The organism is Streptomyces sp. NPDC000134 (assembly GCF_042899225.1).
Classification (GTDB): domain Bacteria; phylum Actinomycetota; class Actinomycetes; order Streptomycetales; family Streptomycetaceae; genus Streptomyces.
The window spans coordinates 226206-339335 of sequence record NZ_JBIAZN010000006.1 but is presented as its reverse complement, the minus strand read 5'-3'; the positions used below and the strand labels follow the sequence as shown (position 1 = coordinate 339335).

Annotated in this window: 103 protein-coding genes, 1 tRNA gene and 1 pseudogene (2 of these 105 running past the window's edge); 40 read left to right on the top strand and 65 right to left on the bottom strand. The window is 71.7% G+C overall.

The window, feature by feature from the left end; genetic code table 11:
- On the bottom strand, nucleotides 1–232 hold the 5' end (the start) of the coding sequence (locus ACFY32_RS12195; RefSeq protein WP_390674043.1) for a tetratricopeptide repeat protein. 743 nt of this gene lie to the left of the window's left edge; 232 of the gene's 975 nt are visible here — the first part of the coding sequence; the start codon lies at nucleotides 230–232; its stop codon lies off the left edge, out of view.
- A gap of 235 nt (nucleotides 233–467) precedes the next feature.
- On the opposite strand from ACFY32_RS12195, the gene ACFY32_RS12190 reads away from it, so the two are divergent.
- On the top strand, nucleotides 468–1199 hold the full coding sequence (locus ACFY32_RS12190; RefSeq protein WP_390674042.1) for a TetR/AcrR family transcriptional regulator: 732 nt from the start codon (nucleotides 468–470) through the stop codon (nucleotides 1197–1199).
- A gap of 56 nt (nucleotides 1200–1255) precedes the next feature.
- Here the strand turns inward: ACFY32_RS12190 and ACFY32_RS12185 are convergent, their stop codons facing one another.
- The 3 genes from ACFY32_RS12185 to ACFY32_RS12175 all read right to left on the bottom strand — a co-directional run bounded on the left by ACFY32_RS12185 (nucleotide 1256) and on the right by ACFY32_RS12175 (nucleotide 3936).
- Nucleotides 1256–2956, bottom strand: a complete 1701-nt coding sequence (locus tag ACFY32_RS12185; protein ID WP_359196400.1) for a methylmalonyl-CoA mutase family protein — start codon at nucleotides 2954–2956, stop codon at nucleotides 1256–1258.
- A 75-nt stretch (nucleotides 2957–3031) separates the two neighbouring features.
- The gene (locus ACFY32_RS12180) at nucleotides 3032–3370 is read right to left on the bottom strand and encodes a DUF3817 domain-containing protein (RefSeq protein WP_390674041.1); all 339 of its coding nucleotides are present in this window, start codon (nucleotides 3368–3370) and stop codon (nucleotides 3032–3034) included.
- 56 nt (nucleotides 3371–3426) lie between these two features.
- Complete coding sequence (locus ACFY32_RS12175; protein ID WP_390674040.1) at nucleotides 3427–3936, bottom strand: MarR family winged helix-turn-helix transcriptional regulator; 510 nt, start codon at nucleotides 3934–3936, stop codon at nucleotides 3427–3429.
- A 164-nt stretch (nucleotides 3937–4100) separates the two neighbouring features.
- On the opposite strand from ACFY32_RS12175, the gene ACFY32_RS12170 reads away from it, so the two are divergent.
- Nucleotides 4101–5090: a glycoside hydrolase family 6 protein gene (locus tag ACFY32_RS12170; protein ID WP_359196487.1), complete on the top strand. Its 990-nt coding sequence runs from the start codon at nucleotides 4101–4103 to the stop codon at nucleotides 5088–5090.
- A gap of 6 nt (nucleotides 5091–5096) precedes the next feature.
- Here the strand turns inward: ACFY32_RS12170 and ACFY32_RS12165 are convergent, their stop codons facing one another.
- The 4 genes from ACFY32_RS12165 to ACFY32_RS12150 form a co-directional block, all read right to left on the bottom strand.
- Nucleotides 5097–7052, bottom strand: a complete 1956-nt coding sequence (locus ACFY32_RS12165) for a kelch motif-containing protein (protein WP_359196391.1) — start codon at nucleotides 7050–7052, stop codon at nucleotides 5097–5099.
- Nucleotides 7053–7055: 3 nt separating this feature from the next.
- Nucleotides 7056–8855, bottom strand: a complete 1800-nt coding sequence (locus tag ACFY32_RS12160) for a glycosyltransferase family 2 protein (RefSeq protein ID WP_390674039.1) — start codon at nucleotides 8853–8855, stop codon at nucleotides 7056–7058.
- Nucleotides 8856–9023: 168 nt separating this feature from the next.
- Nucleotides 9024–9317 (bottom strand): MTH1187 family thiamine-binding protein, encoded by a 294-nt coding sequence (locus tag ACFY32_RS12155; RefSeq protein ID WP_359196385.1) that lies wholly within the window; start codon nucleotides 9315–9317, stop codon nucleotides 9024–9026.
- Nucleotides 9314–9658: a DUF3817 domain-containing protein gene (locus tag ACFY32_RS12150; protein WP_359196382.1), complete on the bottom strand. Its 345-nt coding sequence runs from the start codon at nucleotides 9656–9658 to the stop codon at nucleotides 9314–9316. Before ACFY32_RS12150 ends, ACFY32_RS12155 begins: the two co-directional genes overlap by 4 nt.
- Before the next feature lie 134 nt (nucleotides 9659–9792).
- Here ACFY32_RS12150 and ACFY32_RS12145 point away from each other — a divergent pair, with 134 nt between their 5' ends.
- The 4 genes from ACFY32_RS12145 to ACFY32_RS12130 all read left to right on the top strand — a co-directional run bounded on the left by ACFY32_RS12145 (nucleotide 9793) and on the right by ACFY32_RS12130 (nucleotide 12417).
- The gene (locus tag ACFY32_RS12145) at nucleotides 9793–10425 is read left to right on the top strand and encodes an AIM24 family protein (RefSeq protein WP_359196484.1); all 633 of its coding nucleotides are present in this window, start codon (nucleotides 9793–9795) and stop codon (nucleotides 10423–10425) included.
- Entirely contained in the window at nucleotides 10425–11075 is a 651-nt protein-coding gene (locus tag ACFY32_RS12140) for an AIM24 family protein (protein WP_359196379.1), read from the top strand. Before ACFY32_RS12145 ends, ACFY32_RS12140 begins: the two co-directional genes overlap by 1 nt.
- Entirely contained in the window at nucleotides 11072–11845 is a 774-nt protein-coding gene (locus tag ACFY32_RS12135) for an AIM24 family protein (protein WP_359196376.1), read from the top strand. Before ACFY32_RS12140 ends, ACFY32_RS12135 begins: the two co-directional genes overlap by 4 nt.
- Before the next feature lie 95 nt (nucleotides 11846–11940).
- The gene (locus ACFY32_RS12130; protein ID WP_390674038.1) at nucleotides 11941–12417 is read left to right on the top strand and encodes a MarR family winged helix-turn-helix transcriptional regulator; all 477 of its coding nucleotides are present in this window, start codon (nucleotides 11941–11943) and stop codon (nucleotides 12415–12417) included.
- Between the two features lie 17 nt (nucleotides 12418–12434).
- On the opposite strand, the gene ACFY32_RS12125 is transcribed toward ACFY32_RS12130, so the two are convergent.
- The gene (locus ACFY32_RS12125) at nucleotides 12435–13826 is read right to left on the bottom strand and encodes an ATP-binding protein (RefSeq protein ID WP_390674037.1); all 1392 of its coding nucleotides are present in this window, start codon (nucleotides 13824–13826) and stop codon (nucleotides 12435–12437) included.
- A complete protein-coding gene (locus ACFY32_RS12120; protein WP_390674036.1) occupies nucleotides 13823–14491 on the bottom strand; it encodes a response regulator transcription factor in 669 nt (222 codons plus the stop codon). Before ACFY32_RS12120 ends, ACFY32_RS12125 begins: the two co-directional genes overlap by 4 nt.
- A gap of 116 nt (nucleotides 14492–14607) precedes the next feature.
- Here ACFY32_RS12120 and ACFY32_RS12115 point away from each other — a divergent pair, with 116 nt between their 5' ends.
- Nucleotides 14608–15177, top strand: coding sequence for a PepSY domain-containing protein (locus tag ACFY32_RS12115; RefSeq protein WP_390674035.1), 570 nt, complete (start codon nucleotides 14608–14610; stop codon nucleotides 15175–15177).
- Nucleotides 15178–15254: 77 nt separating this feature from the next.
- Here the strand turns inward: ACFY32_RS12115 and ACFY32_RS12110 are convergent, their stop codons facing one another.
- From ACFY32_RS12110 to ACFY32_RS12100, 3 genes are all read right to left on the bottom strand, one after another.
- Nucleotides 15255–16535 carry an MFS transporter gene (locus tag ACFY32_RS12110; protein WP_390674034.1) on the bottom strand — a complete coding sequence of 427 codons (1281 nt, stop codon included), beginning with the start codon at nucleotides 16533–16535 and terminating at the stop codon, nucleotides 15255–15257.
- A gap of 235 nt (nucleotides 16536–16770) precedes the next feature.
- On the bottom strand, nucleotides 16771–17727 hold the full coding sequence (gene meaB / locus ACFY32_RS12105) for a methylmalonyl Co-A mutase-associated GTPase MeaB (protein ID WP_390674059.1): 957 nt from the start codon (nucleotides 17725–17727) through the stop codon (nucleotides 16771–16773).
- Between the two features lie 34 nt (nucleotides 17728–17761).
- On the bottom strand, nucleotides 17762–18985 hold the full coding sequence (locus ACFY32_RS12100; protein ID WP_390674033.1) for an acetyl-CoA C-acetyltransferase: 1224 nt from the start codon (nucleotides 18983–18985) through the stop codon (nucleotides 17762–17764).
- Between the two features lie 146 nt (nucleotides 18986–19131).
- Between ACFY32_RS12100 and mce the strand changes: the two genes are divergently transcribed.
- The 7 genes from mce (at nucleotide 19132) to ACFY32_RS12065 (ending at nucleotide 28855) form a co-directional block, all read left to right on the top strand.
- Nucleotides 19132–19572 carry a methylmalonyl-CoA epimerase gene (gene mce, locus ACFY32_RS12095; RefSeq protein WP_359196352.1) on the top strand — a complete coding sequence of 147 codons (441 nt, stop codon included), beginning with the start codon at nucleotides 19132–19134 and terminating at the stop codon, nucleotides 19570–19572.
- Between the two features lie 233 nt (nucleotides 19573–19805).
- Nucleotides 19806–23786, top strand: a complete 3981-nt coding sequence (gene scy, locus ACFY32_RS12090) for a polarized growth protein Scy (RefSeq protein WP_390674032.1) — start codon at nucleotides 19806–19808, stop codon at nucleotides 23784–23786.
- A 183-nt stretch (nucleotides 23787–23969) separates the two neighbouring features.
- Nucleotides 23970–24905 carry a cellulose-binding protein gene (locus ACFY32_RS12085; RefSeq protein WP_359196346.1) on the top strand — a complete coding sequence of 312 codons (936 nt, stop codon included), beginning with the start codon at nucleotides 23970–23972 and terminating at the stop codon, nucleotides 24903–24905.
- A gap of 84 nt (nucleotides 24906–24989) precedes the next feature.
- The gene (locus ACFY32_RS12080) at nucleotides 24990–25955 is read left to right on the top strand and encodes an ATP-binding cassette domain-containing protein (RefSeq protein ID WP_359196343.1); all 966 of its coding nucleotides are present in this window, start codon (nucleotides 24990–24992) and stop codon (nucleotides 25953–25955) included.
- Complete coding sequence (locus tag ACFY32_RS12075; protein WP_359196340.1) at nucleotides 25952–26728, top strand: ABC transporter permease; 777 nt, start codon at nucleotides 25952–25954, stop codon at nucleotides 26726–26728. Before ACFY32_RS12080 ends, ACFY32_RS12075 begins: the two co-directional genes overlap by 4 nt.
- A gap of 112 nt (nucleotides 26729–26840) precedes the next feature.
- The gene (locus ACFY32_RS12070; RefSeq protein WP_359196337.1) at nucleotides 26841–28007 is read left to right on the top strand and encodes an ABC transporter ATP-binding protein; all 1167 of its coding nucleotides are present in this window, start codon (nucleotides 26841–26843) and stop codon (nucleotides 28005–28007) included.
- The gene (locus ACFY32_RS12065; protein ID WP_390674031.1) at nucleotides 28004–28855 is read left to right on the top strand and encodes an ABC transporter permease; all 852 of its coding nucleotides are present in this window, start codon (nucleotides 28004–28006) and stop codon (nucleotides 28853–28855) included. The genes ACFY32_RS12070 and ACFY32_RS12065 overlap by 4 nt, the downstream gene beginning before the upstream one ends.
- Before the next feature lie 7 nt (nucleotides 28856–28862).
- On the opposite strand, the gene ACFY32_RS12060 is transcribed toward ACFY32_RS12065, so the two are convergent.
- Nucleotides 28863–29195 (bottom strand): ATP/GTP-binding protein, encoded by a 333-nt coding sequence (locus ACFY32_RS12060; RefSeq protein ID WP_359196331.1) that lies wholly within the window; start codon nucleotides 29193–29195, stop codon nucleotides 28863–28865.
- A gap of 251 nt (nucleotides 29196–29446) precedes the next feature.
- Here ACFY32_RS12060 and ACFY32_RS12055 point away from each other — a divergent pair, with 251 nt between their 5' ends.
- Nucleotides 29447–30475 carry an LLM class flavin-dependent oxidoreductase gene (locus tag ACFY32_RS12055; RefSeq protein ID WP_390674030.1) on the top strand — a complete coding sequence of 343 codons (1029 nt, stop codon included), beginning with the start codon at nucleotides 29447–29449 and terminating at the stop codon, nucleotides 30473–30475.
- 71 nt (nucleotides 30476–30546) lie between these two features.
- Here ACFY32_RS12055 and ACFY32_RS12050 read toward each other — a convergent pair whose 3' ends face one another.
- Nucleotides 30547–30939: an SCO5389 family protein gene (locus ACFY32_RS12050; RefSeq protein ID WP_359196325.1), complete on the bottom strand. Its 393-nt coding sequence runs from the start codon at nucleotides 30937–30939 to the stop codon at nucleotides 30547–30549.
- Between the two features lie 290 nt (nucleotides 30940–31229).
- Here ACFY32_RS12050 and nucS point away from each other — a divergent pair, with 290 nt between their 5' ends.
- Nucleotides 31230–31901, top strand: a complete 672-nt coding sequence (gene nucS / locus ACFY32_RS12045; protein WP_359196322.1) for an endonuclease NucS — start codon at nucleotides 31230–31232, stop codon at nucleotides 31899–31901.
- Nucleotides 31902–31970: 69 nt separating this feature from the next.
- On the opposite strand, the gene ACFY32_RS12040 is transcribed toward nucS, so the two are convergent.
- From ACFY32_RS12040 to ACFY32_RS12030, 3 genes are all read right to left on the bottom strand, one after another.
- Entirely contained in the window at nucleotides 31971–34901 is a 2931-nt protein-coding gene (locus ACFY32_RS12040) for an ATP-binding protein (RefSeq protein ID WP_390674029.1), read from the bottom strand.
- 274 nt (nucleotides 34902–35175) lie between these two features.
- Nucleotides 35176–35499, bottom strand: coding sequence for an STAS domain-containing protein (locus ACFY32_RS12035; protein WP_359196316.1), 324 nt, complete (start codon nucleotides 35497–35499; stop codon nucleotides 35176–35178).
- Between the two features lie 161 nt (nucleotides 35500–35660).
- Complete coding sequence (locus tag ACFY32_RS12030; RefSeq protein ID WP_390674028.1) at nucleotides 35661–36509, bottom strand: 3-hydroxyacyl-CoA dehydrogenase family protein; 849 nt, start codon at nucleotides 36507–36509, stop codon at nucleotides 35661–35663.
- 208 nt (nucleotides 36510–36717) lie between these two features.
- Here ACFY32_RS12030 and ACFY32_RS12025 point away from each other — a divergent pair, with 208 nt between their 5' ends.
- Complete coding sequence (locus ACFY32_RS12025) at nucleotides 36718–37290, top strand: cob(I)yrinic acid a,c-diamide adenosyltransferase (protein ID WP_359196310.1); 573 nt, start codon at nucleotides 36718–36720, stop codon at nucleotides 37288–37290.
- On the opposite strand, the gene ACFY32_RS12020 is transcribed toward ACFY32_RS12025, so the two are convergent.
- Complete coding sequence (locus ACFY32_RS12020; RefSeq protein ID WP_390674027.1) at nucleotides 37194–37889, bottom strand: hypothetical protein; 696 nt, start codon at nucleotides 37887–37889, stop codon at nucleotides 37194–37196. The genes ACFY32_RS12025 and ACFY32_RS12020 overlap by 97 nt on opposite strands.
- Nucleotides 37890–38042: 153 nt before the next feature.
- Between ACFY32_RS12020 and ACFY32_RS12015 the strand changes: the two genes are divergently transcribed.
- The 3 genes from ACFY32_RS12015 (at nucleotide 38043) to ACFY32_RS12005 (ending at nucleotide 41830) form a co-directional block, all read left to right on the top strand.
- Entirely contained in the window at nucleotides 38043–39218 is a 1176-nt protein-coding gene (locus ACFY32_RS12015) for a sensor histidine kinase (protein ID WP_390674026.1), read from the top strand.
- Nucleotides 39215–39856 (top strand): response regulator transcription factor, encoded by a 642-nt coding sequence (locus ACFY32_RS12010; protein ID WP_359196298.1) that lies wholly within the window; start codon nucleotides 39215–39217, stop codon nucleotides 39854–39856. Before ACFY32_RS12015 ends, ACFY32_RS12010 begins: the two co-directional genes overlap by 4 nt.
- A 138-nt stretch (nucleotides 39857–39994) precedes the next feature.
- On the top strand, nucleotides 39995–41830 hold the full coding sequence (locus ACFY32_RS12005; protein ID WP_359196295.1) for a glycoside hydrolase family 18 chitinase: 1836 nt from the start codon (nucleotides 39995–39997) through the stop codon (nucleotides 41828–41830).
- A 70-nt stretch (nucleotides 41831–41900) separates the two neighbouring features.
- On the opposite strand, the gene ACFY32_RS12000 is transcribed toward ACFY32_RS12005, so the two are convergent.
- From ACFY32_RS12000 to ACFY32_RS11880, 25 genes are all read right to left on the bottom strand, one after another.
- A complete protein-coding gene (locus ACFY32_RS12000; protein ID WP_359196292.1) occupies nucleotides 41901–42347 on the bottom strand; it encodes a DUF2550 domain-containing protein in 447 nt (148 codons plus the stop codon).
- Between the two features lie 129 nt (nucleotides 42348–42476).
- A complete protein-coding gene (locus tag ACFY32_RS11995) occupies nucleotides 42477–42851 on the bottom strand; it encodes a F0F1 ATP synthase subunit epsilon (RefSeq protein ID WP_190206755.1) in 375 nt (124 codons plus the stop codon).
- A 112-nt stretch (nucleotides 42852–42963) separates the two neighbouring features.
- Nucleotides 42964–44412 (bottom strand): F0F1 ATP synthase subunit beta, encoded by a 1449-nt coding sequence (gene atpD / locus ACFY32_RS11990; protein WP_359196289.1) that lies wholly within the window; start codon nucleotides 44410–44412, stop codon nucleotides 42964–42966.
- Nucleotides 44412–45329 carry a F0F1 ATP synthase subunit gamma gene (locus ACFY32_RS11985; RefSeq protein WP_359196286.1) on the bottom strand — a complete coding sequence of 306 codons (918 nt, stop codon included), beginning with the start codon at nucleotides 45327–45329 and terminating at the stop codon, nucleotides 44412–44414. The genes atpD and ACFY32_RS11985 overlap by 1 nt, the downstream gene beginning before the upstream one ends.
- 21 nt (nucleotides 45330–45350) lie before the next feature.
- The gene (gene atpA, locus ACFY32_RS11980) at nucleotides 45351–46940 is read right to left on the bottom strand and encodes a F0F1 ATP synthase subunit alpha (RefSeq protein WP_359196283.1); all 1590 of its coding nucleotides are present in this window, start codon (nucleotides 46938–46940) and stop codon (nucleotides 45351–45353) included.
- Between the two features lie 142 nt (nucleotides 46941–47082).
- Nucleotides 47083–47898, bottom strand: a complete 816-nt coding sequence (locus tag ACFY32_RS11975) for a F0F1 ATP synthase subunit delta (RefSeq protein ID WP_359196280.1) — start codon at nucleotides 47896–47898, stop codon at nucleotides 47083–47085.
- Nucleotides 47895–48446: a F0F1 ATP synthase subunit B gene (locus ACFY32_RS11970; RefSeq protein ID WP_359196277.1), complete on the bottom strand. Its 552-nt coding sequence runs from the start codon at nucleotides 48444–48446 to the stop codon at nucleotides 47895–47897. The genes ACFY32_RS11975 and ACFY32_RS11970 overlap by 4 nt, the downstream gene beginning before the upstream one ends.
- Nucleotides 48447–48486: 40 nt before the next feature.
- Nucleotides 48487–48711 (bottom strand): ATP synthase F0 subunit C, encoded by a 225-nt coding sequence (gene atpE, locus ACFY32_RS11965; protein WP_190206749.1) that lies wholly within the window; start codon nucleotides 48709–48711, stop codon nucleotides 48487–48489.
- 73 nt (nucleotides 48712–48784) lie between these two features.
- Nucleotides 48785–49624 (bottom strand): F0F1 ATP synthase subunit A, encoded by an 840-nt coding sequence (gene atpB, locus ACFY32_RS11960; protein ID WP_359196274.1) that lies wholly within the window; start codon nucleotides 49622–49624, stop codon nucleotides 48785–48787.
- A 210-nt stretch (nucleotides 49625–49834) separates the two neighbouring features.
- On the bottom strand, nucleotides 49835–50269 hold the full coding sequence (locus ACFY32_RS11955) for a hypothetical protein (protein ID WP_359196271.1): 435 nt from the start codon (nucleotides 50267–50269) through the stop codon (nucleotides 49835–49837).
- A gap of 286 nt (nucleotides 50270–50555) precedes the next feature.
- A complete protein-coding gene (locus ACFY32_RS11950) occupies nucleotides 50556–51875 on the bottom strand; it encodes an MraY family glycosyltransferase (protein ID WP_359196268.1) in 1320 nt (439 codons plus the stop codon).
- Between the two features lie 129 nt (nucleotides 51876–52004).
- Complete coding sequence (gene glyA / locus ACFY32_RS11945; protein WP_359196265.1) at nucleotides 52005–53258, bottom strand: serine hydroxymethyltransferase; 1254 nt, start codon at nucleotides 53256–53258, stop codon at nucleotides 52005–52007.
- Between the two features lie 93 nt (nucleotides 53259–53351).
- On the bottom strand, nucleotides 53352–54023 hold the full coding sequence (locus ACFY32_RS11940) for a protein-tyrosine-phosphatase (RefSeq protein ID WP_359196262.1): 672 nt from the start codon (nucleotides 54021–54023) through the stop codon (nucleotides 53352–53354).
- Nucleotides 54020–54667, bottom strand: a complete 648-nt coding sequence (locus ACFY32_RS11935; RefSeq protein ID WP_359196260.1) for an L-threonylcarbamoyladenylate synthase — start codon at nucleotides 54665–54667, stop codon at nucleotides 54020–54022. Before ACFY32_RS11935 ends, ACFY32_RS11940 begins: the two co-directional genes overlap by 4 nt.
- Before the next feature lie 52 nt (nucleotides 54668–54719).
- Nucleotides 54720–55565, bottom strand: a complete 846-nt coding sequence (gene prmC, locus ACFY32_RS11930) for a peptide chain release factor N(5)-glutamine methyltransferase (protein WP_359196257.1) — start codon at nucleotides 55563–55565, stop codon at nucleotides 54720–54722.
- Nucleotides 55566–55590: 25 nt separating this feature from the next.
- Nucleotides 55591–56658, bottom strand: coding sequence for a peptide chain release factor 1 (prfA, locus tag ACFY32_RS11925; protein WP_359196254.1), 1068 nt, complete (start codon nucleotides 56656–56658; stop codon nucleotides 55591–55593).
- A gap of 109 nt (nucleotides 56659–56767) precedes the next feature.
- Nucleotides 56768–56992 carry a 50S ribosomal protein L31 gene (gene rpmE / locus ACFY32_RS11920; protein WP_190206740.1) on the bottom strand — a complete coding sequence of 75 codons (225 nt, stop codon included), beginning with the start codon at nucleotides 56990–56992 and terminating at the stop codon, nucleotides 56768–56770.
- Between the two features lie 137 nt (nucleotides 56993–57129).
- Nucleotides 57130–58266, bottom strand: coding sequence for an LCP family protein (locus tag ACFY32_RS11915; protein WP_359196249.1), 1137 nt, complete (start codon nucleotides 58264–58266; stop codon nucleotides 57130–57132).
- A gap of 351 nt (nucleotides 58267–58617) precedes the next feature.
- Nucleotides 58618–60678 (bottom strand): transcription termination factor Rho, encoded by a 2061-nt coding sequence (rho, locus tag ACFY32_RS11910; RefSeq protein ID WP_359196245.1) that lies wholly within the window; start codon nucleotides 60676–60678, stop codon nucleotides 58618–58620.
- A 411-nt stretch (nucleotides 60679–61089) separates the two neighbouring features.
- Nucleotides 61090–62019 (bottom strand): homoserine kinase, encoded by a 930-nt coding sequence (gene thrB, locus ACFY32_RS11905; protein ID WP_359196242.1) that lies wholly within the window; start codon nucleotides 62017–62019, stop codon nucleotides 61090–61092.
- A gap of 319 nt (nucleotides 62020–62338) precedes the next feature.
- The gene (gene thrC / locus ACFY32_RS11900) at nucleotides 62339–63397 is read right to left on the bottom strand and encodes a threonine synthase (RefSeq protein WP_390674025.1); all 1059 of its coding nucleotides are present in this window, start codon (nucleotides 63395–63397) and stop codon (nucleotides 62339–62341) included.
- A gap of 6 nt (nucleotides 63398–63403) precedes the next feature.
- Nucleotides 63404–64696, bottom strand: coding sequence for a homoserine dehydrogenase (locus tag ACFY32_RS11895; RefSeq protein WP_359196236.1), 1293 nt, complete (start codon nucleotides 64694–64696; stop codon nucleotides 63404–63406).
- 144 nt (nucleotides 64697–64840) lie between these two features.
- Nucleotides 64841–66232, bottom strand: a complete 1392-nt coding sequence (gene lysA / locus ACFY32_RS11890) for a diaminopimelate decarboxylase (protein WP_359196233.1) — start codon at nucleotides 66230–66232, stop codon at nucleotides 64841–64843.
- A 17-nt stretch (nucleotides 66233–66249) separates the two neighbouring features.
- Nucleotides 66250–67269, bottom strand: coding sequence for an ArgS-related anticodon-binding protein NrtL (gene nrtL, locus ACFY32_RS11885; protein ID WP_390674024.1), 1020 nt, complete (start codon nucleotides 67267–67269; stop codon nucleotides 66250–66252).
- A gap of 106 nt (nucleotides 67270–67375) precedes the next feature.
- Nucleotides 67376–67879, bottom strand: coding sequence for a response regulator (locus ACFY32_RS11880; protein ID WP_359196227.1), 504 nt, complete (start codon nucleotides 67877–67879; stop codon nucleotides 67376–67378).
- Between the two features lie 97 nt (nucleotides 67880–67976).
- Here ACFY32_RS11880 and ACFY32_RS11875 point away from each other — a divergent pair.
- Nucleotides 67977–68048, top strand: a tRNA-Arg gene (locus tag ACFY32_RS11875).
- A 175-nt stretch (nucleotides 68049–68223) separates the two neighbouring features.
- Here the strand turns inward: ACFY32_RS11875 and ACFY32_RS11870 are convergent.
- Together ACFY32_RS11870 and ACFY32_RS11865 are read right to left on the bottom strand one after the other, a co-directional pair.
- Nucleotides 68224–68607 (bottom strand): DUF6083 domain-containing protein, encoded by a 384-nt coding sequence (locus ACFY32_RS11870; protein ID WP_359196224.1) that lies wholly within the window; start codon nucleotides 68605–68607, stop codon nucleotides 68224–68226.
- Nucleotides 68608–68799: 192 nt separating this feature from the next.
- Nucleotides 68800–68982 (bottom strand): annotated as a pseudogene (locus ACFY32_RS11865) (site-specific integrase); the annotation flags it as partial.
- 523 nt (nucleotides 68983–69505) lie between these two features.
- Here ACFY32_RS11865 and ACFY32_RS11860 point away from each other — a divergent pair.
- Complete coding sequence (locus ACFY32_RS11860) at nucleotides 69506–70807, top strand: hypothetical protein (RefSeq protein WP_390674023.1); 1302 nt, start codon at nucleotides 69506–69508, stop codon at nucleotides 70805–70807.
- Nucleotides 70808–70861: 54 nt separating this feature from the next.
- On the opposite strand, the gene ACFY32_RS11855 is transcribed toward ACFY32_RS11860, so the two are convergent.
- Both ACFY32_RS11855 and ACFY32_RS11850 read right to left on the bottom strand, forming a co-directional pair.
- Nucleotides 70862–72538: a DNA methyltransferase gene (locus tag ACFY32_RS11855; protein ID WP_390674022.1), complete on the bottom strand. Its 1677-nt coding sequence runs from the start codon at nucleotides 72536–72538 to the stop codon at nucleotides 70862–70864.
- 1250 nt (nucleotides 72539–73788) lie between these two features.
- Nucleotides 73789–74337, bottom strand: coding sequence for a bifunctional DNA primase/polymerase (locus ACFY32_RS11850; protein WP_390674058.1), 549 nt, complete (start codon nucleotides 74335–74337; stop codon nucleotides 73789–73791).
- Nucleotides 74338–74449: 112 nt separating this feature from the next.
- Here ACFY32_RS11850 and ACFY32_RS11845 point away from each other — a divergent pair, with 112 nt between their 5' ends.
- Nucleotides 74450–75991, top strand: a complete 1542-nt coding sequence (locus ACFY32_RS11845) for a hypothetical protein (RefSeq protein WP_390674021.1) — start codon at nucleotides 74450–74452, stop codon at nucleotides 75989–75991.
- Nucleotides 75992–76017: 26 nt separating this feature from the next.
- On the opposite strand, the gene ACFY32_RS11840 is transcribed toward ACFY32_RS11845, so the two are convergent.
- From ACFY32_RS11840 to ACFY32_RS11830, 3 genes are all read right to left on the bottom strand, one after another.
- Nucleotides 76018–76950 (bottom strand): phosphotransferase, encoded by a 933-nt coding sequence (locus ACFY32_RS11840; protein WP_390674020.1) that lies wholly within the window; start codon nucleotides 76948–76950, stop codon nucleotides 76018–76020.
- 522 nt (nucleotides 76951–77472) lie between these two features.
- Nucleotides 77473–78120, bottom strand: coding sequence for a hypothetical protein (locus tag ACFY32_RS11835; RefSeq protein ID WP_390674019.1), 648 nt, complete (start codon nucleotides 78118–78120; stop codon nucleotides 77473–77475).
- A 61-nt stretch (nucleotides 78121–78181) separates the two neighbouring features.
- Complete coding sequence (locus ACFY32_RS11830; RefSeq protein WP_390674018.1) at nucleotides 78182–79474, bottom strand: DNA methylase; 1293 nt, start codon at nucleotides 79472–79474, stop codon at nucleotides 78182–78184.
- A 105-nt stretch (nucleotides 79475–79579) separates the two neighbouring features.
- Here ACFY32_RS11830 and ACFY32_RS11825 point away from each other — a divergent pair, with 105 nt between their 5' ends.
- Nucleotides 79580–81007: a HEAT repeat domain-containing protein gene (locus ACFY32_RS11825; RefSeq protein ID WP_390674017.1), complete on the top strand. Its 1428-nt coding sequence runs from the start codon at nucleotides 79580–79582 to the stop codon at nucleotides 81005–81007.
- Here the strand turns inward: ACFY32_RS11825 and ACFY32_RS11820 are convergent.
- The 6 genes from ACFY32_RS11820 to ACFY32_RS11795 all read right to left on the bottom strand — a co-directional run bounded on the left by ACFY32_RS11820 (nucleotide 80989) and on the right by ACFY32_RS11795 (nucleotide 89448).
- Nucleotides 80989–83088, bottom strand: coding sequence for a heavy metal translocating P-type ATPase (locus ACFY32_RS11820; RefSeq protein WP_390674016.1), 2100 nt, complete (start codon nucleotides 83086–83088; stop codon nucleotides 80989–80991). The two genes, ACFY32_RS11825 and ACFY32_RS11820, sit on opposite strands and share 19 nt — an antisense overlap.
- Before the next feature lie 83 nt (nucleotides 83089–83171).
- Nucleotides 83172–83930, bottom strand: a complete 759-nt coding sequence (locus ACFY32_RS11815) for a class I SAM-dependent methyltransferase (RefSeq protein ID WP_390674015.1) — start codon at nucleotides 83928–83930, stop codon at nucleotides 83172–83174.
- Between the two features lie 120 nt (nucleotides 83931–84050).
- Nucleotides 84051–85250: an aminotransferase class V-fold PLP-dependent enzyme gene (locus ACFY32_RS11810; RefSeq protein WP_359196194.1), complete on the bottom strand. Its 1200-nt coding sequence runs from the start codon at nucleotides 85248–85250 to the stop codon at nucleotides 84051–84053.
- Nucleotides 85247–86578 carry a pyridoxal-phosphate dependent enzyme gene (locus tag ACFY32_RS11805; RefSeq protein ID WP_390674014.1) on the bottom strand — a complete coding sequence of 444 codons (1332 nt, stop codon included), beginning with the start codon at nucleotides 86576–86578 and terminating at the stop codon, nucleotides 85247–85249. The genes ACFY32_RS11810 and ACFY32_RS11805 overlap by 4 nt, the downstream gene beginning before the upstream one ends.
- Nucleotides 86575–88062, bottom strand: a complete 1488-nt coding sequence (locus ACFY32_RS11800) for a Y4yA family PLP-dependent enzyme (RefSeq protein WP_390674013.1) — start codon at nucleotides 88060–88062, stop codon at nucleotides 86575–86577. Before ACFY32_RS11800 ends, ACFY32_RS11805 begins: the two co-directional genes overlap by 4 nt.
- Nucleotides 88063–88365: 303 nt before the next feature.
- A complete protein-coding gene (locus tag ACFY32_RS11795) occupies nucleotides 88366–89448 on the bottom strand; it encodes a Ku protein (RefSeq protein WP_359196186.1) in 1083 nt (360 codons plus the stop codon).
- A 67-nt stretch (nucleotides 89449–89515) separates the two neighbouring features.
- Between ACFY32_RS11795 and ligD the strand changes: the two genes are divergently transcribed.
- Entirely contained in the window at nucleotides 89516–90397 is an 882-nt protein-coding gene (gene ligD, locus ACFY32_RS11790) for a non-homologous end-joining DNA ligase (protein WP_390674012.1), read from the top strand.
- A gap of 2 nt (nucleotides 90398–90399) precedes the next feature.
- Here ligD and ACFY32_RS11785 read toward each other — a convergent pair whose 3' ends face one another.
- Nucleotides 90400–91203, bottom strand: a complete 804-nt coding sequence (locus ACFY32_RS11785) for a nuclease-related domain-containing protein (RefSeq protein WP_390674011.1) — start codon at nucleotides 91201–91203, stop codon at nucleotides 90400–90402.
- Nucleotides 91204–91381: 178 nt separating this feature from the next.
- Between ACFY32_RS11785 and ACFY32_RS11780 the strand changes: the two genes are divergently transcribed.
- The 11 genes from ACFY32_RS11780 (at nucleotide 91382) to ACFY32_RS11730 (ending at nucleotide 101273) form a co-directional block, all read left to right on the top strand.
- Nucleotides 91382–91888 (top strand): protein phosphatase, encoded by a 507-nt coding sequence (locus ACFY32_RS11780; protein WP_359196177.1) that lies wholly within the window; start codon nucleotides 91382–91384, stop codon nucleotides 91886–91888.
- 113 nt (nucleotides 91889–92001) lie between these two features.
- The gene (locus ACFY32_RS11775) at nucleotides 92002–92724 is read left to right on the top strand and encodes a hypothetical protein (RefSeq protein WP_359196479.1); all 723 of its coding nucleotides are present in this window, start codon (nucleotides 92002–92004) and stop codon (nucleotides 92722–92724) included.
- Between the two features lie 2 nt (nucleotides 92725–92726).
- Nucleotides 92727–93959 carry an ATP-binding protein gene (locus ACFY32_RS11770; protein ID WP_390674057.1) on the top strand — a complete coding sequence of 411 codons (1233 nt, stop codon included), beginning with the start codon at nucleotides 92727–92729 and terminating at the stop codon, nucleotides 93957–93959.
- Nucleotides 93960–94112: 153 nt separating this feature from the next.
- Entirely contained in the window at nucleotides 94113–94508 is a 396-nt protein-coding gene (locus ACFY32_RS11765; RefSeq protein WP_359196174.1) for an SH3 domain-containing protein, read from the top strand.
- A 43-nt stretch (nucleotides 94509–94551) separates the two neighbouring features.
- Complete coding sequence (locus ACFY32_RS11760; RefSeq protein WP_359196171.1) at nucleotides 94552–95910, top strand: FtsW/RodA/SpoVE family cell cycle protein; 1359 nt, start codon at nucleotides 94552–94554, stop codon at nucleotides 95908–95910.
- Nucleotides 95907–97364: a penicillin-binding transpeptidase domain-containing protein gene (locus ACFY32_RS11755; protein WP_390674010.1), complete on the top strand. Its 1458-nt coding sequence runs from the start codon at nucleotides 95907–95909 to the stop codon at nucleotides 97362–97364. The genes ACFY32_RS11760 and ACFY32_RS11755 overlap by 4 nt, the downstream gene beginning before the upstream one ends.
- A 45-nt stretch (nucleotides 97365–97409) precedes the next feature.
- Nucleotides 97410–97916 carry a DUF3291 domain-containing protein gene (locus ACFY32_RS11750; protein WP_359196165.1) on the top strand — a complete coding sequence of 169 codons (507 nt, stop codon included), beginning with the start codon at nucleotides 97410–97412 and terminating at the stop codon, nucleotides 97914–97916.
- A gap of 131 nt (nucleotides 97917–98047) precedes the next feature.
- On the top strand, nucleotides 98048–98986 hold the full coding sequence (locus ACFY32_RS11745) for a diiron oxygenase (protein ID WP_359196162.1): 939 nt from the start codon (nucleotides 98048–98050) through the stop codon (nucleotides 98984–98986).
- Nucleotides 98987–99027: 41 nt separating this feature from the next.
- Nucleotides 99028–99681 (top strand): TetR/AcrR family transcriptional regulator, encoded by a 654-nt coding sequence (locus tag ACFY32_RS11740; protein WP_359196159.1) that lies wholly within the window; start codon nucleotides 99028–99030, stop codon nucleotides 99679–99681.
- A 10-nt stretch (nucleotides 99682–99691) separates the two neighbouring features.
- Entirely contained in the window at nucleotides 99692–100003 is a 312-nt protein-coding gene (locus ACFY32_RS11735) for a hypothetical protein (protein ID WP_359196156.1), read from the top strand.
- Between the two features lie 103 nt (nucleotides 100004–100106).
- A complete protein-coding gene (locus tag ACFY32_RS11730) occupies nucleotides 100107–101273 on the top strand; it encodes a C40 family peptidase (protein WP_390674009.1) in 1167 nt (388 codons plus the stop codon).
- Here ACFY32_RS11730 and ACFY32_RS11725 read toward each other — a convergent pair.
- Genes ACFY32_RS11725 through ACFY32_RS11705 form a run of 5 tightly spaced genes read right to left on the bottom strand, consistent with a single transcriptional unit; the run spans nucleotide 101237 to nucleotide 106841 of the window.
- Nucleotides 101237–102499: a styrene monooxygenase/indole monooxygenase family protein gene (locus tag ACFY32_RS11725; protein ID WP_390674008.1), complete on the bottom strand. Its 1263-nt coding sequence runs from the start codon at nucleotides 102497–102499 to the stop codon at nucleotides 101237–101239. The two genes, ACFY32_RS11730 and ACFY32_RS11725, sit on opposite strands and share 37 nt — an antisense overlap.
- Nucleotides 102500–102516: 17 nt before the next feature.
- Nucleotides 102517–103155 (bottom strand): ATP/GTP-binding protein, encoded by a 639-nt coding sequence (locus tag ACFY32_RS11720; RefSeq protein WP_359196147.1) that lies wholly within the window; start codon nucleotides 103153–103155, stop codon nucleotides 102517–102519.
- Complete coding sequence (locus tag ACFY32_RS11715) at nucleotides 103136–103570, bottom strand: DUF742 domain-containing protein (protein ID WP_390674007.1); 435 nt, start codon at nucleotides 103568–103570, stop codon at nucleotides 103136–103138. The genes ACFY32_RS11720 and ACFY32_RS11715 overlap by 20 nt, the downstream gene beginning before the upstream one ends.
- Nucleotides 103567–104073: a roadblock/LC7 domain-containing protein gene (locus ACFY32_RS11710; protein WP_359196141.1), complete on the bottom strand. Its 507-nt coding sequence runs from the start codon at nucleotides 104071–104073 to the stop codon at nucleotides 103567–103569. The genes ACFY32_RS11715 and ACFY32_RS11710 overlap by 4 nt, the downstream gene beginning before the upstream one ends.
- Nucleotides 104070–106841, bottom strand: coding sequence for a nitrate- and nitrite sensing domain-containing protein (locus ACFY32_RS11705; protein WP_390674006.1), 2772 nt, complete (start codon nucleotides 106839–106841; stop codon nucleotides 104070–104072). Before ACFY32_RS11705 ends, ACFY32_RS11710 begins: the two co-directional genes overlap by 4 nt.
- Nucleotides 106842–107246: 405 nt before the next feature.
- Between ACFY32_RS11705 and ACFY32_RS11700 the strand changes: the two genes are divergently transcribed.
- Nucleotides 107247–108032: a protein phosphatase 2C domain-containing protein gene (locus ACFY32_RS11700; protein ID WP_359196135.1), complete on the top strand. Its 786-nt coding sequence runs from the start codon at nucleotides 107247–107249 to the stop codon at nucleotides 108030–108032.
- A gap of 10 nt (nucleotides 108033–108042) precedes the next feature.
- On the opposite strand, the gene ACFY32_RS11695 is transcribed toward ACFY32_RS11700, so the two are convergent.
- Nucleotides 108043–108543, bottom strand: a complete 501-nt coding sequence (locus ACFY32_RS11695) for a MarR family winged helix-turn-helix transcriptional regulator (RefSeq protein ID WP_390674005.1) — start codon at nucleotides 108541–108543, stop codon at nucleotides 108043–108045.
- Between the two features lie 237 nt (nucleotides 108544–108780).
- On the opposite strand from ACFY32_RS11695, the gene ACFY32_RS11690 reads away from it, so the two are divergent.
- On the top strand, nucleotides 108781–109599 hold the full coding sequence (locus ACFY32_RS11690; protein ID WP_359196129.1) for a lysozyme: 819 nt from the start codon (nucleotides 108781–108783) through the stop codon (nucleotides 109597–109599).
- Nucleotides 109600–109672: 73 nt separating this feature from the next.
- On the opposite strand, the gene lon is transcribed toward ACFY32_RS11690, so the two are convergent.
- A complete protein-coding gene (gene lon / locus ACFY32_RS11685; protein WP_359196126.1) occupies nucleotides 109673–112099 on the bottom strand; it encodes an endopeptidase La in 2427 nt (808 codons plus the stop codon).
- A gap of 183 nt (nucleotides 112100–112282) precedes the next feature.
- On the opposite strand from lon, the gene ACFY32_RS11680 reads away from it, so the two are divergent.
- The gene (locus ACFY32_RS11680; RefSeq protein WP_359196123.1) at nucleotides 112283–112969 is read left to right on the top strand and encodes a spermidine synthase; all 687 of its coding nucleotides are present in this window, start codon (nucleotides 112283–112285) and stop codon (nucleotides 112967–112969) included.
- Nucleotides 112970–113082: 113 nt separating this feature from the next.
- On the top strand, nucleotides 113083–113130 hold the 5' end (the start) of the coding sequence (locus ACFY32_RS11675) for a response regulator transcription factor (protein ID WP_190206698.1). The gene runs 693 nt beyond the window's last position; only the first 48 of its 741 coding nucleotides appear in the window; its start codon is at nucleotides 113083–113085; the stop codon falls past the right edge of the window.

Below are 113130 nucleotides of genomic sequence, written 5' to 3'. Positions count from 1 at the left end.
ACTCGGCCCAGAAGTCGATGACGACCGGGACCTCGGTGGACCGCTGCAGGACATCGCGCTCGAAGCCCGCCTCGTCGACGTCGATGACGAGATCGGCCGGGGAGACGGCGCCCCCGCCGCCCTGCCGCGCGGCCTGGGCGCGCGCCTGCTCCGCCTTCGCCTTGGCCTCCTGGGCCGCCTTCACCGCGGCGAGGTCGACGACTCCGCTCATGGACATGTTCCGTGGCTGCATACGCCTATCCTCCCCCGTACCGCGTGCGTCTGTGAAAAGCGGTCCGAAACCCGCCCTGATGTGTGCTGTCCGGCGCCGGGTCCCCACCCGCGCCCTTGGTGGTCGTCGCTCGGCGCGGCGGTGTTCCCGCGCTTTCGCTACGACCCGTAGCGTAATGCCCTGCGCATGCGCCGGGACCCCCCTCGCCGGTGATCTCCCTCACGGCCCCGCGGGTACGGCCGGATAGGCTCGGGGGATGCAGAGCCGCACCCCCGCCGGCCGTGCCGGGCGTCCGCGCAGCGCCGCGGCCGACGCCGCGATCCTGGCCGCGACCCGGGCGGCCCTGGTCGAACTGGGCTGGTCCGGACTGACCCTGTCCGACGTGGCCCTGCGGGCGGGGGTCGCCAAGACCACCCTCTACCGCCGCTGGGCCGGCAAGAACGAGCTGGTCGTCGACGCGGTCGCCGAACTCTTCGACGAGCTGGAACTCCCCGACCGCGGCAGTCTCGCCGCGGACGTCGAGGGCGTGGTGGCGCAGTTCGCCGCGATCCTGGCGCGTCCGGAGGCGCGCAGCGGGCTGATGGCGGTGGTGGCGGAGTCCACGCGGGACGACGCCCTGCGCGAGCGCATCCGCGGCTCGATCGTGGCCCGCCAGAAGCGTCTGGTGCTGGCGGGGCGCGCCCGTGCCCGAGCCCGCGGCGAACTGCCCCCGGAGGCGGACGCCGGGGCGGACGCCCGCACGGTCGACCTCATCTTCGACGTCGTCGCCGGGGCGGTGGTCCACCGCACCCTGGTCAGCGCGGAACCGGCGGACCTCCCCTGGGTCCGCTCCCTCACCCACCTCCTCCTCCACGGCCTGACCGGCCCACCCGAGCCGACCCCTGCCGCCCGGCCGCCCGAGCCGGAGCCGACCCCCGCCCCCCGACCGCCCGAGCCGGAGGCGACCCCCGCCCCCCGGCCGACCGAGTCGGGTGGTGGGTGGGCATAGGCCGGGGGTCCAGGGGACGGAGCCCCCTGGGGGGGCCGCCGACAGGGAACCGGCGCCTAGAAGCCGGCCGGCTCCGTGTACACCCCCCACTCCTCCCGCAGCACCCCGCAGATCTCCCCCAGCGTCGCCTCCGCCCGCACCGCCCGAAGCATCGGCTCGATCATGTTCCCGCCGTCCCGCGCGGCCCCCAGCATCGCGTCCAGCGCCGCCCGCACGGCCGCGTCGTCACGCGAGGCCCTGCGCGAGGCGAGCGCCCGCACCTGCTCCCGCTCCACCTCGTGGCTGACCCGCAGGATCTCCAGGTCCCCCGTCACCGACCCGGTGTGGGCGTTGACGCCCACCACCTTCTTCTCGCCCTTCTCCAGCGCCTGCTGGTACCGGAACGCCGACTCCGCGATCTCCCCGGTGAACCAGCCGTCCTCGATCCCGCGCAGAATCCCGGACGTCACCGGCCCGATCGGATGCCGCCCGTCGGGGTGCGCCCGCAGCCCCCGCTCCTTGATCCGCTCGAAGATCTCTTCCGCGTCCGCCTCGATCCGGTCCGTGAGCTGCTCCACGTACCAGGAGCCGCCCAGCGGATCGGCGACGTTGCCGACCCCGGTCTCCTCCATGAGCACCTGCTGGGTGCGCAGCGCGATCTCCGCCGCCTGCTCGCTGGGCAGCGCGAGGGTCTCGTCCAGCGCGTTGGTGTGCAGCGAGTTCGTCCCGCCGAGCACCGCCGCCAGCGCCTCCACCGCCGTACGCACCACGTTGTTGTACGGCTGCTGCGCGGTCAGCGAGACCCCGGCGGTCTGGGTGTGGAAGCGCAGCCACTGGGCCTTCTCGCTGCGGGCCCCGTACACGTCCCGCATCCAGCGCGCCCAGATCCGCCGGGCGGCCCGGAACTTCGCGATCTCCTCGAAGAAGTCGACGTGCGCGTCGAAGAAGAAGGACAGCCCCGGCGCGAACACATCGACGTCGAGGCCGCGGGACAGCCCCAGCTCCACGTACCCGAAGCCGTCCGCGAGGGTGTACGCCAGCTCCTGCGCCGCCGTCGCCCCGGCCTCGCGGATGTGGTAGCCGGAGACGGAGAGCGGCTTGTAGTCGGGGATGCCGGCCGCGCAGTACTCCATGAGGTCGCCGATCAGGCGCAGGTGCGGCTCGGGCTGGAAGAGCCACTCCTTCTGGGCGATGTACTCCTTGAAGATGTCGGTCTGGAGCGTGCCGTTGAGCACGGACGCGTCGACGCCCTGCCGCTCGGCGGCGACCAGGTACATGCAGAAGACGGGCACGGCGGGGCCGCTGATCGTCATCGACGTGGTGACGTCGCCCAGCGGGATGTCCCGGAACAGCACCTCCATGTCGGCGGCCGAGTCGATGGCGACCCCGCAGTGGCCGACCTCGCCGAGCGAGCGGGGGTCGTCGGAGTCGCGGCCCATCAGCGTCGGCATGTCGAAGGCGACCGAGAGCCCGCCCCCGCCGTTGCGCAGGATCATCTTGTAGCGCTCGTTGGTCTGCTCGGCGTTGCCGAACCCGGCGAACTGCCGGATGGTCCACGTCCGCCCCCGGTAGCCGGTCGGATACAGCCCCCGGGTGAAGGGATACTCCCCGGGCCAGCCGATCCGCTCGAACCCCTCGTACCGGTCGCCGGGCCGGGGCCCGTACACCGGCTCCACCGGGTCCCCGGAGAGCGTGGTGAAGTCCGCGTCGCGCTTGCGCGCGGCGTCATACCGGGCCTGCCAGCGGCGGCGGCCCTCCTCTACGGCGTCAGCGTCCATACCCACGAATTTACTAGGACGTCCTAGTATCTGTCGATGCTCGACCGCCGTACGAGTTTCCGTACGGCGGCGGAACTACGCCTTGACGGCCGCCGGCGAGTCCTCGGCGAACCTCGCCTCCAGCTCCGGGGTGATCCTGCGCTCCACGAAGAACGCGGCGGTCGGGATGGTCCCCGCGAGCAGCACCCAGAGCTGCTTCTTCACCGGCCACTTCGCCTTGGCGCCCAGGTCGAAGGCGAACACCAGGTAGATCACGTAGAGCCAGCCGTGCGCGATGCTGACGACACGGGTGAAGTCGTCGGCACCGTCCATCTTCAGCAGGTACTTCGCGATCATGCCGAGGCAGAGCAGGATCAGCAGCACACCGGTGACGTACGCCATGACGCGGTAGCGCGTCAGCACGCTCTTTTTCATGCGTACGAGCGTAACCACCCGTTTCGGGCGATCTTCCGGCGGGCCCGCCCCTGCCCTCAGTCGTCCTCGAAGTCCCCCGCCGCCACCCGCAGCGGCCGGAGCATCGCGAAGATCTCGGCGCACTCCTCGGCGTCGTAGCAGCCCAGACCGAAGTCCATGGCCATGAGGTCGCGGGTGGCGGCCTCGACGACCTCGCGGCCCTCGTCGGTGATGCTGGCCAGGGTGCCGCGTCCGTCGTTGGGGTTGGGGCGCTTGGCCACCAGGCCGGACCTGACCAGCCGGTCGACGGTGTTGGTCACCGAGGTGGGGTGCACCATGAGCCGCTCGCCGATCTTGGACATCGGCAGTTCACCGGATTTCGAGAAGGCGAGCAGCACCAGGGCCTCGTACCGCGCGAAGGTCAGCCCGTAGGGCTTGACCACCGCGTCGACCTCCGCCAGCAGGATCTGCTGGGCGCGCATGATCGAGGTGATGGCCGCCATGGAGGGGACGTTTCCCCAGCGCCGTTTCCAGCTTTCGTCGGCGCGGGCGATGGGGTCGAAGGAAAGACTGAGGGGCTTCGGCACGGCATCAGACCTTACCGGCCGCTCATATGCCGAACAGCCCCGTCTCGCCCATCGGGCGGCCGTCGGCCGCTTCCGCGGCGGGCCGTGCGGCGCGCAGCGCGCCCCTTGTGTCACGATACGTAATGGATCATCACAACATGTCACCTCTGCCCCAGGGAGCAGCAATGTCCCGGCTGATCCAGACCCTCGCACCGCTCGCCGCCCTCGGCCTCGCGGCGGGCTGCTCGTCCGCGCCCGACGTGGACGAGGCGTCCGTCGCCGCTCCCGTCTCGACGCGGCCTGCCGACTCCCCGTTCTGGGTCGACCCGGACAGCCCCGCCGCCCGGCAGAGCCGGCAGTGGCGCAAGCAGGGCCGGGCCGAGGACGCGGGGCTGCTCCAGCGGATCGCCGGGCAGCCCGCCGCGCTCTGGCCGGCCGGTGAGATCGACCCGGCGCCGCTGGTGGGCCGGGCGGCACGGGCGGCGATGGCGGCGGGCCGGACGGCGCTGTTCACCGCGTACAACATCCCGCACCGGGACTGCGGCCAGCACTCGGCCGGCGGAGCCGCCGACGCGGCGGCCTACCGGCAGTGGATCGGCCGGTTCGCCGACGCCCTCGGGGACGCCGAGGCCCTGGTGGTGCTGGAGCCCGACGCGGTCGCGCACATCGTGGACGGCTGCACCCCCGGCGAGCTGCACGCCGAGCGGGAGCAACTGCTCGGCGAGGCGATCGCCCGGCTCAAGCGGCAGCCGAACACCGCGGTGTACCTGGACGCCGGCAACCCGTCCTGGATCACCGATCCGGGCAAGCTGGTCGAGCCGCTGAAGCGGGCCGGGATCGACCGGGCCGACGGCTTCGCCCTCAACGTGTCCAACTTCCAGACCACCGAGGACTCCACCCGGTACGGCAAGCTGCTCTCCGCGGGCCTCGGCGGCAAGCACTTCGTCATCGACACCAGCCGCAACGGCAACGGTCCGCTGCCCGGCGTCTGGTGCAACCCGCCCGGCCGGGCGCTGGGCACCCGCCCCACCACCGGCACCGGCGACCCGGCCGTCGACGCCTATCTGTGGGTCAAGCGGCCGGGCGAGTCGGACGGCACCTGCGCGGGCGGCCCGGACGCGGGCCGGTGGTGGCCGCAGTACGCCCTGGAGCTGGCCCGCAACTCCAGGGCGTAGGGGCGCTCACGGCACCTGGACCCAGCGGGCCCTGGACGGGGTGCCCTCGGCGTCGGTGACGAACAGCATGTACCAGCCGGGCGGCACCAGGGCCCGGTCCCGCGGTACGTCGAAGGTGACCGCGTCCCCCTTCTTGGTGACGCCGAGTTCGATGGAGCGCTGCTCGACGTCGGTGGTGTGGGTGACCGCGCTGGGCCGCATCAGCCGGGCCTCGGCCACCCGTTCGGGGTGGGCGGTGCGGAAGGTGACGCGGTGGTCGGCGCCGAGGCGCCGCGGCCCGTCCTTCAGGACCGGGCGGCCGGCCGCGTTGCGGTGCAGGGCGGGCGGGGTGAAGACCTCCATGCGCTGCTCGAAGTGGCCGAGCTTGGTGTTGCGCTGGTCGTCGAAGAGCGGGTCGGAGCCGAAGGTGGCGATCCGGCCGTCGGGCAGCAGCAGCGCCTCGGAGTGGTAGTTGCGGCCCACCTTCGGCGCGGCGGCCTCCTCGAAGGTGTTGCTCCTGGGGTCGTAGACCTGCGCCTTGAGGATGTTGCTGGCGCTGCGGCCCCGGTAGTCGTTCGAGCCGTTGGAGGTGAACACGGTGTCGTCCGGCATGATCACGCTGTTCAGGTAGCGCGTGCCCTGGGGAAGGGCGGGGCCCTGCTCGAAGACCGGGTTGTCCTTCTTGAGGTCCACGACGGCCGTGCGCGGGGTCGACTTCTTCGACTCGCCGACGCCGCCGCCGCCGAGCACCATCACCTTCTGGTCCTGCGCCGGGGGCAGCAGCAGCGAGGAGGAGGTCTCCAACTGGTCGGGGTCGGTCAGGCCGGGCACCTTGCGGAAGGTGTTGGTCTCCAGGTCCCACAGCCCGGGGTCGCGGCCCTGGTCGGCGGGGCCGTACCCGGCGTTGGAGCCGGAGTAGAACAGCTTGCCGCCCTTGGTGAGGAACAGGGCCGGGTAGGTGGGGAAGTACCGCTTGGGTCCGGGCGACCACTTCTTGGTCCGGGGGTCGTAGATCTCGTTGTCGCCGGGGTCGATCATGCCGACGTCGTCGAGGCCGGAGGCGGCCAGGACCCGGCCGTCGTCGAGGCCGACCAGGGTCGGGTACCAGCGGGCCTTGTCCATCGGGTCGACCGGCACGTACTTCTCGGCGACCGGGTCGAACTCGTAGGCGGCGCGGATGCCCTGGAAGTCCTGCTTCTCCAGGGTGATCTTCTCCGACAGCCCGTAGGTGTTCGCGGCCTCCTCGCCCTTCAGGCCGACGATCTCGTACTGGGCCTGGGTGTCGGTGACCGACAGCGGGCCCTTCTCGGCGGCCTCCACGAAGACCCGGGCCTCGCTGGCGGTGACCTTGGTCTTCCAGGGCTGGACGACTCCGCGGGCGTCCCGGGTGACCTCGAAGGAGCGCTTGGCCTTCGGCAGGGTGACGTCGAACTTCGAGACGTACTCGACGCCGGCCGGGGAGCGGAACCGGGTGCCCTTGGGCAGGCGGACGGTCTTGTCCGGGTTCTCGTTCTTCACCCGCATCCCGCCGCCGGCCCGGTCCACCTCGCCGTCGAGCAGCTCGTAGCGGGCGGTGCCGCCGGCCACCAGCAGCCTGCCGTCGGGGAGCTGGGCGTGTCCGGAGCAGAAGAAGTCCTCCGGGGTGGGGATCTTCTTGAAGGTGTTCTTCTCCGGGTCCCACAGCACGGTGTCGAAGGAGCCCGCGTCGAACTTCTTCTGCTCGTTGCCGGAGCCCGCCACGATCAGCACCTTGCCGGTGTGCAGCAGGGCCGCGTGGATGGCGTTGGTGCGGTACTCCTCGGGGATGCCGACCTGGCTCCAGGAGCCGTACTTCGCCTTGTAGGCGGGCCGGGAGATCTTGTAGGCGTGGTACTTCTCGCCCGCGAAGTCCAGGGCGGCCGGGGCGTTGAGGCCGGCCAGGATCGCGATGCCGCCGATGCCCAGGACGGTCTTCTTGGTTCTCTGCGAGGGGTGGTAGGCCATGGCCTAGTTGCCTCCTGTCATGGTGCCGGAGACGGACGAGGTGGCGCCGGTCGCGGCGAACGCCGGGGCGGGGGACGCGGGGGCGGACGCGGGCTGCGGGGCGTCCGGGGCGGACTGCGGCCGGGGGGCGCGGCGGTCCCGCCGGCGGCCGGCGGCCCAGACGCCGACCGGGGCGAGCGAGATCGCGGTGGCGAGGACGGCCCAGGTCCGCATGGCCGCGTGGGTGTGGTCCAAGGCGGCCGAGGCGGTCAGGGAGGCGACCAGCAGCGCGGCCCAGGACAGGTGGATGCGGAAGGTGAGCAGGCGGTCGGGGCTGGCGTCGCCGCCCTTGGGGGTGACGACGAAGCGGCTGGGGCGGCGCAGCAGCGCCTCGGTGAAGGACTTCAGGTAGATCGGGGCGGACAGCGCCGACATCGCCATGCCGGCCAGGCCGCCGGAGCCCTGGGGCTCGTGCGGGGAGACGTTGTGCCGGCGGTTCCAGAGGTAGAGGCCGATCTGGAGGGCGGCGGCGTCGCTGTAGAGCATCAGCCAGACCGAGGCGGCGACCTCGGTGCCGGAGGCGCCGAACCAGAGGAAGAGGACGCAGCTCAGGATGCCGAGGAACCAGTTGACGGCCGTCATCGGGTAGTAGACGAGCATCAGGGTGTAGGAGAGCAGCCGCCCCGCGGGCATCCGGAAGGGGGCTTTCCAGTACTGCTTGAGGATCGTCTCGTAGGTGCCCCGGGACCAGCGCATCTGCTGGGTGAAGAAGTCGGTCCAGGAGGCCGGGCCCTCGCCGACGGCGAGGACGTCGGGGGTGTAGACGGACTCCCAGTGGCGGCCCGTGGCCGGGTTGCGGTGGCGGTGGATCTCGAAGCCGGTGGCCATGTCCTCGGTGATGGAGTCGTACAGGCCGCCGATCTGTTTGACGGCGGAGATCCGCACGACGTTGTTGGTGCCGACGAACATGGCGGCGCGGTAGCGGTTGCCGGCCCGCTGGATCAGGGCGTGGAAGAGGAACTGCTGGGACTCGGCGGCCTTGGTGACCGGGTTGTGGTAGTTGCCGTACACCTGGGGGCCGACGACGAAGGCGACGTCCGGGTCGCGGAGGTAACCGAGCATCCGCTCCAGGAAGTTGGGCTGCGGCACGTGGTCGGTGTCGACGGAGGCGAAGAAGTCGTAGGCGTCGCCGTGCATGGCGATCCAGGCGTTGTAGTTGCCGTGCTTGGTGCGGGCCTTGTGGACGCCGCTGTCCTGGTTCCACTCGGGCACGCCGTGGCGGGTGAAGTGCTTGACGCCGAGTTCGGCGCAGAGCGCCCTGGCCCGTTCGTCGTCGCCCTCGTCGAGGAGCCAGACGTCGAGGGTGCCGTCGTGGGTGAGGCGGGTGGCGCCCTCCAGGGTGGCGCGGACCATGGCGAGGGGTTCCTTGCCCGGGACGTACGTGGTGAGGAAGGCGACGCGGGTGCCGGGTTCGGGGGCGACGGGGACGGGGTCGCGGGCCACCATCGTGGCGTGCGCCACGGAGGCGACGTTGACGACCATGAACAGCTCGATCAGGCCGATCGACACGAGCATGGCCACGTCGAGGCCGGTCAGCCAGCGGTCGGCGCCCTCGCGGCGCACCCAGTGGCTGGGCCAGACCAGGTAGACGAGCAGGGCGCCGGTGAGCAGCGGCGCGAGGCCCATCAGGAGGACGGCCCTTATTCGCCGGGGCTCACGCGCGAGCAGCGAGGCGTACTGCACCCGGTAGGCGGTGCCGGACACCTGCGTGAGCGGTCCCGCCAGTCGGCTGTGGGTGTCGTAGTCGTAGCCCTCCGGCCGCACAGCGCCCTCCAAGGAATGGGGAGTGATCTACCCATACGAAAGTGGACATTTGCGGGCGTGTCGAACTGGGGGCGTCCAGCCGGGTGGGCGCTCGCCGCCGCCCGGCGCCGGGTACGGCGACGCCCCCGGCCGGCCGGGGCGCGGGGGCGTGCGGAAAGCCGTGGGGGGTCAGCCGGCCAGGTGCCGCTCCACCGTCTCGACCTTGGAGGTCAGCGCGTCGTTCACCCCGGGGCGGATGTCGGCCTTGAGGACGAGGGAGACGCGGGGCGCCCGCGCCTCGACCGCCGCCACCGCGCGCCGGACGACGTCCATGACCTCGTCCCACTCGCCCTCGACGGCGGTGAACATGGCGTCGGTGCGGTTCGGCAGCCCGGACTCGCGCACCACCCGCACGGCGTCGGCGACGTACTCCCCCACGTCCTCGCCGACGCCCAGCGGCGTCACGGAGAAGGCGACGATCACGCGCCCACCACCCCCTCGCGGCGGGCGCGGGAGGCGATCACCGCGTCCTCGGCCTCGCGGCGCAGCCTGCGCTCGGCGAAGAAGCCGCCGGTCGGCAGGACCGACAGCACGAAGTACAGGGCGGCGGTGCCCAGCGGCCACTTGGCGCGGTTCCAGGCGTCCGCCCAGAAGAGCACGTAGAGCACGAACAGCACGCCGTGGACCGCGCCCATCACCGGCACGGCGTTGAAGTCCGTGGTCCGCTTCAGCACCGAGCAGACCAGCAGGAGCAGGAAGGAGATCGCCTCGGGGCCGGAGACCAGGCGGAGGCGGCGGAGGGCTGTGGCGGTCTTGAGGTCCACGGGTGGGTCACCTTCGGTGGGGTAGACGTCGACGATCATTTGTGAACGTACGCACAAGCGTCCCGCCATTGTGGCAAACCGGCGGCGGGCGGGGCCGAGGGGGTGCGGACTCGGCTACCGTCCAGGGCGTGGCGATGTTCCGACTCCAGGGCAGCAGGGTGCTCGCCGTCGACATGACCGGGGACGCCGTCAAGGCGAAGAACGGCTCGATGGTCGCGTACGACGGGCAGATGGCCTTCAAGAAGCTGAGCGGCGGGGGTGAGGGGCTGCGCGGGATGGTGACGCGGCGCCTGACCGGGGAGCAGATGACGGTGATGGAGGTGAAGGGGCACGGGACCTGCTGGTTCGCCGACCGGGCGGCCGAGATCAACCTGGTGGCGCTCCGGGGCGACAAGCTGTACGTCGAGTCGAGCAACTTCCTCGCGGCCGACGCGGGGCTGCGCACGGGGACGGAGTTCACCGGGCTGCGCGGCGCCTCGCAGGGCAACGGGCTGTTCACCACGACCGTCGAGGGGCACGGCCAGGCGGCGATTCTGTCGGACGGGCCGGCGGTGGTGCTGCGGGTCAGCGCCCAGTACCCGCTGACCGTCGACCCGGGGGCGTACGTCGCCCACCAGGGGAACCTGCGGCAGTCCTTCCAGTCGGGTGTGACGTTCCGCACGCTGATGGGCGAGGGCGGCGGGGAGGCGTTCCAGATCCGGTTCGAGGGGGACGGCCTGGTGTACGTGCAGCCGAGCGAGCGGAACACGATCGCGGGGGACGTCTGATGACCTTCCGGGAGATCAACTCCAAGATGGTGGAGGCGACCGTCGGGCCCGGTCAGCGGGTGTTCAGCCAGCGCGGGGCGATGCTCGCCTACCGGGGCGAGGTGTCCTTCACCCCGAATCTCCGCGGCGGTCAGGGCGGTGTCATGTCGATGATCGGGCGCCGGGTGGCCAACGAGGACACCCCGCTGATGACCGTCGAGGGCAGCGGGACGGTCCTGTTCGGGCACGGCGGCCACCACGTCCAGGTGATCCGGCTGGCCGGCGACACGCTGTACGTCGAGGCCGACCGGCTGCTCGCCTTCGAGGGCACCCTGGAGCAGGGCACGGTCTTCCTCGGTGCCCAGGGCGGGGTGATGGGCATGGTGCGCGGGCAGGTCAGCGGCCAGGGGCTGTTCACGACCTCGCTCAAGGGGCACGGGGCGGTCGCCGTCATGGCGCACGGCGGCGTGATCGAGATCCCGATCGGCCCGCAGCGCCCGGTCCACGTCGACCCGCAGGCGTACGTCGCCCATCACGGTGACGTACGCAACCGGGTGTCGACGGCGCTGGGCTGGCGGGACATGGTGGGGCGCGGCTCGGGCGAGGCGTTCCAACTGGAGCTGAGCGGCAGCGGGGCGGTCTACGTCCAGGCCTCGGAGGAGAAGCTGTGAGCACGGTCTGGGACCCGGCGACCCTGCCGGCCGACGACAACGTCGACGCGTACACCTTCTGCGTGGAGCTGACGGGGAGCCAGTGGTTCCTGCAGAAGGGGAAGATGATCGCCTACTACGGGACGGTCGGGTTCAACGGGATCGGGCACGGCGGGCTGGACCGGCTGGTGCGCACGTCGTTCCATTCGCCTCTGCACGCGAGCGACTGGGTGGTGGCCGAGGGGACGGGCAAGATGCTCCTCGCCGACCGGGCCTTCGACGTGAACTCGTACGACCTCGAAGAGGGCAATCTGACCATTCGCTCCGGCAACCTGCTTGCTTTTCAGCCAAGTCTCGCCCTCAAGCAGTCGATCGTGCCGGGTTTCCTGACGCTCATCGGAACCGGAAAGTTCGTGGCCGCCTCCAACGGCCCGGTGGTCTTCATGGAACCCCCGCTGCGGGTGGACCCGCAGGCCCTGGTCGGCTGGGCCGACTGCCCCTCGCCGTGCCACCACTACGACCACGGGTACATGACCGGTCTGCTGGGCGGTCTACGTGCGCTGACGGGCCTCGGCGGGGCCTCCGGGGAGGAGCACCAGTTCGAGTTCGTGGGGGCGGGGACGGTGCTGCTCCAGTCCAGCGAGGCGCTGATGCCGGAGCAGGCGACGGGGGCGGCTCCGCAGCAGCCGGGGGTGCCCGGCGGCGGGGCGCACGGCCCCCAGGGGCCGGGGTCCGGGGCACCGCGCCTTCCCGGACAGCTCGGAGACCTCCAGCGCCGCTTCGGGCTGTGAGCGGTAATCTGCGGAGTGTGACATCGAACGCGTGCGCACCGTCACAGAACACCTCTCACTAGTTCGCTTTTCAACTTCTTAGGTAGACTTCATTCATGGAGACCGAGACGGCCACTCGCTGGCTGACCGATGCGGAGCAGTGTGCTTGGCGCACCCACCTGGAGGTCAACAAGCTGTTGACGTACCAACTGGAGAAGGACCTGCAGCCGTTCGGCCTGACGATGAACGACTACGAGATCCTGGTGAACCTCTCCGAGTCGGAGGACGAGCGGATGCGGATGAGCGACCTCGCCACCGCCACCCTCCAGTCCAAGAGCCGCCTCTCGCACCAGATCACCCGCATGGAGAACGCGAACCTCGTGCGGCGCGAGAACTGCGAGTCCGACCGCAGGGGCCTGTACGCGGTGCTCACCGAGCACGGCAGGGAGACCATGCGGAAGGTCGCGCCGCACCACGTGGCGTCGGTGCGCAGGCACTTCATCGACCTGCTGCCCCAGGAGACCCTGACGGAGCTGGACAAGGCCCTGCGTCCCATCGCCGACCACCTGCGGGGCCAGCGCGGACGCCCCTGACGGGGAACTTTCGATCCCTAGGCGGCCGGCAGGCGGAGTTCGAACAGGGCGCCGCCCGCCGGTGCGTCGCGGACCGTGAGCGTGCCCTCGTGGTGGACGGCGACGTCCCGGGCGATGGCCAGGCCCAGCCCGGCGCCGCCGTCGTCGCGGCTGCGCGCCGCGTCCAGCCGGACGAACCGCTCGAAGATCCGCTCCCGGTCGGCCCCGGGCACCCCGTCCCCGTCGTCGGCGACCCCGACCACGGCGACGCCGCCCTCCCGCCGCACCGACACCTCCACCGCCGACCGGGCGTGCCGCTGGGCGTTGTCCAGCAGGTTGGCCAGCACCCGCACCAGTTGCCCGCGCGAACCCGCGACGGTCACCCCGTCCTCCGCGCGCACCGTCACCCCGGCGCGGCCCGCGGCCTCCTCCCGGGCCAGCGCCGCGAGGTCGACCCGCGCGTCGGCCGGCCGCTCCCCCGCGTCCAGCTTGGCGAGCAGCAGCAGGTCGGCGGCGAGCCGCTGCAGCCGTACGGTGTCCTCCACCGCGCCCTCGACGTCCAGCAGCCCGGGGTGCGCGGCGCCCACTTCGAGCTGGGTGCGCAGGGAGGCGATGGGGCTGCGCAGTTCGTGGGAGGCGTCGGCGACGAACCGCCGCTGGCGTTCCACGGAGGTCTGCAGGGCGGCCAGCGTCTCGTTGGTGGTCAGGGCGAGCCGGGCCACCTCGTCGTGGGTGCCGGGCACCGGGACGCGCCGGGCGAGGTCCTCGGAGCGGGTGATGGCGGCCATCTCCCGCCGGATGCCCTCCACCGGGCGCAGCGCGCGCCGGGTGACCAGCCAGGTCACCGCCCCGACGACCACCAGCAGCACCGGGAAGCCGATCAGCATCACGGTCAGCGCGGTGCGTACGGCGCCGTGCTCGGCGGAGAGCGGGGCGCCCGCGTACACGGTGAGCGTGCCGCGGTCGTCGGTCTCCACGGCCACGGCGGCGAACCGGTAGTCCTCGGTCTCCCCGTCGACCGTCGCCGACCCGTCGCTGAGCGTGGCCCGCGCCCCGATCTCGCCCTCCCCCGCGTCGTCCTCGTCGTCCGCGTCGTCCCGGCCGTCCCCCGGCCGCGGCTCGACCGCGTCGACCCCGGTGCCGCTGATGCGCTCCAGGTCCTCGCCGGCCGCGACCAGCCGCCCGTCCTCGTCGACGACCTGCACCGGCCGGTCGTCCACGTCCAGCGACAGCTCGTCGTACGGCGTGCCGGCGGCCAACTGGGCCGCGACCTCCCGCGCGGACCGCTCGGCCTGCGTCCCGGCCTCGCCGAGCAGATTCGACCGCAGCGACAGCAGTACGGCGGTCCCCGCGGCGACCAGGGCCACGGCGACCACCAGCGTCGCGGCGAGCGTGGCCCGTGCCCGCACCGATCCGAACAGCCGGCTCACGGCCGCGCCTCCAGCCGGTACCCGGCGCCGCGCACGGTCCGGATCAGCTCCGCCCGCAGCTTGCGGCGCAGCGCGCTGACGTACACCTCGACGATGTTGGGGTCGCCGTCGTAGGCGAAGTCCCAGACGTGTTCGAGGATCTCGCTCTTGGACACCACCTCCCCCGCCCGCACCACGAGCTGTTCGAGGACCGCGAACTCCTTGGCGGTGAGCGTCACCTCGTCCTCGCCGAGGAAGACGCGCCGCGCGGCGGTGTCGACCCTCAGGTCCCCGAGCATCCGCACCGGCGAGGCCCCGGCGCCCGTCCCGCGCCGTCGCAGCAGCGCCTTCACCCGGGCCACCAGCACGACGTACGAGAACGGCTTGGTGAGGTAGTCGTCCGCGCCCGTGTCCAGCCCCTCCGCCTCGTCGTACTCGCCGTCCTTCGCGGTGAGCATCAGGATCGGCACGTCGTGGCCGGCGGCGCGCAGGGCGGCGCAGACCCGGTAGCCGTTGAGGCCGGGCAGCATGATGTCGAGGACGACCAGGTCGTACCCGCCCTCCCCGGCCCGGTGCAGGCCCTCCCGGCCGTCGTGGACGACGTCCACGGCGTAGCCCTCGGCGGTCAGGCCCTTGGCGAGCGACAGGGCCAGCCGCTTCTCGTCCTCCACGATCAACAGGCGCATGCCGTCCAGGGTGGCAAACCCGACCTGAAGATCCCTTCAGGCGGCTTCAGCCCGCGTTCAGCGTCGGTCGGCGACGGTGGTGGACGTCGAGCACCGACCGACTCGGGAGGAACCTCATGAAGCGCAACATCGTCGTCGCCGCCGTCACCGCCGCCGCGCTGATCGGCGGCGGCACGGCGACCGCCCTCGCGGTGACGGGGGACGACGACCGGGACGAGCCCCGGATCGCCGCCGCGGACGCGACCGCCTCGGACGCCCTGGCCGCCGCGCTGCGGCACACCCCGGGCACGGCCGTCTCCGCCGGCCTGGAGGACGCGGACGACGACGAGGGCGGCAAGGCCGCCTGGGAGGTCGACGTCCTCGTCGGCGACGGCACCTGGCACAGCGTCCGCGTCGACCCGGCCACCGGCGAGGTCCTCGGCTCCCGCGCCGACACCGAGGACGACGACGACACCGCCGAGGTACGCGCGGCCCTGAAGGGTACGTCCGTGACGGCGGCGGAGGCGGTACGCGCGGCGTCCGCCAAGGGCACGGTGACCTCCGTGGACCTGGACGACGACGGCCGCTCGGCGACCTGGGAGGCCGAGACCCGCTCCGGCGGCGGGGCGGAACGGGACTGGAGGGTCGACCCGGACACGGGCAAGGTCACGGCGGACCGCGCGGACGACGACTCGGACGACGACTGACGGCAGGACCCGCCGGGTGCTCGTGTGCGCCGGGTGCGGGTGGTCCGTGGCTGCCCGCACCCGACGACCGGCGGTCGTCACTCCTCCGACGCCCGCGCCCGGCTGCGCGGCCGGGCGGGGGCGTCGCCGTCCGCCCCGCGGTCCGGCGTGGGGCCCCCGCCCCTGACCCGCCCCGGCACCAGCGCCGCCGCCACCGCGACCGCGCCGGACACCGCGAAGCACACCGTCAGCGGCAGGCGCTCCACCAGCAGCCCCGTCGCCGCGGCACCGGCGGACATCCCGGCGTTCACCGCCGTGTTGACCCAGGCCCCGGCCCGCACCCGGAACCCCGGCTCGGCGGCCTCGTCGGCGATCAGGTACGTCGTCGTCAGCGCCGGCGCCACGAACAGGCCCGCGCACACCAGGGCCGCCACCAGCGTGCCGGGGCCGGGCGCGAACCCGGCGGCGGCCACGGCGAGCCCGAACCCGCCCGCGAGGAACGGCAGCCGGACGCGGGCAGGTGCGCTCCAGGTGACGGCGCCGTTGAGCAGTCCGCCGGCCGCGCTGCCCGCCGACAGCGCCGCGAGCACCCAGGCGACGGCGGAGTCCCCCAGGTGCCGGTGCCCGGCGAAGGCCACGACGAGCAGTTCGACGCCGCTGAGGGTGAGGCCGACGGCCGCCGCGACGAGGACCGGCTGGCGCAGCGCGCGGCCCGTTCCCCGGCGCGGCGACGCGGGGGCGCCCGGCTTCCCGGCCCGCCCCGCCGGGCGCAGCGCGTCCGTCGCCGGCGACAGCACGAAGGCGAGGGTGCCGGCCGCGACCAGCGCGGCGCTCAGCAGGACCCCGGCGGCCGGCGCGGCGACGCCGACGACCACGCCGACCAGGAGGGGGCCGGTGACGAAGAGGAGTTCCTCGGCGACGCCGTCCAGGCTGTAGGCGCGCTGCAGCAGCCCGCGGTCGGGCAGCAGGGCGGCCCACACCGCGCGCATCGTGGGGCCCAGCGGCGGGGTGCAGGCCCCGGCGAGGGCCGCGGTCGCGGCGAGGACGGCGGCGGGGGTGCCGGGGGCGCTGCCGGCCGCGGCCAGGACACAGAGCAGTACGGCGTACAGCAGCGCCATGGGCAGCAGCGCGCGGCGCGGGCCGTGCCGGTCGACCAGGGCGGCGCGGCAGGGCGACAGGAGGACACCGGTCGCGCCGAACAGCGCCATGACCGTGCCGGCCACGGTGTACGACCCGGTGGCCCGGGTCACGGTGAGCATCAGGGCCAGGGCGACCGTCCCGTAGGACAGCCGGGCCGGCAGGGCGGCCAGGAAGGCGCCGCGGGCATGGGGGACGCGCAGTACGGCGGCGTACGAGGGCCGCGCGGAGGGTGCGGACACGCTGGAGGTTCCTCAACTGAAGGCAACGAGGGGACGCCGAGCGCCGCGACGGCCGGTCCACACCGGCGGTCGCGGTCCAGGGCGGGCCCTAGGCCAAGAGGAGGAACACGCGGGCCAAGCTAGCAGCACGAAACCGGGACCCGCACGCGATTTCGAGCGCGCCCGCAGGGGCGCGGGGAACCGCGCGACCAGCACCCGTCCGTCCGCACCCGGCGGCGCAGCGGGGCTCCTCGGGTCATCCTCGGGTCAGTCCCGTCACCAGTTCGTCCGCCGCCCGGTACGGGTCCAGCTCGCCGGCGATGATCCGCTCCGCCAGCGCGCCGAGCCGCTGATCGCCGTGCAGGTCGCCGATGCGCTCCCGCAGCGTGGTGACCGCGATCGTCTCGACCTCGCGGGCGGCGCGGGCGAGTCGGCGTTCGGTCAGGACCCCGTGCTCCTCCATCCACGCCCGGTGCTTCTCCAGCGCCTCGACGACCTCGTCGACGCCCTCGGCGCGGGCGGCGACCGTCTTGACGATGGGGGGCCGCCAGTCGCCGGGGGCGCGGGACTCGCCGAGGCCGAGCATGTGGTTCAGCTCGCGGGCCGTCGCGTCCGCGCCGTCGCGGTCGGCCTTGTTGACGACGTACACATCGCCGATCTCCAGGATTCCGGCCTTCGCGGCCTGGATGCCGTCGCCCATGCCCGGGGCCAGCAGGACGACGGAGGTGTCGGCCTGGGAGGCGATCTCCACCTCCGACTGCCCGACGCCGACCGTCTCGACGAGGATCACGTCGCAGCCCGCCGCGTCCAGGACGCGGATGGCCTGCGGCGCGGCCCAGGCGAGACCGCCGAGGTGGCCGCGGGTCGCCATGGAGCGGATGTAGACGCCGGGGTCGGAGGCGTGCTCCGACATCCGGACCCGGTCGCCGAGCAGCGCGCCGCCGGAGAACGGGGAGGACGGGTCGACGGCGAGGACGCCGACCCGCCGGCCCTGCTTGCGGTACGCCGTCACCAGTGCCGAGGTGGACGTCGACTTGCCGACGCCCGGGGAGCCGGTGAGGCCGACGACGTACGCCCCGCCGGTCAGCGGGGCCAGCGCCGCCATGACCTCGCGAAGCTGCGGGGACGCCCCCTCGACCAGCGAGATCAGCCGGGCCACGGCCCGCGGCCTGCCTTCCCTGGCCTGGGCCACCAGCGAGGAGACGTCCTGCATCACAGCTCCGTTCACTCAGAGGAAGGAAGTCGGGTCAGGCCTTCGGTACCCGCAGGATCAGCGCGTCGCCCTGACCGCCGCCACCGCACAGCGCCGCCGCGCCGACGCCGCCGCCGCGCCGCTTCAGCTCCAGCGCCAGGTGCAGCACCAGGCGGGCACCGGACATGCCGATGGGGTGGCCGAGGGCGATCGCACCTCCGTTCACGTTCACCTTTTCGGAGGAGATCCCGAGGTCCTTCATCGACTGCACGGCGACCGCCGCGAACGCCTCGTTGATCTCGATCAGGTCAAGATCCGAGACCTCCAGGCCCTCCTTCTTCAGCGCGTGCCGGATCGCGTTCGACGGCTGCGACTGCAAAGAGTTGTCCGGCCCGGCCACGTTGCCGTGCGCGCCGATCTCGGCGATCCAGTCCAGGCCCAGTTCCCGCGCCTTGGCCTTGCTCATGACCACGACGGCCGCCGCGCCGTCGGAGATCTGCGAGGACGACCCGGCCGTGATCGTGCCGTCCCTGGAGAAGGCGGGGCGCAGCTTGCCGAGGGACTCGGCGGTGGTGTCCGGGCGGATTCCCTCGTCCTTGCTGAACAGCACCGGGTCGCCCTTGCGCTGCGGGATCTCCACCGGCGTGATCTCCGCCTCGAAGAGGCCGTTCTTCTGCGCGGCGGCGGCCCGCTGGTGGGAGAGCGCGGCCACCGCGTCCTGCTCCTCGCGGCCGAGGCCCAGCTTGGTGTTGTGCTTCTCGGTGGACTCGCCCATGGCGATGCCCTCGAAGGCGTCGGTCAGCCCGTCGTGGGCCATCGCGTCGAGCATCTGGACCGCGCCGTACTTGAAGCCGTCGCGGGACTTCGGCAGCAGGTGCGGGGCGTTGGTCATGGACTCCTGGCCGCCGGCGACGATCACGTCGAACTCGCCGGCCCGGATCAACTGGTCGGCCAGCGCGATCGCGTCCAGCCCGGACAGGCACACCTTGTTGACGGTGAGCGCCGGGACGTTCATCGGGATGCCGGCCTTGACGGCGGCCTGACGTGCCGGGATCTGCCCCGCCCCGGCCTGGAGCACCTGCCCCATGATCACGTACTGCACCTGGTCGCCGCCGATCCCCGCACGGTCGAGGGCGGCCTTGATCGCGAAGCCGCCGAGGTCGGCCCCGGAGAAGGACTTCAGCGAGCCCAGCAGCCGTCCCATCGGGGTGCGCGCACCCGCGACGATGACGGAGGTCGTGCCGTTCGTTCCGGAGGTCCCGGACGTTGCAGAAGACATGAGCTGCGATCCCCTTACCGGCTGCACAGCCGAGGAGTGAACGAGGGTTTACTCGAATGTACTGAGCGGTATCCCGCCCGTCATCGGGCCGTCGGTGTGATCGCGCGCACGTTGCGTAACCACCCCGGGAGCGCTGCACTGAGACCATGCTGACGCGAATCGACCACATCGGAATCGCCTGTCATGATCTCGACGCGACGGTCGAGTTCTACCGGGCCACCTACGGCTTCGAGGTCTTCCACACCGAGGTGAACGAGGAGCAGGGCGTCCGCGAGGCCATGCTCAAGATCAACGATACGTCGGACGGCGGCGCTTCGTACCTCCAGCTCCTCCAGCCGGTCCGGGAGGACTCCACGGTCGCGAAGTGGCTGGCCAAGAACGGCGAGGGCGTGCACCACATCGCCTTCGGCACCGCGGACGTGGACGCGGACGCCGCGGACATCCGCGGCAAGGGCGTCCGCGTGCTCTACGACGAGCCCCGGCGCGGCTCCATGGGCTCGCGCATCACCTTCCTGCACCCCAAGGACTGTCATGGCGTACTGACAGAACTGGTCACTTCGGCGCCCGTTGAGTCACCTGAGCACTGACCCCCGTACATAGGGGCCGGTAGGGTTGGGTGCGGTCGCCGCTCGATCCATGGCGACCGGTTCCGCCGTCGCCGGTGGGGCCGTATGCCGGGGTCCGGGTTTCGGGGGACGAGCGCCGGGGCAGCAGCCCATGCTCCGCCGTTGATCTGACACCATTCCCCGGGGGCCCCGTTCGCGGACGGACGGGGCTCGTTCGGAGAGTGTTGCGACCAGGGGACGGATGGGACCGCGCAGTGCGGGGCTACGAGAGCCAGGAGCGAGAGCCGGCGGCTGACGTCGACCACCTCTCTCGGTTCGAGGCCGAGATGAAGCGGCTGAGGACCGAGCGGGAAAAGGCGATCCAGCACGCCGAGGACCTCGGCTACCAGGTCGAGGTGCTGCGCGCCAAGCTGCACGAGGCGCGGCGCACCATCATGTCCCGGCCCGCCTTCGACGGCGGTGACCTCGGGTACCAGGCCGAGCAGTTGCTGCGCAACGCCCAGATGCAGGCCGAGCAGATCCGCGCCGACGCCGAGCGCGAGCTGAGCCAGGCCCGCGCGCAGACCCAGCGCATCCTCCAGGAGCACGCCGAGCAGGCGGCCCGGCTCCAGGCGGAGCTGCACCAGGAGGCGGTCACCCGGCGCCAGCAGCTCGACCAGGAGCTGGCCGAGCGCCGGCAGACCGTCGAGAGCCACGTCAACGAGAACGTGGCGTGGGCCGAGCAGTTGCGCGCCCGCACCGAGCAGCAGGCCCGCCGGCTGCTGGACGAGTCCCGCGCGGAGGCCGAGCAGTCCCTGGCCGCCGCCCGCGCGGAGGCCGAGCGGCTGACCGCCGAGGCCCGGCAGCGACTGCGGAGCGAGGCCGAGTCGGCGCGCGCCGAGGCCGAGCAACTCCTGCGCCGCGCCCGCGCCGACGCCGAACGGCTGCTCGACGCGGCCGCCACCCAGGCCCAGGAGGCCACCGACCACGCCGAGCGGCTGCGCACCTCCACCGTCACCGAGTCCGAGGAGGCCCGCCGCCGCGCCCAGGAGCTGAGCCGCGCCGCCGAGCAGCGGATGGCCGAGGCCGACGAGGCGCTGCGCAAGGCCCAGTCGGAGGCCGAGAAGCTGGTCGCCGAGGCCCGCGACTCCGCCGCCAAGGCCCTGGCCGGCGCGGAGGCGGCCAACGAGACCCGGACCCGCACGGCCAAGGAGCAGGTCGCCCGGCTGGTCGGCGAGGCCACCAAGGAGGCGGAGGCCACCCGGGCGGAGGCCGAGCAGCTCGTCGCGGACGCCCGCGCCGAGGCCGAGAAGGTCGTCGCCGAGGCCGCCGAGAAGGCCCGGACGATCACCGCCGAGGAGACCGCCACCCAGTTGTCCAAGGCGGCCAGGACCGCCGAGGACGTACTGAACAAGGCGTCCGAGGACGCCAAGCAGACCACCCGCGCCGCCGCCGAGGAGGCCGAGCGTATCCGCCGGGAGGCCGAGTCCGAGGCGGACCGGCTGCGCGCCGAGGCGCACGACATCGCCGAGCAGCTCAAGGGCGCGGCGAAGGACGACACCAAGGAGTACCGGGCCAAGACGGTCGAGCTGCAGGAGGAGGCCCGGAAGCTGCGCGGCGAGGCCGAGCAGTTGCGGGCCGAGGCGGTCGAGGAAGGCGAGAAGATCCGCGCCGAGGCCCGCCGGGAGGCGGTGGCGCAGATCGAGGAGGCGGCCAGGTCCGCCGAGGAACTCCTCGCCAAGGCCAAGGCCGACGCCGACGAACTGCGGGGGACCGCCACCGCCGACAGCGAGAAGGTCCGCACCGAGGCGATCGAGCGGGCCACCGCCCTGCGCCGGCAGGCCGAGGAGACCCTGGAGCGCACCCGCGCGGAGGCCGAGCGGCACCGCGCCGAGGCCGCCGAGCACGCCGAGTCCCTCCAGGCGGACGCCGAGCGCGCCGCCCGGGAGCTGCGCGAGGAGACCGAGCGGGCCGTCGCGGCCCGGCAGGCGGAGGCCGCCGAGGAGCTGACCCGGCTGCGCGCCGACGCCGAGGAGCGCCTCGCCGCCGCCGAGCGGGCGCTGACCGAGGCCCGCGAGGAGGCGGGCCGGCTCCGCCGGGAGGCCGACCAGGAGACCGAGCGGCTGCGCGCCGAGGCCGCCGAGCGCATCCGCACCCTCCAGCAGCAGGCCGAGGCCGAGGCCGAGCGGCTGCGCACCGAGGCCGCCGCCGACGCCTCCGCCTCCCGCGCGGAGGGCGAGAGCGTCGCCGTACGCCTCAGGTCGGAGGCCGCGGCCGAGGCCGAGCGGCTGAAGTCGGAGGCGCAGGACAGCGCGGACCGGATGCGGGCGGAGGCGCAGGCCGCCGCCGAGCGGATCGCCGCCGAGGCGTCCGAGACGCTGGCCGCCGCCCAGGAGGAGGCCGCCCGGCGCCGCCGCGAGGCCGAGGAACTGCTGGGCTCGGCCCGGCAGGAGGCCGGCCAGGAGCGCGAGCGGGCCCGCGCGCAGAGTGAGGAACTGCTCGCCTCCGCGCGCACCCGCGTCGAGGAGGCGCAGGCCGAGGCGGTCCGGCTGGTCGAGGAGGCCGACCGGCGCGCCACCGAGACGGTGGCGGCGGCCGAGCAGCACGCGGCGCAGGTACGGGAGTCCGTCGCCGGGCTGCACGACCAGGCCCAGGAGGAGATCGCCGGGCTGCGCAGCGCCGCCGAGCACGCCGCGGACCGCACCCGGCGCGAGGCCGAGGAGGAGGCGGACCGGGTCCGCGCCGACGCCTACGCCGAGCGGGAGCGGGCCGGCGAGGACGCGTCCCGGCTGCGGCGCGAGGCGCGCGAGGAGACCGAGGCCGCCAAGGCGCTCGCCGAGCGGACGGTGTCCGAGGCGATCACCGAGGCCGACCGGCTCCGCTCGGACGTCGCCGAGCACGCCCAGCGGGTGCGCACCGAGGCGTCCGACACGATCGCCGAGGCCGAGCAGAGCGCGGCGCGCACCCGGGCGGACGCCCGCGAGGACGCCAACCGCATCCGGTCGGACGCGGCGACCCAGGCGGACACCCTGATCAGCGAGGCCCGGTCGGAGGCCGAGAAGCTGACCACCGAGACGGCCGCCGAGACCGACCGCATCCGCACCGAGACGGCCGCGGAGGCCGAGCGGGTGCGCACCGAGGCCGCGGACGAGGCCCGGCGGGTCCGGGCGGAGGCCGCCGAGGCGTCCGAGACGCTGCGCGGCGAGGCGGCGGCCGAGGCGGAGCGGGTCCGGGCGGAGGCGACCGCGCGGGCCGAGGCGCTGCTCTCGGACGCCACCGACGAGGCGGAGCGGCTGCGTGCCGAGGCCGCCGAGACGGTCGGTTCCGCGCAGGCGCACGCCGAGCGGACCCGGACCGAGGCCGAGCGGGTCAAGGCGGAGGCGGCGGCCGAGGCCGAGCGGGTCGCCACGGCCGCCCGTAAGGAGGCCGAGCGCACCCTGGACGAGGCCCGCAAGGACGCCAACAAGCGGCGTTCGGAGGCGGCCGAGCAGGTCGACAAGCTCATCACGGAGACCACCGCCGAGGCCGACAAGCTGCTCACCGAGGCGCAGCAGCAGGCGCTGAAGACCACCGCGGAGGCCGAGTCGCGGGCCGACACCATGGTGGGCGCGGCCCGCGCGGAGGCCGAGCGGATCGTCGCCGAGGCCACCGTCGAGGGCAACTCCCGGGTGGAGAAGGCCCGTACGGACGCCGACGAGCTGCTGGTCGGCGCCCGCCGGGACGCCACCGCGATCCGGGAGCGGGCCGAGGAGCTGCGCGAGCGGCTGACCACCGAGATCGAGGAGCTGCACGAGCGGGCCCGGCGCGAGGCCGCGGAGACGATGAAGTCGGCCGGCGACCGCTGCGACGCGCTGATCAAGGCGGCCGAGGAGCAGCTCGCCAAGGCCGAGGCGAAGGCCAAGGAGATCGTCTCCGAGGCCAACTCCGAGGCGGGCAAGGTGCGTATCGCCGCGGTCAAGAAGGCCGAGGGACTCCTGAAGGAGGCCGAGCAGAAGAAGGCCACCCTGGTGAAGGAGGCCGAGGAGCTGAAGGCCGAGGCGATCCGCGAGGCACGGCGTACGGTGGAGGAGGGCCAGCGCGAGCTGGAGGTCCTCGTCCGGCGGCGTCAGGACATCAACGCCGAGATCTCCCGGGTGCAGGACGTGCTGGAGGCGCTGGAGTCCTTCGAGGCGCCGGCCGCCGGCAAGGACACCGGGATCAAGGCCGGTGCGACGGTGGGTGCTCCCCGATCGGGTGGCAAACCGTCGGACGGGTAGCGTTGGCGGTGAATTCGTAGTCTCCTTGAGACCTTTGACCAACTCTTAGAACAAGGCTTCCGCTGGTTAGCCACTCAAAAGAGGTGTCATTCTCCTGATCAAACACGCATCCGCTCGATGACACACCGCATTGGCCCCTAGGATTCCCCTATCACCTCACCGGTCTCATTCGACAGGAACCCCATGAGCGACACTTCCCCCTACGGCTTCGAGCTTGTGCGGCGTGGGTACGACCGCGCTCAGGTGGACGAACGTATCTCCAAACTCGTCTCCGACCGTGACAGCGCTCTCGCCCGCATCACCGCTCTGGAAAAGCGCATCGAGGAGCTTCACCTCGAAACCCAGAACGCCCAGGCGCAGGTCAGCGACGCGGAGCCGTCGTACGCCGGTCTCGGTGCCCGGGTCGAGAAGATCCTGCGGCTCGCCGAGGAAGAGGCGAAGGAACTGCGCGAGGAGGCCCGTCGCGCCGCCGAGCAGCACCGCGAGCTGGCCGAGTCGGCCGCCCAGCAGGTGCGCAACGACGCGGAGTCGTACGCGTCCGAGCGCAAGGCCAAGGCCGAGGACGAGGGCATCCGGATCGTCGAGAAGGCCAAGAGCGACGCGTCGCAGCTCCGGTCCGAGGCGCAGAAGGACGCGCAGTCCAAGCGCGAGGAGGCCGACGCCCTCTTCGAGGAGACCCGGGCCAAGGCCGCGCAGGCCGCCGCCGACTTCGAGACCAACCTCGCCAAGCGCCGCGAGCAGTCCGAGCGGGACCTGGCCTCCCGTCAGGCCAAGGCCGAGAAGCGGCTCGCCGAGATCGAGCACCGGGCGGAGCAGCTCCGCCTGGAGGCGGAGAAGCTGCGCACCGACGCCGAGCGCCGCGCCCGCCAGACGGTGGAGACCGCGCAGCGCCAGGCCGAGGACATCGTGGCCGACGCCAACGCCAAGGCCGACCGGATTCGTTCGGAGTCCGAGCGCGAGCTGGCCGCCCTCACCAACCGCCGCGACTCCATCAACGCGCAGCTCACCAATGTGCGCGAGATGCTGGCGACCCTCACGGGCGCCGCGGTGGCCGCCGCCGGCACGCCCTCCGAGGACGAGCCGATCTCCCGCGGGGTGCCCGCCCAGCAGTCCCGGTAACGCCCGTCGTACGCCGGTCGAACTTCGGCGGAGCCCTCTGCCACCGGGGTGGCAGAGGGCTCCGTCGCGTTCTAGCGTGGCCGCATGATTGAGCTGGAGGGGCTGACCAAGCGGTACGGGGAGAAAGTGGCGGTCGACCGTCTGACCTTCGCGGTCAGACCGGGCATCGTCACGGGCTTCCTCGGGCCCAACGGCGCCGGCAAGTCGACGACCATGCGGATGATGCTGGGCCTGGACCGGCCCACCGCCGGCGGTGTGCGCATCGACGGCATGCGCTACGACCAGCTCAAGGACCCGCTGACGTACATCGGCGCGCTGCTGGACGCCAAGGCGATGCACGGCGGGCGCAGCGCCTACCACCACCTGCTCTGCCTGGCCCAGTCCAACGGGATCGCCGAGCGCCGGGTGCACGAGGTGCTGGACACGGTCGGCCTCACCTCGGTGGCGAAGAAGAAGGCCAAGGGCTTCTCGCTCGGCATGGGCCAGCGGCTGGGGATCGCGGGCGCGCTGCTCGGCGACCCCCGGATCTTGATGTTCGACGAGCCGGTCAACGGCCTCGACCCCGAGGGCATCCACTGGATCAGGAATCTGATGAAGACCCTGGCGGCCGAGGGCCGGACCGTCTTCGTCTCCTCGCACCTGATGAGCGAGATGGCGCTGACCGCCGACCACCTGGTCGTCATCGGGCAGGGCAGGCTGCTCGCCGACACCTCCATGGCCGACTTCATCGCCCGCAACTCGCGCTCGTACGTCCGTATCCGCACTCCGCAGCGCGAGCAACTCCTCGACGCGCTGCACGAGTCGGGGACCACCGTGGTGGAGGCCGGGGCGGAGGTGCTGGAGGTGGACGGCGACAAGTCGGAGCAGATCGGTGAGCTGGCCGCGCGGCACCGGATCGTGCTGCACGAGCTGAGCCCCCAGCGGGCCTCGCTGGAGGAGGCGTTCATGCGGCTCACCGCGGAGTCGGTGGAGTACCACGCGCACGACGGGCAGCCGCCCGCCCCGGGCGAGCCGCAGCAGCAGTGGGGCAGCGACTGGAGGAGGGCGTGAGCATGGCGGCGACACAGGTCGTACGGTCCGAGTGGACCAAGATCCGGTCGGTGGCGTCCACGGTGTGGACGCTGGGGCTGGCCGTGGTCGTCACCATCGGGCTGGGGATGCTGATCGCGGCCCTGTCGAAGAACGAGTACGACAACATGAGCGAGCGGGACCGGCTCGCCTTCGACCCGACCTTCATCAGCTTCGCCGGGATGAGCCTCGGCCAGTTGGCGATGATCGTGTTCGGGGTGCTGGTGGTGGCCAACGAGTACAGCAGCGGCATGATCCGGACCTCGCTGGCGGCCGTGCCCCGGCGCGGCACCTTCCTGTTCGGCAAGGTCGCCGTGGCCACCCTGCTCGCCCTGGTGGTCTCCATGATCACCAGCTTCGTCACCTTCTTCCTGGGGCAGGCGATGCTCGGCCATCTCAAGGCGTCGATCGGTGACGACGGGGTGCTGCGGGCGGTGATCGGCGGCGGCCTCTACATGACGCTCATCGCCGTGTTCTCCATGGGCGTCGCCGCGATGCTGCGCTCCCCGATGCTGTCGCTGGGCATCCTGATGCCGTTCTTCTTCCTGATCTCCAACATCCTGGGCAGTGTGGAGGCGACCGAGAAGGTCGGGCGGTTCCTGCCGGACCAGGCGGGCAACAAGATCATGCAAGTGGTCCCGCCGCTCGACGACGACACCCCGTACGGCCCCTGGGGCGGTCTTGGCATCATGGCCCTGTGGGTGCTCGCGGCGCTCGTCGGCGGCTACCTGGTGCTGAAGCGGCGGGATGCCTGAGTCCGACCGGATTTTGCCCGCGCTTGAACGGAACCGTCAGTGCGTCGGTAGGCTCCTAACCCTTACGGGGGCGTGCGCCCCGCTGTCCTGAACCATTCGATGGGTGCGGAGCATGATCGAGGCTGTCGGCCTGACCAAGCGATACGGCGACAAGACCGCCGTGCACAACCTGTCCTTCCAGGTGCGGCCCGGCGCCGTCACCGGCTTCCTCGGACCCAACGGCTCGGGCAAGTCGACGACCATGCGGATGATTCTGGGTCTGGACAACCCGACCGCGGGACACGTGACGATCAGCGGCTACCCGTACCGCAGGCTGCCGAACGCTCCCCGGCACGTCGGTGCCCTGCTGGACGCCAAGGCGGTGCACGGCGGCCGGTCCGCCCGCAGCCACCTGCTGAGCCTCGCCCAACTGTCCGGCATCCCGGCCCGCCGGGTCGACGAGGTGCTCGGCGTGGTCGGCCTCCAGGACGTGGCCCGCAGACGGTCCAAGGGGTTCTCGCTCGGCATGGGCCAGCGGCTCGGCATCGCCGCCGCGCTGCTCGGCGACCCCCAGGTGCTGCTGTTCGACGAGCCGGTCAACGGCCTCGACCCCGAGGGCATCCTCTGGGTGCGCAACCTGATGAAGGCGCTCGCGGCCGAGGGCCGTACCGTCTTCGTCTCCTCGCACCTGATGAGCGAGATGGCGCTGACCGCCGACCACCTGATCGTCATCGGGCGCGGCCAGTTGCTCGCCGACATGAGCGTGACGGAGTTCATCTCCGCCAACTCCGCCGACTTCGCCCGCGTCCGCACCCCGGGCACCGAACCGCAGGCCCGCGAGAAGCTCACCTCCGCGCTGACCGAGGCGGGCGGGCACGTCATGCCGGAGCAGGACGGGGCGCTGCGGGTGACCGGGCTGCCGCTCCCCCGGATCAGCGACATCGCCCACGAGGCCGGCGTACGGCTGTGGGAGCTGTCGCCGCACCAGGCGTCGCTGGAGGAGGCGTACATGCGGATGACGCAGGGCGCCGTCGACTACCGGTCCACCGTCGACCAGAAGGCCGGGCTGCACCAGTTGCCGCAGCCCGGCGCGCAGCCCCCGGCGCCGCTGCCGGGGCAGGGCCAGCCCGGCTGGTACGCCCCGCCGCCGCCCCAGCAGGGCGGACCGCTGTTCGCGCCGCCGCCCGGCCCGTACGGGGCGCCGCGGCCCAACCCCTACGCGCAGCCGGTGCCCCAGGGCCAGGTTCCGGGGCAGCCCGCCGCCGACACCGACCGCACCGAGTCCGAGGACGCCCGATGAGCACGCCCCAGCCCTCGCTGCCGCAGGCCGCGCCGCAGCCTCTGTACCCCGGTTACACCTCGCCGATCCCGGTGGTGCGCACCAGTCTGCTGCACGCCGTCGCGTCCGAGTGGACGAAGATGCGGTCGGTGCGCTCCACGATGTGGACGCTCGGGGTGTTCGTGCTGCTGGTCGTCGGCATCGGCGTGCTGGCCGGCGTGGTGGTCAGCTCCACCCCCGCCGACATGTCGGGGTCCAACCCGCTGGAGCTGGGCTTCTTCGGGCTGCTGCTCGGCAGCATGTGCCTGATCACGCTCGGCGTGCTGACCACCGCCTCGGAGTACGGCACCGGCATGGTCCGCACCACGATGACCGCCTGCCCCAGCCGGGGCCGGGTGCTGACGGCCAAGGCGGTGGTGTTCTTCCTGGTCGCCTTCGTGGTGACCCTGGTGTCCACCTCGCTGGTGGCGGTCGTGCAGGTGGCGCTGCTGGAGGGCAGCGGCGCCGACTCGCCCGGCGGCCAGGACTGGCTGAAGGCCACCTTCGGCGTCTCGCTCTACCTGGCGCTGCTGGGCCTGGTCTCGCTCGCCGTCGGCTCGATCATCCGGCACTCGGCGGGCGCCATCACCATCATGATCGGCGTGCTGCTGGCGCCGCTGGTGATCGCCCTGTTCATGTTCACGGACTCCCTCAAGGACGTGCAGCAGGCCCTGTTCGAGTACTCGATCCCCAACCAGCTCAGCATCTTCTACGCCAACTCGCTGAGCGAGAGCGGCCCCTCGGGCTGGGACCCGGTGTGGATGGTGCTGGTGGCGGCCGCCGCCGTGTTCGGCGCCGCCTACGCCCTGCTGGAACGGCGGGACGTCTGAAGCCCGTTCAGAACCGCGGCGCGTTCCGGGACCGCTGCGCCCGTGTGGCGCGGCGGTCCCTGGCGTTCCAGCACGCCTTGTGCCAGTGCCGGCGCTCGTCCACGCCCGAGTGCTCCGGCCAGGCCACCACGTGCGGGACGCCGTCGGGGATCATCTGGTCGCAGCCGGGGCAGCGGTAGGACTTGCCCTGCGCGCTCGCGCCCGCCACGTGCCGCACGTACCACTCCTCGCCCTGCCAGCTCTCCGTGGACTGCCAGCCGCCGTACCGCCCCGGGCGGTCGTCCTCGGCACTCCGGCCGGTCAGACCGGCTCCCTTGGGGCGGTTGCGACGCGGGGACACGGGACACCTCACGGAGCTATACGGGGAGTACGGACTGTGACCAGCCTACGCGGGCGGGCCAGGGGCAGACGGTAGGGCACCCGACGTCGCGGCCGCCGTGCGAAGGGTTCCCGGCACGTCCCCCACCGGGCCGGGGACCCATTCTCCCGACAATCCGCAAATCCCTCCGCCCGGCCGTGTCCTCGGCACGTGTCGCGCGGTTGTGCCCAGTGGGGGAGCTCCGCGTCGGAGCCAAGGAAGCGGGAAATGCGATGCGCGTAGGAACGTTCGTGTTGGCGGCCCAGTTCCCGGGGCAGGGGCAGGGGGAGGCGCTGCACCGCGCGGTCCGCTCGGCCGAGGTCGCCGAGGAGGCGGGGCTGGACTCGGTCTGGCTGGCCGAGCACCACTTCGTGCCGTACGGCACCTGCCCGTCCGCCGTGACGCTGGCCGCCCTGCTGCTGGGCCGCACCTCCCGGCTGCGGATCGGCACCGCCGTCAGCGTGCTGGCCAACACCCATCCCGTCGCCCTCGGCGAGCAGGCCGCGCTGCTGCACGTGACGAGCGGCGGCCGGTTCTCGCTGGGCGTGGGGCGCGGCGGGCCGTGGGTCGACCTGGAGGTGTTCGGCGGGGGCCTGGCGGCCTACGAGCGGCAGTTCCCGGAGTCGCTGGACCTGCTGATGCGCTGGCTGCGGGACCCGGTGGTCGCGGCGTCCGGCGAGCGTTACCGGTTCCGCGAGGTCCCCGTCGTGCCCCGGCCCTCCGACGCCCTGACGGAGGAGGCGGGCCCGGAGGTCGTCGTCGCCTGCACCTCGCCGGCGAGCGTGGAGCTGGCGGCCGAGCGGGGGCTGCCGATGCTGCTCGGGATGCACGTCGGGGACGAGGAGAAGGCCGAGATGGTCGCCCTGTGGCGGCAGCACGCGCGGGCGGCCGGGCGGCCGGGCGAGGAGATCGCAGGCGCGCCGCATGTCTCGGCCGGCGTCTGCCAGATCGCCGACCGGCGCGGCGACGCGGCGGAGACGCTGACCAAGGCGATGCCCCCCTGGCTGCGGCAGGGGCTGGGCGCGCATGTCACGGTGGACGGCCGGCCCCGGACGATGCGCGACCCGCTCGCCTATACGGAGTTGCTCTGCGGGCTGCACCCGGTGGGCACCCCCCGGCTGTGCGCCGACCGGCTGGCGGCGACGAGCGAGCGGACCGGCATCTCCCGGTTCGCCCTGCTGGTGGAGGGCTCCGGCGACCTCGCGGCCACCGAGGAGAACGTCCGGCGGCTCGGCTCCGAGGTCCTGCCCCATCTGCGGTGATCCGCCGGGGGCCTGCCGCTCCGGCACGGACCGCACCTCCCGCGTACGGAGCGGCAAGCGGGGCACCCGCGTCAGCAGTCGCGGAGTTCGGGCGACTGGTTCAGCAACTGGCCGCGCACCGAGGTGAACCGGGCCAGCGTCTCGTCGACGGAGGAGTCGGACGGGAAGACGGCCACCCGGTGGCAGTTCTGGAAGGCCAGCCGGACACCGAAGTGCCGTTGCAGCGCGCCGCGTATCGCGTCACTCGCGAGTGCGCGCAGCAACTGGCCGCGCGCCTGCTCGTCCGGCGGGGGCGTCCGGTTGTCGGCGAACGCGCCGCCGTCGACCTTCAACTGAGCCACCAGGGAGCTGATCATCTCCCATGCGTAAGGCAGGGAGGTCCGGACGCAGTCGACGAATTCAGCGTCGTCGACCTCGCCTCGCTCGGCCTGTTCGAGTAGGGCCGGTGAGACGTCGAGCGACATGGGTTCTCCTCTCGCACCCCCGACCAGCGGGGGTTGCCTGACAGTAAGGGAGTCCGGGACGTCGAACACGCTGCGTACTCGCCCCGCGACCTCCCGTTCCCTACCGTAGGCAGCCGAGGGGGAGGGCACCAGGAAAATGTTCAGATGCGCGACCACGGACCGGCGCACAATCGGCCAGTGGGCAAGCAGGGACCAATGGGAGAAGTGGGACGATCTCCGGGCCCTCGTCCGGGGTGCGGGGCGGGGTGCGAATCGCGCCGGGGCGGGCGGGTCGAGTAGCGTTGCCGACCATGCGTCTCGTCATTGCCCGCTGCTCCGTGGACTACGCCGGGCGGCTCACCGCCCATCTCCCCTCCGCACCCCGCCTGATCCTGGTCAAGGCGGACGGCAGCGTCTCGATCCACGCCGACGACCGGGCCTACAAGCCCCTGAACTGGATGTCGCCGCCCTGCACCCTGAAGGAGGGCACCGGTGAGGACGCCGGTGTGTGGACGGTCGTCAACAAGGCGGGCGAGAAGCTCATCATCACGATGGAGGAGATCCTCCACGACTCCTCGCACGAACTGGGCGTGGACCCGGGCCTGATCAAGGACGGCGTGGAGGCGCACCTCCAGGAGTTGCTCGCCGACCGGATCGAGGTGCTCGGCGAGGGCTACACCCTCGTCCGCCGCGAGTACCCGACGGCGATCGGGCCGGTCGACATCCTGTGCCGGGACGCCGAGGGGCGGACCGTCGCGGTGGAGATCAAGCGGCGCGGTGAGATCGACGGAGTCGAGCAACTCACCCGCTACCTGGAGCTGTTGAACCGCGATCCGCTGCTCGCCCCGGTGCGCGGGGTGTTCGCCGCGCAGGAGATCAAGCCGCAGGCCCGGGTGCTGGCGACCGACCGGGGCATCGGCTGCCAGGTGCTGGACTACGACGCGCTGCGCGGCATCGAGGACGACAAGCTGCGGCTGTTCTGAGCCATCGCGGGCGAGGGCCGGGCTCCCCTGTGGGGCCCGGCCCTCGCCCGTCGCGGTGTCCGGACGGACTCACATGATCTGGCCGGTCGCCGCCGTGCCGGAGGCGGTGGCACCGGCGCTGCCGGGCGCGCTGGAGACGGTCGTCGGGTCACCGGCGGTGGCGGAGGTCACCGGGGACGACGGCGTCTCCGGGTCCTGCGTCGGCGAGGACGGCGTCTCCGGGTCGGTGGACGTGGACGGCGTGTCCGACGGCGTCTGGCTCCCGGTGGGCGGCTTCTGCGTGCCGGACGGGGGCTTGTGCGTGCCGGTGGACGGTTTGCCGGACGTCGGCGGCTTCGTGGTCGCCGACGGGTCGGCGGAGCCGCTCGGGCGGTGGGTGCCGCTCAGGTCGTCCGACGGCGTGGCCGAGCCGGTGGGCCTCGGGTCGTCGGAGGTGCCCGGCGTGCCGTCCGGGCCGGGGTCGGTGGGGGCCACGCCCGCGATCCCGGGGTCGCCGGTGCCGCCGTCGCCGGAGCCGTCGTCGCCCCGGTCGGCGCCGGGGTTGTCGTCGCCGGTGTCCTGGCCGGCGGAGGGGTTGACGCCGACGCGGTCGGCGGGGCCGCCGGTGTCGCCGTCGGAGGTGGCGCCGAGGGTGACCACGGTGCCGAGCACGGCGACCAGCAGGGCGCCGGCGCCCGCCGCGACGAGGTTGCGCTTGGCGAAGCCCTTGATGCCGCCGCGCGCCTTGCGGGACGGGCTGCCGCCCGGACGGCCCGGGGCCCGGTGGGCGACCAGCGTCGGGGCCTGCGGGGCGGGGCGCAGCGGCGGGAAGGGCGCGGGCGCCTGCTCGTACCGGGCGTCGGTCCCGTCCGTACCGGCCGCCGGTCCGGGGCCGTCGGTCGGGGTCGCTCCGTAGCCGCCCGGGGTCGCTCCGGAACCGCCGGCGACCGCTCCGAAGCCGCCCGGGGTCGCTCCGAAACCGCCGGCGACCGCTCCGAAGCCGCCGACCGCGGCACCCGGTCCGCCGGCCGCGGCACCGGGTCCGCCGGCCGCCGCGCCGGGGCCGCCCACCGCTGCGAAACCACCTGACGCCGTACCGGGACCGCCCGCGACCGCTGCGGAACCACCCGCCACGGCACCGGGTCCGCCCGCGGTCGCGCCAGCGTCCCCCGCGACCGCTCCGAAGCCGCCGGCCGCCGCGCCGGGACCGCCCGCCACCGCCCCGAAGCCCTCCGCCGCCGTGCCGGGGTCCGCAGGGGCCGTCGGCGCGCCGAAGGCGGTGCCGGCGCCCATGCCGGGGGTGTCGCCGGACCGGTCGATGACCAGGGCGAGGGCGCGGCGGCCGGCCACGGTGCCGCGCCGGTCGGCGGCGGCGCCGCGCAGCCCGATGGACGCCTCCAGCTCGGCGCGGGCCCGGTCCAGCCGGTCCTCGCACAGCGCGAGGACGCCGAGTTCGTGGTGGAAATAGGCCTGTTCGGCGACGTCGCCGGCGAGCCGGGCGGCCTCGGCGCCGGAGCGCAGCGACCGTTCCCAGGCGCCCCAGTGCAGCCCGGCGGCGAACGCGGGCGCCGCCGTGCGGGCCAGGGCCACGGCCGGGCTCTCCTCGTCCTCGGCGGGCGGCTCGGTGCCCGGCGCCAGCACCGCGAGGGCGGCCAGCAGGGCGTCGGCCTCGGCGCGGACGCGTTCGGGGGTGACCGAGGGGTGCCCGGCCCACCAGGCGTAGTGCCGGGCGGCGTCCAAGGCGCGGCCGGGGACGTCGTCGGCGTACCCGGCGCTTTCGAGCTGGGTGAGGACACCGGCGGCGAGCCGGTAGCGGGAGCCGACCGGCGAGATCAGACCGCAGGCGGCCAGCTCGCCGAGGGCGGCGTCGGCGTGGGTGTCGCCGATCAGCGCGGGCAGGTGCGCCGGGTGGGGCACCTCGCCGCCGAGGGCGACGGCGAACTCCAGGGCGGCTCGCGCGCAGGCGCTCAGCCGGGAGGCGAGCAGCGGCGCGGGCGCGGCGGCCTCCCCGAGGGACGGCAGCGGTACGTCGTCACCGGCGCCGGTGTCGTACGGGATCGCGTCCTCGGGGGCGCTGTCGGCGAAGACGCCGAACTCGTCGACGGCGTCGGCGCCGGCCCGCAGCCGGTCGCGGTGGCGCAGCAGGGCGCCGGCCTGGACGAACCGCAGCGGCAGGCCCTCGGACTCGAACCAGAGGTCACCGGCCCAGTTGGCCTCCTCCTCGGTGAGCGGGCGGCCGGCGGCGCGCTCCAGCAGGGCCACGCCGTCGGCGCGGTCCAGGCCGGGGAGGAAGACCTCCTCGACGCCCAGGTCGGGGGACGGGGCGGGCACGTCGGGGGTGGCGGCGACGAGGAAGGCGCACTCGGGGGTGGCCTCCAGCAGTTCGTCCAGGGCGGTGCCGCCGAACTCGGCGTCGTCCAGCAGGACGACGGCGCCGATCTCCCGGACGCGGTCGAGGAGTTCCTCGCGGGCCGGGCGGTGCAGGGGCGCGCGGTGGACGGCGTGGAAGAGGTCGTGGAGCAGGTCGTCGGCGGTGCGGTGGAAGCCGCTGAGGCGGACCACGCCGTCGGGGGCGAGGTCGGCGCAGTCCTCGGCGACGACGTCGAGGAGGCTGGTGCGGCCGGAGCCGGCGGGGCCGGTGAGGCGTACCGAACGGCCGCGGGCGAGCAGCCGGACCAGCCGGTCGCGCTCGTCGTCGCGGGCGAGCAGCGGCAGCGCGGGCCGGGCGGGGCCGGGCGGTACGGGGGGCCGGGCGGCACGCTCGGTCTCGGCGCGTTCGGCCGGGGTGCGCTTCTCGGGGCGGGCGGGCCGCTCGGTGGGCGGGCAGACCTCTATCTCGCTGCCGTCCACGGGGTTGACGGTGAGCAGGAAGTCGCCGGTGACCAGCCGCGCCATGCGGGCCGGCGCCGGCGCGTGCTGGCCGAAGTCGGGCGTGAGGGGGTCCCTGGGCGGGCGCGGGCGCGGCGGCCGGCCGTCGCCGTCGTGGCCGTACTCCTCAGGTCCCCGGTCGTTCGGGTCCATAGGTTCAAGCCCCCCAAAAGCGTCGTGTGCTTCGGTCACCGGTCGGGACCGCCCTCCCGGCCTTGCCGCACACCGCGCTGTCGCTTCTGGTCCGGTCCCGCCTGTGGGTCCCGAAGGCGGCGGGCAGCCGAACCCTAAACCTTCGCCCAGTATCTCCGACAGCCCGGGGTACCGCTCCGCCCGAGACGTCACAGTCTCGTGAGGATTGCGTGGTGCGCTTCACCGAGAGGGGTCCGGGTCTCCCCCGGACGTGCGTTCACACCCGTCCGGGGGGTCACACCCGGGGCAGGCTCTCCACTCCGATGCCGCCCTCGATGGCGAGGATGCGGTGCAGCCGGGTGGCCACCAGCAGGCGCTGCATCTGCGGCGGCACGCCGCGCAGCACCAGGCGCCGGCCGCAGCGGCCGGCCCGCCGGTGGGCCCCCATGATCACGCCGAGTCCGGTGGCGTCCCAGGAGTCCAGCTCGGACAGGTCGAGCACCAGGTCGCCGGCTCCGTCGTCGACGGCCGAGTGCAGGACCGTACGGGCGTCCGCCGCGCTGCGGACGTCGAGGCGGCCCCCGACGACCAGCTCGACGTGGTCGCCCCTGATGTGCATATGCGCTCCCGTGAGTGCGTCTCGTGCTCCGCGGTGTGGTGTCGGACCGGTGCCCGGTGTGCCGTGCGGGTGATGCAACCTCTGACCGTGTGCAACGGATAGGGGTTGCGAGCCGTGAGCGAACCGATACCGAATTCACTCCGGCGTGTGATGTCCGCGGCTCAGTACTTGTAGAAGCCCTGCCCGCTCTTGCGGCCGATGTCACCGGCGTCCACCATCCGGCGCATCGACTCCGGCGGGGCGAACTTCTCGTCCTGGGACTCGGTGTAGATGTTGCCCGTGGCGTGCAGCAGGATGTCCACGCCGGTCAGGTCGGCGGTGGCCAGGGGTCCCATGGCGTGGCCGAAGCCCAGCTTGCAGGCGAGGTCGATGTCCTCGGCGGTCGCGACGCCCGACTCGTGCAGCTTGGCGGCCTCGACGACGAGGGCGGAGATGAGCCGGGTGGTGACGAAGCCCGCGACATCGCGGTTGACGACGATGCAGGTCTTGCCGGTGGACTCGGCGAACTCCCGGGCCCTGGCGAGGGTTTCGTCGCTCGTCTTGTAGCCGCGCACCAGCTCGCACAGCCGCATCATCGGGACCGGGGAGAAGAAGTGGGTGCCGACGACCCGTTCGGGGCGCTCGGTCACGGCCGCGATCTTGGTGATCGGGATGGCGGAGGTGTTGGAGGCCAGGATCGCCTCGTCCTTCGCCAGTCTGTCGAGCGCGCGGAAGATCTCGTGCTTGACGTCCAGCTTCTCGAAGACGGCCTCGATGATCACGTCCGCGTCGGCGACGGCGTCCAGGTCGGTGGTGGGGGTGATCCGGGCGAGGGCGGCGTCGGCGTCGTGCGCCTCCAGCGCGCCCTTGGCGACGAACTTGCCGTACGACGCCTTGATGCCGTCGGTGCCGCGGCGCAGCGCCTCGTCGGTGACGTCGCGCAGGACGACGTCCCAGCCCGCCTGTGCGGAGACCTGGGCGATGCCGGACCCCATGAGACCGGCTCCGATGACGGCGAGCTTGCGTGCCACTGTGCGACTCCCCTGATGCGCGTCCTTCTGCCTCTCCGGCGGACACTAGCGGTCGTGAGGGGCGGTGTGACCGGTAAGTAACGCGCGTCACGTCTCAGATGACGGACATCACACCGGAGGGGGTCATCCGGCGGTTCGTACGGCGTAGTTGAGCACCTTGCCGCTCAGCGGTCGCTCATCACGGCCGGGGCGTAACTACGCTGGGCGCATGGTCAACCTGACGCGCATCTACACCCGGACCGGCGACCGGGGCACCACCGCACTCGGCGACATGAGCCGGGTGCCCAAGACCGATCTGCGGATCGCCGCGTACGCCGACGCCAACGAGGCCAACGCGGTGATCGGGACGGCGATCGCCCTGGGCGGGCTGGACGAGGAGGTCGTCGAGGTCCTGGTCCGGGTGCAGAACGACCTGTTCGACGTGGGCGCGGACCTCTCCACGCCGGTCGCCGAGAACCCGGAGTACCCGCCGCTGCGCGTGGAGCAGTTCTACGTGGACAGGCTGGAGGCGGACTGCGACCGCTTCAACGAGGAGTTGGAGAAGCTGCGCTCCTTCATCCTGCCCGGCGGCACGCCCGGTGCCGCCCTGCTGCACCAGGCGTGCACCGTGGTCCGGCGGGCCGAACGCTCCACCTGGGCCGCGCTGGAGGCGCACGGCGAGGCGATGAACCCGCTCACCGCGACCTACCTCAACCGCCTGTCCGACCTCCTGTTCATCCTCGCTCGCACGGCGAACAAGGAGGTCGGGGACGTGCTGTGGGTGCCGGGCGGGGAGAGGTAGGTTCCGGCCCGGTCCCCGGCCGCGGCTTCGTCGTGGCCGGTCGCGCAGTTCCCCGCGCCGCCGGCGGGCTCCGGTGCCTTCTTCGGCCAGATCAGGTACGTCAGCGCGATCAGCCCGTGGATGGCGGCCGCCCGCCAGGCGATGTGCTCCCAGTCCGTCAGGGAGCCGGTGCGGGCCGGGTCGTCGACGTACCACATGGCGAGCCGGAGCAGCCCGGTCGCCACGGCGGCGGCGACCAGCGTGCCGAGCCAGACCCGGCCCTCGTGCCGGGCGCGGGCCATGCCGTAGCGCGGGGGCCGGACCCGCGGGCGGCCGTCGAGGCGGTGCGCGGCGAGGCCGTCGAGCCACTTCACCGTGCGGTGGCCGTGGCCGACGGTGTAGCCGAGGTAGAGCGCGGCGAGGCCGTGGGTCCAGTCCGGATCGGCGCCGTTCCTCAGGTCCAGCGCGGTGACGGCCAGCAGCGCGGCCTCCAGGAGTGGCTCGCACAGCAGCAGCGCGAGGCCGGTGCGCGGCATCCGCAGCAGATAGCGGACGGCCAGCCCGGCCGCCAGCAGCACCCAGAAGCCGGCCTCGCAGACGATGATCAGGGTGACGATCACGGTTCGCTCCTCTCGGTCACCCCTTCAGGCTCCCGTGCGCGGCGGCCCGGATCGTCGTCGCCGGTGACGAACCCCGGGTACATCGAAAGATGCAGCGCGGGACCGTCCCCGGGGATCAGGCGGGCGCCGCGCGGGCCGTGTTGGATGAGGGACATGGCCGTCGCCCTCCCCCGCCCGCACCGCTTCGACGTGTACGTCGCGGTCGGCGGCCTGCTCAGCGGCGTACTGCTGACGGTCCTCGGGCTCGGCGTCCGGCCGGCCGACGACCCGGTCGTGCTGTTCGACGGCCCCTGGCCGCTGCTGCTGCCGCTCGCCGTCACGGCGGGCTGCGAGCTGCTGCGCCGGTCCGCGCCGCGCGCCGCCCTGCTGGCCGGCACCGCCGCCGTCGTACTGGACCTGACGACCCGGGGCAACCTGGTCACGGTCCTGCTGTTCACCGACCTGATGTACGCCGCCGTCCTGTACGGCCCGCCCGCCGCGGCCCGCCGCATCCCGTGGATCACCGGGCTGCTCACGGTCGCGGGCACGGTGGTGCCGTTCGCGGTGTGGCGGGTGCCGGAGGCGCTGCTGATCGGGGTGGCCGTCGGGATCGTCTCCTTCGGGCCGGCCTCCACCGGCCTGATCGTCCGCAACCACCGCGAGGCCGCCGACGCCGCCCTGCTGCGCGCCGAGCAGACCGCGCTCCTCGCCGAGCAGGACCGCGTCCAGGCGGTCACCGCGGAACGGTCCCGGATGGCCCGCGAGTTGCACGACCTGGTCGCCAACCACCTCTCCGCCATCGCCATCCACTCCACGGCCGCGCTCTCCCTGGACGACCCGGACACCTCCCGCCGCGCCCTCACCGTCATCCGGGAGAACAGCGTCGAGGGACTGGCCGAGATGCGGCGCCTGATCGGCATCCTGCGCGACGCCGGCGCGGGCACCGAGCCCGCCGCCGCGCCCACCCTGGACGGCCTCGCCGCCCTCGCCGACGGGGCCCGCGCCAACGGACTCGACGTCCGCCTCACGACCGTCCCCGGCGAGGGACTGCCGGTGCCCGTCGAACTGGCCGCCTACCGGATCGTCCAGGAGTCCCTCACCAACGCCCTCAAGCACGCCGCCGCCGGGCCCGTGCACGTCACCCTGACCAGGGACGCCCGCGTCCTCGGCGTGACGGTGACCAGCCCGTACGCCGGACCGGACACCCCCCGTGCCCCGGGTTCCGGCGCCGGTCTGGTCGGGATGCGGGAGCGGGCCGCGCTGCTGGGCGGCACGTTCGACGCCGGGCCCGACGGCGCGCGGTGGACCGTACGCGCCGCCCTGCCCCTCACCGAAGGAGACCCCGCATGATCCGCGTCCTGGTCGCCGAGGACCAGTCCGCCGTCCGCGCCGGACTGGTGCTGATCCTGGGCAGCGCCCCCGACATCGAGGTGGCCGGCGAGGCCGCCGACGGCGAGCGGGCGGTGGCCCTCGCCCGGGAGCTGCGGCCGGACGTGGTGCTGATGGACGTACAGATGCCGCGCCTGGACGGGGTGTCGGCGACCCGGGAGATCGTCGCCGAGGGGCTGGCGGACGTGCTGGTGCTGACCACCTTCGACCTGGACGAGTACGTGTTCGGGGCGCTGCGGGCGGGCGCCGCCGGGTTTCTGCTGAAGAACACCGAGGCGGACGCCCTGCTCACCGCCGTGCGCACGGTGGCCGCCGGTGAGGGGATCGTCGCCCCGGCCGTGACCCGGCGGCTGATCGCCGAGTTCGCGGCGCGGCCGGCCCGGCGGACGGACGTCGATCCGGCGGTGCTGGAGGGGCTGACCCGGCGGGAGCGCGAGGTGCTGTCCTGCCTCGGCGAGGGGCTGTCCAACGCGGCGGTCGCGGACCGCCTCCAGATGGCCGAGGCCACGGTGAAGACGCACGTCAGCCGGTTGCTGGGCAAGCTCGGGCTGCGCAGCCGGGTGCAAGCGGCGATGCTGGCGCAGGAGTTGGACCGCTGATCGGGCGTCGGACACCCACTGTTCGCCCAGTGGTCCAGACCTATTGACCTATGGTCCAGACCTTTCTATTCTCGCGGCACTGCGGGCGTGATGGCTCAGTCATGCCCACAACAACACCCCATAAAAGGGAGGCGCATCATGCGCTTCAAGCTCAGACACCGGGCCGCGGCACTCGCCGCGACGCTCGCACTCCCCCTCGCCGGCCTCGTCGCCCTGGCGACGCCCGCCCCGGCCGCCACCACCGCGACCGCCGCCACCGCCACCTACGCCAAGACCCAGGACTGGGGCGCCGGCTTCGAGGGCAAGTGGACGGTGAAGAACACCGGCACCACCAGCATCAGCTCCTGGACCGTGGAGTGGGACTTCCCCTCCGGCACCAAGGTCACCTCCGCCTGGGACGCCACCGTCACCAACTCCGGTGACCACTGGACCGCCAAGAACCTCGGCTGGAACGGCACCCTCGCCCCCGGCGCCTCCGTCTCCTTCGGCTTCAACGGCTCCGGTTCCGGATCGCCCGCGGGCTGCAAGCTCAACGGCGGCTCCTGCGACGGCACCTCCGTCCCCGGCGACGCGGCCCCCTCGGCGCCCGGCACCCCGACCGCCTCCGACATCACCGACACCTCGGTGAAGCTGTCCTGGTCGGCGGCGACCGACGACAAGGGCGTCAAGAACTACGACGTGCTGCGCGACGGCGCCAAGGTCGCCACCGTCACCGGCACCTCGTACAGCGACACGGGCCTGACCAAGGGCACCGACTACTCGTACACCGTCCAGGCCCGGGACACCGCCGACCAGACCGGTCCGGCCAGCGGCGCCGTCAAGGTCCGCACCACCGGCACCACCGACCCGGGCACCCCCGGCTCCAAGGTCAACCTCGGCTATTTCACCGAGTGGGGCGTCTACGGCCGCAACTACCACGTGAAGAACCTGGTGTCCTCGGGCTCCGCCTCGAAGATCACCCACATCAACTACGCGTTCGGCAACGTCAAGAACGGTCAGTGCACCGTCGACGACACCTTCGCCGCGTACGAGAAGGCGTACACCGCCGACCAGTCCGTCAGCGGCACCGCCGACACCTGGGACCAGCCGCTGCGCGGCAACTTCAACCAGTTGCGCCAGCTCAAGGCGAAGTACCCGAACATCAAGATCCTGTACTCCTTCGGCGGCTGGACCTACTCCGGCGGCTTCGGACAGGCCGCCCAGAACGCGGCCGCGTTCGCCAAGTCCTGCAAGTCGGTCGTGGAGGACCCGCGCTGGGCGGACGTCTTCGACGGCATCGACATCGACTGGGAGTACCCGAACGCCTGCGGTCTGACCTGCGACACCTCCGGTGCCGCCGCGCTCAAGAACCTGACCCAGGCCCTGCGCGCCGAGTTCGGCAAGGACTACCTCATCACCGCCGCGATCACCGGTGACGGCTCCTCCGGCGGCAAGCTCGACGCGGCCGACTACGGCGGCGCCGCGCAGTACCTCGACTGGTACAACGTGATGACGTACGACTACTTCGGCGCCTGGGCGACCACCGGCCCGACCGCCCCGCACTCCCCGCTGACCTCGTACTCCGGCATCCCGGCCGCGGGCTTCAACTCCGCGGACGCGATCGCCAAGCTCAAGGCCAAGGGCGTGCCGGCCAGCAAGCTGCTGCTCGGCATCGGCTTCTACGGCCGCGGCTGGACCGGCGTCACCCAGTCCGCCCCCGGCGGCACGGCGACCGGCGCGGCGCCGGGCACCTACGAGGCGGGCATCGAGGACTACAAGGTCCTCAAGAACTCCTGCCCCGTCACCGGCACCATCGCCGGCACGGCGTACGCCCACTGCGGCAACCAGTGGTGGTCGTACGACACCCCGTCGACGATCGCCGGCAAGATGACCTGGGCCAAGAACCAGGGCCTGGGCGGCGCGTTCTTCTGGGAGTTCAGCGGCGACACCAGCAACGGCGAGCTGGTGACCGCCATCAGCAACGGTCTGAAGTAAGAGCTTTAGGCGACATTGACGCTCCCCCAGACTTCGTCCGGGGGGACCCCCACCCAGCGGGTGAATGTGGCTACGCCACATTCACCCGCTGTCCGGGCGGGGCTGCCTCGAGCCACGCGAGGAATCCGGTCAGCGCGTCTTCGCTCATCGCCAGTTCCAGCCGGGTCCCCCGGTGCAGACACGCGAGGACCACGGAGTCGGAGAGCAGGGCCAGCTCCTCCTCGCCCTCCGGGACGCGGCGGCCGGCCACCTCGATCGCGGACCGCTCCAGCACCCGGCGCGGCCGGGGCGAGTACGAGAAGACCCGGTACCACTCGACCCGGTCACCGTTGTACCGGGCCACCCCGTAGGCCCAGCCCTTGCCGTCGGCCTCGCCCTCCTTGGGGGCGTCCCAGCGCAGCGAGCAGTCGAAGGTGCCGCCCGAGCGCTGGATCAGCCGGCGGCGCAGTCCGAAGACGAACAGTCCCACCACCAGGAGGGCGACGACCATTCCGCACACAGTCAGAGCGAGGACCATCGGCACCGACCTCCTCGTCTCCTAGGTAACGGAACGTAAAAAACACCCACATCTGCCTCAGCCGCGGCCGGGTCCGGATCACTCCGGTCCCAGCCGCGGCTGAGTGACGTCATAGCACGGCGCTTGGGCTCAGTGCGCCGCCGCCGCACGCAGTCGGACGTCGGCGCGCCGCTCGGCGGTGGCGTCGCCCTCCGCCTTGGCGCGCTCCAGCTCCCGCTCGGCGCGCTGGACGTCGATCTCGTCCGACAGCTCGGCGACCTCCGCCAGCAGCGACAGCTTGTCGTCCGCGAACGAGATGAAACCGCCGTGCACCGCGGCGACGACCGTCCCGCCGTCACTCGTACGAATGGTCACCGGGCCCGACTCCAGCACACCGAGCAGCGGCTGGTGACCGGGCATGACGCCGATGTCGCCGGACGTGGTGCGCGCGACGACCAGGGTGGCCTCGCCGGACCAGACCTCTCGGTCGGCCGCGACCAGCGCGACGTGCAGCTCAGCAGCCAAGGGTGGCTCCTCGGGTCACCACCCGGCGGGTCTGCCGGGTGTTGGTTACAAGTCTAAGGGGCGTGGCGGAGGGGGCGGGACGCGCCCGCCCCCTCACCGAAGAACTCCGGGGTCAGGAGACGCCCAGCTCCTTCGCGTTCTTCTTCAGGTCCTCAAGACCACCGCACATGAAGAACGCCTGCTCGGGGAAGTGGTCGTACTCACCGTCGCAGATCGCGTTGAACGCGGCGATCGACTCGTCCAGCGGCACGTCCGAGCCGTCCACGCCGGTGAACTGCTTGGCGACGTGGGTGTTCTGGGACAGGAAGCGCTCGACGCGGCGGGCGCGCTGGACGACCAGCTTGTCCTCCTCGCCCAGCTCGTCGATGCCGAGGATGGCGATGATGTCCTGGAGGTCCTTGTACTTCTGCAGGATGTTCTTGACGCGCATGGCGCAGTCGTAGTGGTCCTGCGCGATGTACCGCGGGTCCAGGATGCGGGACGTGGAGTCCAGCGGGTCCACGGCCGGGTAGATGCCCTTCTCCGAGATCGGACGGGAGAGCACCGTCGTCGCGTCGAGGTGGGCGAAGGTGGTGGCCGGGGCCGGGTCGGTCAGGTCGTCCGCGGGGACGTAGATCGCCTGCATCGAGGTGATCGAGTGACCGCGGGTCGAGGTGATGCGCTCCTGGAGGAGACCCATCTCGTCGGCCAGGTTCGGCTGGTAGCCCACCGCGGAGGGCATCCGGCCGAGCAGGGTCGAGACCTCGGAGCCGGCCTGCGTGAAGCGGAAGATGTTGTCGATGAAGAACAGCACGTCCTGCTTCTGCACATCGCGGAAGTACTCCGCCATGGTCAGACCGGCCAGCGCCACCCGCAGACGGGTGCCCGGGGGCTCGTCCATCTGGCCGAAGACCAGGGCGGTCTTGTCGATGACGCCGGACTCGCTCATCTCGTCGATGAGGTCGTTGCCCTCACGGGTGCGCTCGCCGACACCGGCGAACACCGAGACACCGTCGTGGTTGTTGGCGACGCGGTAGATCATCTCCTGGATGAGCACCGTCTTGCCGACGCCGGCGCCGCCGAACAGACCGATCTTGCCGCCCTTGACGTACGGGGTCAGCAGGTCGATGACCTTGACGCCGGTCTCGAACATCTCGGTCTTCGACTCGAGCTCGTCGAAGTTCGGGGCCTTGCGGTGGATGGACCAGCGCTCGCCCGAGTACGACTCGTCGACGTTCAGCACCTCACCGAGGGTGTTGAACACCTTGCCCTTGGTGAAGTCGCCGACCGGGACGGTGATGCCGTCGCCGGTGTCGGTGACCGGGGCCTGGCGGACCAGGCCGTCGGTGGGCTGCATGGAGATGGTGCGGACCAGGCCGTCGCCCAGGTGCTGGGCGACCTCCAGGGTCAGGGTCTTCTTCTCGCCGGCGTTGGCCGGGTCGGCCACCTCGACGTGAAGGGCGTTGTAGATCTCCGGCATCGCGTCGACGGGGAACTCCACGTCGACGACCGGGCCGATGACCCGCGCGACGCGGCCCGTGGCCACGCCCGCCGCAGCGGTCGGCTCAACAGTGGTGGTCATTACTTGTCACTCCCCGCGGTCGCGTCGGCCAGGGCGCTGGCGCCACCGACGATCTCGCTGATTTCCTGGGTGATTTCGGCCTGGCGGGCCGCGTTGGCAAGACGGGAGAGCGTGTTGATCAGCTCGCCCGCGTTGTCGGTGGCCGACTTCATCGCGCGCCGCGTGGCGGCGTGCTTCGAAGCGGCCGACTGGAGCAGCGCGTTGTAGATCCGGCTCTCGACGTACCGCGGCAGCAGGGCGTCGAGGACGTCCTCCGCCGACGGCTCGAAGTCGTACAGCGGGAGGATCTCGCCCTTGGCGGGCGAGTCCTCCTTGACCTCGTCGAGGCGCAGCGGCAGCAACTGGTCGCCGACCGCCGTCTGGGTCATCATCGACACGAACTCCGTGTAGACGATGTGGAGTTCGTCCACGCCGCCCTCGGCGGTGTCCGTCTCGATGGCCTCGATCAGCGGTGCCGCGACCTTCTTGGCGTCCGCGTAGGACGGCTCGTCGGTGAACCCGGACCACGACTCCGTGATTTTGCGCTCGCGGAAGTTGTAGTGGGCGACACCCCGGCGGCCGACGATGTAGACGACGACCTCCTTGCCTTCCTTCTCCAGCTTCGCGGTGAGCTGCTCAGCCTGCTTGATGGCGTTGGAGTTGAAGGCACCGGCCAGACCGCGGTCGCTGGTCAGCAGCAGGACCGCGGACCGGGTGACCGTCTCGGCCTGGGTGGTCAGCGGGTGCTTGGTGTTCGATCCCGTGCCGACCGCGGTGACCGCGCGGGTCAGCTCGGTCGCGTACGGCGTGGAGGCCGCCACCTTGCGCTGCGCCTTGACGACGCGCGAGGCGGCGATCATCTCCATCGCCTTCGTGATCTTCTTGGTCGCGGTGACGGATCGGATGCGACGCTTGTAGACCCGGAGCTGGGCTCCCATGAGTCAGGTCCCTTCCTTACGTCACTTGGCCGCGGCCGGGGCGTCCTCGCCGAGCAGCTTGCCGTCCGAGGTCTCGAACTGCTTCTTGAACTCGGCAATGGCGTCGCCGACGGCCTGCAGGGTGTCGTCGGACATCTTGCCGCCCTCGCGGATGGAGGTCATGAGGCCCTGCTCCTTGCGGTGCAGGTACTCCAGCAGCTCCCGCTCGAAGCGGCGGATGTCCGCGACCGGCACGTCGTCCATGCGGCCGGTGGTGCCGGCCCAGACGGAGACGACCTGGTCCTCGGTGGACATCGGCTCGTACTGGTTCTGCTTGAGCAGCTCGACCATGCGCTGGCCGCGCTCGAGCTGGGCCTTGGACGCGGCGTCCAGGTCGGAACCGAAGGCGGCGAACGCCTCCAGCTCACGGAACTGGGCGAGGTCCACGCGGAGCCGGCCGGAGACCTGCTTCATCGCCTTGTGCTGCGCGGAACCACCGACTCGGGAGACGGAGATACCGACGTTCAGCGCGGGGCGCTGACCGGCGTTGAACAGGTCCGACTCCAGGAAGCACTGGCCGTCGGTGATGGAGATGACGTTGGTCGGGATGAACGCCGAGACGTCATTGGCCTTGGTCTCGACGATCGGCAGACCGGTCATCGAGCCGGCGCCCATGTCGTCGGAGAGCTTGGCGCAGCGCTCCAGCAGCCGGGAGTGCAGGTAGAAGACGTCGCCCGGGTACGCCTCGCGCCCCGGCGGACGGCGCAGCAGCAGCGACACGGCGCGGTAGGCGTCGGCCTGCTTCGACAGGTCGTCGAAGATGATCAGGACGTGCTTGCCCTCGTACATCCACTGCTGGCCGATGGCCGAGCCGGTGTACGGCGCCAGGTACTTGAAGCCGGCCGGGTCGGAGGCCGGGGCGGCGACGATGGTCGTGTACTCCAGCGCGCCGTTCTCCTCCAGCGCGCGGCGGACCGACGCGATGGTGGAGCCCTTCTGGCCGATGGCGACGTAGATGCAGCGGACCTGCTTCTTCGGGTCGCCCGAGCGCCAGTTGTCGCGCTGGTTGATGATCGTGTCGACGGCCAGGGCGGTCTTGCCGGTCTGGCGGTCGCCGATGATGAGCTGGCGCTGGCCGCGGCCGATCGGCGTCATGGCGTCGACGGCCTTGTAGCCGGTCTCCATCGGCTCGTGCACCGACTTGCGCTGCATGACCGTGGGGGCCTGCAGTTCGAGGGCGCGGCGACCGGAGGTCTCGATCTCGCCGAGGCCGTCGATCGGGTTGCCGAGGGGGTCGACCACGCGGCCGAGGTAGCCCTCGCCGACCGCGACGGAGAGGACCTCGCCGGTACGGGTGACCGGCTGCCCCTCCTCGATACCGCTGAACTCGCCGAGTACGACGGCACCGATCTCGCGCTCTTCCAGGTTCAGCGCGAGACCGAGGGAGCCGTCCTCGAACTTCAGCAGCTCGTTGGCCATGGCCGAGGGCAGACCCTCGATCTTGGCGATACCGTCGCCGGCGACGGTGACCGTACCGACCTCCTCGCGCGAGGCCGCGTCCGGCTGGTACGACTGGACGAAGGTCTCCAGTGCGTCCCGGATCTCCTCCGGCCGGATCGTGAGCTCCGCCATCTGGGTTCCCTGCTCTCCTTGTTGGGCCCGAAGTTTCACTTTGGGGGGATGTCTCGAAATCCCGGACTCCCCCCTGAACGAGGTGAATCCTCTGCACGGCCCAACCGGGCCGTAGGTACACGTACGTACTGCTATGAAGTTGCTAGCCCGCCAGGCGGCGGCCGGCGTCCTCGAGGCGGTCGGCGATGGAGCCGTTGATCACCTCGTCGCCGACCTGCACCCGCATCCCGCCGAGGACCTCGGGGTCCACGTCGAGGTTGAGGTGCATGGGGCGGCCGTAGAGCTTGGCGAGGGCGGCGCCCAGGCGCAGCTTCTGCGTGTCGCTCAGCGGCACCGCCGACGTGACGACGGCGACCACGCGGTCCCGGCGCTCGGCGGCGAGCTTGGACAGGGACTCCAGTCCCGACTCCAGGCTACGTCCCCGGGGCGCGGTGACCAGGCGGGTCACCAGCCGCTCGGTGACCGGCCGGGCCCTGCCGCCGAGCAGGCTGCGCAGCAGCTCGCCCTTGGCCGGGGCGGTGGCCTTGCGGTCGGTCAGCGCGGCCCGCAGCTCGGTGCTGGAGCCGACGATCCGGCCGAACCGGAACAGCTCGTCCTCGACGTCGTCGAGGCTGCCGTCGCGCTGGGCGGCGGTGAGGTCGGCGGTGTTCGCCAGCTCCTCCAGCGCGTCCACCAGGTCGCGCGACTGCGACCAGCGGGAGCGCACCAGGCCGGACACCAGATCGGCGGTGGGGCCGCCGACCTGGGAGCCGAGCAGGCGCTGGATCAGGAGGGCCTTGGCCTCGCCGCTCTGCGCCGGGTCGGTGAGAACCCGGCGCAGGCCCACCTCGCGGTGGAGCAGCGCCGTGACGGAGGCCAGCTCGTCGGCGAGCGAGCCGGCGTCCACGGACGTGGCGTCCGTCAGCGCGTCGAGACGCTCGCGTGCGGCGGCCAGGGCCTCGCGGCTCGCTCCGTTCATCGCGACGCCTCGGCCTTCTCCTCGAGGTCATCGAGGAACCGGTCGATGACGCGGCTCTGGCGGGCGTGGTCCTCCAGGGACTCACCGACCAGCTTGCCGGCCAGCTCCGTGGCGAGCTTGCCGACGTCCTGGCGCAGCGCGGACGCGGCGGCCTTGCGGTCGGCTTCGATCTGGGCGTGACCGGCGGCGATGATCTCCTCACGCTGCCGCTGGCCTTCCGCGCGCATCTCGGCGATGAGCGCGGCACCCTGCTCCTGCGCCTCCTGGCGCAGGCGCGCGGCCTCGTGGCGGGCCTCGGCGAGCTGGGCCTTGTACTGCTCCAGGACGCTCTGGGCCTCGGTCTGCGCGGCCTCGGCCTTCTCGATACCGCCCTCGATGGCCTCGCGACGCTCCTCCAGAACCTTGTTGATGTTCGGGAGCAGCTTCTTGGCGAGGAAGCCGAAGACGATGACGAAAGCGATGAGGCCGATGACGACTTCCGGCCACGGCGGGATGAGGGGATTTTCCTTCTCACCCTCAGCCGCCAGGAAAACCAGGGCGGAGTTCACATCAGTGCCTTTCGTCGAAAGGGTCGGTCGTCAGGCCGTCTTAGTAGACGAACGGCATGACGAGACCGATCAGGGCGAGCGCCTCACAGAAGGCGAAGCCCAGGATCTGGTTGGCGCGGATCAGGCCGGCCGCCTCGGGCTGGCGGGCGAGGGCCTGGGTGCCGTTGCCGAAGATGATGCCGACGCCGACACCGGGGCCGATGGCGGCCAGGCCGTAACCAACGGAGCTGAGCGAACCATCGACAGCGGCAAGGGTGTTGGACATGCCAGTTCTTCCTTCTCTTTACGGACCGGTGGGGGTTGGCCACCGGACGGCTAGGGGGTAGGAGGCGGGACGCTCAGTGGTGCTCGGCGAGCGCGCCCTGGATGTAGGTGCAGGTCAGCAGGACGAACACATACGCCTGCACGGCCTGGATGAACAGCTCGAAGGCCGTCATGATGATCGTCATGACGAACGACACGCCGGCGTAGGCGATGCCGATGCCGTTCAGCAGGTACCAGCTCGCGATCGTGAAGAGCAGCAGCAGGGTGTGGCCCGCGAACATGTTGGCGAAGAGCCGGACGGCGTGCGTGAAGGGGCGGACGATCAGGTTCGAGAAGAACTCGATCGTCATGGCCAGCGGCAGCACGGCGCCGAGCGACTTGTCGTAGCCCGTCACGTTCTTGAAGAAACCGACGAATCCGTGGCGCTTGAACGTCAGCGAGACCCACAGGATGTAGACGATCGCGGCGAGACCGGCGGGGTAGGCGATGATCGACGTCACCGGGAACTGGGCGACCGGGATGATCGACCAGAGGTTCATCATCCAGATGAAGAAGAACAGGGCGACGATCAGCGGAACGTACTTCTCACCCTCCCGCTTGCCGAGCGTCTCGTAGACGACACCGCGGCGGATGAAGTCGTAGCCGGACTCGGCGATCATCTGGAGCTTGCCCGGGACGACCTTGGGGCGCGCGAACGCGGCCCAGAAGAAGCCGACGATGATGACCGAGCCGAGGAGCGCGAGCAGCATCGGCTTGTTGAAGTAGAAGCCGTTGCCGTCCGCGTTGCCGGCGAGCGGCTCGAAGAGGAACGAGTGCAGGCCGGGACCGGGGAAGCCACATCCGTCGAAGATGTGGCAGTCGGTCTCGAAGGCGAGCACCTGCGTCGGGTCAGCACTCACCGCGGGCTCCTTCATCGTGGCGCATGGGTACGGCAACCTCGTTGTGTCGGCGCGGCGCGGGGCCGCGGTTCGGCACGGGACTGGTGTTACGGATGTGGGGGCGGCTGTGGGGCATCTCGCCTCGCGAATGAGCAGGCGTCAGCTCAGATGCCCGCGCCCGCGATGCCGCAGTTGGCACCGGACGATAGCAGGATCTCTTCGACGCCCTTATCCCGGCCCTACCCCTCACGACGAGCGCCCCGTCTTTTCGGGCTTGTCGTCCGACGACTCGGGTTCGACGTAGAGGATCTTGGCCTTCATATGAGCACGGGTCTGCGCGGCGATCCACGTCAGGGTGCCGACGACCAGCGTGATCGCGAAGGACCGGGGGTTGAACAGGCTCGTGTTCTTGAACGCGGCGAGGAAGACGAACAGCAGCAGGATCTGCGCCGCGTAGAGCATCAGGCCCATCGCCTGGAAGAGGTGCGGAAGCGATTTGGCGGTGCGCTGCAGGACGTACAGCCCGATGCCCATGAACAGCATCACCACCAGCGTCGCGACGACGGCTCCGAGCACACCCTTGCCGCCGGCCAGCACACCACTGACGACGGCGGCGATGGCGCCGACGGCGACTGTGGGCACAGCGGCCTGGAGCAGGGTCCGGACGTCGTTGGACGGCATGGCGGCAACTCCGCTTTTCACAGGGGGCAGGGTGTCGTCATGGACGAGCGTAGTCCCGGGCTGAGTGGAGTCCTCACGCCAAGAGACCGGCGCATCGCGGTCCTTCGGCTCTCTCCGGGGGTTCTCGTGAACCGTATCACAAACTATTTGATGAGGTCTTTACCTGAGGGTGTGCTGGCTGTCACACATGAGAGTGACAGCGCGCGTTTGTGCAAAAACAGCGCCGTCTTGTCTGGTATTAGAGCGCTTTGCTCCCCCACGACTTGGCAATGCTCTAGTCAGATTCTTACCTTGGCAGCTTCGAACGAGGGCCGACGGCCGTTGCGCCATTGACACCCGTGGCTCCCGAGACACCGGCGGGCACCCGGTCCTCGCGCTCCTCGGCCCGGTCCGCCGGCTCCTCCTGCGGGGCCGCCCCGGCGACCGGGGCACCCACCGCGCGACGGCGGTAACGCGGCGGCACCAGGCGCTGCGCCCAGAGCGGGACGCGCGGGGTGAACCGCGGCAGCAGGAGCAGCACCAGGCCGAGGGCGCTGAGGAACACCACTCCCAGCACGATCCACATCGACGCCGAGTTCACCGAGTAGGCGAGCGCGCCGAAGGCGATCAGCGCCGACCAGAAGTACATGATCAGCACCGCGCGGCTGTGGCTGTGGCCCACTTCCAGCAGCCGGTGGTGCAGGTGGCCGCGGTCGGCGGCGAACGGCGACTGGCCGCGCCAGGTGCGGCGCACGATCGCCAGGATCAGGTCGGCGGCCGGGATGGCGATGATGGTCAGCGGCATCAGCAGCGGGATGTAGACCGGCACCATCTGGTGCACCGTGTTGCGCTCGGAGCCGGAGAACAGCCGCATCGCGTCCGGGTCGACCTGCCCGGTCACCGAGATCGCGCCGGCCGCCAGCACCAGGCCGATCAGCATCGACCCGGAGTCGCCCATGAAGATCCGCGCCGGGTGCATGTTGTGCGGCAGGAAGCCCAGGCACATGCCCATCAGGATCGCCGCGAACAGGGTCGCCGGGGCGGCGGCCTCGATGCCGTACGAGTACCAGATCCGGTAGGCGTACATGAAGAACGCCGCCGCGGCGATGCACACCATGCCGGCCGCGAGCCCGTCCAGGCCGTCCACGAAATTGACCGCGTTGATGGTGATGACCACCAGCGCCACCGTCAGCAGCGTGCCCTGCCACTGGGTGAGCGCCACATTGCCGACGCCCGGGATGGGCAGCCACAGGATCGTCAGACCCTGCACCACCATCACACCGGCGGCGATCATCTGGGCGCCCAGCTTGATCAGGGCGTCGATCTCGAACTTGTCGTCCAGGACACCGATCAGCCAGATCAGCGCCGCCCCGGAGAGCAGCGCACGGGGCTCGTTGGAGGTCTCGAAGACCTGGTTGAGGTTGGTGAGGTGGTCGGCGACCAGCATGCCCGCGCACAGTCCGAAGAACATGGCGATCCCGCCGAGCCGCGGAGTGGGTTCCCGGTGCACGTCACGGGCCCTGATCTCCGGCATCGCCCCCGCCACGATCGCGAACTTCCGTACCGGTCCGGTCAGCAGGTACGTCACCGCGGCCGTGATGCAGAGCGTCAGCAGGTATTCACGCACGGGCTTCCCCACAGGTCTCGCTGGCCATTCCAGGCCCACACCCTAGCGATGCGCGCATATGGGTGGGGACTTCCGGGTAGCGACGATGGTTGCACGCGGGGCTGTGCACCCGGGAGCAACCGCCGTCTTTCACCCCGGATACGGCGGAAACGCCTCCGCCAGTTCCCGGGCCAGCGACCGCGCCCGGGTGATACCCGTCTCCCCTCTCAGCACCCCGCCGACCAGCCCGGCGATCAGGCCCATCTCCGGCTCCCCCATGCCCTGCGTGGTGACCGCCGCGGTGCCCAGGCGCAGGCCGCGGGCGTCCGGGTGCGGCAGGGCGCAGCAGTCCAGGACCAGGCCGGCCGCGCCCAGCCTGCCGCGTGCGGTGCGGCCGTCGACGCCGAGCGGCGCGGGGTCGGCGGTCAGCAGGTGGGTGTCGGTGCCGCCGGTGGTGACGGCCAGGCCCTGGGCGGCCAGGCCCTCGCCGAGGACCCGGGCGTTGGCGACGACCTGATGGGCGTACGCGGCGAAGGCGGGGGTGCGGGCCTCGCCGAAGGCGACCGCCTTGGCGGCGACGGTGTGCATCTGCGCGCCGCTCTGGGTGAACGGGAAGACGGCCCGGTCCACCCGCTCGGCCAGCTCGGCGCCGCACAGCAGCATGCCGCCGCGCGGACCGCGCAGCACCTTGTGGGTGGTGGCGCAGACGATGTCCGCGTACGGCACCGGGCTGGGCGCCGCGCCCCCGGCGACCAGCCCGATGGGGTGGGCGGCGTCCGCGATGAGATACGCGCCGGCCTCGTCGGCGACCTCCCGGAAGAAGGCGTGGTCCATGTGGCGGGGGTAGGAGATCGAGCCGCACACGATGGCCTTGGGCCGGTGCGCGCGGGCCAGCGCGCGGACCTGGTCGTAGTCGATCAGGCCGGTCTCCGCGTCCACGCCGTAGCCGACGAACCGGAACCAGCGGCCGGAGAAGTTCCCGGGCGAACCGTGGGTGAGGTGCCCGCCGTGCGGCAGGCCGAGCGCGAGGACGGTGTCGCCGGGGCGCAGCAGGGCGGCGTAGGCGGCGAGCACCGCCGAGGAGCCCGAGTGGGACTGGACGTTGGCGTGCTCGGCACCGAACAGGGTCCGGGCGCGCTCGACGGCGAGGCGCTCGGCGGCGTCGACCAGCTCGCAGCCGCCGTGGTGCCGGGCCCCCGGGTAGCCCTCGGCGTACTTGTTGGCCAGCGGGGAGCCGAGCGCGGCCAGCACGGCGGGCGAGGTGAAGTTTTCGGCGGCGATGAGCTGGAGCGTGGTGGCCTGCCGGTGCCGCTCCCCGAGCAGGATGTCGGCCAGCTCGGGGTCCTGGCGCCGCAGGACGTCGGCATCGGCCGCACCGGTGGCGACGGGATGGGTGACCGACATGGCAGCGCTCCGGGCGGCTCGTCGACGAGGGCGTACGACCAATGTAGGCCCGGTGCGCGCCAGGTGCCCGTCGGATCGCGGCGGGGGTGCCCGTCAGGTGCGCGCGGGCACCCCGGTCAGTGCCGTGACCACCGGATCGAGTGCCTGGTGTATCTCGTCGCCGATCGACCGGAAGAAGGTCAGCGGGGCGCCGTAGGGGTCGTAGACCTCGTCCGCCTCGGCGGTCGGGGCCAGCAGCCAGCCGCGCAGCGCGGCGGCGGCGCGCACCAGGGCGCGGGCGCGGGCGACCACGCCCTCCTCCAGGGACGGCAGGGTCGCCGGGTCGATGGCGTTGACCAGGCGGGTGAACTCCTTCAGCGTGAAGGTGCGCAGGCCGGCCGAGTGCCCCATGGAGATGACCTGCGCGCGGTGGTCCCGGGTCGCCGTCAGCACCAGGTCGGCGCGGATCACGTGCTCGTCCAGCAGCTCGCGGCCGACGAAGCCGGAGGCGTCCGCGCCGAAGTCGGCGAGCACGGTCTCCGCGTTGGCCTCCATGGGGGCGCCCTCGTGTCCCCAGGTGCCGGCGCTCTCGATGATCAGCGGGCCGCCCAGGATGCCGAGCCGCTCCCGTACGAAGTGCCGGGTCAGCCGCTCGGTGATGGGCGAGCGGCAGACGTTGCCGGTGCTGACGTGGAGGATGCGGAACCGGTCGCGGGGCAGCCCGACGAAGGTGGTCGTCTGTTCCGCGAGACCGCCTATGCCGCGCCCCGCCTCCGGGGCCGTCAATTCGCCACCTCGAGGTCGGGTACGACCTTCCTCAGTTCCTCCGCCGAGATCGCGCCGGCCCGCAGCAGCACGGGCACCTCGCCGGTGACGTCGACGATGGAGGAGGGCACGTTGCCGGGGGTGGGGCCGCCGTCCAGGTAGACGGAGACGGAGTCGCCGAGCATGCTCTGCGCGGCGTCGCAGTCCTCCGGCGCGGGGTGGCCGGTGAGGTTGGCGGAGGTGACGCCCATGGGGCCGACCTCGGTGAGCAGCTCGATGGCGACCGGGTGCAGCGGCATCCGGACGGCGACGGTGCCCCGGGTGTCCCCGAGGTCCCACTGGAGCGAGGGCTGGTGCCGGGCGACGAGGGTGAGCGCGCCCGGCCAGAACGCGTCGACCAGCTCCCAGGCCAGCTCGGAGAAGTCGGTGACCAGGCCGTGCAGCGTGTTCGGGGAGCCGATGAGGACGGGGGTCGGCATGGCACGGCCGCGCCCCTTGGCCTCCAGCAGGTCGGCGACGGCCTCCGCGGCGAACGCGTCGGCGCCGATCCCGTACACCGTGTCCGTCGGCAGCACCACCAGCTCGCCACGGCGGACGGCGGACGCGGCCTCGCGCAGACCGGTCACGCGGTCGGTCGCGTCGTTGGTGTCGTATCGCCGTGCCATGTCTAGCGGGCCTCCTCGTACACGTGCTGCGGATGCGGGTTCGGGGCGGTGCTCACGGCAGCGCCTTGCGGGCGGTGGCGAACCGGGGGCGGTTGTTGAGGTCGGGGTGGTCGGCGGCGTCGGCCCAGCCCCGCTCCTCGGTGAAGATCCACGGCACCTGGCCGCCCTGGGTGTCGGCGTGCTCGACGACGACCACGCCGCCGGGGCGCAGCAGCCGGTGCGCGGTGCGCTCCAGACCGCGGATGAGGTCCAGGCCGTCCTCGCCGGAGAACAGCGCGAGCTGCGGGTCGTGGTCGCGGGCCTCGGGGGCGACGTACTCCCACTCGGTGAGCGGGATGTAGGGCGGGTTGGAGATGACCAGGTCGACCTGGCCGTCGAGGTCCGGGAAGGCGGTCAGGGCGTCGCCCTGGCGCAGCTCGACCCTGGACCCCGCCATGTTCCTGCGGGTCCACACCAGGGCGTCCTCGCTCAGCTCCACGGCGTACACGCGCGAGCGCGGCACCTCCTGGGCGAGGGCCAGCGCGATGGCGCCGGAGCCGGTGCACAGGTCGACGATGCAGGGCTCGACGACGTCCATGGCGCGTACCGCGTCTATCGCCCAGCCGACCACCGACTCGGTCTCCGGGCGGGGCACGAAGACACCGGGGCCGACCTGGAGTTCCAGGTAGCGGAAGTAGGCGCGTCCGGTGATGTGCTGGAGCGGTTCGCGGGCCTCGCGGCGGGCGATGACCTCCCAGTACCGGGCGTCGAAGTCCGCGTCCTTCACGGTGTGCAGCTCGCCCCGCTTGACGCCGTGCACGAACGCGGCGAGTTCCTCCGCGTCGGTGCGCGGCGAGGGCACGCCGGCGTCGGCCAGCCGCTGGGTGGCCTGGGCCACCTCCATGAGCAGCAGGTTCACGCGTCCTCCGAGCTGTCGGTGAGGGTCAGGCGGCGGCGAGCTTGGCGGCCGAGTCCGCGTCGACGCAGGCCTGGATCACCGCGTCGAGTTCGCCGTCCAGGACCTGGTCCAGGTTGTACGCCTTGAAGCCGACGCGGTGGTCCGAGATGCGGTTCTCCGGGAAGTTGTACGTGCGGATCTTCTCGGAGCGGTCCACGGTGCGGACCTGGCTGCGGCGGGCGTCGGCGGCCTCCCGCTCCGCCTCCTCCTGCGCCATGGCCAGCAGCCGTGAGCGCAGGATACGCAGTGCCTGCTCCTTGTTCTGGAGCTGGCTCTTCTCGTTCTGGCAGGAGGCGACGACGCCGGTCGGCAGGTGTGTGATGCGCACGGCGGAGTCGGTGGTGTTCACGGACTGCCCGCCGGGCCCGGAGGACCGGTAGACGTCGATGCGCAGGTCGTTCGGGTTGATCTCGACGTCGACCTCCTCGGCCTCGGGGGTCACCAGGACGCCGGCGGCGGAGGTGTGGATGCGGCCCTGGGACTCGGTGGCGGGCACCCGCTGCACGCGGTGCACGCCGCCCTCGTACTTCAGCCGGGCCCACACGCCCTGGCCGGGCTCGGTCTGGCCGCGGGTCTTCACGGCGACCTGGACGTCCTTGTAGCCGCCCAGCTCGGACTCGGTGGCGTCGATGATCTCGGTCTTCCAGCCGACCCGCTCGGCGTACCGCAGGTACATGCGCAGCAGGTCCCCGGCGAACAGCGCGGACTCGTCGCCGCCGGCGCCGGCCTTGATCTCCAGGATGACGTCCTTGTCGTCGCTGGGGTCGCGCGGGACGAGCAGCAGCCGCAGCTTCTCGGTCAGCTCCTCGCGGCGCTTCTCCAGGTCCTTGACCTCGGCCGCGAACTCGGGGTCGTCGGCGCCCAGTTCACGCGCGGTCTCGATGTCGTCGCCCGTCTGCTTCCAGGAGCGGTACGTGGCGATGATCGGGGTCAGCTCGGCGTAGCGCTTGTTCAGCTTGCGCGCGTTCGCCTGGTCGGCGTGGACCGACGGGTCGGCGAGCGTCTTCTCCAGGTCGGCGTGCTCGGCGACGAGTTCCTCGACGGCCTCGAACATCTTGGGGCTCCTGATACTGCGGTGAAAGGGGAAGGCGGGCGACCAAAAACGCCGGTCCCGGCACGCCCCGGGGTGGGGGCGCGACCGTGGACCGGCGGTCTGGGGCTCGCTACTTCTTGGAGCCGGCGGCAGCCTTGCCGAAGCGGGCCTCGAAGCGGGCCACGCGGCCACCGGTGTCGAGGATCTTCTGCTTGCCCGTGTAGAACGGGTGGCACTCGGAGCAGACCTCGGCCCGGATGGTGCCGGACTGGATGGTGCTGCGGGTGGTGAACGACGCGCCGCAGGTGCAGCTCACCTGGGTCTCGACGTACTCGGGGTGGATCTCGCGCTTCAAGGTGTCTCCTAGGTTCGGGAGGGCTCCGGGTCGCCGCCGCGGGATGCGGGAGCGTGAACCGGGGCCGACGGACCAGTCTGCCAGGACTGGCGCCTACTCCCCAAACCGGGGGGCGGGGCCGGCTATTCCCGGGGGTCTCAGGAGGCGCTGACGACGCCGTCCGCCTTGCCGGTGGCGGTGTCCTTCGTCGCACTCCTCGGGATCGCCCGGTCGTTCTTGAGGGCGGTCCAGACCTGCTGGGCCTTGGTCTCCTCGACGATGACGCGGTTGCCGTCCTGCGGGTCGTACCGGACCGGCATCGTGACCATGGTCATGTTGCCGGCGCCGATGCCCTTGAGGCTGCCGGCGAAGGACATCAGGGAGTTCACCGAGCCCAGGCCGGAGTCGGTGGTGACGGTCTTGGTGGCGGTGTCGGCGAGATCGACCAGCTTCTTGGGGTTGGTGAGCAGCCCGATGTCCTTGACCTGGTCGACCAGGGCCTTGATGAACGCCTGCTGGAGCTGGATGCGGCCGAGGTCGGAGCCGTCGCCGACGCCGTGCCGGGTGCGGACCAGGCCGAGGGCCTGCTCGCCGTCGAGGGTGTGCTCGCCGGCCTTCAGGCTGAGGTGGCTGTCGGGGTCCTCGATGTCCTTCGTGGTGGTGATGTCGACACCGCCGAGTTCGTCGATGAGCTTCTGGAAGCCGGTGAAGTCGACCTCCAGGTAGTGGTCCATGCGCAGGCCGCTGAGCGACTCGACGGTCTTGACCGCGCAGGCCGCGCCGCCGGTGGAGTACGCGGAGTTGAACATGGCGTTCGCGGCGGCGGGGTGGACGTCGCCCTCGGTGTCGGTGCACTCGGGGCGCTCGATGATGGTGTCGCGGGGGATGGAGACCACGCTGGCCTTCTTGTGGCCCTCGTGGACGTGCACGATCATCGCGGTGTCGGAGCGGGCGGTGCCGTCGTCGGTGCCGCCGCCGAGCTTCTCGTTGCCGCCGGCGCGGGTGTCCGAGCCGAGGACCAGGATGTTCTCGGAGCCGTCGTCGGTCTTCTCCGGGCGGTCGGTGCCCAGGGCCTGGTCGATGTCGACGCTGTCGAGGTTGCCGTTGAGCTTGAAGTACAGGTAGCCGACCCCGCTGCCGCCCAGGACGACGATGCCGGCCGCGGTCCAGGCGGCGACCAGCAGGCCCTTGCGCCTGCCGCGCGGCTTGCGGCGGCGGCCCTTGCCGCGGGGCCGCGGCCCGCTGGTACCGGACTCCCCTGGTATGCCGGAATCCGGCGTGCTCTCGGCTGGCATGTGCTCCTCGGCTCTCGGGCTCGTACCGGCACCATCGTCGCTCCGTCCGGTCAGACGGAGAAACCCGGGAAAGGGTTGCACAGCGTTCTGTGACCGGTCCGCGCGGCGCCGACTACACCGCGTATCGGCGAGGGCCAGGGATTCCGGCGCTCACCTGGGGTTTCGCGGGGCCGCACCGAACCGCACAGAAAACACACAGAAAGGGACCGGTGTGGCAAAGGTCTCTCGTGCGCACCTTCCGTCCCGTACGCCACGGACGCACCGGACGCACCGGGCGCACCGGACGCACCGGACGCCACGAGGGCCGCTCCCGGTGCGGGAGCGGCCCTCGTGGCGGTGCGGACGGTGTCCTCAGTCGCCGTTGCCCGGCGCGGGGGTCGTCTTCTGGATCTGGAGCAGGAACTCGGCGTTCGACTTGGTCTGCTTCATCTTGTCCAGGAGCAGCTCGATCGCCTGCTGCGAGTCGAGGGCGTGCAGCACCCGGCGCAGCTTCCAGACGATGGCCAGTTCCTCGCTGCCGAGCAGGATCTCCTCCTTGCGGGTGCCGGACGCGTCGACGTCCACCGCGGGGAAGATGCGCTTGTCGGCGAGCTTCCGGTCGAGCTTGAGCTCCATGTTGCCGGTGCCCTTGAACTCCTCGAAGATCACCTCGTCCATGCGGGACCCGGTGTCCACCAGCGCGGTGGCGAGGATGGTCAGCGAACCGCCGTCCTCGATGTTGCGGGCCGCACCGAAGAACCGCTTCGGCGGGTACAGGGCGGTGGAGTCGACACCACCGGAGAGGATGCGGCCGGAGGCCGGCGCGGCGAGGTTGTAGGCCCGGCCCAGACGCGTGATCGAGTCGAGCAGGACGACCACGTCGTGGCCCAGCTCCACCAGGCGCTTGGCGCGCTCGATGGCCAGCTCGGCGACGGTGGTGTGGTCCTCGGCCGGGCGGTCGAAGGTCGAGGAGATGACCTCGCCCTTGACCGACCGCTGCATGTCGGTGACCTCTTCGGGACGCTCGTCGACGAGGACGACCATCAGGTGGCACTCGGGGTTGTTGTGCGTGATCGCGTTGGCGACCGCCTGCATGATCATGGTCTTGCCGGTCTTCGGCGGGGCCACGATCAGACCGCGCTGGCCCTTGCCGATCGGCGAGACCAGGTCGATGATCCGGGTCGTCAGCACGCCCGGGTCGGTCTCCAGGCGGAGGCGGTCCTGCGGGTACAGCGGCGTCAGCTTGTTGAACTCCGGCCGCCCGCGGCCGTGTTCGGGCGCCATGCCGTTGACCGAGTCGAGGCGGACCAGCGCGTTGAACTTCTCGCGCCGCTCGCCTTCCTTGGGCTGGCGCACGGCGCCGGTGATGTGGTCGCCCTTGCGCAGGCCGTTCTTGCGGACCTGGGCGAGGGAGACGTACACGTCGTTGGGGCCCGGGAGGTAGCCCGAGGTGCGGATGAACGCGTAGTTGTCGAGGATGTCGAGGATGCCCGCGACCGGGATCAGCACGTCGTCCTCGTTGATCTGCGGCTCGGCGGCGATGTCGTCGCGTCCGCGCCGGCCCCGGCGGTCCCGGTAGCGCCCGCGCCGGCCGCGGCGGCCGCCGTCGAAGTCGTCGTCGTCCTGCTGCTGGCGGTCCTGCCGGCCGCCGCCCTGCTGCTGGCGCTGGCCGCCGCCCTGGTTCTGCTGGTCGTCGCCCTTGCCGCGGCGGTCGCGGTCGCCGCGCTCCCGGTCACCGCGGTCGCGGTCCCGGCCGCGGTCGCGGCGGTCGCGGCGGCGGCCCTCGCCGCCGTCGCCGTCGGAGCGGGCGTCGCCCTGGTGCTGCTGGCCGCCCTGGGACTGCTGCTGCGACTGCTGCGCGGCGGCGTCGGTCTTCGGCTCGGCGGCGACCGTCTCGGTCGCGGCGGCCGGGCTGCCGGCGTCGGCGGTGGCGCGGCGCCGGCGGCGCTCGGCGGGGGCCTCGTCGGCCTCGCTCGTCCGGGCGGGGGTGCCGGCGGGCTGCCCCGGGATCTCGATCTGCTGCTGGGCGCCGGCGGCCTTCTCGGCGGAGTCGGTGGCCTTGGCCGCCTTCTTCCCGGCCTTCTCGCCCTTGTCCGCCTTCTCGGCGGCGCCCTCGTCGCCCGTACGGGTCCGGGCGGTGGCGCGGCGCTTCGGCTTGCTCTCGGCGGCGCCGTCCGCGGCCTTGGCGGGCCCGCCCGAGGCGGCCTGCGCCTCCTTGATGACCTCGATCAGTTGACTCTTGCGCATCCGCGCGGTGCCCCTGATGCCGAGGCCGGATGCGACCTGCTGCAACTCGGCCAGCACCATGCCCTCGAGGCCGGTACCGCGGCGCCGCCGGGAGCCGGCACCGGTGGCAGGCGCGGAGGCGTCCGTGGCGGGCGCTGCAGCGGTCTCCTCGACACGTGCGCCCATCAGATCGGTGGTGTCGCTCACGAAGGGTCCTTCCCTGGAGCGGACGTCGGCCTGTCTGGCTCGGCGACCGGTTGTGCTGTCCGGCTTCGGTCCTTGCTGTGTGAACCGTGCCGGGGCGGTGGTCCGCCTAAGCGGCGGAAGAGATATCTGGTGATGGCGCTTCCTTGAGCCGTGGCACCCAGTGTCTGTGTCACGCGGCGTGGTCGCACCGGTTCCGGAGCGTGCCCGGCGAGCAGCTCAGTGCCGATGGAGGCCGGACGCGTGGCGTACGGCGTTCACAACACAATGCGGCTTGGGGGGCTCCCGGAAGAATGTCTGTCCCGGACGGGGACACGAGGCACCTCGCCATGGTGAGGTCGGGTGCAGACTTGAGGTTAACACTACCGGATCCAACAAACATTCCCCCTCTCCACATCCGGCAACCGTGCGCGTTCACATGTCGCCGGGGGGCGCGAGCGGCAGCACGCTCGCCCCTCGCAGATCCAGACTCAGCCGGTTCGCCGCCCAGTCCGCGCCGGCCAGCGCCTCGACCTTGTCGGCGGTGCCGGCCTCGGCCAGCGCCATGACGGTGGGTCCGGCACCGGAGATCACCGCGGGGATGCCGTCGCCCCGCAGCCGTTCCACCAGCGCCGCGCTGTCGGGCATGGCCGGGGCGCGGTACTCCTGGTGGAGGCGGTCCTCGGTGGCCGGCAGCAGCAGCTCGGGGCGCCGGGTGAGGGCCTCGACGAGCAGTGCGGCGCGGCCGGCGTTGGCGGCGGCGTCGACGTGCGGCACGGTGCGCGGGAGCAGTCCGCGCGCCGTCTCCGTCAGTACCGGCTTTCCGGGCACGAAAACCACCGGAACGATGGAATCGGCGGGCTCCATCCTGATCGCGCGGGCGGCGCCGCCCTCCAGCCAGGACAGGGTGAAGCCGCCCAGCAGACAGGCCGCCACGTTGTCGGGGTGGCCCTCGATCTCGGTGGCGAGGTCGAGGAGGGCCGCGTCGTCGAGGCGGGCCTCGCCGCCTATGGTCACCGCCCGCGCGGCGACGATGCCGGCGCAGATGGCGGCGGAGGAGGAGCCGAGGCCGCGGCCGTGCGGGATGCGGTTGGCGCAGACGATCTCCAGGCCGCGCGGCTGTCCGCCGAGCAGGTCGAAGGCGGTGCGCAGGGAGCGTACGAGCAGGTGCTTCTCGTCGCGGGGCAGGGTCTCGCCGCCCTCCCCCGCGATGTCGATGTGCAGCCCGGAGTCGGCCACCCGGACCACGACGTCGTCGTAGAGCCCCAGCGCGAGGCCGAGGGCGTCGAAGCCCGGACCGAGGTTGGCGCTGGTGGCGGGGACGCGCACCCGGACGGCGGCGGCGCGGAACGCTGGACCGGCCATCGCTCGTTGACTCTCCTTGAGCTGCGTGATGGTCGAATGACTTCCGAGGAACATCCGATGACGTACGAGGAACCCGATCCGGCCGCCGCAGCCTGCCGTACGGACGACCGTCCCGACCGCTTCCCGACCGCGGAGACGGCGCGGCACCGCGGCATATGCGGCGGGCGGGTTCGGTACAGCCTATCGAAGGAAGGTTCTGTGGCGACATAGGGCGCACAGGAGGCGCACGATGCGTGTCGTAAGCCCCCTATGCACCCCCGGTGAAACCCCTCCCCCGGTCGGCGCCGCCGTCTGCCCGGCCGGCCGGGCAGACGGGGGATCACACCAGGCCGAGGCGCTCCGCGGCGGTCGCGGCGTCGACCGGGACGGTGACCGGCTGGGGGGCGCCGGCGACGGCCCAGTCGGGGTCCTTCAGGCCGTTGCCGGTGACGGTGCACACGATCTTCTGGCCCGGGTCGACCTTGCCCTGCTCGGCGGCCTTCAGCAGACCGGCGACCGAGGCGGCGGAGGCGGGCTCGACGAAGACGCCCTCCTGGGAGGCCAACAGCCGGTAGGCGCGCAGGATCTCACGGTCCGTCACCTCGTCGATGGCGCCGCCCGACTCGTCCCGCGCGGCGAGCGCGAAGTCCCAGGAGGCGGGGTTGCCGATCCGGATGGCGGTGGCGATGGTCGACGGGTCCTTGACCACCTCGCCGCGCACGATCGGCGCGGAGCCGGACGCCTGGAACCCCCACATGCGCGGCGTGCGCGTGGCGATGCCGTCGGCGGCGTACTCCTTGTAGCCCTTCCAGTACGCGGTGATGTTGCCCGCGTTGCCGACCGGCAGGACGTGGATGTCGGGCGCGTCGCCGAGCATGTCGACGATCTCGAAGGCGGCGGTCTTCTGCCCCTCGATGCGCACCGGGTTGACCGAATTGACCAGCGCCACGGGGTAGTTGTCGCTGAGCGCGCGGGCCAGGGTGAGGCAGTCGTCGAAGTTGCCGTCGACCTGGAGGATCTTCGCGCCGTGCACGAGGGCCTGGCCCATCTTGCCGAGCGCGATCTTGCCCTGCGGCACGAGGACGGCGGACACCATGCCGGCGCGCACGCCGTACGCGGCGGCGGAGGCCGACGTATTGCCGGTGGAGGCGCAGATGACGGCCTGCGCGCCCTCCTCCTTGGCCTTGCTGATGGCCATGGTCATGCCGCGGTCCTTGAAGGACCCGGTGGGGTTCGCGCCCTCCACCTTGAGGTGGACCTCGCAGCCCGTGCGCTCGGAGAGCACCTGCGCGGGCACGAGCGGCGTGCCGCCCTCGCGGAGCGTCACGACCGGCGTGCTGGCGGAGACCGGCAGCCTGTCCCGGTACTCCTCGATGATTCCGCGCCACTGGTGGGTCATTGCTGGTTACTCTCCTTCAACCCGCATGATGCTGGCGACACCCCGCACGGTGTCGAGCTTGCGCAACGCCTCGACGGTGCCGCCGAGGGCGGCGTCGGACGCGCGGTGGGTGACGACGACGAGGGATGCCTCGCCGTCCTTTCCGGACTGCCGGACGGTGTCGATGGACACCCCGTGCTCGGCGAACACCGTGGCCACCTGGGCGAGCACGCCCGGCTTGTCGGCGACGTCGAGACTGATGTGGTACCGCGTGACCACCTCGCCCATCGGCGACACGGGCAGCGCGGCGTACGCGGACTCACCGGGCCCGCGCCCGCCGCCGAGCCGGTTGCGGCAGACGGCGACCAGGTCGCCGAGGACGGCGGAGGCGGTCGGCGCCCCGCCGGCGCCGGGCCCGTAGAACATGAGCTGCCCGGCCGCCTCCGACTCCACGAAGACGGCGTTGTAGGCCCCGCGGACATTGGCCAGCGGGTGGCTGAGCGGGATCATCGCGGGGTGCACCCGCGCGGTGACGGAGGCCCCGTCCGCGGCCCGCTCGCAGATGGCGAGCAGCTTGATGGTGCAGCCCATCTCCTTGGCGGAGGCGAAGTCGGCGGCGGTGACCTCGGTCATGCCCTCGCGGTAGACGTCGTCCAGGCGCACCCGCGTGTGGAAGGCGATCCCGGCGAGGATGGCGGCCTTGGCGGCGGCGTCGAAGCCCTCGACGTCGGCGGTCGGGTCGGCCTCCGCGTACCCCAGGGCGGTGGCCTCGTCGAGCGCCTCCTGGTACCCGGCGCCGGTGGAGTCCATGGCGTCGAGGATGAAGTTGGTCGTCCCGTTGACGATGCCGAGGACGCGGTTGACCTTGTCGCCGGCGAGGGACTCGCGCAGCGGGCGGATCAGCGGGATGGCGCCGGCGACGGCGGCCTCGTAGTACAGGTCCCGGCCGTGCTCGGCGGCGACGGCGTGCAGCGCGGCGCCGTCCTGGGCGAGCAGCGCCTTGTTGGCGGAGACCACGGAGGCGCCGTGCTCCATGGCGGTGGTGATCAGCGTCCGGGCGGGCTCGATGCCGCCGATGACCTCGACGACGACGTCGATGTCCCCGCGTTTGACCAGGGCGGTGGCGTCGGTGGTGACCAGCGCGGGGTCGATGCCCTCGCGGACCCGGTCGGGCCGCCGTACCGCCACGCCCGCCAGCTCCACCGGGGCGCCGATCCGGGCGGCGAGGTCGTCGGCGTGCGTCGTCATGATGCGCGCCACCTCTGAGCCGACCACTCCACAGCCCAGCAGCGCCACCTTCAGCGGACGCGTACGCATCATCCGACCTCGTTTCCTCTTACCGTCTGCGGTGGAACCAGTCTCACTCACCGGACGGGAGTTTCTGCCCTTCGTCCGGATCGTGAGACATTAATTTCAATTGCGCGGGGCGTGCGCGCGGAAGATCTCCCGCGCGCACGCGCCGGATCAGCCGACGTCGAGCCGCAGCAGATCCTCCTCGGTCTCACGCCGGACGACGACCCGCGCCTCGCCGTCCCGGACGGCGACGACGGGCGGGCGCAGCACGTGGTTGTAATTGCTCGCCATGGACCGGCAGTACGCCCCGGTGGCGGGTACGGCGATGAGGTCGCCCGGCGCCAGGTCGGCCGGCAGGAACGCGTCCTTGACCACGATGTCCCCGCTCTCGCAGTGCTTGCCGACGACCCGGGCGAGCATCGGCTCGGCGTCACTGGCCCGGGACACCAGGGCGACGCTGTACTCGGCGTCGTAGAGCGCGGTGCGGATGTTGTCCGACATGCCCCCGTCGACGGAGACGTACGTACGCAGCCCGTCGAGCGGCTTGACGGTGCCGACCTCGTACAGCGTGAAGGCGGTCGGCCCGACGATGGCCCGCCCGGGTTCCACGGAGATCCGCGGCACCCGCAGCCTTGCCGCCTCGCACTCCCGGGTGACGATCTCGGTCAGCGCCTTGGCGATCTCGTGCGGCTCGCGCGGATCGTCGTCGCTGGTGTACGCGATGCCGAGCCCGCCCCCGAGGTCGATCTCGGGCAGCTCGACGCCGTGCTCGTCCCGGATGTCCTTCAGCAGCCCGACCACGCGGTGCGCGGCCACCTCGAACCCGGACATGTCGAAGATCTGCGACCCGATGTGCGAGTGGATGCCGATCAGCTCCAGCCCGTCGAGCTGCAGCGCCCGCCGCACCGCCTCGGCGGCCTGCCCGCCCGCCAGCGGAATCCCGAACTTCTGGTCTTCATGAGCGGTGGCGATGAACTCGTGCGTGTGCGCCTCCACCCCCACGGTGATACGGATCTGCACCCGCTGCCGCTTGCCCAGCTCCCGGGCGATGTGAGCCACCCGGACGATCTCCTGGAAGGAGTCGAGCACGATCCGCCCGACCCCGGCGCGCACCGCCCTTTCCAGCTCCTGGGCGGACTTGTTGTTGCCGTGGAAGGCGATCCGCTCGGGGGCCATCCGGGCGGACAGCGCGGTGGCCAGCTCGCCCCCCGAGCACACGTCGAGGTTCAGCCCCTCCTCGTCCAGCCAGCGGACGACGGCCCGGGACAGGAACGCCTTCCCGGCGTAGAACACGTCGGCGTCGGCCCCGAAGGCGTCCCGCCAGGCCCGCGCCCGAGCACGGAAGTCGGTCTCGTCGAGGACGTAGGCGGGGGTGCCGTACTCCTCGGCGAGCCGGACGACGGAAATCCCGCCGACGGTGACGACCCCGTCGGCGTCGCGGTCGACGGTCCGCGCCCACACCTTCGGATCGAGGGCGTTGAGGTCGGCGGGCGGGGCGGCGTAGTGCCCCTCGGGGAGGACGTCGGCGTGCCGGGGCCCGGCGGGGTGTGCGGAACGGCTCATTTCTCCGGTGGCTCTCTTCAGAGGTGGTCGGGTGCGTCGATGCCGAGCAGGGACAGGCCGCCGGCCAGCACCGCCCCGGCGGCTTCGGCGAGCGCGAGCCGGGCACGGTGGGCGGCCGAGGGTTTCTCCTCCCCGACGGGCAGCACGAAGGGCAGCAGCGGCAGCAGCTCGTCGGCGACGGCGACGAGCTGCCGGGCGACCCGGTCGGGAGCCCGGTCCCGCGCCGCCGCCGCCAGCACCCGCGGATGATCACCGAGCCGCGCGAGCAACGCCTGAGCCCCGGCGACGGGCCCCGGGACGGCCCCGAACCCGAGGTCGGCGGCGTTACGGCTGAGGGCCCGCGTCCGGGCGTGGGCGTACCGCACCCGGAACAGGGGGTTCTCCTCCCGCTGCACGAGGTGCCGGCCGTCGATCCGGGGGCGGTCGTGCGCGGCGGGGTGGAGCAGGGCCCAGCGGGCGGCGTCGGGGCCGAGGGCGTGGGGGGAGGCGGGGGCGGGGGCGGGGCGGAGGTGGACGTCTTCGGGGGCGTCGGCGGTGTGGGCGTCGACGTCGGTGGGGCGGGCGTCGCGGGCGTCGGCGTCGTACACGTGGACGCCTTGCGACCGGAGGATGCGGGCGACGGCGTCCCGGAAGACGAGCGCACGAGCCTCGGAGGCACAGTGCAGCCGGACCCCGCGCCGCTCCCCGCCCTGCTGGACGAACCCGTACCGGACCCCGTCCCGCAGGATGTGCCCGACGAGCCCGGCGGAGGCGTCACGAGCGAGGTGCATATTGAGAAACCCGGGCCCGGTGACGACGACCTCGCGGATTCCGCCGGCGCCGAGGAGATACGGCCGCAGCGCCTCGGCCACGCGCCGGGGCGGCTGCCCGGCCGGTCGGGCGAGCTGCAACGCGAGGTTGCTGGCGTAGTCCCCGCATCCCCCGGGCCCCGGCGCGGTCACCACGGCCCGCTCAGGGACGGTCACGCTGAGCTTCCCCTCGTCGACAGCGCGCCGCACCGCGTGCAGCAGGGTGCGCGAGAGCTCGACGGGGGTCACGGCACCAGCGTAGGGGAGGAAGGGGGCGGGTAGGCGAACCAGTTTGCGGCGGTCCCGAGATGTGGACGGCGGCGCGTCTCACAGGGACAGCGGACCCCGACGACCACTACCCGGCGCGCTCCCCGCGTGCGGCGGCCTCGGTGTGCCCGTCCCCGTCGTCCCCGCCCTCACCGCCGCGGGACGGACGCTCGACCAGGTTCCGCACGAGCCCGACGAGGTCGGCGGGCTCGAACGGCTTGGCCAGGAACGCGTCGACGCCGACATCGAGACCGGCGTCGACCTCGTACGGGCCGCAGGCGCTGACGATGGCGAGCGGAAGGTCCCGGGTACGCGGATCGGCCCGCAGTCTGGCAGCGGTACGGAGCCCGTCGAGACGGGGCATCACCACGTCGAGGGTGATCACGTCGGGCCGCACCTGATGCACGACTTCCAGACACTCGGCACCATCGGCCGCGGTCACGACCTCGAAGCCCTCCAGCTCGAGGTTGACCCTGATCAACTGCCGGATCACCTTGTTGTCGTCCACGACAAGGACCCGGCCCGACGCGCCTGGCACAACTCGAGAGTAGGTCGGGACCGGCCATCGCGTCCGGCTTTTCCCGACTTCCACCCCCTGTGGGGGACCGCCCTTGATCACCTCACGCGAAACCCGGTCATGACCACCCCGACAGAGCTGGTAGTGTTTCACCCGTCGCCGCGAGCGACACGCCCCCGTAGCTCAGGGGATAGAGCAACGGCCTCCGGAGCCGTGTGCGCAGGTTCGAATCCTGCCGGGGGCACTTCGCAGGAAGTGCCTAAAGACCCCGCCACCAGCGAGTTCGCTGGAGTCGGGGTCTTCGCGTATGTGCAGGCGGATGCCACTGGAAGCGGGCGTATGTCGAGCTCTGTGGACTATTCGTGGACAGGATCTTGGACTGTCCCCCCTAGTCAGCCCCAGAGTTGCCGGAAGGGCCATCAGCCGGCGTCCGGCCACTCCTCAGAGGACGAAGGCGGCTCCGGATCGTTCTGCCGCTCCACTCGCCGCGCGTTCTCCCCTCGTAGGGACGTCAACCACGGCCATAGATCCGGCAGAGGTTGTGCAGGGCAGGCGAGGCGGTGCTCGACGCGACACCGCTGGAACTGATCTGGCGGGCACACCCCGTAGACCGTCACCCGCCCATCGGACAGTTCGATCCACCGGTGCTCCGCCGGCACCGTATGGGCCAGAGGATTCATGTCCGGCTCCAGCAGCACCCACTCTTGCTCAAGCGTCGGCACTCGGTCCTGCGACAGACCGCAGTCAGGACAAGAGGACTGTCCACCACTCAGCCGCCGCGGTTCCCTCTCTAAAGGCCCCATACCGTGAGGGTCACCAGTCCGTCAGCCTCCGCGTAGAGCGCGAACCGGACGGAACCCCTGGGGCAGCAGTCCATCAGCGGAGCCAAAAGCGACGCGGCAGGTGGAACCGACAACCAACGGCCGACGACACGCGGCCGAGATACGGCGAAGCCCCCAGTCCATGCGGGCTGGGGGTTACGACTCACGTACCTGTCACTCGTACTCGCACAACAACTCTTCGATCTTGCGATTGACGACCTCTTGCCGCCCGTCGAAGCATTTTGCGTACCGGCTCAGCAAGACCTCCACGCTGTTGCCTGCGCGTTCGGCGACCTCCGTCGGGTCGACACCGGCGTTGAGCCAGGTGGACAACGCCGAGTGCCGGAGATCGTACGGACTAACCAACTCTTTCGTAAAAGCGATTGGTCAAGCCCGTGAGCTATCTAGACCGGGCAGGCCACCTGGCCAAACACGCTCCAAGCCTGAGCGCGCATCACGTCACCCCGCGGCAAGAGCAGAACAGTGCCCAGAAGGACCGAGCGGCGGCGCCACCTCCTGCGAGCGCGCCTACGTCCACTTAGCGTCGCGGCTCAAGTTGGGCAAGTAGCATTCACTGAGGCAGCTCAACGAGGGAACTTCGCAATGATCGACAAAAGGCACCTAAAATACCCAATTCACCTCAAAAGGGTATTGCGCGAGAATCTGCCCGCCGAGATGCACGCGCCCTTCGAGCCGAAGGAGTCACCTCACGGGCCCGAAGGAATCGTGGAGGTGGCCCAGGCGGTCGGGGCGGTGCGTGACTTCGGTATTTTGCGACTCTCACAAAAGGGTTAAAATGCAGATCCCTCTCCCAATTGACGAGAACGACACGCCATGCTCAGCCTGCATTGAACGTCCAGAGTGTCAAGCCTTTTCGGTGTTGGACGAACTGATCTATAGAAAGCCGACCTTCGTACGGCAAACTGACGCCACGTCCTTCCTGCGGGAAGCGAACGGCACTGCCCTCTACGAATCTCTGCAACGAACGATCAGGCACTGGATCTCCACCGTCCACTCTCTAAACAACCCTTCCCTGCAGGAATTCTCACTATCCACCCTCTTCGACTTCCTCGTCTCAGGTTTGTATGCATACCTTCTCCATTCCGGCGCCACCGACGGACAGCTGAACAAGCCGGCCTACCTACACAACGTAGATGGGCAGACTTTTGCATTCTTCCCTTATGTCTGGATGTGCCCCGGATGTGTGACTGAAGGGAATAACCTACGCGATGCTTATCTTGTAGGGTCTGAACTCCGCGGCGGCAAAAGATATGCCGTGCAAAAAAAATTGAGCCGCCCGAATGGCCGAATGATCGGCGACTTGGGAGCCCTCGTCATCAGGGCACTCGTCAGCGAACTTGCCAATGAGGCATACGTCACGACTGGCGGAGGCCATAGAGGCGAGTTTGATTTGGTAATCGCAACGGCAGAGCGGCTAATCCTTGGAGAGATCAAGTCCAGCCCGCTGGTAGCCTTCCCGCTCGTAGTAGGGCAACCCTCCCGCGAAAATGCGCATCACTCGTGGGTCGATGACCTAGCGGAATCAGCAGATTGGTCCTTTTTCGTAGGGGCCGCAGAACCTGAGCAACGTAAGCTTTCGATCTCACCTCCTATTGAGCCTCTCTGGCCCTTGAGAGATCTAGAAGGTATCGCTCAGGACGCAGGGAAAGTAGAAGTGTTGCTCACAGCGTGGCAACGTCACCTGGTTGGCTATCGACTTTTCAACAGTGAGGCACCCGAAACTCGGTGGCTGCGGTTCGGATGTGGCAATATCGAGTCTCGGGACCCGGAGTCCGGGCAGCGAGAGCAGCTCCGAGTAGATAACACAAAGAGCCTACCCGGGATCGACAGGACCGACGACATCAAGAAAGGCATCGCTCAGGTGATGCTTTTTGGCCGCCTGAAGCGAGGGTGCTCACGACAGGCGATCAAGACAGCACTCTTCGGAAACCTGTATGCAGAAACCCACCACGAACATTACATGAAGCCACTAGCTTCTCTGCAATTGCTGTGGCCGCAGGCGGAGCCAGTGTTTTTGTTCGACGCAATCATTGGGTTGAGTCGGAACATCATCAATGACGCCGAGATCAGCACGCTCTTCGGGCTCCCCAGCACACCTTACGAGGCCGATACGGTTGACCGTACGGCATTGCTCGAAGGCCTAGATGAGATGAGTGAATAGAAAGCCAGTGAGGCGCGGCGATCAGCTTGAGGAAGTTGATCGCCGCGCCTTGTCTCATACCTTTGTCGCAATCACTACCGCTTCGGCATAGTCGCCCTTTGACGCCGGCCGTGCTACGTAGTCCATCTTCGGCAGCTGGATCTTTACCACGTTGTCCAGCTTCAGCGGAATTTCATTGTGCGCCTCTGAAATGATCTCCGAGATTGCCTCCGGCATGCTTACACGGCGGACAATCTCCCGAGTCAGCAAGTCATAGAAGACATGCTCAGAGCTTACGACTAGGGCGATCTTACCTCCAGGTTTGGTGACCCTGGCCATCTCCCTTAGTGACTGCGCAATGTCCAGAAAATAGGCGGAGGTAGCCAACGCCTTGGGCTTCCTGGCTCGCTGTGGTTCCATCCACTCGACAAGCTCACTGATGCTTTGAGGGAGTCCAGACGAGCGGGCAGGAGCTGTACGGATAATACTTCCCACCATCTCCGTTTCGCGAACCATGATTTCCGCCTCGGACATGAGCCCAAGTGCGGTGAGAGAACATGCGCGACTTCTGAGGTATGTCTCACGCCCAGACGAAGCCGGTAGATATGGCGGGCTAGTTACGATTCCATCAATGCTGTTGTCCTGGTAGGGGAGCATTCGGACATCGCCTCGTTGAATATTGGCGGAACCCAGCTCACTAAAGTTGAGGAAGCCACCAGAAATAAGGAGGTCGCGTTGTTCGAGAGCTGCAACCATTTTGGAGAGGTGGTTACTCATCACTCGAATGAGCCGCCGAACTCCCATCGAAAGCGCAAACCGGTTGTCTCCGGTCCCCATCCAACGCAATCCGACTTTTGTGGCCAGTGCATGACTCAGAGCGATCCTGAGGAAGCGCCTTCCTACCTCATCTGAGTATGACGAGAGTGCTGAGAGCGCAATCCGAGTATCCTCCTCGATCTCATCCCGAAGCACCTCCGGGGTGATCTTCTTTCGGATGAACTCGGGCAGTTCGTACGCCGAGTTTGGCTCTGACGACTCCCCCCATAGCAGGCCTTGCTGCTGATTGGCTGACACAGCCACAAGAAAGTGCTCATATGCCTTACGCGCCTCACTGGCAGGGATCCTTATGGCATCGACCTTGAGCTTTGCCATCTCAACCGAGAGGGGATCTACATCGATGCCTTCGGCCTGGACTCCCATGAGGGTTGCTTCGACCCCGAGGGTGCCACTTCCCATAAAGGGGTCTAGCACCCTGCCACCATCGGGCAGCACGTAGTTCGTCAAGGCGCGCGCCATCCGCGGAAAGAACTTCGCCTTGTACTTGTGGAAGGAATGAGTCAGGTACTCGTTTTTCTTCCGGTTTAGGCCACTCAGACTTGTCGCTTTAAGTCCCGTAGCGCCGGCCGACCTCTCATAATAGGTCTGGAACGCTTCGGTGATGCTGATTTCTTGGGTGTCACCTTGAAGGAGATGGGAATAGAAACCTGCACGTTTCTGGAATGCCTCGCCTCCCTCTCTCGGAAACAGTCCCACGAGAATATGATCATTGTCGCGGGCTAGCTTTTGACCTTCAGCAAGCAACGCTGGGTCGATTGCCTGGTTCCACTTTTTAAGACTCGTGAACGTGTCGTTGCCCGAGATTCCACGCGCCTCAAGGAGGGCCAACTTCAGGTCGTCGCTTGTTTCGATGTCTTCCTTAAGGATCAGAATCGAAGGAGCAATCCCTGCCTGATCAATGGGAGTGGAAGACATGCGTCACCTTTCATTCTGTCACATTAGTAAGTCAGTAAATGAACACCTAAGTTGATGTCAGGAATCAACCGAGCAGTAATTATGGTAGCACATCAAGGCTGCCATAATTACCCCCCTAGGTGGAAAGAGTAGGCCATACAGTTTCCGTTCGATAACCGCTCATCACGCCTCGCAATAGGAGTGCTCGAACGCCATGCCAAGTTGCTGCCAATTATGTGAAATCTAGGTCCTCATGCACAAGTAGCGGTCCACTCAGCGGCAGTAGATCCCCCCTTGATTGATCCTTTAATGCATCGAGATCGAGTGCCTGCATGCCAGTACAGCAAAAAATCAAAGGGCTGCTGGTGATCCAGGCTCAGCCTGGAGGACAGTCGGACAGGCGCAGAGCGGGTCCTGCCGATGGGCACTGAGAAGCCGTGGACCATTCGTGGACACAATCCGCCCGATCAACCGCGCACGAGCCTCGGACCTGCTGCACTGCCCGAGAGTCCAAAGCCCTCCGGAGCCGTGTGCGCAGGTTCGAATTCTGCCGGGGGCACTCGCCTAGCGCCCCTCAATTGAGGTGCGACCAGGGCGGATGCCGACAGAACAGGCGGGAGTCAGTCTCACTGACTCCCGCCCTCTCTCGTTGTCTCTCACTGTCCGCGCACTATCTGCGATACATGCACCTGCCTGGCCGGCAAGGGTGAGCCCTGTCATGCCGAACCAGCTCTGGCTTGGCTCATGATCGCCTGGCGACAGGCTCCACAATACTCGCTGCACTTCCCCCTCCTGCGCTGCCATGATGGGCCAGTAAGCGCAGGCTCTCTGTCATCGGAGATGACCAGTGGTCAAGGCAGACTTGCTCGTGACTCCGGAGCGGTTCACAGAGTCAGCTTCCGATTTTTATGCACAACATCTCACCAACATGATGACTTTCAGCTCACTGAAATGTCCATGAGGGCCCACAGGTAGTTTCTCACCTCTACCGCGGAAGTTTTAGGCGGAGACGCAAAGGATCCTCGTGAAGTATCCCCACATCAGTTCATGCAACTCGACGTTTACGGACAATTCCTAGAGGAAACCAGACCGACACGCCGGGAAATGGTCTTGTCCCACAGGCGTTCAGGTCGGCGCGCAGGTAAGGGAAGTCGCGTCCCATGCCTGCCCGGACGAGAGTGTCTCGGAGGGCTGTGATCGCGTTTCGTGCCGCGTACTAGTCGGCTCTGTTCAGCGGCGACCAATGCGCAGCGTCGAGGTGGTGGGAGGGGTCAGGCACCGGAGACCGGCTCCTCCGGGTAGGCGGCCACCGCGTCTGCGGGGAGACCGAACTTCTCTCCGTAGTGGTCGACGCGGGCCAGCAGTTCTGCCGAGGCCCCCAGTACGGTCGCAAGGGCGATCGGGCGGCACGGGTTCGCTTCCGGGCGTCGGATCGGAGCGCGGAGCCACTCGTACCGGTCGCCGCTCAGGGGCATCGGGCCGGGCACCACGACCACCGAGTCACTGCTGAGGTACCGGTAGTCGACCGGCCTCTTGGCCTCGCGCTTGATGAAGTAGGCGAACCAGTACCGACTGTTGGCGCTCAAAAAGAATCCCACTCTCCGCGCCTTGTGGTCGATCATGACTGGTCCGCTCGGCAGGTCGTGACGATTCAGTTGGTCGAAAGCCTCCAATCCGAGGCGCTGTTCGACCGACACCACGTCGAAGAGTTGGCCCGCGGGAAGCATCAACGGGCGGCGAGGGTCGTCTTCCCACCGCATTCGGCACGTCACCGGGTCGCTGGCTGCCGCCGACAGCCATTCGATGCCCCGCCTGGTCATCGTCTGCACGTCTTCTCACCTCGGGTCGGCTGGCCCACGGCGCCTCTGCCGCAGTGACAACAGATTCCCGGGTACGGCGTCCACCTGGGCAGATGACGAGAGGTGACGGGGGATGACGGTCATTCTCGTGTCGCGTCATCCCCTGTCAGTTCCGATGGCTCTTGTCCTGCGTGTGCACCACTGCCAACGGAGCAGCAAAACGCGTAAGTTCGATGCGGCAGGAATTCGCATCACTCCCCTTGCACGGTACGAGGAGGGAAGGGCCACGTTCTCCACCGATCCCGTCTACGAGCGGTTACGGCAGTTGCGAGCGGAACGCGGCTGGAGTCAGCCACGTCTGGTGCGTGAGTTGCGGCGGGCCGCGACGAAGCGCGGGCATCAGTTGCCTTCGGACGAGAGCGTCAAGCGGCGTATCGCTAGCTGGGAGAACGGGCACAGCACGCCGGACGGGTTCTACGGGGCGTTGCTCGGCGACGTGTACGGCGTCTCTGTCCAGGAGATCGGGTTGGCCAGTGGCTGCACCGAAGACTCCGCGCTCCTTGATGTTGGTTACCCGGACAGTCCGGACGCTGCTATCAGCACGGTGGAGCGGCTGTGGAGTGCCGACCTCAACCGTTATGAGCCCCTGATTCAGTCGGAGGCCGCCGAGCCAGCGTGGCACGAAGCCTCTCTACGGTGGCTGGTGGCCCCGGAGCCGGCTCCCCGGTCCGGGCGGCCGGGGGCTCTACACGTCGGGCTCGGCGACGTGGCCGCGGTGAAGACCACTGTCGACATGTTCGCCCAGCTCGATGACCGGTTCGGTGGGGACCATGCTCGGCGGTCCGTGATCCAGTACCTCAGCAACGATGTCGTTCCGTTGCTGCGCGGCAGCTACAGCAATGCCGTTGGGCGGGCCCTGTACTCGACCGTGGCCGAGGCCACTCTGCTGGCCGGTTGGATGTCGTACGACGCCTGCCATCACGGTCTCGCGCAGCGCTACTTCCTCCAGGCCCTCCGGCTCGCCCAGGATGCCAACGACCGGCGGCTTGCCGGGAGCATCCTCTCGGCCATGAGCCACCAGGCGACGTTTCTCGGTCGGTACACCGAAGCGGCGACGCTCGCCCGCGCAGCCCTGATGGGCATTGCGCAGGTGGCAACCCCGACCCTCCGTGCTCAGTTCCACGCGATGGAGGCCCGCGCGCTCGCCCGTACGGGAGACGTGCGCGCCTGTGAAGCCGCGTTGGCGGCGGCCATGCGTGCGTTGGCCGGCCGGAACAAGGAGGAGGAACCTGAGTGGATCACCTACTTCGACGAGGCGGAGTTGGCAGCCGAGGCCGCGCACTGCTTCCGTGACGTCAACAGCGCCAGGCGGGCCGTGGCCCACGCCGAGAACGCGATGAGCGGCAGTCACGTACGCAGTGACTTCTTCGCGACGATGGTGCTGGCCGACGCGCATCTTCGTGCCGGCGACATCGAGGAGGCGTGCAGGGTCGCCCTGGACGCGTTGGATCTTGGCGAGCACCTGAAATCCGCGCGGTGCGTGAGCTACCTGGCTGAGTTCCGCTCGAACCTCTTCGCTGCCGGGGACAACGCGGCCTCTCGGGCCTTCGCGGAGCAGGCTCGGGAGCATCGGCTATGGGTGGCTACTGAGGCCGGTCGGCCGACCATTCGTTGAGTCGGCCGTCGGTCACGCAGTCGTTTTCAAAAGGCGCCCCATGTGTCGCGTCTTTCGCCCGTTCTCAGGGACCGCATGCGCTTCTCGAACTCGGCGGCGAAGCGCTCGCTCGTCGCGGCCTGGTGGCCGACCCACGCCACCATCATGAGTTCGCGGAAGTCCGCGAGGGTTTCGTATCCGGGCCAGTTCATCAGGTCGAAGCCGTAGCGGTGGACGAAGGTTCGGTACTCCTCCCGCGAGTGCCAGCCATAGCGGTCGTAGTACATCGCGGTGAGGACGAGGTCCCATTCCCTCGGAGCGAGGGCGAAGCCGTCGAGGTCGATCAGTACGGCGTGTCCATCGCGGTGACGGAGGATGTTTCCGATGTTCGCGTCGCCGTGGATCAGGCCGAAGGGGAGGACGAAGTCCAGGCGGTCGTACGCCTTGCCCACCTCGGTCGCGCGCTCCTCCAGGAACTGACGGTCGCGGTCAGCGATCCCGTCCAAGGCCGTCAGGGACGCGGCCAGCTTGGCGTGGGGATCGAAGTACGGCAGGCCGAGGTGTTCGGGCTCCTCCAGCCAGTGCAGGCGCCTGAGCAGGTCGGCGAGTTCGCTCAGCGTGGCGTACTCCTTCTGCTCCTGGACGCTCTCCCAGAAGGTGACGACGCGGCCACCGACGACGGTGGGTTGGTCGACGTTTCGCGGCACTCGGTTGGCCGGGAAGTCCGCCGTCTCCAGCCAGCGGGCGATGCCGACCGCGCGTTCCATCCCGGGGAGCGCGGCACGGTCCTGGGCGATGCGGACGATGATCGAATCCGAGGGCAGTCGGTACACGGCGTTCGAGCCGAGGCGGAGGAGTTCGGCGCCCGTCAGGTCGAGGCCGGCGGCGTGGCAGGCGTCCCGGAGGATGGAGGTCGTAGCCTCCGCCGTGAAGGCCGTCTCCTCGCCGTCTTCCGGTACGCCGTCGCTGCCCGAGATCATGGGACCGACCTTACGAGGCGCGTCCCGGTACTGATAGGCCACCTGCGTACGGAGCGACTTCTTCGGCGCGATGGGGCTGGCCGACGCGTCAGCGCGGTGCGTGCGCTGCCTGGCCGAGTTCCGCTCGGGCCTCTTCGCCGGCGGTGAAAGCGCGGTGTCCCGGGTCTTCGCGGAGCAGGCTTGCGAGAATCGGCCTTGGCGTGGCCATAGAGGCCGTTGGTCCAGTGGCCGGTCTTGGCGCGCGGTGATCTTCCGCCCGGTCCAACGCGTCAGCCTGACACCGGGCCGTATCAGGCCGACGAGGATGCGGGCGGCAAAGCCACAAGCACCGTAGGAACGAACGCGACCGACACGAGGACGACGCGCCCGGACAAGTTCTCCGCGTAGTTCCCGGACGTAAGACACAGCCAGGCCAGAGCGCCCAGCGCGCGAATCACCCGCCAGTCGGGGAGCGGGCTCCCGTCTCGCGGGGCCCGCTCTTGCTCGTTGTCACGCACTGCTCGTGTGTGAGTGGCGTGTGGGTCAGGCTGCGGCGTTCTTGATGACCGTCCGGGCGTGCTCGTAGAACCGTTCGCGGCTGTCGTCCAGCCCGGCTGCGTCGGGCTGCGCAGTCCCGTTCACCAAGGCCGTTGTCATGCCGGCGGCCCAGCCTCCATGGACTTTGAACACCTCATTTGCCCTCTGCCGGAGATCGAAGTCCGGCATGACTTCGATGACGGGCAGCGCTTCGTCATGATGCTTACGCACCAGCTTGTCGCACTCGTCGTACAGGTCCGCCGCGTCAACGTTGAAGGCTTCAGCCGCCTCGCCGGCTTTCGCCCGGAAGTCGTGCAGCATCTTCGAGATGGCCGTCGCCGTGGCGATCACCTGCTCTCTCACGCGCTGTTCCTCGGCGAGTCGTGCTTCGTGCCGCCATTTGATGTCTTCCTGCTTCTCGGCGTGGACTTGTCTGGCTCTTTCAGTACGAGCCGTGAAGTAGTGGGCCGTCCAGGCAGCCACAGCAGAACTGATCAGGACGGCTCCGGCGGATATCAACGCCGTTACCCACTGACTGTCCCGCACGAGGGTCGTCGTGACGCCGCCGACTTTGGTGGTCGTGGTCTTTGTGCCGCAACCGGCCACCAATACCAGAAGAATGGCGGGAGCTACACGCCTTCCGATCTTTCGCATGACCGGGGACTGTAGCGCCCCCATGCTGCTCTCGATCCTCTTGTGGTTCTGCTGCCCGGGGCTACTCCGGCTCGACCAGCAGGCCCGTCTTCGGGTCGATCGACCAGCCGTCCGCCAAGAGGGTCGATGTCGCTGTCTGGAGGTCGAGGGCGGCGACGTTCCAGCCTTCTCGGAGGGCTCGGCGGAGGAGTTCGAGGTAGAGGTGGCTCGGGGTGGCGGGGCCGGCGGCCTTGGCCAGTTCGCGGGTGGCGGCGGCGATCGACTCCGGGGTCGGGCGGGTGAAGGACGCCTCGGCGTCGGCGTGCGGGACCATCGTCAGGACCAGGTCGAGGGTGGCTACGTGTTCGAAGCCGGAGGCCAGTCCCTTCACGGAGCGTTGGCCCTTGTTCAGGATGGCGATCTTCTCCGGCTCGATGCGGAGGCCGGCGGCCGCGACGGCTCGCTGAACGACCGCCCAGATCTTGCCCGAGGAGTTGCCGAAGACCATCGAGACGCGGCCGCCGGGCTTGAGGACGCGGCGGCACTGCTTGAGGGACTCCGTCAGGAGGGTCTCGTAGCGGCCGGCCGTGCGCTGGGTGCCGGTGGAGCGGTCGATGACCAGTTCCTTGCCGACGTCCGTGAAGCCGTCCAGCCAGCCCTCCTGGAACAGGGCCATGTCCGCGTAGAAGAGGTTGGAGCCGAAGGGCGGGTCCGTGAAGACGTAATCGGCGCTCGCGTCGGGAAGGGTGAGTTCAGCGGCGCTCTCGGTGACGTATTCCGCGGGGGTCGTTTCCGCGTCCACGCCTCGTGCGAATGCCTGGGTGCGAATCCATTCGTCGGCCTTCAGTACGGCGTTCGTCTTGCGCTCGAAGAGTTCGAAGACGTTCCACTCGTAGAAGACGGGCGCGATGTAGTAGTTCTGGTTCGCGGCGTTCAGCGGGCGCTTGTGGGACCACTGGTAGCGCTTGCTCGCCCGGGTCAGGGTGGCGGTGAACGCGAACAGGAGTTTCTGGGCGAGGGCCTTGTCCTCGACCTTGCGGATCTCGTCGCGCAGGGCCACCAGGGTGCGCATGTTGCGCGGGGAGTAGAAGGACGCCACGGTCGTGCAGCCGCTCTTGCCCAGGGCGGAGGCCCGGTACATTTCCCGGTCGGGGGTGATCTCGACCCGGGGGAAGTCGAGGTCGTCGGTGTCGAGGTCCGGTGCGGCGGCGGCCGGCTGTTCGCGCTGTTTCGGGGAGCAGGCGCAGTTGATGTGGTCGACGACCGGCTGTTCGTCCACGCGCGGCAGTTTGCTGGAGACGGGGGCCGAGCAGTGCGGGCAGGCCATCGCGGGCTTGGACCAGGTCGCGGCCTTCAGCGCGTGGTAGTAGTTCACGGGCTTCTCGCAGCTCGCGCACCGTACTACGACGCTCCAGACCGTCTTCGCCAACTGGCCGATGCCGTCGCATCTGCGGCAGGGGACTTCGCCCGTTTTCTGAGTATGGGCGTGTATGCCGCCGACGCGGTCGCGCGGGATCTGGAACGGCGGTACGGGCACCGCGTCATAGAGCTGGAGCGGTATGCCAAGGCCAACAAGGTCTGGCAGACGAAGGTCAAGCGGATGCGGCTGCCCGATCTGCTGTGCGTCGACTGCGGGCGCCGTTTCGAGTCCAAGGGCAAGACCAAGCTGGAGGCCAAGCTCTCCGATTCCACCGTGCCGGGGCGGACGTGGCGGGACGGAGGAATGCGGCCCGACGATCTCTTCGTCTTCGCGCGGGTGGACATGAAGGCGGACCCGGTGCGGGTGTCGAACCTGGTGTACGTGACCCGGCGGAGCCTGGAGGACGCCGTGTCGTCCTCCAGGGAAGGCAAGCGGAAAGCCGTGTCCGAGGGCGCGGAGATGGACCGGGTGTGGCCGATGTGGGCGCCCGATTACGCCGGTGAGGTCGTCGCCGTCGACGAGGAACGGAAGAAGATCCGCGTCACCAAGGGCGCCGGTACGTATCTTTATCCGAACGGCAGCCGCTGGGGCGCGTTCCACACCTTGCCGGCCGGGACGGCCTTCGAGGCCGGGCAGCCTGTCGCCTCCTGTTTCCGCGTCGCCGAGTCGGTGGGCTGTGCCGGCGAGGGGTCCTGGGACTGGCGGGCCGATCTGCTGTCGGGCGACGAGGACGTACGGTTCCCCGCCGTCAAGGCGGCCCGGTTCCTGGGCACCAGGACGGTCGAGGACGTCCTCCTGGGCATCGCGCAGGACGAGGGCAACGACTGGCGGCTGCGCCTCGAAGCGCACGCCAGTCTCGCCGCCACGCGCCCCGCGTCGGTCGCCGCGCTGCTCTCCTTCGCCTCGGGTGCCGCCTCGGCCCCCGAGGTCCGTATGGAGGCGGTGTTCTCCCTCTCGGAGATCGACAGCCAGGAGGCCGTGGAGGCGCTGTCCGCCGTTGCCCTCGGCGTCGGGGCGGCCACGGCGGACGAGGTGCGCGCGGCGGCGGCCTGGGGGCTGGGGACCGGGGCCCGTACGGCGCCCGGCAGGCTCCTGCGGCTGGTCGACGATCCCAGCGTGCTGGTCTCGACGCACGCCGCCGCGGTGCTGCCGGCGCGACTGCCCGAGGAGTGCCTGGGCGAGCTGCTGGACTGGCTGCGCGGTGACGACCCGCGCCGGGCCGCCACGGCCGCGCATCTGCTGGCCGAGCGCGATCTCGTGACCGAGCTGGTGGACGCGCTGGCGGGGGCGTCCGAGAAGGTCCGGGGGCTGATCGTCCTGGCGCTCGGGGACGCCTCGCGCGAGGCCGTTCTCGGTGTGGTCGCCCGGCTCGACGCCGAGAGCCGGGCCGGTCTCGCCGCGCTGTGGGCGAAGGACGACGACTGGCTGCGCCAGCCGGAGACGGACGGCGTGCTCGACGCGCTGCGGCTTCAGACGCTTCGCTTCTGAGCCGGCCCGGACATCGCGCCCTGTCCTGTCCCACCGGGCCCGGACGCCGCCTCCGTCACAGTCCCTCCCCGCCAGGCCCTCTCCCGCAGCAGCCGCAGACCGTTCAGTCCGACGATCACCGTCGAGCCCTCGTGGCCCGCCACCCCCAGCGGCAGCGGCAGGGTGCCGAAGAGGTCCCAGAGGGACAGGGCCGCGATGAAGGTGCCCGCGATGACCAGGTTCTGGGTGACCAGGCGGCGGGCCCGGCGGGAGAGGGCGACGACCTGGGGGACGGTGGTGAGTTCGTCGCGGACGACGACCGCGTCGGCGGTCTCCAGGGCCAGGTCGGAGCCGGCCCGGCCCATCGCGACGCCGGTGTGGGCGGCGGCCAGGGCGGGGGCGTCGTTGACGCCGTCGCCGACCACCAGGACCTGGTGGCCGCGGGCCGCCAGGCGCCGTACCGCCTCCACCTTGTCCTCGGGCAGCAGGCCCGCGTGGACGTCGTCGCCCGCGATGCCGACCTCGGCGGCCAGGCGGTGGGCGGCGGGTTCGTTGTCGCCGGTGAGGAGGAGCGGGCCGGTGCCGGTCAGGGTGGTGAGCGCGGCGATCGTGGCGGGGGCGTCCGGGCGTACGCGGTCCGCGATGCCCAGGACGCCCAGGCACTCGCCCTCGCGGGTGACGACGACGGCCGTGCGGCCCGCCGCCTCCAGGTCCCGGACGGCCCTCACCTCCAGGTCCCGGACGGCCGCCGCCGCCAGGTCCCGGACGGCCGCCGCCTCCAGGTCCCGGACGGCCGCCGCCGCCGGTCCGTCGGCCGGCAGGCGGGACGGGGCGCCCACCCGGATCGTCGCGCCCCGCACCGTGGCGGTCACGCCCACCCCGGGGGTGGAGGTGAAGTCCGTCGCGGGCGGGAGGGCGAGTCCCCGGGCGCGCGCCGCCTCGACGACGGCTCGGGCCAGCGGGTGTTCGCTGGGGTGTTCGGCCGCGGCGGCCAGGGTCAGCAGGTCGGTCCCGGAGCCGGTCAGCGGGCGTACGTCCGTGACCTGGGGGACGCCCTCTGTCAGGGTGCCCGTCTTGTCCAGGGCGACCGTGTCGATCCGGCCCAGGCGTTCCATCACCACCGCCGACTTGACCAGGACGCCGTGCCGGCCCGCGTTGGCGATGGCGGAGAGCAGCGGCGGCATCGTGGCGAGGACCACCGCGCACGGTGAGGCGACGATCATGAAGGTCATCGCCCGCAGCAGGGTGTCGCGGACGTCGGCGCCGAGGGCGAGGGGGATCAGGAAGAGGGCCAGCGTGGCGGTGACCATGCCGATCGAGTAGCGCTGCTCGATCTTCTCGATGAAGAGCTGGGTGGGGGCCTTCGTCTCCGAGGCTTCCTCGACCATCTTCACGATGCGGGCGATCACCGAGTCGGACGGGTCGCGTTCGACGCGTACGCGGACCGCGCCCGTGCCGTTCAGGGTGCCGGCGAAGACCTCGTCGCCGGGCCGCTTCGGCACCGGGAGGGGTTCCCCGGTGATGGTGGCCTGGTCGATCTCCGTACTGCCGGAGAGGACCCGGCCGTCGGCGCCCACGCGCTCCCCCGGGCGGATCACGAGCGTGTCCCCGACGCCGAGCCGCTCGGTCGGGACCGTCTCCTCCGTGCCGTCGGTCCGCAGCCGGGTCGCCGTGGTGGGGGCGAGGTCGAGCAGGCCGCGTACCGAGTCGGCGGTGCGGGCGGTTGCCACGGCCTCCAGGGCGCCGGAGGTGGCGAAGATGACGATGAGCAGCGCGCCGTCCAGGAACTGTCCGATGGCGGCGGCCCCGAGCGCGGCGACCACCATCAGGAGGTCCACGTCGAGGGTCTTGTCCCTGAGTGCCTTCAGGCCCTCCCAGCCGGGCTCCCAGCCGCCGGTGACGTACACGGCCGCGTACAGCGGGGCCCAGGTCCAGGCGGGGGCGCCGAGCAGGTCGAGCGGGAGGGCCAGGAGGAACAGCAGCAGCGCGGCGGCGGCCCAGCGGGCCTCCGGCAGGGCGAGGACGCGGGTGCGGCGGCGGAGGACGGCGGCGCCTTCGCGTACGTCGCCGGGGGCCCGGGACGAGGACAGGGTGGACGACATGGCCGACAGGATACAGGAATGAATGAATAGGTCTTCATGTATTCAGTCCAAATCGCAGTCGCAGTCGCAGGGACCTGCGGTCGTCACGCCACCGCCACCAGTACGTGGCTGTCGCCGAACTGCCACACCGGAGCCACCTCGCGGAAGCCCGCCGCCCTCAGGAGTTCGGTGTGGTGGGCGACGGTCCGGGGGGCGTCCGGCGCGGCCGGGGCCGGGGCGCGGCGGGCGCGCCGGGTGAACAGGTCGGCGAGTTCCGGGTCGCGGGCCGCCGCGCTCCACCAGGATTCCCAGTCCTCCGCGTCGCCCGCCCGCGAGCGTTCGGCGCGCCGGCGTCCGACGTGCGCGGTGAGCGCGGCGCAGGCCGGGCCGGCCGGCGGGAAGTGGTCGCCGTTGACGAGGACGCCGCCGGGGCGGAGCAGGGCGGCGAGCCTCCGGTAGGTGCCGAGCAGGGCGGGTTCGGCGAGGTAGTGCAGGGCGGTGGTGGAGACGGCCGCGTCCAGGGGGCGGCCCAGGCCGAGTTCCCGGTCCCAGCGGCCGGCGCCGATCTCGGTGTCGATGTACCGGGCGGCGTCCGGGTGGTGGGTGCGGCCCAGTTCGAGGAGGAGGGGGTCCATGTCGACGGCGACGATCTCGGCGTCGGGGAAGCGGGCGGCCAGCCGGGCGGCGAGGGAGCCGGGGCCGCAGCCGAGGTCGAGGAGGAGGGGATGGGGGCGGCCGGCGGTGGCGTGTTCGACGACGTCGGCGATGACGGTGAAGCGTTCCTCGCGGTCCAGGGCGTACCGCTCCTGCTGGCGCTCCCAGCGCTCCACCCATCGGCGGGCCGTCGCCATGCTCACGCCCATCGGCTCACACCCATTCGTTCACACCCATCGGCGCGTACGCCTCTGCCGTCTCGCTGGTCCAGGGTGTCTCGGACTCTACAGGTGAAAACGGTTCCCATTCACAGCGGCGGGGCCGTGCGCTCAGCCGAGCGACTGAAGGACGCCCAGCAGGCGGTCGATCTCCGCCACGGAGGTGTAGCCGTGCACGCTCACCCGGACGACGCCCGCCTTCTCGTCCGCCCCGGCCTGGCAGAGGCTGTCCGCGCGGACCATGAAGCCGTGGCTGTAGAGGATGAAGCCGAGGTCGTCGGAGGGGACGGCCGCGTGCCGGAAGGCGACCAGGCCGTGGCGGCGCTGGACGTCCGGCCCGGCGGTCAGGCTGGCCTGGCAGCCGAGTACCTCGTACGGGGCGAGGCGGGCGAGGCCCTCGGTCAGGCGGGCGGTCAGGGCGGTGGTCCAGCGGGCGATCCGGTCGACGCCCGCCGCGTCCAGCGTGTCGAGGGCGGCCTCCAGGGAGGCGATGCCCGCGGTGTTGGGGGTGCCCCGCCAGCCGCCGGGGCGGAACTCCGGGCCGCGCCGGGGATCGTTGCGGGCCCAGACGGCGCCGGTGCCGGGCAGCGCGAGGGCCTTGTGCCCGGAGAACGCCACGAAGTCCACGTCCAGGTCGGTCACGGAGACCGGGATGTGCCCGACGCTCTGGGCGGCGTCCAGGCAGATCGGCACGGCGGGGCCGACGGCCTCGCGCAGCCGGTGCACGTTCATGTCGCCGCCGTAGACGTGGTGGACGTGGGTGGCGGCGACGAACCGGGTGCGGGGGCCGATGAGGGAGGGCAGGGCGCGGTGGTCGTAGTCGCCGGAGGTCCGCTGGTAGGGCAGGGGGCGTATCCGGACGTGCACGCCCCGGGCGGCGAGCAGGTCCGCGGCCTCCCGCCAGGGGTCGAGGTTGGCGCGGTGGTCGGCGTCCGGGACCAGGATCTCGTCGCCGTCGGCGAGGTGGCCGGTGAGCCAGTCCCGGGCGACGGTGCGCAGCCCCTCGGTCGTCCCGCTGGTGAAGTGGACGGCGCAGTGGGACCCGCCGGGGTCGCCGAGGAACTCCCGCACGCGCCGCCGGGTGCGTTCCACCAGTTCGGTGGTGCGGTTGGCCCAGGGGTAGGCGCCCCGGCCCGCGTTGGCGTTGGCCGTCGTCAGATACGTCTGTACGGCGTCCAGGACGGCCCGCGGCTTCTGGGCGGTGGCCGCGCTGTCGAGGTAGGCCAGGTCGGGATGGGCGGTGACGATGGGGAACTGGGCGCGGAACTCCCGGTGCCAGTCGGCGAGTTCCTCCAGGTCGGCTTCGCTCATGGCCGGTGCCGCACCAGGGGGGCGCCCGCGTCCCGCCAGGCGACGACGCCGCCGGTGAGGCTGCGGACGTCGGGGTGGCCCATGCGGGTCAGCAGGGCGGCGTAGCGGGCGGACCGCTCGCCGACCGGGCAGGCCAGCAGGACCGGGCGGCTGGTGCTGAACGGCAGGCCGCCGCGGAGCAGTTCGCCGAAGAGTTCGTCGGCGATGTTGATCGAGCCGTCGATGTGCAGGGCGGCGTAGGCGTGCGGTCCGCGCAGGTCGACGACGAGCGGGGCCGGGTCGCCCTCGGCGATCCAGCGGCGGGCGGCCTCGGTGTCGACGGTCCTGGCCCCGGCCCGGACCTCCGCCTCGGTGAGGGCGGCGGCGGAGTTCTTCAGCGGGGGCCGGCCGAGGAGTTCGGGGCGGCGCTGACGGACGTACCCGAGGTAGCTCTCGGCGCGGTCGCAGACGATGAAGACCGCCGTCCGGCGCTCGGTCAGCTCCCGGTCCAGGGGGCGCAGGTGGCGTACCGCGCCCTGGAAGGCGGCGCCGCCGGTGGGGCCGGTGAGCAGTCCGCAGCGGCGGATCAGGGTGACCATGCCGTCGATGGCCTCGTCGGCGGTGACCGGCTCGATGGTGTCGTACGTCGCGGGGTCGAAGAGGCCGACCTGCTGGACCTCGTCGAGGGTGCGGATGCCGGGGATGAAGTCGGACTTGTCGGCGACCAGGCCGATGACCCGGACGTCCGGGTCGTGTTCGCGCAGGACGCGGGCGACGCCGGTGGAGGAGCCGGCGGTGCCGACGCAGGCCACGAAGTAGTCCGGGGCGCGGCCGTCGAGGTCCTTGACGATCTCGGGGCCGGTGCCGCAGGCGTGGGCGTCGGTGTTGCGCGGGTTGAAGTACTGGTCGGTGTGCAGGTAGTGGCCGCCGGGTCCGGCGAGGGCCTGGTGGAAGCGGGTAAGCGGGTCGTCGGTGTCGGTGGGGTCCAGGCACTCGCTGCGGCCGGGGAGTTCCTCGATCTCGGCGCCGAGCAGCAGCAGGAGTTCCTTGATCTCCGGGACCCGCATCCGGTTGGTGACGCTCTTGAACGTCAGGCCGTGCAGTCCGGCGAGGAGGGCGAGGGCCTTGGCGGTGTTGCCGCTGGAGAGTTCGACGACGGTCTCACCGGGGCCGGCGGCCTCCAGCAGCGGGCGGGCCATGTGCCAGGCCGGGCGGTCCTTGACCGAGCCGAAGGGGTTGAGCATCTCCAGCTTGGCGTACAGGTCGATGCGGGCGAGGCCGTGCACGGCCGGGTCGATGCGGACGAGCGGGGTGTTGCCGATGGCGTCGGTGATGCTGTCGTACCTCATGCCGTACCCCCCGGGTGCGTGATGGGCCAGTACTCCTCGTCCAGGCACCAGCGCCAGGAGCCGCCGTCGCGGACCACGGCCACCGTCCGCGCGAGCGGCCGGCGCTGGGCCCGGTGGGCGTGGAAGTCCATGGCGTAACCGGCGGTGTTGGCGAAGGCGAGCAGGTCGCCCGGACGGGGCAGGCGTGGCAGGAACACGGTCCTTCGGGTGATCAGGTCGGCCTCCAGACACAGGTTGCCGAACAGGTGGACGGCCACCGGGCCGTCGCCGGGCGCGCTGTCGCCGGGGCGCGGCAGGAGGACCGGGTCGACGAGGACGCCGTGTTCCTCCAGGCTCATGTCGCCGGCGTTCATGGCCAGGCGGACCAGGTGGTCGCCCGAGCCGGTGGCGGTGGTGCCGAGGACGCGGGCGAGGACGGCGCCGCACTGGTCGACCAGGGCGCGTCCCGGCTGGGCGGACAGGTCGTACAGGTGCTCCAGGAGCAGGGTGGCGGGCGGGCGGCCGGTGGCCGGGGCCGGGGTGGCGAGCAGGCCGTCGAGGTAGCCGGGCCCGGCGTCGGGGCGGTGGGCGGGGTAGAGGGCGAGGGAGCCGCGCAGGGTGCCGCCCTCGTTGCGCAGGCCGTAGCCGTGGCCGCGCCAGGTGAGGACGGGTCGGGTGCCGAGGACGGCGTTGCCCAGTTCGGTGGTGTAGCGGTCCCACTCCCCGGCGTCGTCCACGTAGCCGACGCCGAAGCCGCCGCCGATGTCCAGGACGCGGGGGTCGCGGCCCCGGGCGCGCAGGGCGTCCAGGAAGCCGACGCACCGCTCCAGGGCGACGGCCTTCTCGGTGCGGGCGGTGGTGTCGAGGTGGTAGGCGACGCCGACGGGTTCGACGGCGTCGCGGTGCCGGTCCAGGGCGTCGAGCAGGGCCTCGGCCTCGGCCAGGGGGGTGCCGAAGCGGCTGCGCCGGGAGCGGACCCTGACCCCCGGGGCACCGGCGCCGGCGGCGGCGTCGAAGCCGGACAGCCGCGGCAGGACATCCACCCGGGGCAGCGCGAACTCGCGTATCAGACCGGCGAGTTGGCCGAGTTCGGCGATCGAGTCGGGGTGGACGGTGACGCCGGTGCGGGCGGCCAGCCACAGGAACGCGGGGTCCTTGGGGCCGGTGGCCGTGATCCGGTCCGGGGTGAAGCCGCAGGCGAGCGCGTGCTGGAGTTCGCCGAGCGAGGCGACGTCCACGCCGACGGCCGCCGGGTCGGCGGCGGCCAGGCGGCGCAGCAGGCTGCTCGCGCCGTTGGCCTTGTGCGCGAAGGTGATCCGGCCGGTGAGGCGGTGCTTGCGGTAGACGGCGAGGAAGCGGTCGGCGTTCTCGGCGATCCGGTCGGGCAGCAGCACGTTGAGCGGGGAGCCGAGGGCGTCGACGAGGGTGTGGAGGAGGTGCGGGGTGTCCAGCAGTGCGTCCAGTGGTGGTTCGAGCCGAGGGCGCAGGTATAAGGGCACGCGCACGTCAGGTTCCTCCCCGGGGGACCGGCCGACGGTTCGGAGGCATCATTTCCGAATACATACGTTTTTAAGCCCGGGGTCCGCCGGTTCCGGGCCGCCGGGGCGGTGAGCGAGCCGGGCGCCGGACGCGTACCTCCTGCCGTACGAGAGGTACGCGTCGTTCTGGAGGCGGCATGCGCGTGTCCGGCTGCGGGCTCGGGGCCGGGGCCCTGTTCGGTCCGCTGAGTCTGACCCGCACCGCGCCGGCGTTCCCGTCGGTGCCCAGGGGCCCGGGAGGGCCGAGCGGCAGTGGGCCGGTCGGCGGGGTCAGGCGCTGCGTTTGCGGGTGGCCGTCTTCTTGGCGGGGGTCTTGGCCGTCGGCTTGGCCGCCGTCTTCTTCGCGGTGCTCTTCGCCGCGGTCTTCTTCTCCGTGCTCCTGGCCGTCGACTTCTTCGGGGCGTCCGCGGCCTTCCGGCCGGAGGCGGCCGTCTTCTTCGCCGTCGAGGTCGACTTGCGGCCGGCGGGCTGCTTGGGCTCGGCGCGGGACGTCTTGCGCCGCGGCAGGGATCTGACCTCGGCCTCGGCCGGCTCCTCGGCCTGCCCGGCCTCCCCGGCCGGCTCGTCAGGTTCCTCCCCGCGCGAGCGGCGGGCCGCGCGGACGCTGTTCTCCAGGGCCGCCATCAGGTCCAGGACCTTGCCGGGCGTCGCCTCGCGGGGCGCCTCGGGGGGCGCCTCCCCCGCCGCCTTCGCGGCGATGACCTCCTCCAGGGCCTCGCGGTACTCGTCGTGCAGGTCGTCCAGGTCGATCTCGCCGAGGGTGTCCATCAGGGCGTCCGCGAGGTCCAGCTCCTTGTCGCGGACGGTGACCTCGGTGTCGGGGGCGACGCCCTCGGGGGCGCGCACCTCGTCCGGCCAGAGCAGCCCGTGCATGGCGATCGCGTCGCCCACCACCCGCAGCATGCCCAGCCGCTCCCGGCCGCGCAGCGCGTACTTGGCGATGGCGACCCGGTTGCTGCGCTTGAGCGCCTCGCGCAGCAGCGTGTACGGCTTGGCGGCGGGGGCGCCGCCGGCCGCGAGGTAGTAGGCGGAGCCCATCTGGAGCGGGTCGATGCGGTCCTCGGGGACGAAGGCCACGATGTCGATGGTCCGCGCGGTGGGGATCGGCAACTGCTCCAGGTCCTCGTCGGAGATCGGGATCATCGTGCCGTCGGCGTCCTCGTACGCCTTGCCGATCTCCGCCGAGGTGACCTCGCGGTCCTCCAGTTCGCAGACCTTGCGGTAGCGGATGCGGCCGCCGTCCTCCGTATGGACCTGGCGGAAGGAGACCGCGTGGCTCTCGGTCGCGTTCACCAGCTTGATGGGGATGCTGACCAGGCCGAACGAGATGGCGCCGTTCCAGATGGATCGCACGTGCCGCACCCTTCCTCTCGATGGCCGCACGGGGCGTTATGTCCCTGTTTCATGAGATTCTCATGGTATGGCGCCTATCACAGAGGTGGAGGGGCGGCGGGTGGCCCTCAGCAACCTGGAGAAGGTGCTGTATCCCGCGACCGGGTTCACCAAGGCCGAGCTGCTGCACTACTACGCGACCGTGGCCGGGGTGCTCCTCCCCCATCTGCGGGACCGCCCGGTGTCCTTCCTGCGCTATCCGGACGGGCCGGACGGACAGCGGTTCTTCGCCAAGAACGTGCCGCCGGGTACGCCCGACTGGGTCACCACCGCCCAGGTGCCGCGCTCGGCGGGGCCCGCGCGGATGGTGCTGGTGCAGGACCTGCCGAGCCTGATGTGGGCGGCGAACCTGGTGGCCGAGTTCCACACCCACCAGTGGGTGGCCGGCGACCCCGGGCGGGCCGACCGGCTGGTGTTCGACCTGGACCCGGGACCGCCCGCGACCGTCGTGCACTGCTGCGAGGTCGCCCGGTGGCTGCGCGAGCGGCTCGGCCGGGACGGCGTCGAGGCGTACGCCAAGACGTCCGGGGCGAAGGGGCTGCACCTGCTGGCCGGGGTGCGGGGGGCCTCCTCGGAGCGGGTGTCGGAGTACGCCAAGGCGCTCGCGGTGGAGGCGGAGCGGGCCATGCCGGAGCTGGTGGTGCACCGGATGACCCGCAGCCTGCGGCCGGGAAAGGTGTTCGTGGACTGGAGCCAGAACGCCGCCCGGAAGACGACCGCCGCCCCCTACACCCTGCGGGCCCGCGCCGAGCCCGCCGTGTCCGCGCCGGTCACCTGGGCGGAGGTGGAGCGGTGCCGGGCACCGGGGGACCTGGTGTTCCGCGCGGCGGACGTGGCGGCCCGGGTGCGGGACTCCGGTGACCTGCTGGCCCCGCTGTTCGACCGCGGCGCGTCGGGGACGCTGCCCTGAGGTCAGACGCGGGCCCAGGTGGCGCGGTCGCGGGCCAGGGCGTGCAGGGCCTCGGCGTCGGCCGGTTTGAGGACGCCGCCGGGGCCGGCCAGGCCGGGCAGCTCCGCGTCGGTGAGGACGCGGACCTCGCGGGGCGGGACGGCGACCGTGACGGAGGCGGCGCCGACCAGCACGAGCACCGGGCGGACCTCGGCGGTCAGGGCGTAGGAGGCACGGTGGGCGTCGGCGCGGACCCGGTGCAGCAGCGGCCGGGGCTCCCGGCGCCCCAGGGCGACCAGCGGATCGGCGATGCGCACGCGCAGCCTGCGGGCGTACAGCGCGTGCACGGCGAACAGGCCGCCGGGGCCGATCAGCAGGTGGTGGACGCGGTCGCCGCCCGGCAGCGGCACCGAGTGCAGGGTGTGCCAGCCGGCGCCGTCGAGCCGGTCCAGCACCTCTGCGGCGGTCTGCTCGGCGGCCAGCGCCCGGCGCCGGGGGTCGGCGCGCAGCCTGTGCGGCGGGCCGGGGGCGCGGTCCAGGGCGACGAGGAGGGCCTCGCCGGGCCGGTTGGGGGCCAGGTCGTCGTCGGGGTGCAGGGTCAGCCGGGCCAGCTCGGCCGAGGTGGGGACCGGGGGCGGGCCGACGGTGACGGGGCCGGTGAGGAAGGGGGCCAGGGCGTCGAGGACCTCCTGGCGGCGCTCGTCGCCGAGCAGGCTGACCCGGGCGGTCTCCCGGTCGTACCAGGCGATGTTCCGGCCGTCGGCGAGACAGACGTAGAGCCGGTCCCGGCCGTGCCGCCGGCTCGGTACGACCCGCAGTCCGCTCATGCGCCACCACCCCGGACGATGAGCCGGTCCCGGCCGTGCCGCCGGCTCCGTACGACCCGCAGTCCGCTCATGCGCCACCACCCCCGACCATGGGAACAGGCGGGGTGCTCCAGGGGCAAGAACCCGGTTACCTTGGAGACCGCTCGGGTCTGTCGGAGGCGACGACGGGGAGGCGCGCTTGCGTACTCGGGGCAGGGAGGCCGACGTACCGGCTCCGGACAGTCCGTGGAGCGAGATAGTGCCCGGCCTGTGGATGGGCGGGCACGAGTACCGCAGGCTCCCCGGGGAGTTGGCGTTCGCCGTGGTCAAGGACGAGTTCGACCTGGTGCAGACCCTGTTGCGGCTGCCCGGACACGGACCGGCGCCGGGGGTCGAGCACCAGGTGTGGCCGATCCCCGACGGCCCGCTGGACGGCACCCAGTTGGCGGGGGTGATCAAGCTGGCGGAGGCGGTGTGCGCGGCGCTGGACGGGGGCCGCCGGGTCCTGGTCCGCTGTTACCACGGGTACAACCGCTCGGGTCTGGTCGTCGCCCACGCCCTGATCCGGCGGGGCCGCTCCCCGGAGGAGGCGATCCGGCTGATCCGCGCCCGGCGCTCGCCGTGGGCGCTGCACAACGAGCTGTTCGTGGAGTACCTGCGCACGGGGCTGCCGACGGTCCGGCTGCTGGAGGAGCTGGCGGAGTAGCCCGGCACCGGGACCGGCGCGCAAATAGGACTTCCCGCTGAATAGGGTGGTCGGGGTCAGCGATGATCCCCGAACCGCCCGGGAGCGCCGTGCCCCCCTCCGAGCCCTCCTCCGTGCCCCCCGGCCGCCGCCGGCGCGCGTCGCGTCCCCTCGCCGCCGTCGCCCTGGCCCTGGCCGCCGCGGCGGGCTGCGGTGACTCCGGCGGGCCGCTGAGCGCGGGGGCGACCCCGACCGCGGTGAGCCCGGCGCGGCTCTGGCCCGACCTGGCGCCGGCCTCCAGTCCGGCGTGGGACTACGGCGAGACGGACACCGAGACCGTCAAGGGCGTGCGCGTACCGGACGGGGATCTGCGCCGGGCGGACCCGGCGGCGGTGGTCCGCGCGGAGATCGCCGCCCACCCCGAGGACTACTCCGGGGCGAAGGCCCCGTACCGCGAGACCGGCGCGCGACTGGCCGGGTGCGGCACGGACCGGGACCGGTGCCCGCTGCTCACCCCGTACTACCGGGACCTGACCGGGGACGGGCGGGACGATCTGACACTGGGCTTCCGGCTGCCGCCGACGGGCCAGACGGCCGTGCGGGTCTACACCGTCATCGGGCGCGACCTGGTGCGGGTGATGTCCAACAACGACGCGGTGAGCGCGGTGGAGCTGGCCGGGCGGTCGGTGATCATCAGGTCGCCGTCCGAGGTGGCGGGGTACGAGTACCGGCTCCAGTGGACCTGGGACGCCGACCAGCGGGCGATGCTGCTCACCCACGACGAGATGCTGCGCACCGGGGACCGCGAGCGCCCCCGGCACCGGCCCTCGCCCTCGCCCTCGGGGGGCGCCCGGTGAGGATGCCCCGGTGGGCCGGTCCGCTGGCCGTGAAGGCCGCCGTGTTCATCACGGTGATGTGCTGCGCGCTGGCCGCGCTGCTCGGCGTGCTGGTGCACGTCTCGGTGACGAACCAGACCGTGGGCCAGGCCCGCGACCTGGCGCTGGACCAACTGGCGGAGGCGACCGCGGCGTACGAGGCCGGGGACACCCTGCGCCGGGGCGCGGCCGTCGATCCGCCGGAGCTGCCGGGGGCGCTGCGCGAGCTGGCCGTGGCGGGGAACCGGGCGACGATGGCCGCCGAGTACCGGGGGCGGCCGGCGATGTGGGCGGCGGGCCCGGTCCGGGGCGGCCGGGCGCTCGCGGTCACCGTCGACTACGCGCAGGGCAGGCGGACCATCGACGGTCTGGACCGGGCCATCGTCTGGTCGTCCGCGCTGGCCATCGGGGCGACGCTGCTGGTCGGCGCGTTCGCGGTGACGCGGGTGACGCGGCGGCTGCGCGCGACGGCGACGGTGGCCCGGCGGATCAGCGCCGGGGACCTGGACGCGCGGGTCGGCGATCCGCGCGCCGCGGACCCGACCCGGCCGCAGGACGAGGTGGCCGCGGTGGCCGCCGCGCTGGACTCGATGGCGGCCTCGCTGCAGGGCAAGCTGCGGGCCGAGCAGCGGTTCACCGCGGACGTGGCGCACGAACTGCGGACCCCGCTGACCGGGCTGCACGCGGCGGCCGAGCTGCTGCCGCCGGGCCGCCCGACCGAGCTGGTCCGGGACCGGGTGGCGGCGCTGCGCACGCTCACCGAGGACCTGCTGGAGATCTCCCGGCTGGACACCGGGCGGGAGCGCCTGGAGGTGGACGCGGAGGAACTGGGCGCGCTGGCCCGCCGGGTGGTGGGGGCCTCCGGCACGGACACCGAGGTGCGGGTCGTGCGGGACGCCCGGGTGGAGACCGACCGGCGCCGGCTGGAGCGGGTGCTCGGCAACCTGGTCGGCAACGCGCACCGGCACGGGCGGGCGCCGGTGGTGCTGACCGTGGACGGGCCGGTGATCACCGTACGGGACCACGGGGACGGCTATCCGGAGTACCTCCTCGTCCACGGGCCGCAGCGGTTCCGTACCGAGGGCGGGGCCAAGGGGCACGGGCTGGGGCTGACCATCGCCCGGGGGCAGGCCGAGGTGCTGGGCGCGCGACTGGCGTTCACCAACCCGGCGGACGGCGGGGCGGCGGCGGTGCTGACGCTGCCCCGGCGGCCCTGACGGGCGGCGCCTCCCGACGGCGCGGTGCGGCGTGCGCCGAACCCCGGCCGCGCGCCTCCCCGATGGCGCAGTGCGGCGCGCGCCGGGCCCCGGTCGCTCCTAATGTGGCGTTCAGTCACGTCCGGCACCTTTTGTCCTCTTGGAGGTCACGCCATGTCCCCGCACTCCCCCGCCGCCCGCCGTCTCGCCATAACGCTCGCCGCCGGCGCGCTCGCCGCGGCGGCCGCCGCCGGTCCCGCCGCCGCGGACGAGGGCGGGCGCGCCGGCGACGGACCCGCGGTGAGCGGCCGGCACCCGGGCGGCGGGCAGGACGAGGCCCGCTACCAGGGCGTCGTCACCGCCGACACGCTCGCCCTGCGCAGCGCGCCCAACCGGGGCTCGGAGATCATCCGGTACGCCCACCGGGGCGAGATCGTGCACATCTACTGCAAGACCGACGGGGAGACCGTCCAGCACAACCCCCTCTGGTACCTGCTCACGGACGGCACCTGGGCGTGGGGGTCGGCCCGGTACATCGACAACATCGGCCCGGCACCGCACAGGTGCTGATGCCGAAGAACCGCACACCGCCCCAATTGGGTAAGTTCCGGACATGACGAAGGCCGGAACCGGAATCACCGTGGCAGCGGCGGACGCCCCCGCTCCCGTCGCCCGCCTCCCCCGGCGCCGGGGTGTCGAACTCGCCCTCATCGTCGTGGCCGTCCTGCTGTCGGTGTTCGGCTACTGCAACGTGGGCCTCGCCCAGCACGGCACCCTCCCGCCCGGCGCCGCCGGCTACGGCGCCGGGCTCGGGGTGCTCGCCCTGCTCGCGCACCTGGCGGTCCGGCTGCGCGCCCCCTGGGCCGACCCGCTGCCGCTGCCGATCGGGGTGCTGCTCAACGGCCTGGGCCTGGTGCTGATCTACCGGCTCGACCTGGAGACGCCCGGCGACCGGGCGGCGCCGACCCAACTGGTGTGGTCCACCCTCGGCATCGCCCTGTTCATCGTCATCGTGCTGATCCTGCGCGACCACCGCCTGCTCCAGCGCTACACCTACGTCTGCGTGGCCGCGGCGCTGGTGCTGCTGACGCTGCCGATCCTGTTCCCGGCGGTCAACGGCGCCCGGATCTGGCTCAGGATCGCCGGGTTCTCCATCCAGCCGGGCGAGTTCGCGAAGGTGCTCCTGGCGGTGTTCTTCGCCGCCTACCTGGCCGCCAACCGGGGCGCGCTGGCGTACGCGGGCCGCCGGATGTGGCGGCTGCAACTGCCCACCGGCCGGGTCCTCGGCCCCATCGTCGCGGTCTGGCTGGTCAGCGTCGGCGTCCTGGTCCTGGAGCGCGACCTCGGCACCTCGCTGCTGTTCTTCGGCCTGTTCGTGGTCATGCTGTACGTCACCACCGGCCGCCTCGGCTGGATCGCCGTCGGCCTGCTGCTCGCCTCGCTCGGCGCGGTCGCCGTGGGCTGGCTGGAGCCGCACGTGCACAGCCGGGTGGAGGACTGGCTGCACCCGTTCGCGTCCATCGAGGCCGGGCAGGGCCCCAACCAGTTGGCCCAGTCGCTGTTCGCGTTCGCGGCCGGGGGCGTGACCGGCACCGGGCTCGGGCTCGGCCACTCGGTGCTGATCGGCTTCGCCACCAAGTCCGACTTCATCCTGGCCACCGCCGGGGAGGAACTGGGCTTCCTCGGCCTGACCGCGATCTTCCTGCTGTACGCGCTGCTGGTGGAGCGGGGCTTCCGGGCCGGGCTGGTGCTGCGCGACCAGTTCGGGCGGCTGCTCGCGGTGGGGCTGTCCTCGCTGGTGGCGCTCCAGGTGTTCGTCATCGCGGGCGGGGTGACCGGGCTGATCCCGCTGACCGGGATGGCGATGCCGTTCCTGGCGCAGGGCGGCTCCTCGGTGGTCACCAACTGGGCGATCGTCGCCCTGCTGATCCGGCTCAGCGACTCGGCGCGCGGAACGGCGGCCCGCGCATGACCCGGCACATCCGGCACGCCGCCGCGTTCTGCGCCCTGCTGCTGCTCGCGCTGCTGGTCAACGCGGCCCGGGTGCAGGTGGTCCGCGCCCCGGAGTACGACGGCAACCCGGCCAACCGGCGGCCGGACATCGCCCGGTACCAGCAGCCGCGCGGGAACATCCTGGCCGGCGGCGAGCCCGTCACCGGCTCCCGGGACACCGGGCAGCACCTGCGCTACGAACGGACCTACCGCGACGGGCCGCTGTACGCCCCGGTCACCGGCTTCGCCTCGCAGGAGTACGGCACGACCCTGCTGGAGGACGCGGCGGACGGGGTGCTGTCCGGCGCCGACCCGCTGCTCGCGCCGCTGCCGCTGTGGAACGACGTGACGGGCGCCCCCAACCCGGCCGGCGACGTGGTGACGACGATCCTCCCGGCGGCGCAGCGGGCGGCGTACGAGGGGCTGGGCCGGCGCTCCGGGGCGGTCGCCGCGGTGGAACCGGCCACCGGGCGGGTCCTCGCCCTGGTGTCCACGCCGTCCTACGACCCGGGGGAGCTGTCCGGGAACGGCGGGTCGGTGCTCCGGTCCTGGCGGCGGCTGAACGGCGACCCGGGCCGGCCGCTGCTCAACCGGGCGGTGCGCCGGACCTATCCGCCGGGCTCGACGTTCAAGGTGGTCACCGCGGCGGCGGCGCTGGACGCGGGGGTCGCCGAGGACCTGGACGCGCCGACCCGCTCCCCCGGTCCGTACCCCCTGCCCGGCTCCCGGACGAGGCTGACCGACGAGTCCGGCCGGTGCCGGAACGCCTCGCTGCGCACGGCGTTCGAACGGTCCTGCAACACGGTCCTGGCGCGGCTCGGCGTGGCGGTGGGCGCGCGGCGGATGACGGCGACGGCCGAGGCCCTCGGCTTCAACGACGCGGGGCTCGCCGTCCCGTTCCCGGTGGCCCGCAGCACCTTCGACCCCTCGGCGGACCCGGCGCAGTTGGCGCTGTCGTCGATCGGGCAGTACAACACGCGGGCCACGCCCCTGCAGATGGCGATGGTGGCGGCGGCGGTCGCGGACCGGGGGCGACTGCGCACGCCGTACCTGGTGGAGCGGACCACGCGGGCGGGCGGTTCCGTGCTGTCGGCGGCCGGGGCCCGGCCGGTGCGGCAGGCGGTCCGGCCGGGGACGGCCGCGAAGCTGAAGGAGCTGATGCGGGACGTGGTGGAGCACGGCACCGGCGCGGGCGCGGCGATCCCCGGCGCGGTCGTCGGCGGCAAGACCGGCACCGCCGAGCACGGCGTCGGCAACTCCGGCGCGCCGTACGCCTGGTTCGTCTCCTTCGCGCAGGGCGCCCGGGACCTGGAGCCGAGGGTGGCGGTCGCGGTGGTGGTCGAGGGGGCGGCGGCGGACCGGGGGGAGATCACCGGCGGAGGGCTCGCGGCACCGGTGGCGCGTGCGGTGATGGAGGCGGTTCTCGCTTCCTGAGACGGGGGGTGCCCCGCGCGAACGTCCCGACCTACCGTTCGGTTCATGACTGACACCACCGCGTACGAACTCGCCCAGGTCAACATCGCCCGCCTGAAGGCCCCGCTGGACTCCCCGCAGTTGAAGGACTTCGTCGACTCCCTCGAACCGGTGAACGCCGACGCCGACGGGGCCGACGGGTTCGTCTGGCGGCTGCAGGGCGAGGGGGGCGACGCGACGGACGTCCCGGTGTTCGGGGACTCCTGGCTGATCATCAACATGTCGGTGTGGCGGGACACCGACGCGCTGACGGCCTTCATGTACCAGGGGCGGCACCGGGAGCTGCTGGCCCGCCGGCGCGAGTGGTTCGAGCGCCTGAAGGACGCGACGGCGGTGCTGTGGTGGGTGCCGGCGGGCCACCGCCCGACGGTCGCCGAGGCCGAGTCCCGCCTGCTCCGCCTGCGGACCAACGGACCGACCCCGTACGCGTTCACCCTGCGCACCTCGTTCCCGCCCGGCGCCGGCGAGCCGGTCCTCGGCGCGGTGCCGGACGGGCTGGGCTGCTCGGTCTGACCCCTCGGGGGCGCCCCGCATATTTACTCGCGGTCAACAAGTTCCGCGCAGGGGATTGACGAGCTTGCTGACACGCAGTCTTATAAGACAAGAGTGAGTGACCGCGGGTAACACGACGAGGTGGGACAGCCATGACGACCCTGACGGAAGCCGACGCGCTCGACGGACTGCGCGACGCGCTCGGTTTGCTCAAGGACCGCGAGCAGGTGGCCGAGCGGCTGCTCGACTCTTCCGCCAAGCACTCCTTCGACCCGGACAAGGAGCTGGACTGGGACGCGCCCTTCGAGGAGGGCAAGTGGTTCTGGCCGCCGGAGCTGGTGTCGCTGTACGACACCCCGCTGTGGCGGCGGATGAGCGAGGAGCAGCGCATCGAGCTCTCCCGGCACGAGGCCGCGGCCCTCGCCTCGCTCGGCATCTGGTTCGAGCTGATCCTGATGCAGTTGCTGGTCCGGCACATCTACGACAAGTCGGCGACCAGCGCGCACGTCCGGTACGCGCTGACCGAGATCGAGGACGAGTGCCGGCACTCCAAGATGTTCGCCCGGCTGATCTCGCACGGCGGAACGCCCTGGTACCCGGTGAGCCCGGCCCACCAGCACCTCGGCCGGCTGTTCAAGACGGTCTCCACCACGCCGGGTTCCTTCACCGCCACCCTGCTCGGTGAGGAGATCCTGGACTGGATGCAGCGGCTGACCTTCCCCGACGAGCGGGTCCAGTCGCTGATCCGGGGCGTCACCCGCATCCACGTCGTGGAGGAGGCCCGCCACGTCCGGTACGCCCGGGAGGAGCTGCGCCGCCAGATGGTGACGGCCCCGAAGTGGTCCCAGGAGTTCACCCGGGTCACCTCCGGGGAGTTCGCCCGGGTCTTCTCGAACGCCTTCATCAACCCCGAGGTCTACACGAACGTGGGACTGGACAAGCGCGAGGCGATGGCCCAGGTCAAGGCCAGCGGCCACCGCCGCGAGATCATGCAGACCGGCGCGAAGCGTCTGACGGACTTCCTGGACGACATCGGGGTGCTGCGGGGCGTCGGCCGGAAGCTGTGGCGGTCCTCGGGGCTGCTGGCGTAAGCCGGGCGGGGCGGGCGGACGCACCGGTTACCCTGCGGGACATGACCCCGCAGGTTCCCCCGCCCGCCTACCGCCGGCTCAGCGTCGAGGAGCGCCGCAGCCAACTGCTGGACGCGGCGCTCACGCTCTTCGCCAACCGGCCGCCCGAGGAGGTGTCCCTCGACGACGTGGCCGAGCAGGCCGGGGTCTCGCGGCCCCTGGTGTACCGGTACTTCCCCGGCGGCAAGCAGCAGCTCTACGAGGCGGCCCTGCGCTCGGCCGCCGACGAGCTGCGGCACTGCTTCGACGAACCCCGGCAGGGCTCCCCGCTCAGCCGGCTCGCCCGCGCCCTGGACCGCTACCTCACCTTCGTCGACGAGCACGACACCGGCTTCAGCGCCCTGCTGCGCGGCGGCAGCGTCGCCGAGACCTCCCGGGCGTCGGCCATAGTGGACGGCGTACGGCGGGACGCCGCCGAGCACATCATGCGCCACCTGGACGTCGACGAGCCGGGACCCCGGCTGCGGATGACCGTGCGGATGTGGATAACGGCGGTGGAGGCGGCCTCGCTGATCTGGCTGGACGAGGAGAAGCAGCCGCCCGCCGAGGAGCTGCGGGACTGGCTGGTGGAGCAGTTCGCGGCCGCGCTGGAGGTCACCGCCCGGCGCGACCCGCAGACCGGGGCGCTGCTCCACCTCCTCGCGGCGGATGTCTGACACTGGTGCCGTGAAGCGCGAAGAGACCCCCTTCGAGGGCGGCCCCATGGACGGCCGGGTGCTGCCCGTGCTGGTGGGGATGACCGGGCACCCGCCGAAGACCTACCGCATCCCCGTGCCCGACCCGGCCGGCGGCCCCCCGACGGTGCTGGTCTACCGCCGGGTCCCGAGGGACCCCGGCCGCCGGGCCGGCTTCGCCCGCTGGAAGTACGCCTACGCCCCCGGGGGCGTGCCCCGCACCCGCCCCCGCTGGCCCTGGTCGAAGCCGGGAGCGGACCCGGACGCCGCGCCGGGCGGCAAGCCGGACGACGCCGACGGGTGACACCGTTGCGCCGGGCGGCGCACACTCGGCGCGCGCACCGGGAGCGGGCGCCGGATGCTCGCGATGCGGAGCGGACCCGCCGCCCCGCATCGGAGGTGATGACGTGTCAGGAAGGCTTCTGCGCCTGGTCTGTACGGCGGCGGTGGCGGCCGGGACCGCCCTCGCACCCGTGCCCGCCTCGGCCGAACCGGCGCCCGGCGGACGCCCCGTCGCCGAACTGCTGACGGACCTTCAGACCCTGTACCGGGACGCCGAGAAGGCCACCGAGGTCTACAACGGCGCCGAGGAACGGCTCCGCGAGCAGCGGCGCAGGGTGCGGGGCCTGGAGGCCGCACTGGCCCGCGCCCGGCTCTCGCTGCACGACAGCCGCGGCGAGGCCGGGCGACTGGCCCGGCGGCAGTACCAGAGCAGCACCGGCCTCTCCCCCTACGTACGGCTGCTGCTGGCCCGCGATCCGCAGCACGCCCTCGACCAGGGCCATGTGATCGGCCGGCTGGCGCGGGACCGGGCGCGGACGGTGGGCAGGCTGGCCGGCAGCGCGAAGAAGGCCGATGCCCTGGCCCGGCAGGCCCGCACCGCCCTCGACCGGCAGCGCGCCCTGGCCGAGCGCCGCAAGGAGGCCCGCGACGAGGTGCGGGAGCGGCTACGCGAGGTCGAGGGGCTGCTCGCCTCGCTCGGCCCGCAGGAGCTGTCGGCGCTGGCCGCGTTCGAGGAGAAGGGCGCCGCGCAGGCCCAGGACCGGTTCCTGGCCTCCGGCGCGCTGGGCACCGCCGCCGCCCGGCCCTCCGCCGCCGGCGACCGGGCGCTGCGCTTCGCGGTGGACCAGCTCGGCAAGCCGTACGAGTGGGGCGCGCAGGGCCCCGAGGCGTACGACTGCTCGGGGCTGACCTCCCGGGCGTGGGCGGGGGCCGGGACGCCGATCCCCCGGACCAGCCAGGAGCAGTGGGCGCGCCTGGAGCGGGTGCCGCTGGACCGACTGCGCCCCGGTGACCTGGTCGTCTACTTCCCCGAGGCCACCCATGTGGCGATGTACCTCGGTGACGGAATGGTGGTGCAGGCCCCGCGGCCGGGCGCCGAGGTCAAGGTGTCGCCGATCGCGGCCAACCCGGTCCTCGGTGCCGTCCGGCCCGACCCCGGGGCGCCGCCCGTACCGGACTACGTGCCGCCGGGGCTGCCCGCGGGGACGGCGGACGGATCGGACGAGGGGTACGCCTCGGTGTACGCGCCGGGCGCTCAGGCGCCGGCCGCCCCGGAGACCTCCATCAGGTAACCCTCGGACTTCTTCGGGTCGAAGAAGAAGTTCTCGAAGTCGGCCGGGTCGTTGAAGCCGTTGGCGAAGCGGTCGGCGACCGGCTGGAGCTGACCGGCGGCGCCGATCAGGTTCAGGACGTGCTCCGGCGGCGGGGCCAGCATGGCGTTGGTCCACTTGACGACGTGCTGGGCGGTCTCCCAGTAGCGGTCGAAGGCGGACTGCATCCAGGTCTCGTCGAACGGCTTGTCGCCGTGTTCGAGGATCGAGGCGAGGTAGGAGGCGGCGCACTTGGACGCCGAGTTGGAGCCCTGGCCGGTGATCGGGTCGTTGGCGACCACCACGTCGGCCACGCCGAGCACCAGGCCGCCGCCGGGGAGGCGGCCGATGGGGTGGCGGACGGTGGGGGCGTAGCGGCCGGCCAGGGTGCCGCCGGCGTCGGTCAGTTCGACCTCGGTGGCCCGCGCGTACTCCCAGGGGACGAACTTCTCCATGAGTTCCAGGGTCAGGGAGAGGTGCTCGGCCGGGTCCTTGACGTCCTTGAAGACGTCCAGCGGGCCGCCGGGTATGCCCTCCCAGAACAGGATGTCGGCGCGGCCGGAGGTGGTGAACGTCGGCATGATGAACAGCTCGCCGACGCCCGGCACCAGGTTGCAGCGGACCGCGTCGAACTCCGGGTGCTCCGGGCGCGGGGCCAGGCCGTGCACATAGGCGACGGCGAGGGCGCGCTGCGGCTCGCCGTACGGGGACCGCGAGGCGTCCCGGCCGAACATCTGCACCAGTTCGCCCTTGCCCGCGGAGACCAGGACCAGGTCGTACGCCCGGGAGAAGTAGTCCAGGTCGCCGACGGCGGCGCCGTGGATGACCAACTGGCCGCCGCGCTGGGCGAAGGTCTCCATCCAGCCGGCCATCTTCACCCGCTGGTCCACGGACTGGGCGTAGCCGTCCAGCTTGCCCACCCAGTCGATGGCGCGCTGGGTGGGGCCCGGGTCGTGCGAGCCGGGCGCGGCGACCGAGACACCGAGGCCCTCGATCTTCGGGGCCTGGGACTCCCAGAAGTTCAGCTTCAGGTCCCGCTCGTGCTCCAGGGCGGTGTGGAACATGCACTGCGTCGACATCACCCGGCCCGTGCGGATCTCGTCCGCGGTCCGGTTGGACATCAGGGTGACCTCGTAGCCGTGCGACTGGAGGCCGAGGGCGAGCTGGAGGCCGGACTGGCCGGCTCCGACGACGAGTATCTTCCGCATGCGGGGGTTTCCGTCTTCTACTCGGGTGTTTCGTCCAGCGCGTGGCCCACGAGGGACAGGAGGGTCTCGATGACCGAGATCCGGCGGCGCGCATCCATGATCATTACAGGTATGTGCCGCGGGATCGTCAACGCCTCCCGCACGTCCTCCGGTGCGAACCGCTCGCTGCCGTCGAAGTGGTTCACCGCCACGACGTACGGCAGTCCGCAGCTCTCGAAGTAGTCCAGCGCCGGGAAGCAGTCCTTCAGCCGGCGGGTGTCGGCCATGACGACCGCGCCGATCGCGCCGCGCACCAGGTCGTCCCACATGAACCAGAACCGCTGCTGGCCCGGCGTGCCGAACAGGTAGAGCACCAGGTCGTCGTCGAGCGTGATGCGGCCGAAGTCCATCGCCACGGTCGTGGTGAGCTTCTCCGGCGTGGCGGTGAGGTCGTCGGTCTCCTCGCTCGCCTCGGTCATCAGCGCCTCGGTCTGCAGGGGCGTGATCTCCGAGACGGACGTGACCAGCGTGGTCTTGCCCACGCCGAAACCGCCCGCCACGACGATCTTCGTGGCGATCGGTGCGCGGCCCGGGTCCGTCTGCCAGGGCTGCAGGGGCTCGTCGGCCTCGACGAGCGGGGAGACGCCGAAGGCGGCGTCAGAGACGACGGAGTCCACTCAGCACCCTTTCCAGCAGAGCGCGGTCCGGACGGCCCGTGCCGTGGCCGGTCCCGGTGCCGTATACACGGATCTTTCCCTGGTCCGCGAGGTCGCTCAGGAGTACGCGGACCACGCCGAGCGGCATCTTCAGCAGCGCGGCGATCTCGGCCACCGTACGCATCCGGCGGCACAGTTCGACGATGGCCCGCATCTCGGGCATGACCCGGGAGAGCGGGGCGCTCGTCAGTTCCTTGCGCTCCTCGGCGGCCTCCAGCGCGGCCGTGCCGGTGGCGCCGACGAACGTCTCCACCAGCAGCACGTGGCCGAAGCGGGTCCGGCCGCCGGTGAGCGAGTAGGGGCGCACGCGGGCCGGCTTGCGGTCGGCGCCGCGCACGGGGAGGTTCTTACGGCTGGTGTCGGGACCGCTGCTCATCGGGGGCTCCCCGTCGACTCGGACTCCTCCAGGGATTTCCGCAGCTCGCTGCGGAGCTCCGGGGTCAGCACGTGCCCGGCCCGGCCCACGAACAGCGCCATGTGGTACGCCACGACGCTCATGTCGCAGTCGGCGGAGCCGTGCACGCCGAGCAGCGAGCCGTCGCTGATCGACATCACGAACAGGCTGCCCTCCTCCATGGCGACCATGGTGTGCTTCACGGCGCCGAAGGCCATCAGCTTGGCGGCGCCGATGGTCAGGCTGCCGATGCCGGAGACGATGGTCGCGAGGTCGGCGGCGGAGCCGCGCGGACCGGTGCGGCGCTCGGACCGGGCGCGGCGGGCGGCGTCGGTGCTCTCCTGGTCGGAGGAGAGCAGGAGCAGTCCGTCGGAGGAGACGACGGCGACCGAGAGGATGCCGGGCACCTCCTCGACGAGGTTGGTCAGCAGCCAGTGCAGGTTGCGGGCCTCACTGCTCAGTCCGAAGGTACTGGGCGCGGTCAACTGCTTGCCTCCTCGACAGTGCCCCCCGTGGCTTCTTCGGTCGTCCCCGCCCCGGCGTCCGGCGCGCGGTGCCCGGCGGTGTGCTCGGCGATCTCCGCCGCCACGTCGCGCCGGCCGGCCTCCGCGCCCCGGCGGAATCCGCCGAGGCGGCGGCGGAGCGCCTCGGCGTCCACGGAACCGGCGCGCGGGAGCGGCGACGACGCGGGGGCGCTGATCTTGGGGGTCCGCTTGGGCAGACCCTTGTCGGTGACGGGGTCCTCCGGTTCGTCGGGGACCCGGTCGTGGGCGGTCTCGGTCTGGGTCTGGGTCTGGGTGCCGGTCTCCGGCGTGCCGGGGGCGGGGTCGGGGGACGGTTCCGCCGCCGGGGCCGGGACGAGCAGTTCCATGGTGGTCTCGGAGACCGTCTCGGCGGGCTTCCCGGGGGCCGCTTCGGCGGGCTCGCCGGGTGCCGTTCCGGGGGCCTGCTCCGGTTCGGCGCGCTTCCCGGCCGCCGACCGCCGTACCGCCCGCTCCGCCGCCTGCACCAACGGGTCGCCGCCCTCGGAGCGGCCGTGCAGGACGTTGGAGTTGGCCTCGGCGTCGGCGCCCGGCAGGGAGAAGCCGCCGGTGCCCTCGGTGACCGGGGCGGCCGGGGCGGGAGCGGCGGACGGCGCCTCGGCGAGCAGGGTGGTCGGCAGCACGACGACGGCGGCGACCCCGCCCTGCTTCTGCTCGCGCAGACGCACCCGGGCGCCGTGCCGGTGGGCGAGGCGGGCGACGACGTACAGGCCGAGTCCGAGGCCGTCCTCGCCGTCCTGGTCGTAGGCGGCCTCCGGGTCGAAGTCGGCGAGGCGGGCGTTGAGCCGTTCCAGCTTGTCGCCGGGGACGCCGATGCCCTCGTCCTGGACGGAGAGCATCACCTCGCCGTTCTCCAGCAGCCAGCCGGAGACCTCGACGGGGTGCTCCGGCGGGGAGAACGAGGTGGCGTTCTCCATCAGTTCGGCCAGCAGGTGGGAGAGGTCGTCGGCGGCGAACCCGGCCACGTGCGCGTGCGGCGGCAGCGCGGCGATGCGGACCCGCTCGTAGCGCTCGATCTCGCTGACGGCGGCGCGCACCACGTCGACCAGCGGGACCGGTCCGGCGGTGTGCTGGACGTGCTCGGTGCCCGCCAGGACCAGGAGGTTCTCGCTGTGCCGGCGCATGACCGTGGCGAAGTGGTCGAGCTTGAAGAGGGTGGCCAGCCGCTCAGGGTCCTGCTCGCGCTCCTCCAGCCCCTCGATGACGCCCAACTGGCGTTCGATCAGGGCGAGGGTGCGCAGCGCGAGGTTGACGAAGGTGCCGTCCACGGCCTGCCGCATCCGCTTCAGGTGGGCGGCGGACTCGGCGAGTTCGGCGCGCAGCTCCTCGCGGGCGTCGGCCATCTTCTGCCGCTGCCCGACGAGGTGCTTGCGGTCGGACTCCAGGGTGGCGACCCGCTCGGCGAGGGCGACGGCGTGCGCGTGCAGGGCGTTGACGGAGCGGACCGCCTGCGCGAACTCGTCGTTGCGGCCGGTGAAGGCGACGGGTTCCTCGGTGGTGGGGTCCTCGGCCCCGGCGAGCCGGGCGGTGCCCCGGCGCAGCGCCGACAGCGGCCGGGTGAGGCTGCGGGCCATGCCGGTGGCGACGCCGACCGCCAGCAGCATCAGCGCGCCGAGCAGGGCGATGCGGATCTCCAGCGCGGTGACGTCGTCGTCGCGGACCTGTGCGAGGTCCTTGGTGCGCCGGTCGTAGAGGGCGGACTCGGCGCCGCGCATGGCGTCGACCCGGGCGGAGAGCGCGGCCTCCAGCTTCTTGGCGCTGGTGGCGAGGTCGTCGTCGGAGAGGGCCGGCTGGTCGGTGAGGGAGGCCAGGTACTTCTCGGCGGCGTCGACCTCGGGTCCGGTGACCGTGGAGTCGTAGCGCTCGCGGGCCTGTTCGGGGGCGCTCTCGCGGAAGTCGGCGAGGGCCGCGTCGGAGCGGACCCGGGCCTGCTGGGCGGCGGCGGCCAGGGCGTCGCGCTGCTTGCCGTCGGCGTCCGAGGAGGTGGTGGTCTCGGTCGGCAGGCCGGTGACCGGGTCGATGACCGTCCGGGTGCTGCTCGGCACGGCGAGGGCGGCCAGCAGCAGGCCCCGGGCGGCGGCGGCCTGCTGGACGGCGGAGTCCAGCTCGGCCAGCGCGTACCCGCCAGCGCCGGCCCGGGACGGCATCCGCTCGGCCAGTTCCTCGGCGAGGGCGTGCAGTTCGGTGATGACGGCGGAGTACGCCCGGTGCGTCTGAAGGGCGCTGGTCCGGCCGGTGAGCGCCGCCCGGCGCAGGGCGGCCACCGCGTCCAGGTCCTCGCGGAGCGCGGCGGGCGTGTCGGGGTCGGCGCGCAACTCCTCGACCTGCCGGTCCACCCGGGCGCCGCGCTGCTCGGAGGGCGCCTTGGACTTAGGGCGCCCGGCGGCGGCGTACGGGGTGACCTCGTCGCGCTCGTCGGCCAGGGAGTGGGCCAGGGTGAGCGCGCCCTGGGTCCGCTCGGCGAGCGTCACCAGCTCCTGGGAGTCGCTGAGCCGGCCCGACGCGCCGACGACCGAGGGGGCGCCGGCGGCGGCGATCGCGGCGGCGACCACCGCCACGGCCACGATCAGCCGGTTCCGTACGTGGGTGGGACGGCCCTTGCCGACAGGGGGGGCCGGGGCGGCGGTCCCGGGGGGCGGCTCCGTCCCCCCGACGGGGGCCGTCTGCTTGCCTGTGCGACGAGGCCGCGTCTTCTGCACCGGTGCTCGCATTCCTGACTCGTGTACCCGTGGGCCCGGGTGGCGCTCCGTCAACTGGCCGGTCGGCGCGTTCACCCTCCCCCGAGCCGTCGACCGCGCTCGAGCGGGGCGGGGCCCCCACCGGCTCCCGACCCTTGCAGTGCCCGTTGGCACCGGGTGTACATCACCTGACCCACCACCCGAAGGAGTGAACCCCGGAGGGGAGTTGGTGGGCAAGTCGCTCCGACGGGCGCGGCCCGCCCGCGCGGTGGGCCGGTTGGACGATCGCGGCGGGGCGGTGGCAGTATTTGCCGCCGCGTGTTCCCGGGGTACAGCATTCCACCCCAAATTGGGCGGCTGACCTGCACCGCCGCGCCCGTTCCGGGTCGTCTGTCGACGTCTTGCGGAGGGCGTGAAGGGCTGGTGCAGACTGACCGGGTGCGTACCGAACTGGTCTCGGAGCCCAGCGGCCCCGGTCTGCCCAACGAGGACTTCGCGAGCGTCGGCCTTCCGGCTTCCGGACAGGGTGGCGTGCTCGTCGTGCTGGACGGGGTCACTCCGCCGCGCGGCGCGTCCGGCTGCCGGCACTCGGTGCCCTGGTTCACCGCGCGGCTCGGCGGGGCGCTGACCGAACTGACCGTTTCACTCCCGGATGTCCCCCTCGCCGACGCCCTTTCCCGTGCCATCGCGGCTACCGCCGATGCACACGCCGTCACCTGTGACCTTTCTCACCCCCGTACTCCGCAGGCGACGGTGGTCCTGGCGCGCTGGTCGCCAAAGGCGGTGGAGTACCTGGTGCTGTCCGACTCGGCGCTGCTGCTGGAGGCCCCCGACGGGACGGTGACGGCCCGCCTCGACGACCGGCTCGCGCGCCTGCCGCGGGGGGCGCTCGCCTCCGAGGCGCGGGTCGACGCGGAACTGCGCAACCGGGAGGGCGGGTTCTTCACGGCGGCGGCCGATCCGGGGGTGGCGGCGCGGGCGGTGACGGGAGTGCTGCCGCGCGGCGAGGTGCGGGCGCTGGCGGCGCTCACGGACGGGGCGGCGCGGTGGGTGGAGCGGTTCGGTGAGGGCGACTGGACGGACTGCCTGCGGGCCGTGCGCAAGCAGGGGGCGCGGTGGCTGGTGGACCGGGTGCGGGAGCTGGAACGCGCGGACACCGACCGCCGGTTCCTGGGCCGGAGCAAGACCCACGACGACGCGACGGTGGTGTACGCGGAGCTGTAGCGCCCCCGGGTCAGCGCTGCTCCATGCCCCGGTTCAGCTCGCGCAGCAGCCGGGCCAGTTCGGCGACCTCGCCGGGGTTCCAGTCGGCGAGCCGGCCGGCGTAGCGGGCGCGGCGGGCCTCGCGCACCCGGCGGACCCGCTCGTGGCCCTCCTCGGTGAGGGTGATCAGCCAGGCGCGGCCGTCGGCGGGGTCGGGCTCGCGGGCGACCAGGCCCAGCTCCTCCAGGGCGCGCAACTGGCGGGACATGGTGGCCTTGCCGACGCCGATGTAGCCGGCGAGTTCGGTGGCGCGCTGGCCGCCGCACTCGTCGAGCCGGACCAGCAGCGCGTACGCGGAGGACTCCAGGTCCGGGTGGACCTCCCGCGCCATCTCGCCCTGGTTGGCCCGAGCACGGCGCAGCAGTACCGTCAACTCGCGTTCCAGTGCCAGGAACTCGGGCTGTTCCGGACCGCTCGTGGCCATCGCCGCCGATTCACCTCGCCGCCCGTCGCCGTTTCCGCTTCCGTGCACGTCAGCCCCTGCCTCGTTCTCCCGGTTTCCCGGTCCTGAAAGTTTCCGCCGGATACCGCCATCGCCGCAGCTCCGTCAGTATTTCGCAGGCTTAGACCAACGGCAGCTTCCGGTCCCCCTTCCACCCGCCGGTCTACGTGCGTAGCGTCGGACCCGGGTCTGCCTGGCATGCCCACGCCACTCCCACCCCCCACACTCCCACCCCCACCGAGCACCACCGATCATCGGAGGCACGTGATGCCCGTGCACAGATCCGGACCGGCCCCCCGTCGTCGGCTCGCCGCCGTCGGGACCCTGCTCGCCGTCTTCTCCCTGCTGCTGACCTGGCCGTCGTCGGCCGCCGACACCCCCGCCCGCGGCTCCGCCCACATGGGCATGGGCGTCCTAGAGCACGACGGGCGGCAGGGCACGCCCGTCCCCGGCGACGCCACCCAGACCGAGGGCGTCGACGTCTCCAGCCACCAGGGCAACGTCGCCTGGTCGACCCTGTGGAACAGCGGGGTCCGATGGGCCTACGCGAAGGCCACCGAGGGCACCTACTACACCAATCCCTACTTCGCCCAGCAGTACAACGGCTCGTACAACGTGGGCATGATCCGCGGCGCGTACCACTTCGCGACCCCGGACACCACCAGCGGCGCCACCCAGGCCAACTACTTCGTCGACCACGGCGGAGCCTGGTCCCGCGACGGCCGGACGCTGCCGGGCGCCCTCGACATCGAGTGGAACCCGTACGGGGCCTCCTGCTACGGCAAGACCCAGAGCCAGATGGTGAGCTGGGTCCGTGACTTCCTGACCACCTACAAGGCCCGCACCGGCCGGGACGCCGTCATCTACACGGCCACCAGTTGGTGGACGGAGTGCACCGGCAACTACGGCGGTTTCGCCACCGCCAACCCGCTGTGGATCGCCCGCTACGCCGCCACGGTGGGCACGCTGCCCGCGGGCTGGTCGTACTACACGATGTGGCAGTACACCTCCTCCGGACCGACCGTCGGTGACCACAACCGGTTCAACGGCGCCCTGGACCGGGTCGTGGCGCTCGCCAACGGCTGACCCGCTCGCGTACGGCGAGGGCCCGGACCTCCCTCACGGGACCCGGGCCCTCGCTCTCGTCCGGCCGCGTCCGTCACGCCGCGACCGGAACCTCCTTCGGCGCCGCCCCGCTGGTGGCGGGGGCGAGGGCCAGTTCCAGGACCTGGCGGACGTCGGTGACGGTGTGGACGTCGAGCTTGTCCAGCACCTCCGCCGGGACGTCGTCCAGGTCGGGCTCGTTGCGCTTGGGGATGATCACCGTGGTGACGCCCGCCCGGTGCGCCGCGAGCAGCTTCTGCTTCACCCCGCCGATCGGCAGCACCCGGCCGGTCAGCGACACCTCACCGGTCATCGCCACGTCGGTGCGCACCAGCCGGCCCGACAGCAGCGAGGCCAGCGCCGTCGTCATGGTGATGCCGGCGCTCGGGCCGTCCTTGGGGACCGCGCCCGCCGGGAAGTGGATGTGCACGCCCCGGTCCTTCAGATCGGCGACCGGAAGTTCCAGTTCGGCGCCGTGCGAGCGCAGGAAGCTCAGCGCGATCTGCGCGGACTCCTTCATCACGTCGCCGAGCTGACCGGTCAGGGTCAGCCCCGCCCCGCCCGTCTCCGGGTCGGCCAGCGACGCCTCGACGTACAGCACGTCGCCGCCCGCTCCGGTGACCGCCAGGCCGGTGGCCACGCCCGGCACCGAGGTGCGCCGCTGAGCCGGGTCCTGGGCGGACTCCGGCACGTGGTGCGGCCGGCCGATCAGGTCCCGCAGGTCGTCGGCGCCCACGGTGAACGGCAGCTCCCGCTCGCCCAGTTCGTGCCGGGCCGCCACCTTGCGCAGCAGCCGGGCGATCGACCGCTCCAGGGTGCGCACCCCGGCCTCGCGGGTGTACTCGCCGGCCAGCTTGCGCAGCGCGTCCTCCGCCAGGACGACCTCGTCCTCGCCCAGGCCGGCCCGCTCCAGTTGGCGCGGGAGCAGGTGGTCGCGGGCGATGACGACCTTCTCGTCCTCGGTGTAGCCGTCCAGGCGGACCAGCTCCATGCGGTCGAGCAGGGCCTCCGGGATGGCCTCCAGGACGTTGGCGGTGGCGAGGAAGACCACGTCGGAGAGGTCCAGCTCGACCTCCAGGTAGTGGTCGCGGAAGGTGTGGTTCTGGGCCGGGTCCAGCACCTCCAGCAGGGCCGCCGCGGGGTCGCCGCGGAAGTCCGAGCCGACCTTGTCGATCTCGTCGAGCAGCACGACCGGGTTCATCGAGCCGGCTTCCTTGACCGCGCGGACGATCCGGCCGGGCAGCGCGCCGACGTACGTACGGCGGTGGCCGCGGATCTCCGCCTCGTCGCGGACGCCGCCGAGGGCGACCCGGACGAACTTGCGGCCCATGGCGTGGGCGACGGACTCGCCGAGGCTGGTCTTGCCGACGCCGGGCGGGCCGACCAGGGCGAGCACCGCGCCGCCGCGCCGGCCGCCGACCACGCCCAGACCGCGCTCGGCCCGGCGCTTGCGGACGGCCAGGTACTCGGTGATCCGCTCCTTCACGTCCTCCAGGCCCGCGTGCTCGGCGTCCAGGACGGCCTTGGCGCCCTGGATGTCGTAGCGGTCCTCGGTCCGCTCGTTCCACGGCAGTTCCAGGACGGTGTCGAGCCAGGTGCGTATCCAGGAGCCCTCGGGGGACTGGTCGCTGGCCCGCTCCAGCTTGTCGACCTCCTTGAGCGCGGCCTCGCGGACCTTCTCGGGCAGGTCGGCGGCCTCCACCCGGGCGCGGTAGTCGTCGGACTCCTCGCCCTCCTGCTCGCCGTTCAGCTCGCGCAGTTCCTTGCGGACGGCCTCCAGTTGGCGGCGGAGCAGGAACTCCCGCTGCTGCTTGTCGACGCCCTCCTGGACGTCCTTGGCGATGGTCTCGGCCACGTCCTGCTCGGCGAGGTGGTCGCGCAACTGCTGGGCGGCGAGCTTCAGGCGGGCGACCGGGTCGGCGGTCTCCAGCAGCTCGACCTTCTGGTCGGTGGTCAGGAACGGCGAGTAGCCGGAGTTGTCGGCGAGGGCGGAGACGTCGTCGATGGCCTGCACGCGGTCCACGACCTGCCAGGCGCCGCGCTTCTTCAGCCAGGCGGTGGCGAGCGCCTTGTACTCCTTCACCAGTTCGGCGACGTGACCGGGCAGCGGGTCGGGCACGCTCTCGTCGACGCGGGTGCCCTCGACCCACAGGGCCGCGCCCGGCCCGGTGGTCCCGGCGCCGATCCTCACCCGGGCCCGGCCGCGGATCAGGGCCCCCGGGTCGCCGTCGGCCAGCCGGCCGACCTGCTCGACCGTGCCGAGCACGCCGGTGCCCGGGTACGAGCCGTCGATGCGCGGCACCAGCAGGACCTTCGGCTTGCCCGGTTCGCTGCGGGCGGCAGCCTGGGCGGCCTCCACCGCGGCCCGCACCTCGGAGTCGCTCAGGTCGAGGGGGACCACCATCCCGGGCAGCACGACCTCGTCGTCGAGCGGCAGCACGGGCAGGGTGAGCGGTGTGAACGGCGTGGACTCAGCAGCCATGATCTCCCCTTAGGCAGTCAAGTTGAGTTATGCCGACTCAATGCTCGGGGAGCGGCGATTGTTCCCCCACCCGCGTTCGCTCTGGGCGATCAGGCGTCCCGGCGGCACCGCGCGTTCCCTCAGCGGTCACCGGGCCCCCGTGATTCCGCCACCCGCCGGCCGGCCGGCTGCCAGGATGAGCGCATGTCCGCCGGCTACGAAGTTCCCGAAGTCCTGGACCGTCGCGAGGGCCCCTACGGCGAGGTCGTGCTGCGCCGGCACGGCGGGCTGCTCCAGATCATCGCCAACGGCTGCTTCCTCATGGACACCTCCGACGGCCGCTCCGAGCGCCGGCTCGTCGACGCGGCGCTCGCCGCGCTGCCGGCGCCCGCCGTCCGCCCCGGCCCGCACGTCCTGATCGGCGGTCTGGGCGTCGGCTTCTCCCTCGCCCGTGCGGCCGCGAATTCGCGCTGGGGACGGATCACGGTGGTCGAGCGCGAGCCCGCCGTCATCGGCTGGCACCGCGCCGGGCCGCTGGCCGCGCTGACCCGCCGGGCGCTGGACGACCCCCGCACACAGATCGTGGAAGCCGATCTCGTCGACTTCGTCAATGAGACTTCCGCCACGTTCGACGCGCTCTGCCTGGACATCGACAACGGCCCCGGCTGGACCGTCACCGAGGGCAACGAAAGCCTCTACGCACCGGCCGGACTCGCGGGCTGCGCACGGGTGTTGAGACCCGGCGGGGTGCTCGCCGTATGGTCCGCGCGACCCTCGCCGGAATTCGAAGAAACCTTGTGTAATGCCGGGTTCCAGCAGGTGCGTACCGAAGAGATCCCCGTTGCCCGGGGCGTTCCGGACGTCGTGCACCTCGGCGTCCGGCCTGGATAGCGATGGCCCGGTGACTCCCCGTACGCTGCTGCTCTGACGCCGATCATTCAAGCGTCAATCGCAGTCATGGGATCACCCCACGGATTCCGGAAAGCACACCTCAGGGGCGGGCGATGGAGCAGACACACACCTCCCACAACGGCACGACGACGGCTGCCCCG

Excerpts from the sequence above, each read along its gene's own strand:
- ACFY32_RS12190 (WP_390674042.1), top strand. The coding sequence starts at position 468 with ATGCAGAGCCGCACCCCCGCCGGCCGTGCCGGGCGTCCGCGCAGCGCC.
- ACFY32_RS12185 (WP_359196400.1), bottom strand. The coding sequence starts at position 2,956 with ATGGACGCTGACGCCGTAGAGGAGGGCCGCCGCCGCTGGCAGGCCCGG.
- ACFY32_RS12180 (WP_390674041.1), bottom strand. The coding sequence starts at position 3,370 with ATGAAAAAGAGCGTGCTGACGCGCTACCGCGTCATGGCGTACGTCACC.
- ACFY32_RS12170 (WP_359196487.1), top strand. The coding sequence starts at position 4,101 with ATGTCCCGGCTGATCCAGACCCTCGCACCGCTCGCCGCCCTCGGCCTC.
- ACFY32_RS12165 (WP_359196391.1), bottom strand. The coding sequence starts at position 7,052 with ATGGCCTACCACCCCTCGCAGAGAACCAAGAAGACCGTCCTGGGCATC.
- ACFY32_RS12145 (WP_359196484.1), top strand. The coding sequence starts at position 9,793 with ATGTTCCGACTCCAGGGCAGCAGGGTGCTCGCCGTCGACATGACCGGG.
- ACFY32_RS12140 (WP_359196379.1), top strand. The coding sequence starts at position 10,425 with ATGACCTTCCGGGAGATCAACTCCAAGATGGTGGAGGCGACCGTCGGG.
- ACFY32_RS12130 (WP_390674038.1), top strand. The coding sequence starts at position 11,941 with ATGGAGACCGAGACGGCCACTCGCTGGCTGACCGATGCGGAGCAGTGT.
- ACFY32_RS12120 (WP_390674036.1), bottom strand. The coding sequence starts at position 14,491 with ATGCGCCTGTTGATCGTGGAGGACGAGAAGCGGCTGGCCCTGTCGCTC.
- ACFY32_RS12115 (WP_390674035.1), top strand. The coding sequence starts at position 14,608 with ATGAAGCGCAACATCGTCGTCGCCGCCGTCACCGCCGCCGCGCTGATC.
- meaB (WP_390674059.1), bottom strand. The coding sequence starts at position 17,727 with ATGCAGGACGTCTCCTCGCTGGTGGCCCAGGCCAGGGAAGGCAGGCCG.
- ACFY32_RS12100 (WP_390674033.1), bottom strand. The coding sequence starts at position 18,985 with ATGTCTTCTGCAACGTCCGGGACCTCCGGAACGAACGGCACGACCTCC.
- mce (WP_359196352.1), top strand. The coding sequence starts at position 19,132 with ATGCTGACGCGAATCGACCACATCGGAATCGCCTGTCATGATCTCGAC.
- ACFY32_RS12085 (WP_359196346.1), top strand. The coding sequence starts at position 23,970 with ATGAGCGACACTTCCCCCTACGGCTTCGAGCTTGTGCGGCGTGGGTAC.
- ACFY32_RS12080 (WP_359196343.1), top strand. The coding sequence starts at position 24,990 with ATGATTGAGCTGGAGGGGCTGACCAAGCGGTACGGGGAGAAAGTGGCG.
- ACFY32_RS12070 (WP_359196337.1), top strand. The coding sequence starts at position 26,841 with ATGATCGAGGCTGTCGGCCTGACCAAGCGATACGGCGACAAGACCGCC.
- ACFY32_RS12065 (WP_390674031.1), top strand. The coding sequence starts at position 28,004 with ATGAGCACGCCCCAGCCCTCGCTGCCGCAGGCCGCGCCGCAGCCTCTG.
- ACFY32_RS12055 (WP_390674030.1), top strand. The coding sequence starts at position 29,447 with ATGCGCGTAGGAACGTTCGTGTTGGCGGCCCAGTTCCCGGGGCAGGGG.
- ACFY32_RS12050 (WP_359196325.1), bottom strand. The coding sequence starts at position 30,939 with ATGTCGCTCGACGTCTCACCGGCCCTACTCGAACAGGCCGAGCGAGGC.
- nucS (WP_359196322.1), top strand. The coding sequence starts at position 31,230 with ATGCGTCTCGTCATTGCCCGCTGCTCCGTGGACTACGCCGGGCGGCTC.
- ACFY32_RS12040 (WP_390674029.1), bottom strand. The coding sequence starts at position 34,901 with ATGGACCCGAACGACCGGGGACCTGAGGAGTACGGCCACGACGGCGAC.
- ACFY32_RS12035 (WP_359196316.1), bottom strand. The coding sequence starts at position 35,499 with ATGCACATCAGGGGCGACCACGTCGAGCTGGTCGTCGGGGGCCGCCTC.
- ACFY32_RS12025 (WP_359196310.1), top strand. The coding sequence starts at position 36,718 with ATGGTCAACCTGACGCGCATCTACACCCGGACCGGCGACCGGGGCACC.
- ACFY32_RS12015 (WP_390674026.1), top strand. The coding sequence starts at position 38,043 with ATGGCCGTCGCCCTCCCCCGCCCGCACCGCTTCGACGTGTACGTCGCG.
- ACFY32_RS12010 (WP_359196298.1), top strand. The coding sequence starts at position 39,215 with ATGATCCGCGTCCTGGTCGCCGAGGACCAGTCCGCCGTCCGCGCCGGA.
- ACFY32_RS12005 (WP_359196295.1), top strand. The coding sequence starts at position 39,995 with ATGCGCTTCAAGCTCAGACACCGGGCCGCGGCACTCGCCGCGACGCTC.
- ACFY32_RS12000 (WP_359196292.1), bottom strand. The coding sequence starts at position 42,347 with ATGGTCCTCGCTCTGACTGTGTGCGGAATGGTCGTCGCCCTCCTGGTG.
- atpD (WP_359196289.1), bottom strand. The coding sequence starts at position 44,412 with ATGACCACCACTGTTGAGCCGACCGCTGCGGCGGGCGTGGCCACGGGC.
- ACFY32_RS11985 (WP_359196286.1), bottom strand. The coding sequence starts at position 45,329 with ATGGGAGCCCAGCTCCGGGTCTACAAGCGTCGCATCCGATCCGTCACC.
- atpA (WP_359196283.1), bottom strand. The coding sequence starts at position 46,940 with ATGGCGGAGCTCACGATCCGGCCGGAGGAGATCCGGGACGCACTGGAG.
- ACFY32_RS11975 (WP_359196280.1), bottom strand. The coding sequence starts at position 47,898 with ATGAACGGAGCGAGCCGCGAGGCCCTGGCCGCCGCACGCGAGCGTCTC.
- atpE (WP_190206749.1), bottom strand. The coding sequence starts at position 48,711 with ATGTCCAACACCCTTGCCGCTGTCGATGGTTCGCTCAGCTCCGTTGGT.
- atpB (WP_359196274.1), bottom strand. The coding sequence starts at position 49,624 with ATGAAGGAGCCCGCGGTGAGTGCTGACCCGACGCAGGTGCTCGCCTTC.
- ACFY32_RS11955 (WP_359196271.1), bottom strand. The coding sequence starts at position 50,269 with ATGCCGTCCAACGACGTCCGGACCCTGCTCCAGGCCGCTGTGCCCACA.
- glyA (WP_359196265.1), bottom strand. The coding sequence starts at position 53,258 with ATGTCGGTCACCCATCCCGTCGCCACCGGTGCGGCCGATGCCGACGTC.
- ACFY32_RS11935 (WP_359196260.1), bottom strand. The coding sequence starts at position 54,667 with ATGGCACGGCGATACGACACCAACGACGCGACCGACCGCGTGACCGGT.
- prfA (WP_359196254.1), bottom strand. The coding sequence starts at position 56,658 with ATGTTCGAGGCCGTCGAGGAACTCGTCGCCGAGCACGCCGACCTGGAG.
- ACFY32_RS11915 (WP_359196249.1), bottom strand. The coding sequence starts at position 58,266 with ATGCCAGCCGAGAGCACGCCGGATTCCGGCATACCAGGGGAGTCCGGT.
- thrB (WP_359196242.1), bottom strand. The coding sequence starts at position 62,019 with ATGGCCGGTCCAGCGTTCCGCGCCGCCGCCGTCCGGGTGCGCGTCCCC.
- thrC (WP_390674025.1), bottom strand. The coding sequence starts at position 63,397 with ATGACCCACCAGTGGCGCGGAATCATCGAGGAGTACCGGGACAGGCTG.
- ACFY32_RS11895 (WP_359196236.1), bottom strand. The coding sequence starts at position 64,696 with ATGATGCGTACGCGTCCGCTGAAGGTGGCGCTGCTGGGCTGTGGAGTG.
- lysA (WP_359196233.1), bottom strand. The coding sequence starts at position 66,232 with ATGAGCCGTTCCGCACACCCCGCCGGGCCCCGGCACGCCGACGTCCTC.
- ACFY32_RS11870 (WP_359196224.1), bottom strand. The coding sequence starts at position 68,607 with ATGGGGCCTTTAGAGAGGGAACCGCGGCGGCTGAGTGGTGGACAGTCC.
- ACFY32_RS11855 (WP_390674022.1), bottom strand. The coding sequence starts at position 72,538 with ATGTCTTCCACTCCCATTGATCAGGCAGGGATTGCTCCTTCGATTCTG.
- ACFY32_RS11850 (WP_390674058.1), bottom strand. The coding sequence starts at position 74,337 with ATGACCAGGCGGGGCATCGAATGGCTGTCGGCGGCAGCCAGCGACCCG.
- ACFY32_RS11845 (WP_390674021.1), top strand. The coding sequence starts at position 74,450 with ATGACGGTCATTCTCGTGTCGCGTCATCCCCTGTCAGTTCCGATGGCT.
- ACFY32_RS11840 (WP_390674020.1), bottom strand. The coding sequence starts at position 76,950 with ATGATCTCGGGCAGCGACGGCGTACCGGAAGACGGCGAGGAGACGGCC.
- ACFY32_RS11835 (WP_390674019.1), bottom strand. The coding sequence starts at position 78,120 with ATGCGAAAGATCGGAAGGCGTGTAGCTCCCGCCATTCTTCTGGTATTG.
- ACFY32_RS11825 (WP_390674017.1), top strand. The coding sequence starts at position 79,580 with ATGGGCGTGTATGCCGCCGACGCGGTCGCGCGGGATCTGGAACGGCGG.
- ACFY32_RS11820 (WP_390674016.1), bottom strand. The coding sequence starts at position 83,088 with ATGTCGTCCACCCTGTCCTCGTCCCGGGCCCCCGGCGACGTACGCGAA.
- ACFY32_RS11815 (WP_390674015.1), bottom strand. The coding sequence starts at position 83,930 with ATGGGCGTGAGCATGGCGACGGCCCGCCGATGGGTGGAGCGCTGGGAG.
- ACFY32_RS11810 (WP_359196194.1), bottom strand. The coding sequence starts at position 85,250 with ATGAGCGAAGCCGACCTGGAGGAACTCGCCGACTGGCACCGGGAGTTC.
- ACFY32_RS11805 (WP_390674014.1), bottom strand. The coding sequence starts at position 86,578 with ATGAGGTACGACAGCATCACCGACGCCATCGGCAACACCCCGCTCGTC.
- ligD (WP_390674012.1), top strand. The coding sequence starts at position 89,516 with ATGGCGCCTATCACAGAGGTGGAGGGGCGGCGGGTGGCCCTCAGCAAC.
- ACFY32_RS11785 (WP_390674011.1), bottom strand. The coding sequence starts at position 91,203 with ATGAGCGGACTGCGGGTCGTACCGAGCCGGCGGCACGGCCGGGACCGG.
- ACFY32_RS11770 (WP_390674057.1), top strand. The coding sequence starts at position 92,727 with ATGCCCCGGTGGGCCGGTCCGCTGGCCGTGAAGGCCGCCGTGTTCATC.
- ACFY32_RS11765 (WP_359196174.1), top strand. The coding sequence starts at position 94,113 with ATGTCCCCGCACTCCCCCGCCGCCCGCCGTCTCGCCATAACGCTCGCC.
- ACFY32_RS11760 (WP_359196171.1), top strand. The coding sequence starts at position 94,552 with ATGACGAAGGCCGGAACCGGAATCACCGTGGCAGCGGCGGACGCCCCC.
- ACFY32_RS11755 (WP_390674010.1), top strand. The coding sequence starts at position 95,907 with ATGACCCGGCACATCCGGCACGCCGCCGCGTTCTGCGCCCTGCTGCTG.
- ACFY32_RS11750 (WP_359196165.1), top strand. The coding sequence starts at position 97,410 with ATGACTGACACCACCGCGTACGAACTCGCCCAGGTCAACATCGCCCGC.
- ACFY32_RS11745 (WP_359196162.1), top strand. The coding sequence starts at position 98,048 with ATGACGACCCTGACGGAAGCCGACGCGCTCGACGGACTGCGCGACGCG.
- ACFY32_RS11740 (WP_359196159.1), top strand. The coding sequence starts at position 99,028 with ATGACCCCGCAGGTTCCCCCGCCCGCCTACCGCCGGCTCAGCGTCGAG.
- ACFY32_RS11725 (WP_390674008.1), bottom strand. The coding sequence starts at position 102,499 with ATGCGGAAGATACTCGTCGTCGGAGCCGGCCAGTCCGGCCTCCAGCTC.
- ACFY32_RS11715 (WP_390674007.1), bottom strand. The coding sequence starts at position 103,570 with ATGAGCAGCGGTCCCGACACCAGCCGTAAGAACCTCCCCGTGCGCGGC.
- ACFY32_RS11705 (WP_390674006.1), bottom strand. The coding sequence starts at position 106,841 with ATGCGAGCACCGGTGCAGAAGACGCGGCCTCGTCGCACAGGCAAGCAG.
- ACFY32_RS11690 (WP_359196129.1), top strand. The coding sequence starts at position 108,781 with ATGCCCGTGCACAGATCCGGACCGGCCCCCCGTCGTCGGCTCGCCGCC.
- lon (WP_359196126.1), bottom strand. The coding sequence starts at position 112,099 with ATGGCTGCTGAGTCCACGCCGTTCACACCGCTCACCCTGCCCGTGCTG.
- ACFY32_RS11680 (WP_359196123.1), top strand. The coding sequence starts at position 112,283 with ATGTCCGCCGGCTACGAAGTTCCCGAAGTCCTGGACCGTCGCGAGGGC.